This is a genomic window from Melissospora conviva (assembly GCF_049523535.1).
Lineage (GTDB): Bacteria > Actinomycetota > Actinomycetes > Mycobacteriales > Micromonosporaceae > Melissospora > Melissospora conviva.
Map to the genome: position 1 here is coordinate 23,832 of NZ_JBLLDT010000008.1, position 111,379 is coordinate 135,210.

At 72.4% G+C, this 111,379-nt stretch carries 110 protein-coding genes, 2 tRNA genes and 1 pseudogene (1 of these 113 running past the window's edge); 49 read left to right on the top strand and 64 right to left on the bottom strand.

Translation table 11 applies throughout. From position 1 onward, the window contains the following. Positions 1-121: 121 nt before the first annotated feature. The 3 genes from ACK8GG_RS17560 to ACK8GG_RS17570 are packed head-to-tail and all read left to right on the top strand — an operon-like array spanning position 122 to position 3,585. Complete coding sequence (locus ACK8GG_RS17560; protein WP_440349608.1) at positions 122-301, top strand: DUF6104 family protein; 180 nt, start codon at positions 122-124, stop codon at positions 299-301. A gap of 24 nt (positions 302-325) precedes the next feature. Further along, positions 326-2,395, top strand: coding sequence for a phosphate acetyltransferase (gene pta, locus ACK8GG_RS17565; protein WP_440352649.1), 2,070 nt, complete (start codon positions 326-328; stop codon positions 2,393-2,395). A gap of 2 nt (positions 2,396-2,397) precedes the next feature. Next, entirely contained in the window at positions 2,398-3,585 is a 1,188-nt protein-coding gene (locus ACK8GG_RS17570) for an acetate/propionate family kinase (protein WP_440349610.1), read from the top strand. Here ACK8GG_RS17570 and ACK8GG_RS17575 read toward each other — a convergent pair. Next, complete coding sequence (locus ACK8GG_RS17575; RefSeq protein WP_440349611.1) at positions 3,578-3,739, bottom strand: hypothetical protein; 162 nt, start codon at positions 3,737-3,739, stop codon at positions 3,578-3,580. The two genes, ACK8GG_RS17570 and ACK8GG_RS17575, sit on opposite strands and share 8 nt — an antisense overlap. Before the next feature lie 115 nt (positions 3,740-3,854). Between ACK8GG_RS17575 and ACK8GG_RS17580 the strand changes: the two genes are divergently transcribed. Continuing rightward, a complete protein-coding gene (locus tag ACK8GG_RS17580; protein ID WP_440349612.1) occupies positions 3,855-4,769 on the top strand; it encodes an alpha/beta hydrolase family protein in 915 nt (304 codons plus the stop codon). Between the two features lie 74 nt (positions 4,770-4,843). Further along, complete coding sequence (locus ACK8GG_RS17585; protein ID WP_440349613.1) at positions 4,844-5,824, top strand: alpha/beta hydrolase family protein; 981 nt, start codon at positions 4,844-4,846, stop codon at positions 5,822-5,824. A gap of 129 nt (positions 5,825-5,953) precedes the next feature. Here the strand turns inward: ACK8GG_RS17585 and ACK8GG_RS17590 are convergent, their stop codons facing one another. The 4 genes from ACK8GG_RS17590 to ACK8GG_RS17605 form a co-directional block, all read right to left on the bottom strand. Next, positions 5,954-7,330, bottom strand: a complete 1,377-nt coding sequence (locus tag ACK8GG_RS17590) for a hypothetical protein (RefSeq protein WP_440356822.1) — start codon at positions 7,328-7,330, stop codon at positions 5,954-5,956. 308 nt (positions 7,331-7,638) lie between these two features. Further along, complete coding sequence (locus ACK8GG_RS17595; RefSeq protein WP_440352644.1) at positions 7,639-8,595, bottom strand: zinc-binding dehydrogenase; 957 nt, start codon at positions 8,593-8,595, stop codon at positions 7,639-7,641. Between the two features lie 78 nt (positions 8,596-8,673). Beyond that, the gene (locus ACK8GG_RS17600) at positions 8,674-9,858 is read right to left on the bottom strand and encodes an NAD(P)-dependent malic enzyme (protein WP_440349616.1); all 1,185 of its coding nucleotides are present in this window, start codon (positions 9,856-9,858) and stop codon (positions 8,674-8,676) included. Positions 9,859-9,997: 139 nt separating this feature from the next. Then, positions 9,998-10,321, bottom strand: coding sequence for a S24/S26 family peptidase (locus ACK8GG_RS17605; RefSeq protein ID WP_440349617.1), 324 nt, complete (start codon positions 10,319-10,321; stop codon positions 9,998-10,000). A 70-nt stretch (positions 10,322-10,391) separates the two neighbouring features. Between ACK8GG_RS17605 and sodN the strand changes: the two genes are divergently transcribed. The 3 genes from sodN to ACK8GG_RS17620 all read left to right on the top strand — a co-directional run bounded on the left by sodN (position 10,392) and on the right by ACK8GG_RS17620 (position 11,815). Beyond that, positions 10,392-10,799, top strand: a complete 408-nt coding sequence (gene sodN / locus ACK8GG_RS17610) for a superoxide dismutase, Ni (protein WP_440349618.1) — start codon at positions 10,392-10,394, stop codon at positions 10,797-10,799. Between the two features lie 65 nt (positions 10,800-10,864). Then, positions 10,865-11,386, top strand: coding sequence for a GNAT family N-acetyltransferase (locus ACK8GG_RS17615; protein WP_440349817.1), 522 nt, complete (start codon positions 10,865-10,867; stop codon positions 11,384-11,386). A 24-nt stretch (positions 11,387-11,410) separates the two neighbouring features. Further along, positions 11,411-11,815: an ATP-binding protein gene (locus tag ACK8GG_RS17620; protein ID WP_440352643.1), complete on the top strand. Its 405-nt coding sequence runs from the start codon at positions 11,411-11,413 to the stop codon at positions 11,813-11,815. Between the two features lie 80 nt (positions 11,816-11,895). Here the strand turns inward: ACK8GG_RS17620 and ACK8GG_RS17625 are convergent, their stop codons facing one another. Next, entirely contained in the window at positions 11,896-12,282 is a 387-nt protein-coding gene (locus ACK8GG_RS17625) for a hypothetical protein (protein WP_440352642.1), read from the bottom strand. Positions 12,283-12,323: 41 nt separating this feature from the next. Here ACK8GG_RS17625 and ACK8GG_RS17630 point away from each other — a divergent pair, with 41 nt between their 5' ends. Together ACK8GG_RS17630 and ACK8GG_RS17635 are read left to right on the top strand one after the other, a co-directional pair. Further along, positions 12,324-13,274, top strand: coding sequence for a diacylglycerol/lipid kinase family protein (locus ACK8GG_RS17630; RefSeq protein WP_440352641.1), 951 nt, complete (start codon positions 12,324-12,326; stop codon positions 13,272-13,274). Between the two features lie 412 nt (positions 13,275-13,686). Then, positions 13,687-13,944 (top strand): WhiB family transcriptional regulator, encoded by a 258-nt coding sequence (locus tag ACK8GG_RS17635; RefSeq protein WP_088982262.1) that lies wholly within the window; start codon positions 13,687-13,689, stop codon positions 13,942-13,944. 109 nt (positions 13,945-14,053) lie between these two features. Here the strand turns inward: ACK8GG_RS17635 and ACK8GG_RS17640 are convergent, their stop codons facing one another. Genes ACK8GG_RS17640 through ACK8GG_RS17655 form a run of 4 tightly spaced genes read right to left on the bottom strand, consistent with a single transcriptional unit; the run spans position 14,054 to position 17,650 of the window. Further along, positions 14,054-14,899 carry a sirohydrochlorin chelatase gene (locus tag ACK8GG_RS17640; protein ID WP_440352640.1) on the bottom strand — a complete coding sequence of 282 codons (846 nt, stop codon included), beginning with the start codon at positions 14,897-14,899 and terminating at the stop codon, positions 14,054-14,056. Next, a complete protein-coding gene (locus ACK8GG_RS17645) occupies positions 14,881-15,708 on the bottom strand; it encodes a phosphoadenylyl-sulfate reductase (RefSeq protein ID WP_440356823.1) in 828 nt (275 codons plus the stop codon). The genes ACK8GG_RS17640 and ACK8GG_RS17645 overlap by 19 nt, the downstream gene beginning before the upstream one ends. Continuing rightward, positions 15,705-15,941 (bottom strand): hypothetical protein, encoded by a 237-nt coding sequence (locus tag ACK8GG_RS17650; protein ID WP_440356891.1) that lies wholly within the window; start codon positions 15,939-15,941, stop codon positions 15,705-15,707. Before ACK8GG_RS17650 ends, ACK8GG_RS17645 begins: the two co-directional genes overlap by 4 nt. Beyond that, entirely contained in the window at positions 15,938-17,650 is a 1,713-nt protein-coding gene (locus ACK8GG_RS17655) for a nitrite/sulfite reductase (protein WP_440352638.1), read from the bottom strand. The genes ACK8GG_RS17650 and ACK8GG_RS17655 overlap by 4 nt, the downstream gene beginning before the upstream one ends. A 512-nt stretch (positions 17,651-18,162) precedes the next feature. Between ACK8GG_RS17655 and ACK8GG_RS17660 the strand changes: the two genes are divergently transcribed. Then, the gene (locus ACK8GG_RS17660; protein ID WP_440353343.1) at positions 18,163-19,596 is read left to right on the top strand and encodes a glycosyltransferase family 39 protein; all 1,434 of its coding nucleotides are present in this window, start codon (positions 18,163-18,165) and stop codon (positions 19,594-19,596) included. 30 nt (positions 19,597-19,626) lie between these two features. Here ACK8GG_RS17660 and ACK8GG_RS17665 read toward each other — a convergent pair whose 3' ends face one another. Together ACK8GG_RS17665 and ACK8GG_RS17670 are read right to left on the bottom strand one after the other, a co-directional pair. Next, on the bottom strand, positions 19,627-21,138 hold the full coding sequence (locus ACK8GG_RS17665) for a histidine kinase N-terminal domain-containing protein (RefSeq protein WP_440349625.1): 1,512 nt from the start codon (positions 21,136-21,138) through the stop codon (positions 19,627-19,629). Between the two features lie 54 nt (positions 21,139-21,192). After that, positions 21,193-22,227 (bottom strand): SIS domain-containing protein, encoded by a 1,035-nt coding sequence (locus ACK8GG_RS17670; RefSeq protein WP_440352637.1) that lies wholly within the window; start codon positions 22,225-22,227, stop codon positions 21,193-21,195. A gap of 182 nt (positions 22,228-22,409) precedes the next feature. On the opposite strand from ACK8GG_RS17670, the gene ACK8GG_RS17675 reads away from it, so the two are divergent. Next, complete coding sequence (locus tag ACK8GG_RS17675; RefSeq protein ID WP_440356824.1) at positions 22,410-24,242, top strand: tetratricopeptide repeat protein; 1,833 nt, start codon at positions 22,410-22,412, stop codon at positions 24,240-24,242. A gap of 47 nt (positions 24,243-24,289) precedes the next feature. Here the strand turns inward: ACK8GG_RS17675 and ACK8GG_RS17680 are convergent, their stop codons facing one another. After that, on the bottom strand, positions 24,290-24,505 hold the full coding sequence (locus tag ACK8GG_RS17680; protein ID WP_440349819.1) for a biotin/lipoyl-binding carrier protein: 216 nt from the start codon (positions 24,503-24,505) through the stop codon (positions 24,290-24,292). A 191-nt stretch (positions 24,506-24,696) separates the two neighbouring features. Between ACK8GG_RS17680 and ACK8GG_RS17685 the strand changes: the two genes are divergently transcribed. After that, positions 24,697-24,771 carry a 50S ribosomal protein bL37 gene (locus ACK8GG_RS17685; RefSeq protein ID WP_370461611.1) on the top strand — a complete coding sequence of 25 codons (75 nt, stop codon included), beginning with the start codon at positions 24,697-24,699 and terminating at the stop codon, positions 24,769-24,771. Positions 24,772-24,889: 118 nt separating this feature from the next. Here ACK8GG_RS17685 and rsrA read toward each other — a convergent pair whose 3' ends face one another. The 5 genes from rsrA to ACK8GG_RS17710 all read right to left on the bottom strand — a co-directional run bounded on the left by rsrA (position 24,890) and on the right by ACK8GG_RS17710 (position 28,154). Then, the gene (rsrA, locus tag ACK8GG_RS17690) at positions 24,890-25,174 is read right to left on the bottom strand and encodes a mycothiol system anti-sigma-R factor (RefSeq protein WP_440349628.1); all 285 of its coding nucleotides are present in this window, start codon (positions 25,172-25,174) and stop codon (positions 24,890-24,892) included. Position 25,175: 1 nt separating this feature from the next. Then, the gene (locus ACK8GG_RS17695) at positions 25,176-25,970 is read right to left on the bottom strand and encodes a sigma-70 family RNA polymerase sigma factor (protein ID WP_440356825.1); all 795 of its coding nucleotides are present in this window, start codon (positions 25,968-25,970) and stop codon (positions 25,176-25,178) included. 230 nt (positions 25,971-26,200) lie between these two features. Further along, positions 26,201-26,821, bottom strand: coding sequence for an alpha/beta hydrolase family protein (locus tag ACK8GG_RS17700; RefSeq protein ID WP_440356826.1), 621 nt, complete (start codon positions 26,819-26,821; stop codon positions 26,201-26,203). Between the two features lie 35 nt (positions 26,822-26,856). Then, positions 26,857-27,252 (bottom strand): WhiB family transcriptional regulator, encoded by a 396-nt coding sequence (locus tag ACK8GG_RS17705; protein ID WP_440349631.1) that lies wholly within the window; start codon positions 27,250-27,252, stop codon positions 26,857-26,859. A 200-nt stretch (positions 27,253-27,452) separates the two neighbouring features. After that, positions 27,453-28,154 (bottom strand): SOS response-associated peptidase, encoded by a 702-nt coding sequence (locus ACK8GG_RS17710; RefSeq protein ID WP_440356827.1) that lies wholly within the window; start codon positions 28,152-28,154, stop codon positions 27,453-27,455. A gap of 215 nt (positions 28,155-28,369) precedes the next feature. Between ACK8GG_RS17710 and rsgA the strand changes: the two genes are divergently transcribed. The 3 genes from rsgA (at position 28,370) to ACK8GG_RS17725 (ending at position 31,286) form a co-directional block, all read left to right on the top strand. Further along, entirely contained in the window at positions 28,370-29,320 is a 951-nt protein-coding gene (gene rsgA / locus ACK8GG_RS17715; protein ID WP_440349633.1) for a ribosome small subunit-dependent GTPase A, read from the top strand. A gap of 71 nt (positions 29,321-29,391) precedes the next feature. Further along, positions 29,392-30,186, top strand: a complete 795-nt coding sequence (hisN, locus tag ACK8GG_RS17720; protein ID WP_440349634.1) for a histidinol-phosphatase — start codon at positions 29,392-29,394, stop codon at positions 30,184-30,186. A gap of 134 nt (positions 30,187-30,320) precedes the next feature. Next, complete coding sequence (locus ACK8GG_RS17725; protein ID WP_440356885.1) at positions 30,321-31,286, top strand: hypothetical protein; 966 nt, start codon at positions 30,321-30,323, stop codon at positions 31,284-31,286. 25 nt (positions 31,287-31,311) lie between these two features. On the opposite strand, the gene ACK8GG_RS17730 is transcribed toward ACK8GG_RS17725, so the two are convergent. Next, a complete protein-coding gene (locus tag ACK8GG_RS17730) occupies positions 31,312-32,511 on the bottom strand; it encodes a glycosyltransferase (protein WP_440349635.1) in 1,200 nt (399 codons plus the stop codon). A 179-nt stretch (positions 32,512-32,690) separates the two neighbouring features. On the opposite strand from ACK8GG_RS17730, the gene ACK8GG_RS17735 reads away from it, so the two are divergent. Beyond that, positions 32,691-33,257 carry a DUF5709 domain-containing protein gene (locus ACK8GG_RS17735; protein ID WP_440349821.1) on the top strand — a complete coding sequence of 189 codons (567 nt, stop codon included), beginning with the start codon at positions 32,691-32,693 and terminating at the stop codon, positions 33,255-33,257. A 31-nt stretch (positions 33,258-33,288) separates the two neighbouring features. Here the strand turns inward: ACK8GG_RS17735 and ACK8GG_RS17740 are convergent, their stop codons facing one another. Then, positions 33,289-33,942, bottom strand: coding sequence for a response regulator (locus tag ACK8GG_RS17740; protein ID WP_440356828.1), 654 nt, complete (start codon positions 33,940-33,942; stop codon positions 33,289-33,291). A 2-nt stretch (positions 33,943-33,944) separates the two neighbouring features. Beyond that, complete coding sequence (gene macS / locus ACK8GG_RS17745) at positions 33,945-35,066, bottom strand: MacS family sensor histidine kinase (RefSeq protein WP_440349637.1); 1,122 nt, start codon at positions 35,064-35,066, stop codon at positions 33,945-33,947. A 151-nt stretch (positions 35,067-35,217) separates the two neighbouring features. Between macS and ACK8GG_RS17750 the strand changes: the two genes are divergently transcribed. After that, the gene (locus ACK8GG_RS17750) at positions 35,218-35,688 is read left to right on the top strand and encodes an ATP-binding protein (RefSeq protein ID WP_440356829.1); all 471 of its coding nucleotides are present in this window, start codon (positions 35,218-35,220) and stop codon (positions 35,686-35,688) included. A gap of 26 nt (positions 35,689-35,714) precedes the next feature. Here ACK8GG_RS17750 and ACK8GG_RS17755 read toward each other — a convergent pair whose 3' ends face one another. Then, positions 35,715-36,653: a ribose-phosphate diphosphokinase gene (locus tag ACK8GG_RS17755; protein WP_440356830.1), complete on the bottom strand. Its 939-nt coding sequence runs from the start codon at positions 36,651-36,653 to the stop codon at positions 35,715-35,717. Positions 36,654-36,758: 105 nt separating this feature from the next. On the opposite strand from ACK8GG_RS17755, the gene glpK reads away from it, so the two are divergent. Together glpK and ACK8GG_RS17765 are read left to right on the top strand one after the other, a co-directional pair. Beyond that, a complete protein-coding gene (gene glpK, locus ACK8GG_RS17760) occupies positions 36,759-38,261 on the top strand; it encodes a glycerol kinase GlpK (RefSeq protein ID WP_440356831.1) in 1,503 nt (500 codons plus the stop codon). Between the two features lie 73 nt (positions 38,262-38,334). After that, complete coding sequence (locus ACK8GG_RS17765) at positions 38,335-38,784, top strand: YbaB/EbfC family nucleoid-associated protein (protein WP_440356832.1); 450 nt, start codon at positions 38,335-38,337, stop codon at positions 38,782-38,784. 18 nt (positions 38,785-38,802) lie between these two features. Here ACK8GG_RS17765 and ACK8GG_RS17770 read toward each other — a convergent pair whose 3' ends face one another. Continuing rightward, a complete protein-coding gene (locus ACK8GG_RS17770) occupies positions 38,803-39,171 on the bottom strand; it encodes a hypothetical protein (RefSeq protein ID WP_440356833.1) in 369 nt (122 codons plus the stop codon). A 181-nt stretch (positions 39,172-39,352) separates the two neighbouring features. Here ACK8GG_RS17770 and ACK8GG_RS17775 point away from each other — a divergent pair, with 181 nt between their 5' ends. Genes ACK8GG_RS17775 through ACK8GG_RS17785 form a run of 3 tightly spaced genes read left to right on the top strand, consistent with a single transcriptional unit; the run spans position 39,353 to position 41,142 of the window. Then, positions 39,353-39,646, top strand: coding sequence for a hypothetical protein (locus tag ACK8GG_RS17775; protein WP_440356834.1), 294 nt, complete (start codon positions 39,353-39,355; stop codon positions 39,644-39,646). Between the two features lie 19 nt (positions 39,647-39,665). After that, complete coding sequence (locus ACK8GG_RS17780) at positions 39,666-40,571, top strand: hypothetical protein (RefSeq protein WP_440356835.1); 906 nt, start codon at positions 39,666-39,668, stop codon at positions 40,569-40,571. 19 nt (positions 40,572-40,590) lie between these two features. Further along, the gene (locus tag ACK8GG_RS17785; protein ID WP_440356836.1) at positions 40,591-41,142 is read left to right on the top strand and encodes a hypothetical protein; all 552 of its coding nucleotides are present in this window, start codon (positions 40,591-40,593) and stop codon (positions 41,140-41,142) included. 15 nt (positions 41,143-41,157) lie between these two features. Here the strand turns inward: ACK8GG_RS17785 and ACK8GG_RS17790 are convergent, their stop codons facing one another. Continuing rightward, positions 41,158-41,991 (bottom strand): phosphoribosylaminoimidazolesuccinocarboxamide synthase, encoded by an 834-nt coding sequence (locus ACK8GG_RS17790; protein WP_440352624.1) that lies wholly within the window; start codon positions 41,989-41,991, stop codon positions 41,158-41,160. Positions 41,992-42,160: 169 nt separating this feature from the next. Between ACK8GG_RS17790 and ACK8GG_RS17795 the strand changes: the two genes are divergently transcribed. Continuing rightward, entirely contained in the window at positions 42,161-43,489 is a 1,329-nt protein-coding gene (locus ACK8GG_RS17795) for an ABC transporter substrate-binding protein (RefSeq protein ID WP_440356837.1), read from the top strand. 87 nt (positions 43,490-43,576) lie between these two features. Here ACK8GG_RS17795 and ACK8GG_RS17800 read toward each other — a convergent pair whose 3' ends face one another. After that, positions 43,577-44,083 (bottom strand): winged helix-turn-helix transcriptional regulator, encoded by a 507-nt coding sequence (locus ACK8GG_RS17800; RefSeq protein WP_440352622.1) that lies wholly within the window; start codon positions 44,081-44,083, stop codon positions 43,577-43,579. Between the two features lie 172 nt (positions 44,084-44,255). Between ACK8GG_RS17800 and ACK8GG_RS17805 the strand changes: the two genes are divergently transcribed. Together ACK8GG_RS17805 and ACK8GG_RS17810 are read left to right on the top strand one after the other, a co-directional pair. Then, positions 44,256-45,422, top strand: coding sequence for a thiolase family protein (locus ACK8GG_RS17805; protein ID WP_440356838.1), 1,167 nt, complete (start codon positions 44,256-44,258; stop codon positions 45,420-45,422). A gap of 1 nt (position 45,423) precedes the next feature. Beyond that, positions 45,424-46,128, top strand: a complete 705-nt coding sequence (locus ACK8GG_RS17810; RefSeq protein ID WP_440352620.1) for an SDR family oxidoreductase — start codon at positions 45,424-45,426, stop codon at positions 46,126-46,128. A 70-nt stretch (positions 46,129-46,198) separates the two neighbouring features. Here the strand turns inward: ACK8GG_RS17810 and ACK8GG_RS17815 are convergent. The 4 genes from ACK8GG_RS17815 to ACK8GG_RS17830 all read right to left on the bottom strand — a co-directional run bounded on the left by ACK8GG_RS17815 (position 46,199) and on the right by ACK8GG_RS17830 (position 50,782). After that, positions 46,199-46,272: transfer RNA gene (locus ACK8GG_RS17815), tRNA-Met, on the bottom strand. A gap of 237 nt (positions 46,273-46,509) precedes the next feature. After that, positions 46,510-46,586, bottom strand: a tRNA-Met gene (locus ACK8GG_RS17820). A gap of 101 nt (positions 46,587-46,687) precedes the next feature. Then, positions 46,688-49,666, bottom strand: coding sequence for a UPF0182 family membrane protein (locus ACK8GG_RS17825; RefSeq protein WP_440352619.1), 2,979 nt, complete (start codon positions 49,664-49,666; stop codon positions 46,688-46,690). A 108-nt stretch (positions 49,667-49,774) separates the two neighbouring features. After that, positions 49,775-50,782 carry a YlbL family protein gene (locus tag ACK8GG_RS17830; RefSeq protein WP_440352618.1) on the bottom strand — a complete coding sequence of 336 codons (1,008 nt, stop codon included), beginning with the start codon at positions 50,780-50,782 and terminating at the stop codon, positions 49,775-49,777. Positions 50,783-50,980: 198 nt separating this feature from the next. On the opposite strand from ACK8GG_RS17830, the gene ACK8GG_RS17835 reads away from it, so the two are divergent. Together ACK8GG_RS17835 and ACK8GG_RS17840 are read left to right on the top strand one after the other, a co-directional pair. Then, positions 50,981-52,258, top strand: coding sequence for a zinc-dependent metalloprotease (locus ACK8GG_RS17835; RefSeq protein ID WP_440353341.1), 1,278 nt, complete (start codon positions 50,981-50,983; stop codon positions 52,256-52,258). A gap of 90 nt (positions 52,259-52,348) precedes the next feature. Further along, positions 52,349-52,780, top strand: a complete 432-nt coding sequence (locus tag ACK8GG_RS17840) for a VOC family protein (protein ID WP_440352617.1) — start codon at positions 52,349-52,351, stop codon at positions 52,778-52,780. A 19-nt stretch (positions 52,781-52,799) separates the two neighbouring features. Here ACK8GG_RS17840 and ACK8GG_RS17845 read toward each other — a convergent pair whose 3' ends face one another. Next, on the bottom strand, positions 52,800-53,444 hold the full coding sequence (locus tag ACK8GG_RS17845; RefSeq protein WP_440356839.1) for a hypothetical protein: 645 nt from the start codon (positions 53,442-53,444) through the stop codon (positions 52,800-52,802). A 22-nt stretch (positions 53,445-53,466) separates the two neighbouring features. Then, positions 53,467-53,997, bottom strand: a complete 531-nt coding sequence (locus ACK8GG_RS17850) for a M48 metallopeptidase family protein (protein WP_440356886.1) — start codon at positions 53,995-53,997, stop codon at positions 53,467-53,469. A gap of 507 nt (positions 53,998-54,504) precedes the next feature. Between ACK8GG_RS17850 and ACK8GG_RS17855 the strand changes: the two genes are divergently transcribed. The 3 genes from ACK8GG_RS17855 to ACK8GG_RS17865 all read left to right on the top strand — a co-directional run bounded on the left by ACK8GG_RS17855 (position 54,505) and on the right by ACK8GG_RS17865 (position 57,363). Beyond that, positions 54,505-54,672 (top strand): DUF5679 domain-containing protein, encoded by a 168-nt coding sequence (locus ACK8GG_RS17855; protein WP_440349653.1) that lies wholly within the window; start codon positions 54,505-54,507, stop codon positions 54,670-54,672. 180 nt (positions 54,673-54,852) lie between these two features. Continuing rightward, positions 54,853-55,902, top strand: coding sequence for a hypothetical protein (locus ACK8GG_RS17860; protein ID WP_440352615.1), 1,050 nt, complete (start codon positions 54,853-54,855; stop codon positions 55,900-55,902). A 69-nt stretch (positions 55,903-55,971) separates the two neighbouring features. Beyond that, a complete protein-coding gene (locus tag ACK8GG_RS17865; RefSeq protein WP_440356840.1) occupies positions 55,972-57,363 on the top strand; it encodes an ABC1 kinase family protein in 1,392 nt (463 codons plus the stop codon). Between the two features lie 314 nt (positions 57,364-57,677). Here the strand turns inward: ACK8GG_RS17865 and ACK8GG_RS17870 are convergent, their stop codons facing one another. The 3 genes from ACK8GG_RS17870 to ACK8GG_RS17880 form a co-directional block, all read right to left on the bottom strand. Beyond that, positions 57,678-58,043 carry a WhiB family transcriptional regulator gene (locus ACK8GG_RS17870; RefSeq protein ID WP_440349656.1) on the bottom strand — a complete coding sequence of 122 codons (366 nt, stop codon included), beginning with the start codon at positions 58,041-58,043 and terminating at the stop codon, positions 57,678-57,680. Between the two features lie 132 nt (positions 58,044-58,175). Then, complete coding sequence (locus ACK8GG_RS17875) at positions 58,176-58,553, bottom strand: hypothetical protein (protein WP_440356841.1); 378 nt, start codon at positions 58,551-58,553, stop codon at positions 58,176-58,178. A 138-nt stretch (positions 58,554-58,691) separates the two neighbouring features. Then, a complete protein-coding gene (locus ACK8GG_RS17880; protein ID WP_440352611.1) occupies positions 58,692-60,866 on the bottom strand; it encodes an ATP-dependent DNA helicase UvrD2 in 2,175 nt (724 codons plus the stop codon). Between the two features lie 93 nt (positions 60,867-60,959). Here ACK8GG_RS17880 and ACK8GG_RS17885 point away from each other — a divergent pair, with 93 nt between their 5' ends. The 4 genes from ACK8GG_RS17885 (at position 60,960) to ACK8GG_RS17900 (ending at position 63,131) form a co-directional block, all read left to right on the top strand. Further along, the gene (locus tag ACK8GG_RS17885) at positions 60,960-61,202 is read left to right on the top strand and encodes a mycoredoxin (protein ID WP_440349659.1); all 243 of its coding nucleotides are present in this window, start codon (positions 60,960-60,962) and stop codon (positions 61,200-61,202) included. Between the two features lie 146 nt (positions 61,203-61,348). Beyond that, the gene (locus ACK8GG_RS17890; protein WP_440349660.1) at positions 61,349-62,338 is read left to right on the top strand and encodes a helix-turn-helix domain-containing protein; all 990 of its coding nucleotides are present in this window, start codon (positions 61,349-61,351) and stop codon (positions 62,336-62,338) included. A gap of 47 nt (positions 62,339-62,385) precedes the next feature. Continuing rightward, positions 62,386-62,631, top strand: a complete 246-nt coding sequence (locus ACK8GG_RS17895) for a DUF397 domain-containing protein (RefSeq protein ID WP_440349661.1) — start codon at positions 62,386-62,388, stop codon at positions 62,629-62,631. A 212-nt stretch (positions 62,632-62,843) separates the two neighbouring features. Next, on the top strand, positions 62,844-63,131 hold the full coding sequence (locus tag ACK8GG_RS17900; protein ID WP_440356842.1) for a hypothetical protein: 288 nt from the start codon (positions 62,844-62,846) through the stop codon (positions 63,129-63,131). Between the two features lie 207 nt (positions 63,132-63,338). On the opposite strand, the gene nudC is transcribed toward ACK8GG_RS17900, so the two are convergent. The 10 genes and pseudogenes from nudC to ACK8GG_RS17950 all read right to left on the bottom strand — a co-directional run bounded on the left by nudC (position 63,339) and on the right by ACK8GG_RS17950 (position 77,891). Further along, the gene (gene nudC, locus ACK8GG_RS17905; RefSeq protein WP_440356843.1) at positions 63,339-64,277 is read right to left on the bottom strand and encodes an NAD(+) diphosphatase; all 939 of its coding nucleotides are present in this window, start codon (positions 64,275-64,277) and stop codon (positions 63,339-63,341) included. Continuing rightward, positions 64,274-65,611 (bottom strand): M16 family metallopeptidase, encoded by a 1,338-nt coding sequence (locus tag ACK8GG_RS17910; protein ID WP_440356844.1) that lies wholly within the window; start codon positions 65,609-65,611, stop codon positions 64,274-64,276. The genes nudC and ACK8GG_RS17910 overlap by 4 nt, the downstream gene beginning before the upstream one ends. Beyond that, the gene (locus tag ACK8GG_RS17915; protein WP_440352609.1) at positions 65,608-66,915 is read right to left on the bottom strand and encodes a M16 family metallopeptidase; all 1,308 of its coding nucleotides are present in this window, start codon (positions 66,913-66,915) and stop codon (positions 65,608-65,610) included. The genes ACK8GG_RS17910 and ACK8GG_RS17915 overlap by 4 nt, the downstream gene beginning before the upstream one ends. A 100-nt stretch (positions 66,916-67,015) precedes the next feature. Continuing rightward, positions 67,016-67,249 (bottom strand): hypothetical protein, encoded by a 234-nt coding sequence (locus tag ACK8GG_RS17920; RefSeq protein ID WP_440356845.1) that lies wholly within the window; start codon positions 67,247-67,249, stop codon positions 67,016-67,018. A 204-nt stretch (positions 67,250-67,453) separates the two neighbouring features. Next, a complete protein-coding gene (locus ACK8GG_RS17925) occupies positions 67,454-68,734 on the bottom strand; it encodes a DEAD/DEAH box helicase (RefSeq protein WP_440349667.1) in 1,281 nt (426 codons plus the stop codon). Between the two features lie 235 nt (positions 68,735-68,969). Then, complete coding sequence (locus tag ACK8GG_RS17930) at positions 68,970-69,173, bottom strand: cold-shock protein (RefSeq protein WP_440349668.1); 204 nt, start codon at positions 69,171-69,173, stop codon at positions 68,970-68,972. Between the two features lie 299 nt (positions 69,174-69,472). Continuing rightward, positions 69,473-72,943 (bottom strand): ATP-dependent helicase, encoded by a 3,471-nt coding sequence (locus tag ACK8GG_RS17935; protein ID WP_440352607.1) that lies wholly within the window; start codon positions 72,941-72,943, stop codon positions 69,473-69,475. Further along, positions 72,940-76,323, bottom strand: coding sequence for an ATP-dependent helicase (locus ACK8GG_RS17940; RefSeq protein ID WP_440356887.1), 3,384 nt, complete (start codon positions 76,321-76,323; stop codon positions 72,940-72,942). The genes ACK8GG_RS17935 and ACK8GG_RS17940 overlap by 4 nt, the downstream gene beginning before the upstream one ends. Before the next feature lie 242 nt (positions 76,324-76,565). After that, positions 76,566-77,105, bottom strand: a pseudogene (locus tag ACK8GG_RS17945) (LOG family protein); the annotation flags it as partial. Positions 77,106-77,111: 6 nt separating this feature from the next. After that, positions 77,112-77,891: an LOG family protein gene (locus tag ACK8GG_RS17950; protein WP_440349824.1), complete on the bottom strand. Its 780-nt coding sequence runs from the start codon at positions 77,889-77,891 to the stop codon at positions 77,112-77,114. Positions 77,892-78,129: 238 nt separating this feature from the next. Between ACK8GG_RS17950 and ACK8GG_RS17955 the strand changes: the two genes are divergently transcribed. Next, entirely contained in the window at positions 78,130-78,297 is a 168-nt protein-coding gene (locus tag ACK8GG_RS17955; RefSeq protein ID WP_440352606.1) for a hypothetical protein, read from the top strand. A gap of 10 nt (positions 78,298-78,307) precedes the next feature. Here ACK8GG_RS17955 and dapE read toward each other — a convergent pair whose 3' ends face one another. Beyond that, a complete protein-coding gene (dapE, locus tag ACK8GG_RS17960) occupies positions 78,308-79,381 on the bottom strand; it encodes a succinyl-diaminopimelate desuccinylase (RefSeq protein WP_440352605.1) in 1,074 nt (357 codons plus the stop codon). A gap of 68 nt (positions 79,382-79,449) precedes the next feature. On the opposite strand from dapE, the gene dapD reads away from it, so the two are divergent. The 3 genes from dapD (at position 79,450) to ACK8GG_RS17975 (ending at position 81,357) form a co-directional block, all read left to right on the top strand. Beyond that, positions 79,450-80,397: a 2,3,4,5-tetrahydropyridine-2,6-dicarboxylate N-succinyltransferase gene (gene dapD, locus ACK8GG_RS17965; RefSeq protein ID WP_440356846.1), complete on the top strand. Its 948-nt coding sequence runs from the start codon at positions 79,450-79,452 to the stop codon at positions 80,395-80,397. Between the two features lie 142 nt (positions 80,398-80,539). Further along, positions 80,540-81,007 carry a hypothetical protein gene (locus tag ACK8GG_RS17970; protein WP_440356847.1) on the top strand — a complete coding sequence of 156 codons (468 nt, stop codon included), beginning with the start codon at positions 80,540-80,542 and terminating at the stop codon, positions 81,005-81,007. A 53-nt stretch (positions 81,008-81,060) separates the two neighbouring features. Continuing rightward, positions 81,061-81,357: a hypothetical protein gene (locus ACK8GG_RS17975; protein WP_440356848.1), complete on the top strand. Its 297-nt coding sequence runs from the start codon at positions 81,061-81,063 to the stop codon at positions 81,355-81,357. A gap of 51 nt (positions 81,358-81,408) precedes the next feature. On the opposite strand, the gene ACK8GG_RS17980 is transcribed toward ACK8GG_RS17975, so the two are convergent. Continuing rightward, entirely contained in the window at positions 81,409-84,744 is a 3,336-nt protein-coding gene (locus ACK8GG_RS17980; protein WP_440356849.1) for a S8 family serine peptidase, read from the bottom strand. A 144-nt stretch (positions 84,745-84,888) separates the two neighbouring features. On the opposite strand from ACK8GG_RS17980, the gene ACK8GG_RS17985 reads away from it, so the two are divergent. Together ACK8GG_RS17985 and ACK8GG_RS17990 are read left to right on the top strand one after the other, a co-directional pair. Continuing rightward, complete coding sequence (locus ACK8GG_RS17985) at positions 84,889-85,446, top strand: sugar O-acetyltransferase (protein ID WP_440352601.1); 558 nt, start codon at positions 84,889-84,891, stop codon at positions 85,444-85,446. Between the two features lie 220 nt (positions 85,447-85,666). Then, positions 85,667-88,243, top strand: coding sequence for a hypothetical protein (locus ACK8GG_RS17990; RefSeq protein ID WP_440352600.1), 2,577 nt, complete (start codon positions 85,667-85,669; stop codon positions 88,241-88,243). On the opposite strand, the gene ACK8GG_RS17995 is transcribed toward ACK8GG_RS17990, so the two are convergent. From ACK8GG_RS17995 to fdxA, 5 genes are read right to left on the bottom strand one after another with little or no spacing between them, the layout of a single operon-like run. Then, positions 88,240-88,854, bottom strand: a complete 615-nt coding sequence (locus tag ACK8GG_RS17995; RefSeq protein WP_440352599.1) for a nucleoside/nucleotide kinase family protein — start codon at positions 88,852-88,854, stop codon at positions 88,240-88,242. The two genes, ACK8GG_RS17990 and ACK8GG_RS17995, sit on opposite strands and share 4 nt — an antisense overlap. A 14-nt stretch (positions 88,855-88,868) precedes the next feature. Beyond that, a complete protein-coding gene (locus ACK8GG_RS18000) occupies positions 88,869-89,504 on the bottom strand; it encodes an SIMPL domain-containing protein (protein WP_440352598.1) in 636 nt (211 codons plus the stop codon). A 36-nt stretch (positions 89,505-89,540) separates the two neighbouring features. Further along, positions 89,541-90,551: a prephenate dehydrogenase gene (locus ACK8GG_RS18005; RefSeq protein ID WP_440352597.1), complete on the bottom strand. Its 1,011-nt coding sequence runs from the start codon at positions 90,549-90,551 to the stop codon at positions 89,541-89,543. Continuing rightward, positions 90,548-91,654 (bottom strand): succinyldiaminopimelate transaminase, encoded by a 1,107-nt coding sequence (dapC, locus tag ACK8GG_RS18010; protein ID WP_440353339.1) that lies wholly within the window; start codon positions 91,652-91,654, stop codon positions 90,548-90,550. The genes ACK8GG_RS18005 and dapC overlap by 4 nt, the downstream gene beginning before the upstream one ends. Beyond that, on the bottom strand, positions 91,651-91,977 hold the full coding sequence (fdxA, locus tag ACK8GG_RS18015) for a ferredoxin (protein ID WP_440349681.1): 327 nt from the start codon (positions 91,975-91,977) through the stop codon (positions 91,651-91,653). Before fdxA ends, dapC begins: the two co-directional genes overlap by 4 nt. Before the next feature lie 111 nt (positions 91,978-92,088). On the opposite strand from fdxA, the gene ACK8GG_RS18020 reads away from it, so the two are divergent. Continuing rightward, complete coding sequence (locus tag ACK8GG_RS18020) at positions 92,089-93,087, top strand: GNAT family N-acetyltransferase (RefSeq protein ID WP_440356888.1); 999 nt, start codon at positions 92,089-92,091, stop codon at positions 93,085-93,087. A gap of 3 nt (positions 93,088-93,090) precedes the next feature. On the opposite strand, the gene ACK8GG_RS18025 is transcribed toward ACK8GG_RS18020, so the two are convergent. Genes ACK8GG_RS18025 through mshB form a run of 3 tightly spaced genes read right to left on the bottom strand, consistent with a single transcriptional unit; the run spans position 93,091 to position 95,003 of the window. Continuing rightward, entirely contained in the window at positions 93,091-93,555 is a 465-nt protein-coding gene (locus ACK8GG_RS18025) for a hypothetical protein (RefSeq protein ID WP_440349682.1), read from the bottom strand. 48 nt (positions 93,556-93,603) lie between these two features. After that, a complete protein-coding gene (locus ACK8GG_RS18030) occupies positions 93,604-94,065 on the bottom strand; it encodes a hypothetical protein (protein ID WP_440352596.1) in 462 nt (153 codons plus the stop codon). Positions 94,066-94,076: 11 nt separating this feature from the next. Further along, the gene (mshB, locus tag ACK8GG_RS18035; protein ID WP_440349684.1) at positions 94,077-95,003 is read right to left on the bottom strand and encodes an N-acetyl-1-D-myo-inositol-2-amino-2-deoxy-alpha-D-glucopyranoside deacetylase; all 927 of its coding nucleotides are present in this window, start codon (positions 95,001-95,003) and stop codon (positions 94,077-94,079) included. 84 nt (positions 95,004-95,087) lie between these two features. Here mshB and ACK8GG_RS18040 point away from each other — a divergent pair, with 84 nt between their 5' ends. Continuing rightward, positions 95,088-97,223 (top strand): S9 family peptidase, encoded by a 2,136-nt coding sequence (locus ACK8GG_RS18040; RefSeq protein WP_440352595.1) that lies wholly within the window; start codon positions 95,088-95,090, stop codon positions 97,221-97,223. A gap of 82 nt (positions 97,224-97,305) precedes the next feature. Here the strand turns inward: ACK8GG_RS18040 and ACK8GG_RS18045 are convergent, their stop codons facing one another. The 6 genes from ACK8GG_RS18045 to ACK8GG_RS18070 all read right to left on the bottom strand — a co-directional run bounded on the left by ACK8GG_RS18045 (position 97,306) and on the right by ACK8GG_RS18070 (position 103,552). Next, positions 97,306-99,051 carry an ABC transporter substrate-binding protein gene (locus tag ACK8GG_RS18045; RefSeq protein WP_440352594.1) on the bottom strand — a complete coding sequence of 582 codons (1,746 nt, stop codon included), beginning with the start codon at positions 99,049-99,051 and terminating at the stop codon, positions 97,306-97,308. 98 nt (positions 99,052-99,149) lie between these two features. Continuing rightward, positions 99,150-100,136 (bottom strand): ABC transporter permease, encoded by a 987-nt coding sequence (locus ACK8GG_RS18050; protein ID WP_440352593.1) that lies wholly within the window; start codon positions 100,134-100,136, stop codon positions 99,150-99,152. Between the two features lie 10 nt (positions 100,137-100,146). Then, entirely contained in the window at positions 100,147-101,181 is a 1,035-nt protein-coding gene (locus tag ACK8GG_RS18055; protein ID WP_440352592.1) for an ABC transporter permease, read from the bottom strand. After that, positions 101,178-102,191, bottom strand: a complete 1,014-nt coding sequence (locus tag ACK8GG_RS18060; RefSeq protein ID WP_440352591.1) for an ABC transporter ATP-binding protein — start codon at positions 102,189-102,191, stop codon at positions 101,178-101,180. The genes ACK8GG_RS18055 and ACK8GG_RS18060 overlap by 4 nt, the downstream gene beginning before the upstream one ends. Next, positions 102,188-103,243, bottom strand: coding sequence for an ABC transporter ATP-binding protein (locus tag ACK8GG_RS18065; RefSeq protein WP_440352590.1), 1,056 nt, complete (start codon positions 103,241-103,243; stop codon positions 102,188-102,190). The genes ACK8GG_RS18060 and ACK8GG_RS18065 overlap by 4 nt, the downstream gene beginning before the upstream one ends. Before the next feature lie 126 nt (positions 103,244-103,369). Beyond that, positions 103,370-103,552 carry a hypothetical protein gene (locus ACK8GG_RS18070; protein ID WP_440352589.1) on the bottom strand — a complete coding sequence of 61 codons (183 nt, stop codon included), beginning with the start codon at positions 103,550-103,552 and terminating at the stop codon, positions 103,370-103,372. A gap of 88 nt (positions 103,553-103,640) precedes the next feature. Between ACK8GG_RS18070 and sdhC the strand changes: the two genes are divergently transcribed. The 3 genes from sdhC to ACK8GG_RS18085 are packed head-to-tail and all read left to right on the top strand — an operon-like array spanning position 103,641 to position 107,481. Continuing rightward, the gene (gene sdhC / locus ACK8GG_RS18075; protein WP_440352588.1) at positions 103,641-104,462 is read left to right on the top strand and encodes a succinate dehydrogenase subunit SdhC; all 822 of its coding nucleotides are present in this window, start codon (positions 103,641-103,643) and stop codon (positions 104,460-104,462) included. A gap of 11 nt (positions 104,463-104,473) precedes the next feature. Continuing rightward, entirely contained in the window at positions 104,474-106,399 is a 1,926-nt protein-coding gene (locus ACK8GG_RS18080; RefSeq protein WP_440352587.1) for a fumarate reductase/succinate dehydrogenase flavoprotein subunit, read from the top strand. Beyond that, positions 106,399-107,481 carry a succinate dehydrogenase/fumarate reductase iron-sulfur subunit gene (locus tag ACK8GG_RS18085; RefSeq protein ID WP_440349693.1) on the top strand — a complete coding sequence of 361 codons (1,083 nt, stop codon included), beginning with the start codon at positions 106,399-106,401 and terminating at the stop codon, positions 107,479-107,481. Before ACK8GG_RS18080 ends, ACK8GG_RS18085 begins: the two co-directional genes overlap by 1 nt. Before the next feature lie 76 nt (positions 107,482-107,557). Here the strand turns inward: ACK8GG_RS18085 and ACK8GG_RS18090 are convergent, their stop codons facing one another. After that, positions 107,558-107,941, bottom strand: a complete 384-nt coding sequence (locus ACK8GG_RS18090; RefSeq protein ID WP_440353337.1) for a (deoxy)nucleoside triphosphate pyrophosphohydrolase — start codon at positions 107,939-107,941, stop codon at positions 107,558-107,560. 250 nt (positions 107,942-108,191) lie between these two features. Between ACK8GG_RS18090 and ACK8GG_RS18095 the strand changes: the two genes are divergently transcribed. Both ACK8GG_RS18095 and ACK8GG_RS18100 read left to right on the top strand, forming a co-directional pair. Continuing rightward, a complete protein-coding gene (locus ACK8GG_RS18095) occupies positions 108,192-108,506 on the top strand; it encodes a 4a-hydroxytetrahydrobiopterin dehydratase (protein WP_440349694.1) in 315 nt (104 codons plus the stop codon). 79 nt (positions 108,507-108,585) lie between these two features. After that, positions 108,586-108,948 carry a PH domain-containing protein gene (locus ACK8GG_RS18100; RefSeq protein WP_440349695.1) on the top strand — a complete coding sequence of 121 codons (363 nt, stop codon included), beginning with the start codon at positions 108,586-108,588 and terminating at the stop codon, positions 108,946-108,948. Positions 108,949-109,007: 59 nt separating this feature from the next. Here ACK8GG_RS18100 and ACK8GG_RS18105 read toward each other — a convergent pair whose 3' ends face one another. Together ACK8GG_RS18105 and ACK8GG_RS18110 are read right to left on the bottom strand one after the other, a co-directional pair. Next, the gene (locus ACK8GG_RS18105) at positions 109,008-110,120 is read right to left on the bottom strand and encodes a hypothetical protein (RefSeq protein WP_440352586.1); all 1,113 of its coding nucleotides are present in this window, start codon (positions 110,118-110,120) and stop codon (positions 109,008-109,010) included. Further along, positions 110,117-110,614, bottom strand: coding sequence for a SigE family RNA polymerase sigma factor (locus ACK8GG_RS18110; RefSeq protein WP_440353336.1), 498 nt, complete (start codon positions 110,612-110,614; stop codon positions 110,117-110,119). Before ACK8GG_RS18110 ends, ACK8GG_RS18105 begins: the two co-directional genes overlap by 4 nt. Positions 110,615-110,776: 162 nt before the next feature. Here ACK8GG_RS18110 and ACK8GG_RS18115 point away from each other — a divergent pair, with 162 nt between their 5' ends. Beyond that, positions 110,777-111,106 (top strand): putative quinol monooxygenase, encoded by a 330-nt coding sequence (locus tag ACK8GG_RS18115; protein WP_440352585.1) that lies wholly within the window; start codon positions 110,777-110,779, stop codon positions 111,104-111,106. Positions 111,107-111,222: 116 nt separating this feature from the next. On the opposite strand, the gene ACK8GG_RS18120 is transcribed toward ACK8GG_RS18115, so the two are convergent. Then, positions 111,223-111,379, bottom strand: partial view of a hypothetical protein gene (locus ACK8GG_RS18120; protein ID WP_440352584.1) — the 3' portion only. It continues 269 nt past the right edge of the window; 157 of the gene's 426 nt are visible here — the last part of the coding sequence; its start codon lies off the right edge, out of view — the gene reads right to left on this strand; it ends in the stop codon at positions 111,223-111,225.

Consider the following 111,379-nt stretch of genomic DNA (forward strand, 5'->3'; position numbering starts at 1 on the left):
TGGGGGGGTGTGGGGTTTGTGTTTTTTTTCTCTTCCCCCCGGGCCCCCCCCCCCCCCGGGGGGGGGGGGGGGGGGGGCGCCCCCCCCCCCCCCGCCCCGCTCGTCCTGACGGAGGTATCGGATGTACTTCACCGACCGTGGCATCGAGGAGCTGGTCACGCGGCGCGGCGAGGAGAGCGTGAGCCTTGAGTGGCTCGGCGAGCGGCTGCGTGACTTCGTCGACCTGAACCCGGAGTTCGAAACCCCGATCGAGCGGTTCGCCACCTGGCTGGCCCGGCTCGACGATGAGGACGACGAGTAGCTCCCGATCGCATAGGTTGAGAGCGTGGCTCGCAGTATCTACCTCACCAGTGTCCGCTCCGGCGGCGGCAAGTCGACCATCGCTCTCGGCCTGGCCGAGCTCCTCTCCCGCCAGGTGGAGCGGATCAGCGCGTTCCGGCCGCTGATCGGCGCCCCCGGGGAGGACTCGATCCTGACCCTGCTCACCGACCGGTACCGCATCGACATCGGCCCCGACGAGTGCTTCGGCGCCACCTACGACGAGGCCCGCGCCCTGGTCGCCGACGGCCGACGCGAGGAACTGGTCGCGCGGATCGTCGAGCGCTACCACGAGGTGGAGCGGCGGGCCTCGGCCACGGTGATCATCGGTAGTGACTTCGACGATGCCGGGGAGACCCGCGGCGGGCTCTCCCGGGAACTGGCCTTCAACGCCCGGCTCGCCACGGAGTTCGGCAGCGTGGTCGTCCCCGTCGTCGACGGCCTCGGCCAGGAGCCGGCCGCCGTCGCCGCGGCGGTGCGCAGCGCCTACTACGACGTGGAGGACCTCGGGGCGACGGTGCTCGCGGTGATCGCCAACCGGGTCGCGGGACACGTGGAGCTCTCCGATCTGCCCTTCCCGGCGTACGCCATCCCGGAGGTGCCGTCGGTGTCGGCGCCGACGGTGGCCGAGGTCGCCGAGGCGCTGCACGCGACGGTGCTCGCCGGCGACGAGGCGTCGCTCAATCGCGACGTGCACGACTTCGTGGTGGGCGCGGCGCACGTGCCGACCTACCTCGAACACCTGACCGACGGCTGCCTGACGATCGCCCCGGGCGACCGCAACGATCTGCTGATCGCCGCCGGCGCGGCGCACGTGGCCGGCGAGGTCTCCGTGGCCGGCCTGGTGCTCACCCTCGGCGAGCAGCCCGATCGCCGGGCGATGCGGCTCTTCAACGCGCTCAACACCGGACTGCCGGTGCTCTCGGTCACCACCGACAGCTACACCACCGTCGCGGCCTCCAGCCGCATCGAGGGGCGGCCGAGCATCGCCACCCCGCGCAAGGTGGAAGCGGCGATCGGCGCGTTCGAGGCGCACGTCGACACCGGGGACCTGGCGCGCCGGCTGCAGGTCAGCCGCTCGGCGCGGGTCACCCCGATGATGTTCGAGTACGAGCTGCTCGGACGGGCCCGGTCCGCCCGCCGCCGGGTGGTGCTGCCCGAGGGCACCGAGGAGCGGATCCTGCGCGCGGCGGAGATCCTGCTGCGCCGCGGAGTCGCCGACCTGACGCTGCTCGGCCGGCCCGACGACGTCTCCCGGCGGGTACGCGAACTCGGTCTGGACCTCGGCGACGCGCAGATCGTCGACCCGCTGACCAGTCCGCTGCGCGACGAGTTCGCCACCGAGTACGCCCGGCTGCGGGCCCGTAAGGGCGTCTCGCAGGAGCTGGCGCACGAGATCGTCGGGCAGCCGAACTATTTCGGCACGATGATGGTGCAGTTCGGGCACGCCGACGGCATGGTCTCCGGCGCGACCCACACCACCGCGGCCACCATCCGCCCCGCCTTCGAGATCATCCGCACACTGCCGACCGTCTCGGTCGCCTCCAGCGTCTTCTTCATGCTCCTCGCCGACCGGGTGCTGGTCTACGGCGACTGCGCGATCAACCGACAGCCGAACGCCACCGAGCTCGCCGACATCGCCGTCTCCTCGGCCGACACCGCCGCCCAGTTCGGTGTCGAGCCGCGCGTGGCGATGCTGTCGTACTCGACCGGCACCTCCGGCGCGGGAGCCGACGTGGAGAAGGTCGCGGAGGCCACCGCCCTGGTCCGGCAGAACCGCCCGGACCTGCTGGTCGAGGGGCCGATCCAGTACGACGCGGCGATCGATCCGCGGGTCGCGGCCACGAAGCTGCCGGAGAGCCCGGTGGCGGGGAAGGCCACGGTCTTCATCTTCCCGGACCTCAACACCGGCAACAACACCTACAAGGCCGTACAACGCTCCGCCGGCGCGGTGGCGGTGGGCCCCGTGCTGCAGGGTCTGCGCCGGCCGGTGAATGATCTGTCCCGGGGCGCGACCGTGCCCGACATCGTCAACACGGTGGCCATCACCGCGATCCAGGCCGCCGGCAAGGAGTAGCCATGTCTGGCGACGCCACCCGCATCCTGGTGCTCAACTGCGGCTCCTCGTCGGTGAAGTACCGCCTCTACGCCGGCCGCGACGCCGTCGCCGGTGGCACGGTCGAGCGCATCGGCGAGTCCGGCGGCGGGCCGGCCAATCACGAGATGGCGCTCCGCGAGGTGCTCGCCGGACTGGACCTGACCGGTCTCACCGCGGTGGGACACCGGGTGGTGCACGGCGGAACGCTCTTCGCCGCGCCGGTCCTCGTCGACGACGCGGTGGTGGCGGCGATCCAGGACCTGATTCCGCTGGCGCCGCTGCACAATCCGGCGAACCTGGCCGGCATCGAGGTCGCCCGGCAGCTGCTGCCCGACGTGCCGCAGGTTGCGGTCTTCGACACCGCGTTCCACCGCACCATCCCGGAGGCGGGCGCGACGTACGCCATCGACCTGGCCGTCGCCGAGCGTTTCGGCATCCGCCGGTACGGCTTCCACGGCACCTCGCACGCGTACGTGTCGCGCCGGACGGCGGCGCTGCTGGACCGGCCGTACGAGGAGATCAACACCATCTCCCTGCACCTGGGCAACGGCGCCAGCGCCTGCGCGGTGGCCGGTGGCCGCAGCGTCGCGACCTCGATGGGAATGTCCCCGCTGGAGGGGCTGGTGATGGGCACCCGCAGCGGTGACCTGGATCCGACGATCATCTTCCACCTGCGCCGCGAGGGTGGCTTCGCCGTCGACGACATCGACGATCTGCTCAACTACCGCAGCGGCCTGGTCGGGTTGACCGGCGACAACGACATGCGCGCGGTGCTGCGCCGCCGCGCCGAGGGCGAGCCGGCGGCGAGCCTGGCCTTCGACGTCTACAGCCGGCGGATCAAGGGTTATGTCGGTGCGTACTACGCGCTGCTCGGGCGGGTCGACGCGATCACCTTCACCGCCGGGATCGGCGAGAAGTCGCCCGAGATCCGGGCCGCTTCCCTGGCCGGGCTGGAGCGGCTCGGAATCGCCGTGGACCCGCAGCGCAACGTCGGCAGCGGTGACCGGGTGATCTCCCCGCCGGAGGCCGAGGTGGCGGTCTGCGTCGTCGCCACCGACGAGGAGCTGGAGATCGTCGAGGAGACGGTGGCGGTGCTGGAGCACCGGCAGCTCCCGGCCGGCACGACGCAGCCGGTGCCGGAGCCGGAACGGCCGAAGGCGCTCAGCTGAGAAGGAACCAGCCGAGAGCGATGACCAGCACCAGCGCGACCGCCACCCCGGCGGCCAGGGGCAGCCGGGAGTCGGCCGCGACCGGCTCCGGGGTCGCCGCGAAGGTACGGAATGCCTGGGTGTCCGCGCTGGGATCGGTACGGTGGTCGACCATGCCGACGACGCTAGCGCAGCGCAGTCGGACGGTCACGCGACCACGCCGGTACGGCTGGTCGCCCATTGACCGGAAAGCTGGTCCGCAGCGGTGACCGGCCGCCTACCGTCAGATCATGTATCCGGTCCGCGTCGCCGCTGCGGCCCTCGCCGTGCTGCTGACCCTGAGTATCGGGGCTGCGGGTGCTCCCCCGGCCACGCCCCTGGCCGTGGCGGCCGGGCCGTACGCCGACAGTCCGGTGGCGGTACGCACCCTGCCCGGTGTCGGTGACCGGCCGGTACCGGTGACCATCTGGTATCCGGCGATCTCTGCGGGCAGCCCGCAGCCGCGGACCGGCCCCTTCCCGGTGGTGCTCTACAGCCACGGGTTGCGCAGCCTGCCGGCGCTGCACGCCGACCTGACCTCCCGCTGGGCGGCGGCCGGCTTCGTCGTCGTCGCGCCGACGTACCCGCACACCTCCCGGGACGCGCCCCGTTTCAGCCGGGCGGACGTGGTGAACCAGCCGACGGACGCCTGGCGGGTGCTGCACCGGCTGGCCCGGCTCAACGCCGACGAGACCGACCCGCTGGCCGGCACGCTCGATCTGAACCGGGTCGCGGCAGCCGGGCACTCCGCCGGTGGGCACACCACCACCGGCATGTTCACCGGCGGCCGGTTCGCCAGCGGCGTGCTCGCCGAGCCCCCGATCCGGTTGGTGGCGGCCGTCGTGATCGCCGGGCGGGCGCTCGGCGGGGCCTTTCGCGGCCCGGCGGCCCGGGTGCTCTTCGTGCACGGCGACGCGGATCCGATCGTGCCGATCGGGCGGGCCCGGCGCGCCTACGCGGCGCTGCGCTGGCCCAAGGGCTTCCTGACCCTGCCCGGGCAGGGTCACGGCGCGTATCTCGGTGCGGGGAAGCCCGGCTTCGACCTGGTGCTGGCGACGACGACCGACTTCCTGCGCTGGACGCTGCGGGACGACGCGGCGGCCCGGCACCGGATGTCGGCGCGGGGGTCCGTACCGGGGACGTCCCGCTTCGACGAAGAGTGGTGAGCGCGCGGGAGCCGGGCCGGGGCGCGGTCCCGGCGGTATTGGCGGCGGGTTCGGCCGACGGGCAGAATCGCGGAGTGAATCGTCCTCATCTCCGTCGCGTGGTCGCCGGCGGCCTCTGCGCGGTGCTGCTCGCCGCCGGCTGCTCCTCCCCCGCCGAGCCCGCCGCCGATCCGCAGCCGGACCCGCAGCCGACACCGTCCGCCGCCGCGCCGTCATCGGCCGCCGTCGCACTGGACCCGCTACCGGTACCGGAGCGGGCCGCCGCGGTCGGGACCCGCCGACTGACGGTCACCCGCGGCAGCCGCGAGCTGCCGGTGACGCTCTGGTACCCGGCGAACGGTTCGGGCGGCACGTCGGCCGATGCCGTACCGGCCCCGGGGCGCTTTCCGGTGGTGGTGTTCAGCCACGGACTGGGCGCCGCGCCGGCCGACTACCGGCAGCTGCTCGTCCGGTGGGCGCGGGCCGGGTTCGTCATCGCCGCACCGACATTTCCCAGCAGCGCCGGCGCGCAGGGCCCCGCCGGGCTGATGGATGTACTCAAGCAGCCCGCCGACGTCTCGGCGGTGCTGACCGAGGTGCTGGCCCTGGACGGACGCGCCGGCGACCTCCTGGCCGGCCACCTGCACACCGACCGGGTGGCGGCGGCCGGGCACTCCGCGGGCGGGGTGACCACCGTCGGCCTCTTCACCACCGGCCGCGACGACCGGCTGCGGGCCGGCGTCGTGCTCGCGGGCAGCGCGCTCGGGGTGGGCACCGCCTTCGCCGGGGCCGCGGCACCGCAACTCTTCGTCCACGGTGAACGCGACGACGTCGTCTCGTACGCGTCAGGCCGGGCCGCCTACGAGGCGGTGCCGTGGCCGAAGGCGATGCTCAGCCTCCCCGAGGGCGACCACGGCGCGAGCATGAGCGATCCGGACAGTCCAGGGTTCAGGGTCGTCTCGCAGACCGTGCTGGACTTCCTGTACTGGACCCTCTACGGCGACCCGGCGGCCCGCCAGCGGCTGAGCGCCGGCGGCGAGCGGGGCAAGGTCGGGGTGCTCGATGCCCAGCTCTGAGCGGCCGGCGAAGTCGTTCGCCCCCGACCGCGCCTGAAACGCGGGGGCCGCGGCGCCACCGTTCCGGGCGGTGGCGCCACCGGCCCCCGCGGGGCTTCAGCGGACTCGCGGCTCAGCGGGCTACCGGGCTCAGCGGGCTACCGGCTGGCGGTTGTCGGCGTAGGTGTTGCTGGACCGGTCCCAGCGCAGCCCGGCCTGGCCCGGCTTCTGGATCACCCCGTAACGGTGGTCGCGCCCGAAGGTGTTGTTGCGGAAGACCAGGTCGCGGGCCTTCAGATCGGCCCGTACCCCGATGGAGTAGTTGCCGCCGTTGCAGTAGTTGCCCTCGTACAGCAGATCGGCGACGAGCGGGGCGGTTGTCGATCCGATCATGAGGCAGGCGTTCATCGGGTCCCGGGTGTTCGGGTTGTACGCGTCGAGCCGGTTGTTCCGCACCACGATCCTGGTCGCGCCGGTGGTCTGCAGGGTGTCGTTGTGCGAGCCCGGCCGGCGGGTCAGGTGGTGGATCCAGGAATCCTCGATCAGCACGTTGTCGCCGAGCCGGGGACCGTCGATGACGTTGCGGATCTCCACCCGGCGCAGCGTGTAGTTGCCGCAGCAGACCGCCGCCTCGTTGCCGCCCCGGCCGTCGATCTCCGAACTCTCCACGACCAGGTTCCGCGCCGTGTTGAAGGTTCTGATGGAGTACCGGCCGTCGCAGCTGATCCGGGAGTTGCGGATCACCACGTTCGCGGCGGAGACCGTGACGCAGCCGACGATGTCGAGCCCGTTGATCACCTGCCCGTTGCGGGTCAGGTCCAGCGGGCCGGAGCGGCGAAGCTGCGTACCGTCCGGCACGCCGGTGTTCGACGGTCCGGGCATCGCGGCCACGGCCGGCCCCGCCGCCGCCTCGCCCTGCTCCGTCGCCGTCCCGCCCTGCTCCGCCGGCGCATCGGCCTCGGTGCGCGGCTCGCCCGACGCGCCGCCGGGTGCCGAAACGCGGTCCTTCGGCACGGACCCGGGGACCTGCGGCGCCGCGGCGCCGACCTCGGCGTCGACCTGCTCGCCGTTCCAGGTGGAGCCGACGATCGTGGCCGGTGCCGCGGGCGAGTGGAGGAAGCCCTGCCGGCAGCCCGTCACGTGTACGTCCCGCGCGGTGTAGTTGCCGAAGGCGATGCCGTTGGTCTGCGGGGCCCGGCACTCGACCCGGCTGGTCTCGATGAGGGTGCCCTCGGCTCCGGGAAAGACACGCACCGCGTGCGCGCCGCCGTAACGTACGACGCTGTTGCGGATGGTGACGCGATCGGCCTTGACCAGGATGTAGCCGTTGACGACGGCGCCGTCGATTACCGTGTCGTCCTCGGTCACCACCATGTTGCCGCCGGCGTCGGCCGCAGCCCCGGAGGCGCCGGCCACCACCAGCACCAGCACGCTGAGACCGGCGCCGAGGAGTTGACCGCGGCGCCGCCGTCGCGACCGCCGGAACTCCGCTCGTGATTGTCGATCGTGCTCGGTCGAGTTCCTCACGGTGTCCCCTTAGCGTTGCCTCGATCTGCCGTCGTCCGCGTCCAAACAGCGGGATACCGACCAACCTATCGATGACACGGGCCGTTCAGGGGCACCCAAGAACACGTTGACCTGGAGTTTCGGCTTTTGATCCGGGAATTTGTGTAGAACCGCTTAGCGAACCCTTCGGTACGCCTTAATAAGTCGGCCTGTCCGTAATAGATCAGCCTCGGTGTCCAAATTGCCACCATCCGAAGACCGCCGGTTCCTGGCCGCAGCGGACCGTCCGGCGCGCGGCCGGGGCATCGCCGGCGCCGGACGGACGCGGCTCAGAACTCGACGACGACCTTGCCGAAGACGTCACCGGAGTGCAGCCGGGCGAAGGCGTCGCGCACGCTCTCGAAGGGGTGCACCGAATCGATCATGGGACGGACGCCGTGCTCCTCGCAGAAGGCGAGCAGCTCCGCAAGCTCCTGCGGCGTCCCCATCGAGGTGCCGAGGATCTCCAGTTGCATGGCGAAGACCCGGCGCAGGTTCACCTTCGGCTGGAAGCCCGCCGTGGCCCCGGAGACAACGACGCGGGCGCCGGGCGCGGCGGACTTCAGCGAGTGGTCGAAGGTCGCCTCCCCCACCGTCTCGATGACGATGTCGACGCGCTCGGGCAGCCGGGCGCCGCTGGCCAGCGCCGTGGCGCCGAGCTCGGTGATCCGCTCCCGCTTGCCGGCGTCGCGGCTGGTGGCATAGACCCGCTTGCCCATGGCCGTCGCGATCGCCACCGCGGCCGAGGCGACCCCGCCCCCCGCACCCTGCACCAGGACCGACTCCGCCTCGGCGATGCGCCCCTTGGTGGTGAGCATCCGCCAGGCGGTCAGCCAGGCCGTGGGCAGGCAGGAGGCGTCGGCGAAGGAGAGCCCGGCCGGCTTGGGGACCAGGTTCGCCCGGGGCACCGCCACCTGCTCGGCGAGGGTGCCCTGGTAGTGCTCGGAGAGGATCGACATGCCCCGCGGGTCGGCCGCGTCGGCCACGACCGGATAGACGACCACGTCGTTGCCGTCCGCGTCCACGCCGGCCGCGTCGCAGCCGAGGATCATCGGCAGCCGGTCTGCAGCGAGACCGACACCGCGCAGCGACCAGAGGTCGTGGTGATTGAGGGAGCTGGCTCGTACCCGTACCCGCACCCAGTCGTCGGCGGGCAGGACCGGCTCCGGGCGCTCTCCGACCGCGAGCGCGGCGAGCGGGTTGTCGTCGTCGAACTTCGAGGCATAGGCGGCACGCATGATCAGCACGCTAACAAGAACCGGAGCCGTTAAGAAGCGCTCCTGCCCGGCAACTCACCGCCGGGCAGGAGCGCGCAGATCAGGAACTCAGGCCCGCGCCACCCCGTCGCGACGGGCGGCGGCGGCGACCGCCGCCGCGACCGCCGGGGCGACCCGCGGGTCCAGCGGCGAGGGCACGATCGCCTCCGGCGTCAGCACCTCCGACACCACCGCGGCGATCGCCTCGGCTGCGGCCACCTTCATCGAGTCGGTGATCGCGGTCGCGCGGGCCTCCAGCGCACCCTTGAAGATGCCCGGGAAGGCCAGCACGTTGTTGATCTGGTTCGGGAAGTCGCTGCGGCCGGTGGCGATCACCGCGGCGTAGCGGGCCGCGACGTCGGGGTGCACCTCGGGCGTCGGGTTGGCGAGCGCGAAGACGATCCCGCCCGGGGCCATCTGCGCCACCGCCGACTCGGGAATCTGCCCACCGGAGACACCGATGAGGACGTCCGCACCGCGCAGCGCCTCGGCGATGTCCCCGCTGCGCCCCTCGGCGTTGGTGAGTGCGGCCAGCTCCGCCTTGGCCCCGGTCAGCTCGCCCCGGCTGCCGCAGATGATCCCCCGGGAGTCGCAGACCACCGTGCGCGCCGGGTCGACCCCGCCGGCGATGAGCATCTTGGTCACCGCGACGCCCGCCGCGCCGGCGCCACTGACCGTGACGCGCAGGTCGGAGAGCTTGCGGTCCAGCAGGCGTGCGGCGTTGCGCAGCGCCGCGAGCACCACGATCGCGGTGCCGTGCTGGTCGTCGTGGAAGACCGGGATGGCCAGCTCCTCGTCGAGCCGGCGCTCGATCTCGAAGCAGCGCGGGGCGCTGATGTCCTCCAGGTTGATCCCGCCGAACGAGGGGGCGAGCGCCTTGACCACCGAGATGATCTCTTCGACGTCCTGGGTGTCCAGGCAGATCGGCACGGCGTCCACGCCACCGAACTGCTTGAAGAGCACCGCCTTGCCCTCCATCACCGGCATCGCCGCGCGCGCACCGATGTTGCCGAGCCCGAGTACCGCCGATCCGTCCGTCACCACGGCCACCGTGTGCGACACCCAGGTGTAGTCGTCCACCAGTGCGGGGTTGGCGGCGATCGCCTCGCAGACCTTCGCCACACCGGGGGTGTAGGCGAGCGAGAGGTCCTCGCGGCTGGTGAGCGGGACGGTCGAGGTGACGGCGAGCTTGCCACCCTCGTGCAGTCGGAAGATAGGATCTTCGGGATCGACAGTGGTGGATGAGGCAGACATCGGTGACTCCAGAATCTGGCTAGGCAGATGGACCTGTGGGCTCGTGAAAGGTGTGGACGGAGCCGACAGAGCGGTGCGGGGGTCACCCGGGCACGTGTGCAGCATAGTGGCCACTACCGGCGACTGACTGTGATCGGATTCATACCGGCAAGCGGCGGAACCACCGCAGAGGCGGCCAATACCGAGCTAACACCCGTCCCTGGACATCCGCGACCCCGTAGCGCCGTGAGTCGTCGGTGACGAATTCGTTGTCCCCGTGTAGCCACCAGCCCCCGTCGACGGGGCGCACCACCCGCTTGACCACGAGCAGACCGGGCCGGCTGCGGAACACCGCCACGACGAGATCGCCGGGCCGCACCCCGCGGTCACCCCGCCGGACCAGCAGCGCGTCGCCGTGGCGCAACGTCGGCGCCATCGACGGACCGGTGACCAGCACCGCGAAGAGTGGACGTTTCACGCTCACCTGCGTCGGGTGAAGTAGTTGACGGAGTAATGTCTTTCCCGATCATCGCAAACACCCATGGAGGGTCCCGATGCGACTTCCCCGCATTCTTACGCCGCGTATCACCGCCAGCGCCCACTGCGACCTGCCCTGCGGCGTGTACGACCCGGCCCAGGCCCGGATCGAGGCCGAGTCGGTCAAGGCGATCTGCGAGAAGTACCAGGCCAACACCGACCCGGAGTTCCGTACCCGGGCTCTGATCATCAAGGAGCAGCGGGCCGATCTGGTCAAGCACCACCTCTGGGTGCTCTGGACCGACTACTTCAAGGCCCCGCACTTCGAGAAGTACCCGCAGCTCAACCAGCTCTTCAACGAGGCCACCAAGCTCGCCGGCGGTGGTGGCGGCGCCAAGGCGTCGACCGACCCGGCGGTCGCCGACGAGCTGCTCGCCAAGATCGACGAGATCTCGAAGATCTTCTGGGAGACCAAGCAGGCGTGACGCCTCGACTCGACCCCCCGACGATCCGGCCGGCGCGTCCCGAGGACGTGCCGGCCGTCGTCGGCATGGTGCACGAACTGGCCGAGTACGAGCGGGCCCCGCAGGAGTGCCACCTCACCGAGGAGCAACTTCACCAGGCCCTCTTCGGCGGCGCCCCGGCGCTCTTCGGTCACGTCGCGGTCGACGCCCGCGACGAGCCGGTCGGTTTCGCGCTCTGGTTTCTCAGCTTCTCCACCTGGGCCGGCGTGCACGGCATCCATCTGGAGGACCTCTACGTACGCCCGGCCGCCCGGCGCACAGGTGCCGGACGGCTGCTGCTGGCCACCCTCGCCGCGATCTGCGTCCAGCGGGGTTACCGGCGACTCGAATGGCACATGCTCGACTGGAACCCGGCGGCGGAGTTCTACCGGGCCGTGGGCGCCGAGCCGATACCGCAGTGGGTGCCGTACCGGCTCGACGGCAACGCCCTGGCTGCCCTCGCCGGCCAGGCACCAGACCCGAGCCGAACGCCGGCCGGGCCGCACCGACCCCGCGCCGACCGCGACGCCGCTACGCGCCTCGCAGCGGGCGGGGACGAGCGCGGGTAGAGTCCGGATTCGGGAGGATCTGCGGTGACTCAACTGACAGAACAGCCGACGTACGACGACGTCGTGCTCCTGACCGTGCCCGCCGACGGCGCATACCTCGGCGTGCTGCGGACCGCCACCGCCGGCCTCGCCGCGCGATTGCAGTTCGCGCTCGACGAGATCGAGGATCTGCGCATCGCCGTCGACGAGGCCTGCGCCATGCTGCTGTCGACCACCACCGAGTCCGCGGAGCTGCAGTGCCGTTTCGCGGTGACCGAGGACGCCCTCACCGTCGCGGTGAGCGCGCCGATGGTCGCCGGCACCCGGCTCCCGGCGGAGACCTCCTTCGCCTGGAAGGTGCTCACCGCGCTGACAACCTCCGCGACCGCCACCGCGGCCGACGGCCGGGCGACGATCTCCCTGCTGACCCGCCGGGGCTTCGGCGCCTGACACGGCACGGTCGCCAGTCCCACCGCCCCGGCGCCGGCCACAGCGGCACCGCTGCCGGTCAGCACCCGATCGCTGCTGCCTCAGAGCCCCATCGCCCGGGTGCTCGGCCTGCTGACGATCAGGCCGATCACCAGCACCCCGAGCGCGACCAGCGGAACGCCGAGCCAGGCCAGTCCGCCCTGCGTCATGTAGTAACCGACCGGCAGCAGCATCAGCTGCAGCACGATCGCCGGAGCCCGGGCACCGGGCCGGCAGCCGGCCAGGGCGGTGGCGAGCAGCCAGAGGACGACCGCGCCCGCTATCGCGAAGCCGGTCACCCAGATCGCCGAAACCAGGTCGGTGGCGACCGCCGTCAGGTCCTTGTAGACCAGGAAGATCGCGACCAGCGCGAGCGCGACGGATTCGGCGCGCAGCAGCCGTACCGCCCAGAGCAGGGGCGCCGGAATCGGGCCCGGGGCATTTTCCACGCGCGCCACGATACCCGCGCCCCGGGGGTACAGTGCCGCCCATGCAGGCCGTACTGGTCGTCAACCCCAAAGCCACCACCACCACCGAACGCAGCCGCGACGTGCTGGTTCGCGCGCTGCGCAGTGAGGTGGACCTCGCCGTCCGCTATACCCGGCAACGCGGGCACGCGGCGACGCTCGCCCGCGAGGCCGCCGAGGCGGGCGTGGACCTGGTGGTGACCCTCGGCGGCGACGGAACGGTCAACGAGGTCGTGAACGGGCTCATGGCGGCGCAGCCGGCCATGGTCGCGCTCTCCCAGTCCTCCGCCGAGCGGCTGCCCGCCCTGGCGGTGGTGCCGGGCGGCTCCACCAACGTCTTCGCGCGGGCGCTCGGGCTGCCCCGGGACTGGCCCGAGGGCACCAGCGTGATCCTGGAAGGGCTCCGCGAGGGGCGCTCCCGCACTATCGGACTGGGCCGCGCCGACGACCGCTACTTCACCTTCTGCGCGGGATTCGGATTGGACGCGGCAGTGGTCGGCCGAGTCGAGCGGGCCCGCCGGCGAGGACGCGTCTCGACACCTTCGCTGTATCTGCGTTCCGCAGTCGGTCAGTACTTTCTCGGCCGTAAACAACGGCAGGCGGGACTGCGTCTGGAACGGCCGGGAGAGCCGATGGAAGAACCGTTGGCATTCGCAATCGTGCAGAACACCGCCCCCTGGACGTACCTGGGCGAGCGGGAGGTCAATCCGAACCCGCTGGCCTCCTTCGATCTCGGCCTGGATGTCATGGCCATGCGGCAGCTTCAGGTGGCCAGCACGCTACGGACAGTGACGCAGATCCTCGCTAGCGATCCGGATCCGCACGGCAAGCAGGTGCTCCGACTGCACGATGTGAACGAGTTCACGCTGGTGGCGAGCGATCCGAAGCCGTTCCAGGTGGACGGTGACTACCTCGGTGAACGAAAGAAGGTCCACTTCACTGCCGTTCCGGCCGCACTGAGGGTAATCTGCTAACGGTTCCCCCCACCGCACTGGCTGTCCGTCGAACCGGGCATCAGTGCCGGAAATGCCAGCAATGCGGCCGAGACCGTACTACATTGATCCCAGGCAGTAACCTGCCGGGGGGCTCAGGTAGCCGCCGAATACGGACAAACAGCCCGTGAGCTTGCTCACCGCTCAGATTTTTTCGAAGCACCACCCTTGACATTGCGAACGTTCGTGAAAGTATTCACAAGCGGAACCTGAGAGACCGGCACGTCATCTGGATGCGCTCACCAATACGAGCGGTTCAGTTGGTTCACAGGGGCCCAAAAGCCTGCTCACGCGCTGTTGAATCGCTGATTGCGATACGTCACCGCCGGCGCGCGGGTGCATATAGAGAAAAGCAATAACTACCGCCCACCCCAGAATGAGGAGTGTTGCCGCCATGGACTGGCGCCACCATGCTGCCTGCCGCGACGAAGACCCGGAGCTGTTCTTCCCGATCGGGACCTCCGGTCCGGCGCTGCTGCAGGTCGAGCAGGCCAAGGCCGTCTGCCGGCGTTGCTCCGTGACCGATGAGTGCCTCAAGTGGGCCCTCGAGTCCGGTCAGGACGCTGGCGTATGGGGCGGAATGAGCGAAGAAGAGCGCCGCGCCGTCAAGCGCCGCGGCGGCCTGCGCGTCCTGCGCGCTCACTCCGCCTGATCGATCGAACAGGCAAGAAACGCCCCGGCGGGCTCAGCCCGCCGGGGCGTTTTCGCGTCCGCCTGCGCTGCGGCGACTGCGCCCCATCCGACTGCCCAGCGGCGGCGCCTCAGCCGAGGGTGACCGCCAACGACCGGCGACCGCCGGTGACACCGGGTGCCATGGTGGTGCCGGATGTCACGGTCACGCCGGATGTCACGGTCACGCCGGGCCGACCGGCAGCCACCCGGTCCAGGACCAGCCGGGCAAGCTCGGGGGCGTCCGACAGCGGCTGCGCCACGGCGATCGACCCCGCCGCCGCCGCGGTCACCGCCACCGACTCGTAGAGCCGTCCGGGCGCGAGGAAGTAGGCGGCGACCGCCACCCGCCGCGCGCCCGCGGCCCGCAGCCGCAGCACCGCCTCCCCCGCGGTGGGCGGCGCGGCCGAGGCGTACGCGGTGAGCGCCGGCACACCGTGACGACGCCCCAGCAACTGCGTCACCCGTGCCACCGACTCCCGTGCCGCGGCGTTGCGGGTGCCGGCCGCCGCCAGCACCAGGGCGTCGAAGCCCGCCGGTGCCGCCTCGGCCAGGCGGCGCTCCAGCGCCGCCAGGAGCAGCCCGTCCACCGTCGAGCCGGCGCAGCCGAGCACCGGGGTCAGCCGTACCGGTATCCGCAGCCCGGCCGCGCGGGCCTGCGCGACCACCGCCGGCAGGTCCACCCGCCCGTGGAAGGCATCGGTGAGCAGCAGCGGCACCAGCGCCGCCCGACGATGCCCGCGGCGCTGCAGGGCTGCCAGCACCGCCTCCGGACGGGGATCGGTGTGGTCGAGGTAACCGGCCCGCACCACGGCCCCACCGCCGAGGCGGCCCACCTGCCGGGCCAGCGCCCGCGTCGCCGTCACCGCCCGCGGGTCACGGCTGCCGTGCGCCACCAGGACGATCGGCTCAACCGGGCTCAAGTGTGCAGCCCGCACTCGGTCTTGTCGAACATCGCCCAGCGTCCCGCCCGCGGATCCTCCCCGGCTCTCGTGCGGCGCGTGCAGGGCCAGCAGCCGACCGAGCCGTAGCCCTGGCGCAACAGCTCGTTGACCGGCACCTTCCAGCGGGCGATGTAGTCGTCCACGTCGGCCTGCGTCCACCCGGCGATCGGGTTGATCTTGACCTTTCCGCGGGCGGCATCGAAGGCCACCACCGGGGTGTGCGCCCGCGTCGGCGACTCGTCCCGCCGCAGCCCGGTCACCCACGCGTCGAAGTCGCGCATCGCCCGCTGCAGCGGCTCGACCTTGCGCAGCCGGCAGCACTCGTCCGGCGCCCGGTGGAACAGGCGCGGCCCGTACTCCCCGTCCTGCTGCCCGACCGTCTGAGGGGGCCGGACCGACCGGACCACCACCGGCAGGGTCCGGGCCACCTCGTCGCGGACCCGCAGCGTCTGCGGGAAGTGCAGACCGGTGTCCAGGAAGATCACCTCGACACCCGGCACCACCCGGGAGACCAGGTGCGCGACGACCCCGTCCGCCATCGAGCTGGTGACGCAGAACCGGGCACCGAATGTCTCGCCCGCCCAGCGGACGATCTCGGTGGCCGACGCCCCCGCCAGCTCCACCGCGGCGCGGTCCGCGAGCGCACGCAGCCGCGGCGCCGAATCCGCAGTCGTGGGCGCTTCCCCACGCGCGGTCGGCGCGACTTCCGGGAAAGCGGCCGTGGGCGCCGCAGCGGCCCCCGCGGGCCGGCGCGGGTCGACCAGGCCGAGGTGTACGGCGGAGACCGGCCCGCGCCCGGTCACCGGCCCGCCTCCGTCGCCGACCGCCCCGAAGGCCCCGAAGCACCGTCCGCCGCTCCCGGCCCGGCGCTGGCGGCCCCCTCGACGGCGGTCTCCCGGCGCAGCAGCCCGGTGAACTTCACCGCGAAGACCCGGGCGCAGGCGCGGCACTCCCACGCCCCGTGCGACGCCTCGTTCGGCCGCAGGTCCTCCTCCCCGCAGTACGGGCAGTACATCGGCGCCGCCCGGGTGCTCACCGCAGCGCCTCCTCGTCGGCGCGCAGCACCCACTGGCCGAAGCTCTCCTGATCGGCGCGCTGGGCCAGATAGTTGCGGGCCAGCCGCTCGACGTACGCGGGCAGCTCCGCCGCGGTGGTCTTCAGGCCGCGCAGCTTGCGGCCGAAACCCGCCGTCTGCCCCTGCGCCATCCCCAGCCCGCCGCCGAGATGCACCTGGTAGCCCTCCACCTGCTGCCCTTCGGGGCCGGCCACGAGCTGACCCTTGAGGCCGATGTCGGCGACCTGGGTACGGGCGCAGGCGTTCGGGCAGCCGTTGATGTGGATGGAGATGTCGGCGTCGAAGTCACGCAGCCGCTCCTCCAGCCGCGCCACCAGCTCCTGACCGCGCGCCTTGGTCTCGACGATCGCCAGCTTGCAGTACTCGATGCCGGTGCAGGCCATCGTGCCGCGGCGCCAGGCCGACGGCCGCGCCTCCAGCCCGATCTCCCGCAGCGCGCCGACCAGCGACTCGACCCGCTGCGGCGCCACATCGAGCACCAGCAGCTTCTGGTACGGCGTCAGCCGCACCCGGTCACTGCCGTGTGCGGCGACCACGTCGGCGAGCCGGGCGAGCTGCGGGCCGGAGACCCGTCCCACCACCGGGGCCGCACCCACATAGGAGAGGCCGTCGCGCTGCGGGTGCACTCCGATGTGGTCGATCGGCTTGGCGGGCAGCTCCGGGGCCGGTCCGTCGGCCAGCGCCCGGCCCAGGTACTCCTTCTCCAGCACCTCCCGGAACTTCTCCACACCCCAGTCGGCGACGAGGAACTTCAGCCGGGCCCGGTGCCGCAGCCGCCGGTAGCCGTAGTCGCGGAAGATCCCCGCCACCCCGGCCCAGACGTCCGGCACCTCGTCCAGCGGCACCCAGACCCCGAGGCGCTTGGCGAGCATCGGGTTGGTGGAGAGGCCGCCGCCGACCCAGAGGTCGAAGCCGGGGCCGTACTCCGGGTGCACCACGCCGAGGAAGGAGATGTCGTTGACCTCGTACGGGGTGTCGGCCAGCCAGGAGATCGACGACTTGAACTTGCGGGGCAGGTTGGACAGCTCCGGGTTGCCCACGTAACGGCGCACGATCTCGTCGATCGCCGGGGTCGGGTCGACCCGCTCGGCCTCGGCGACACCGGCGACCGGGCTGCCGAGCACGATTCGGGGGCAGTCCCCGCAGGCCTCGGTGGTGGAGAGGCCGACCTCCTCCAGCCGCCGCCAGATCTCGGGCATGTCCTCGACCCGGATCCAGTGCAGCTGGATGTTCTGCCGGTCGGTGATGTCGGCGGTGTCGCGGGCGTACCGCTGGGAGATGTCGGCGATCACCCGCAGCTGGGCGAGGGTCAGCTGTCCGCCGTCGACGCGGATCCGGAGCATGAAGTGCTCGTCGTCGAGTTCGTGCGGCTCGAGCACGGCGGTCCGGCCGCCGTCGATGCCGGCCTTGCGCTGGGTGTAGAGGCCCCACCAGCGGAACCGGCCACGCAGGTCGGCGGGGTCGATCGAGGCGAAGCCGCGGTGGGCGTAGATGTTCTCGATGCGCGCCCGCACGTTCAGCGGGTCGTCGTCGGCCTTGGTGCGCTCGTTGGGGTTGAGCGGCTCACGGTGTCCCAGGGCCCACTGGCCCTCACCCCGGGCCTTGCGGGCCCCACGGGCGGCCGGGACGGCCGAGTCACCGGATCGGGACGGAATGCTACTGACCGCCATCGCGGCGTCCTCCGAGTCTGAAGCGGAAATTGAGCTTCGGCTGAGCAGAACGCGGAAGGGCCGGCCGAGTGGCACTGCGGCGGAACCGACGCGCTGCACGACCGAAAAAGAGCAGGGTCGGGCTCGTCAGTGCGCCGGACAGATCGCGCTGCGGACGCGGCCGTAATCAACGTGGCGGCGGGCCACGAAGCGACGGTCGACAGCGGCGGTCATGGGCCCATCGTGCCACAGCCGCAGGTGGGGTGGCCTCGACGATCATCGCCAATCCCACATCACGGGCGCGGCGACGGCGGGAACCGGGCCACCTGTCGCCGCGAATCCGGTCGCACTCCCGCGCCGCGCCGGCGAGCTCCCACCGGCTGCCGCAGCGCCGACCGGGTTTGCCGTACCTGCCGCCGGGCGATCCGCTGCTGTGACACTCTCGGCTGGTGACGGGTCTGCCCCCGCCGAGCCCCGAGATCGGCAGCCGGACGAGCGCGCACGGCGCGGCGCCGGCGTCGCACCGGCCTCCGGTGCCGCCGGCCACCCGGGTGCGCAGCGGCGCGGTCTGGGCGGTGCCGGCGTTGCTCACCGCCGCGATCGGCGCGACCGGGCTCGGCGACGCCCAGCTCTGGCGCGACGAGCTGGCGGCGTGGAGCGGCGCGAGCCGCCCCGTGGGCGACCTGCTGCGGATGGTCGGCAACATCGATGCGGTCAGCGGCGCGTACTACCTCTTCCTGCACTACTGGATCGCGCTCTTCGGCGACTCGGTGACCGCCCTACGCGCCCCCTCCGTGCTCGCCATGGCCGCCGCGGCGGGGTTCACCGCCGCCCTCGGCGCCCGCCTCTACGACGCCCGCGCCGGGCTGCTCGCCGGGCTGCTCTTCGCGGTCCTGCCCAGCACCTCCCGCTACGCCCAGGAGGCCCGCTCGTACGCCTTCGTCAGCTGCTTCGCGGTGCTCGCCACCCTGCTGCTGGTCGCGGCGCTGCACCGTCCGACCCGGCTGCGCTGGCTCGGCTACACCGCCGCGGTCGCCCTGCTGGGACTGATGAACCTGGTGGCGCTGACCCTGCTCGCCGGGCATCTGGTCCTCGTCGCCCTGAGCCTGCGCGGCCGCGACCGCCGCTGGTGGCACTGGGCGGTCACGGTGGCGGTCGCCGGGCTCCTCGTTGCGCCGCTGGCGCTGCTCGGCCTCGGCCAGCAGTCGCAGCAGCTCAACTGGGTCGACACCCCCGCCCCGGGCGAGCTGCTGGCGCTGCCCGGCGCGCTGACCCAGGCCGCCGCCGTCGGCGGCATGCTGCTCGGCCTGGCCGCGGTCGGCCTCGGCCTGCGGGCCCGGCCCGGCATCGCCCTCGCCGCCTGTGTGCTCGCCCCGGTCGTGCTCGTCTTCGCGGCCGCGCAGCTCACCCCACTCTGGGTGGTCCGCTACCTGGTCTTCACCCTGCCGTTCGCCTGCCTGCTCGCCGGGGCCGCGCTGGCCGGGCTCCGGTTGACGTACGCGCTGCTGGTGCTCGCCGTGCTCGCCGTGCTCGGGGCGCCGGCGCAGGCCGCGCTGCGACGCACCCACGAGTGGCCGCGCAGCGCCGCGATCGACTACGCCGCCGCCGCCGGCGCGGTCGCCGCCGGGCAGCGCCCCGGCGACGGCATCGTCTACTCGCCGCGCACCGGCAGCTGGCCGATGCTCGACCTGGCGATGGAGTACCACCTGCGCGACGACCGCCCCCGCGACGTGCTCGCAGCGACCGGCCGGCGGGAGCGGGCCGACCTCTGGGTCGGCGAGTGCCCACGGCCGGCCGAGTGCCTGGCCGGGGTGGAGCGGGTGTGGCTACTGGTCCGCGGCGACCACGACGACCCGGTCGCCGCGCTCGCCGACGGCAAGCGGGACGCGCTGCGGGCCGGCTACCGGGTGGAGCGGTCCCGGCAGCTGCCGGGGCTGACGCTGGCGCTGCTGGTCCGTACCGGCTGACCTGGCACCCTCGCGGGCCGGGCGCCGCGGTCAGCGACGGGGCTTGGCCAGCGGCACGACGAGCACCGCCTCGGCGCCACCGCCGGCACGGTTGCGCAGCTCGATCGTGCCGCGCAGCTCGCCTGCGACCAGCGCCCGGACGATCTGCAACCCCAGCCGGCCGTTGCGTTCGGCGTCGAAGTCCGCCGGCAGGCCACGGCCGTTGTCGGCGACGGTTATCTGCAGCTGCTTGCGGAACCGGTGCGCGGTCACCACCGTCTCCGGCGGCTCGGCCGGCGGGTGCTCCGGGTCGAAGCCGTGCTCGACGGCGTTGAGCAGCAACTCGTTGAGGACCATCGCCAGCGAGGTGGCGATCTCGGCGGAGAGCACGCCGAAGCTCCCCTCCCGCCGCATCCGCACGCTCGGCTCGATGGTGGCCACCTCACCGGCGGCGTTCGCGATCCGGTCGAGGATCCCGTCGAACTCGACCTCCTCATCGGAGGACATCGAGAGGGTCTCGTGCACCAGCGCGATGGAGGCCACCCGGCGTACGGACTCCTCCAGCGCCGCCTTGGCGGCGGGGATGCCGACCCGGCGGGCCTGCAGGCGCAGCAGCGCCGCGACCGTCTGCAGGTTGTTCTTCACCCGGTGGTGGATCTCCCGGATGGTGGCGTCCTTGGTCATCAGGGCCCGGTCCCGGCGGCGGACCTCGGTGACGTCGCGGACCAGCACCAGCGCCCCGATCGGCACGCCGGCGGGCATCAGCGGCACCGCCCGGGTCAGCACGGTCGCGCCGCGGGCGTCGAGCTCCCGGCGCGGCGGCGACTCGCCGCGCAACGCGGCGAGCATCCCGTTGGCGACGTCGGTCCCCTCCAGCGGGTCGGTGGCGAGCCGGCGGATCAGCCCCGCCAGGTCCTCGCCGACGAGGTGCGCCGAGAAGCCGAGCCGTCGGCAGGCCGACTGGGCGTTCGGGCTGGCGTAGGTGACCTTGCCGCCGGCGTCGAGGCGGATCAGCCCGTCGCCGACGCGCGGCGCCGACGTCGTCTCCCCCGGGTGACGCACCGACGGGAAGGTGCCGTCGGCGACCATCTGGGCCAGGTCGTCGGCGGTGGTCAGGTAGTTCAGCTCCAGCTGGCTGGGGCTGCGCGCGGTGGAGAGGTTGGTGTCCCGGCCGATCACGGCGATGATCTCGCCGGCCTCGCCGTCGGCGGCGCGCAACCGGACCGGGATCGCCTCGTGCCGGGCCGGCACGTCGCCGTACCAGACCGGGTCGCCCTCCCGCCAGATCCGGCCCTGCCGGTAGGCGACCGTCAGGTGCGCGACCTCCGGACCGCCGACGATCCGGCCCACCTGATCGTCCTGGTACGCCGTCGGCGCCGTGGTGGGGCGCACCTGCGCCAGGCAGACGAAGGTCTCGTCGTCGTCGACCGGAACCCAGAGCAGCAGGTCGGCGAAGGAGAGGTCGGAGAGCAGCTGCCAGTCGCCGGCCACCCGGTGCAGGTGGTCGATGTCGGCCGGCCGCAGTGCGGTGTGCTCCTCGGCCAGATCACGCAGTGTGGACACGCTGCAAGCCTGCCACGCCCGCCTGCGACCCCTGCCGGTGACCTTCCGCGGCGCTCAGCGGGTGCTGGTGACCTTCGCCAGGCCGCGCGGCGCGTCCGGATTCTCACCGCGGGCCAGCGCCAGTGCCAGCGCCAGCCGCTGCAGGGGCAGGATGTCCAGCAGCGGGGCGTGCCGCTCGTCGACCTGCGGCACGGCCAGCCGCGCCGGTACCCCGTCGACCTCGGCGGAGCCGACGGTCACCAGGTCCGCGCCGCGTTCGGCCAGCCGCGGCAGCAGCTCCCGCATCGACCGGCCGCCGGGGCCGGAACCGACCAGCGCCAGGACCGGGATGTCCGCGTCGGCCATCGCCAGCGGGCCGTGCAGCAGGTCCGCGCCGGAGAAGGCCAGCGCCGGCAGGTACGACGTCTCCATCAGTTTCAGCGCCGCCTCCCGGGCGGTCGGGTAGGCGTACCCGCGGCCGGTGGTGACCAGCTGCGCGGCGAACCGGTACCGGAGCGCCAGCTGGGCCGGGGCCGGATCGGCGAGGACCTGGGCCGCGAGCTCCGGCAGCGCCGCGAGAGCCGCACGCTCCGCGGCCGGCAGCCGCCCGTCCCCGGCCCGTACGCCCTCGACGAGCATCAGCAGGGCAAGCAGCTCGGCGGTGTAGGTCTTGGTGGCGGCGACCGCCCGCTCGTGGCCGGCGGCGATGTCGACGGTGAGCTCCGCCGCCGCCGCCAGCGGCGAGTCGGCGGTGTTCGTCACCGCCACGGTCAGCGCCCCGGAGTCACGGGCCTGGCGCACCACCTCGGTCAGGTCCGACGAGCCGCCGCTCTGGCTCACCGCCACCACCAGCGCTGCGGAAAAATCGGGGCGGGCACCGAAGACGGTGACCACACTCGGCGAGGCGAGGCCGGCGGGCAGCCCGAGCCGGATCTCGCTGAGGTAGGCGCCGTAGAGGGCCGCGTGGTCGGAGGTGCCTCGGGCGGTGAAGACGACGTGCCGTGGGCGACGGGCCGCCACCGCGGCGGCGACCCGGGCGATCGCGTCGGCCTGGTCGGGGGCGAGCAGCCGGGCGTACCCGGCGGGCTGCTCCGCGATGTCCGCCGCCATGCCGGCGCCTGGCCGTGTCACCCCGGACCCCCTCGCTGCGCGGAAAACGCACGCTCGGCGCTCATTTTTGCAGCAACGCGGGACACCACACAACGGAACGAGCAGAAGCACGCAGGGGTACGCCGCGACTTTCCACGATCGCCTAGGCTGCGCAACGCCCGCGTGACGAACGGAAGGACGCCGTGCCGGACGAGACTGAGGACCCGCGGCTGGCTGCCCAGGGGGAGCTGGCGCTGGCCCGGGCCGCGCTGGACGCCGGTGAGCTGTCGGACGCCGCGGCGTACCTCGCCGGAGCCCTCGGGCACGCCCCCACCATGCCCGAGGTGCACGAGGTGCTGGCGCGGCTGCGCGCCCGTACCGGCGACGGCACCGAACTCTTCCCCCTGGACCGGCCGGCCTTCGTCGGTGCCGTCGTGGCGCGGGCGCACCTGCTCGCCGCCGGCGGCAGACCCGACGAGGGGCTGGAGCTGCTTGTCGCCGCCACCGCCCACGATCCCGGCATGGACTGGGCCGCCGTGCCCTGGGTGACCGACCCGGAGCTGGTCACCCGGATCGGGCCGGAGAACATCACCGGTGTCCTGATGCGACTCTGCGCCGCCGTCGCCGAGCCGGCACCCGCACCGCAGCGGGCGGCGCTTGCGCCCTATCTGCTGCTGGCCCGGCACGCCGTCGCCGCGTACCCGCAGCACGCCCTGCTCTGCGGTGCGGCCTCGGCGTACGCCCGCCGGCTCGGCGAAACCGGCCTCGCGGTGCGCTGGGCGCAGCAGGGGGTCGCCGCGCAACCGTCCAAACTGGGCGAGGTATGGCTCGGCTACGCCCACCGCAGCGCCGGGCACACCAACGAGGCGCTCGCCGCGCTGCGCCGCGCCGTCGACCACGACCCTGACGACCTGTCGGTCTACACCGACATCGCCGGCACCCTGGCCGACAACGGCCGCCTGGCCGAGGCGATGACCTGGGTCGAGCGCGCGCTCGCGCGCGATCCCGGCTTCGACTGCGCCGTGCACACCGCGCAGCGGCTGCGCTACCGCCGCGACGGCGACGTGCGGCACCTGATCGCGCTCGCCGACTTCCAGCGGGAGCACCCCGACCGTACGCACGAGCACACCGACCTGGCGGAGTGCTGCCGGCAGTCGGCGTGGCTGGGAATCGTCCCGGCGGCGAGCGAGGCGATCATCGACGTGCTGCGGCAGCTGAGCGCGGCGACGGAGCCGGTCACCGCGGGCCGGCTGCGGCTCAGCGAGCTCGAGGTGCCGAGCGCCATGCGCACCCTCGCGACGGCCGCCCCCGGGCTGGAACTGCTCGTGGAGCGGATCTCGGCACCGGACCTGCGCCTGCCGCGGCGGCCGCAGGGCCGGCTGCTGTGGCGCTACGACGGCACGACCGCCCAGCCGGCCCTGCCTGCCCCGTCAGCCGCCGCCGCCGAACGGCTGCGGCACCTCGCCCAGCCGGGCTGGCCACACCCCCCGGCCGCGTACGACGCCGCGGTGTCCCTGGCGACAGTGGAGGTCGACGACCTGCTCGGCCTGCTGCTGCACCCGCCGCGACCGCCGGAGACACCGCTCGGCCGGGCACTGGCCGAACACGACCCGGCGCTCTGGCACCGAACCGTGCAGGTCTGGGCGTGCCTGGGTCTGCTGCACCACCGCACCGACGAGGCGTGGGAGTCCTCGGCGCGCCGTGAACTCCTGCTCGGGCTGGTCTGGGGCGTCGAGGACTGGATCACCGAGGCGGCGCTCTTCGCCCTGGTCACCGCCGCCTGGGTCGACCCGACGGTCCGCGACGATGTGGCGGAGGTGGTGGCGGAACGGTTCCGGGACGCGCTCGCCGTCGCCCGGCAGCGGCCGAGCTCGATCACCTGGTCGCTGGCCCGGCTGGCAATGATCACCCCCGGCATCGACCCGAAGGTCGCGGAGCTGGCCCGGCGGCTCTTCCCGGACACCGGCCCGCGGCCGCGCCGGCGACGGCGCGGATGGTGGGCGCGGTTACGCCGCCGGTTGCGCCGGCGCCGCTGACGGCCGCCGCAACTGCCGCCAACACCTGCCGGCGGCGGTCGGCCGGGTCAGTCGATGACGGCGATCAGGTCGCCGTCCTGCACCACGTCGCCCTCGTTGACGGCGAGTTCGCGCAGCGTCCCGTCGGACTCGGCGAGGACCGGGATCTCCATCTTCATCGATTCCAGGATGACCAGGGTGTCGCCCTCGGAAACCGGCTCACCCGCGGTCGCCACGACCTTCCAGACGTTGGCGACCATCTCCGCGCGGATCTCCTCGGCCATGATCCGGCCCTCCCCCTCGTCGTCGAGCGTTGCGACGGTATCCAATCATGCGGCGGCCCCCGACGGCACAAAAGGCATCGGGGCTAGCATCAGCGGGTCGGGCCGAGGTGGGACAAGCCCGGCGGAGCGGCCGGCTGCAGTCGCCGCGAACCGCTCCCCCACACCACGAAGACCAGCACGAGGAGGTCGGCATGGCCAAGAAGGCCCGCAAGAAGAAGGCCCGCAAGAAGAGCGCCGCCAACCACGGCAAGCGCCCCAACTCCTGACGGTCCGCCGCGGCACAGCCGACGGCGCCCCAGAGCTGATGCGGCCCGGATCCCTTACGGGAGCCGGGCCGCAATGCTCATGCACGTGCCGCCACGCCGGGGCGCGGCGTACTGCCCGCTACGTCCGGTCGCCCGGTTCGGTGGGCTCGAAGACGACCAGCTCGGTGATGCGCACCATCAGCCGCTCCCGCAGCTGCGCCGGCGCGGTCTCGTTGCCGCAGCAGCGGGCCACCAGCGCCTTGACCTCCTGCTCGATGCCGTACTCACGCAGGCAGGGGCCGCACTCGTTGAGGTGGCGGCGGATGAGTTCACGCCGCTCGTGGCCGCACTCCAGGTCGAGGTAGAGGTAGACCTCGGAGAGCACCTCGTGACAGTCCGTCTCGTGGAACTTGCCGCAGCTCACGTCAGCCCTCCCGCCCGGCAGCGCCCGAGCGGGCTTCGGAGATGCCCCGCTCGGCGGCGTACCGCTCGAGCAACTTCCGCAGGTTTCGCCGGCCACGGTGCAGTCGGCTCATCACGGTCCCGATCGGCGTACCCATGATGTCAGCGACCTCTTTGTAGGAGAAGCCCTCGACATCGGTCAGGTAGACAGCGAGGCGGAACTCCTCCGGCAGCTGCTGCAGGGCCTCCTTGACGTCGCTGTCCGGCAGCCGGTCCAGCGCCTCGGTCTCTGCCGAGCGCAGCCCGGAGGAGGTGTGCGACTCCGCCTCGGCGAGCTGCCAGTCGGTGATCTCCTCGGTGGGAGCCTGCACCGGCTGCCGCTGCCGGCGGCGGTAGGAGTTGATGTAGGTGTTCGTCAGGATCCGGTACAGCCAGGCCTTGAGGTTCGTGCCCTCCTGGAACTGGTGGAAGGCAGCGAAGGCCTTGAGGAACGTCTCCTGGACGAGGTCCTCGGCGTCGGCGGGGTGGCGCGTCATCCGCAGCGCAGCGGGATAGAGCTGGTCCACGAAGGGCAGGGCGTCCCGCTCGAATCGGGCTCGACGCTCGTCGGTCTGCTCGGTGGTCAACCCCACGTCCCCTCGCGTCGGAGGATCCCCCGCCGACAATACGCGTAGTTCCGGTTGGAGGATCTCACTTCCCCCGGAGGCGCCGCTTGTAACGCCGACGACGGTACGCGTCCCGGTCAAGACCCGCTCCCCGCGGCGGTCCGGCTGTCTGGTCCGCCACTCGTCCCGTTTCGCGTCTCGCGTCTGGGTCAACACCCGATTCCCCCCACCGGTCGGTCATCCGCCAGGTGCAACGCGAATCGGCGGTCCCCGCATTCCGGTATCGATGCACGACCGCGGCACGCACCGGGCCCGTACCCGGTCCCGGCGCCACCGGGCGGGCGGCGCTGGGACCGGGGAGGGCCCTGGGAGGTGGTGCCGCGCGGCAGAACAGCCCGGCGGCACCATCGAATGCAACGAACCCGCCCGCGAGGTGGAAACGGTCAGCGGGCCCAGCCGCGTGCGCGCAGCCAGTCGAGCACCACGGCGGCGGCCGCGTCCGGATCCCGGCGCAGGTCGTGCTTCTCCCCGGGACGCACCTCGACCTGGATGCCGGGCCCGGGCCGGGGGACGCCGAAGGGGTCCCGGTCGCCGTTGACGACCAGCGTCGGCAGGCCCGTCGCCAGCTCGTCGGCCCGGGAACGCTCGGGCCGGCCCGGCGGGTGCAGCGGAAAGGCCAGCGCGACAATGCCGTCGGCCGTCAGCTGGGCCGCGGTCCGGCAGGCCACCCGGGCGCCGCTGGAGCGCCCGCCGACCAGCAGCGCCGGGCCGGGGTGCCGGCGCCGCAGCTCGGCCACGACGGTGCGCCACGCCTCGTCGAGGTGGCCGGCGGGTGCCGGCGCCCGCCGGCCGGCGACCCGGTACGGCTGCGTCACCCGCGCCACCAGGACTCCGGCCGCGACAGCCGCGTCACGCAGCGCCAACAGATCCGGGGCGTCGACCCCACCGCCGGCGCCGTGGCCGAGGACGAGCAGGCTCAGCGGCGGTCCGGCCGGCGGATCGAAATCCACCCGGGCCGGACCGCGCGCCGTCAGAATTTCCAGATTCTGGGACACCCGGCCCATTCTCGACCACGGGGCCGGTCCGCTGAAGCGAACCCTCAGCGTCCGGACGGTACGAGCGTCAGCAGCCGGTCGCGCACCGGTGGGCCCGCTTCGGCCGTCACACTCGGGTCGGGCTGCACCTCGTCCCGCCAGGCGAGCAACATGGCGCGGCGTTCCCGGGGTGTGGTGCCACCCCAGACGCCGTGGCAGTCCCCCACCTCCAGCGCCCACGCCAGGCAGGAGCCCTGCACATCGCAGCTGCGGCAGAGCGCAACCGCTATGTCGACCGGTTCGTTCGGAGCCGGAAAGAATGTCTCCGGATCCACGTTCTGGCACGTTCCTCTGGTCCGCCAGGCGTCGTCCTGGCTGCGTTCGTTCAGTGCCCGCAGCAGCCTCGGATCACGCCGTGCGGCGTCCACCTCGTGCGGGCGGGGCATCCTCGCCCGTGTCATGAACCCACCTCCCCCGTGGGACCGGCAAGATCGATGGTTGCCACTCGCTCTCTACGAATCGACATCCACCACCGGCGGTGGTTTCTATCGCACCGAACGGGTCCAAGACAAGGGGTAATCATCAATTCACGCACGGCCCGCGAGGCCATTTGTCCGCATCGGCGGCAAATCGCTTCCGGACAATGGCGGGAACGGCAGCGTCAAAAAAGTGTCATTTCCGCAGGCCCCGCCGCAGCCGACGGCACCTGCGACGCGGCAGCGCGGGCGATCAGTGCCGGACCGTCGTTATGAATGTCACCGACCGCCCGGCCGACCGGACGGATCTCAATTCCCGCCGCCCAGTCCGCCCCGCCGCCGGCGAGCAGATCTGCCACCGGATCATCGGAGTGCAGCCACCGCTGCCATGCCGGCGCCGGCAGCACCAGTGGCATCCGGTCGTGGACCTCGGCGAGACCGCCGTACGCCGCCGTGGTGATCACCGCGCAGGCCGCGCCGTCGCCCGCGGGGTTCCAGAGACCCGCGAAGGCCAGCGGCGCGCCGTCGTGGGGCGTCATGAAGTACGGCCGGCGCACCCCGTCCGGTAGCGGCACCCACTCGTACCAGCCGTCGGCGGGAATGAGACAACGGCGGCGGGCGAACGCTGCGGAGAAGGCCCGGCTGGTCGCCACCGTTTCGGACCTGGCGTTGATCATTACCTGGCGGGAGCGGCGATCCCAGGGCCGGGGCAGGCCCCAGCGGGCCATCGACAGGCGACGAGTCGCCCCTTCGGCGCGCACCAACGGCACCGGATCAGTCGGCGCGATGTTGTACGCCGCCGACAACTGGCCGCCGGTCTCGTCGTACGCCTCGAAGAACGCACTGAGTTCCGCCGCGCCGCGCGCGTTCGCGTACCTGCCGCACATGGCGCCCACGGTAACGCTCCCGGCCGACGTTCACCTGCCCTCGCCGACCACGGCGGGCCGCACGGCGTTAGGGTCGGCGGTGACGACCGAGCTCAGTTGACGAGGAGGCTGTCCTGGCTGGCAGGCGGCGGGAGTACGACGAGGACGACGTACGGGTCCGGCCGGGCCGGGCGTCCCGGCCGCGCACGCGTACGCGGCCCCAGCACTCCGACGCGGTGGAGGGCTTCGTCATCGCGGTGGACCGCGGCCGCTACACCTGCGTGCTCCTCGACGCCGAGCACGAGGTGGACGCCGACGCGCCGCCGGTGACGGCGATGCGGGCCCGTGAACTCGGCCGCAAGTCGGTGGTCGTCGGCGACCGGGTGTCGCTGGTCGGGGACACCTCCGGCGCGGCCGGCGCCCTGGCCCGGATCGTACGGATCTCGCCGCGCACCTCGGTGCTGCGCCGCACCGCCGACGACGACGACACGACAACCGAGGGCCGGATCGAACGGGTGGTCGTGGCCAACGCCGACCAGCTGGTGATCGTCAGCGCGCTCGCGGACCCGCCGCCGCGTACCGGGTTCATCGACCGCTGCCTGGTGGCCGCCTACGACGCCGGCATCGAACCGCTGCTCTGCCTCACCAAGGCGGATCTGGCCGGCCCGGCGGAGGTGCTCGGCTACTACGCCGAACTCGACCTGCGGCACGTGCTCGTCGGCCCCGGCAGCGACCTCGGCGAGCTGCGCACGCTGCTCGCCGGCCGGGTCTCGGTGATGGTCGGGCACTCCGGCGTCGGCAAGTCGACCCTGGTGAACCGGCTGGTGCCGGCGGCCGAACGGGCGGTCGGCACGGTCAGCGCGATCGGCCGGGGCCGGCACACCTCCACCAGCGCCGTCGCCCTGGCGCTGCCGCCGTCACCCGGCGCGGTCCGGGTACCCGGCTGGATCGTCGACACCCCGGGCATCCGCAGCTTCGGGCTGGCGCACGTGCGGGCCGAGAGCCTGCTGCACGGCTTTCCCGACCTGCTGGAGGGGGCACTGCGCTGCCCGGCCGGCTGCGAGCACGCCGCCGAGGAGCCGGACTGCACGCTCGACGAGTGGGTCGCCCGGGGAGCGGCGGACGCACGGCGGCTGGCGTCGTTCCGGCGGTTGGCGGCCTCCCGCGCCGGCGAACTCGACTTCTGACCCGCCACCGGCGGTCGCCCGGCGGGGTGGCTGGCGGCCCGGTGGGCCCGGGTCGGCTAGCGTTTGCCGACATGACCTCCTCCTACGCCGACGACCTCGCCCTGGCGCACGTGCTCGCCGACAGCGCCGACGCGATCTCCATGGCGCGGTTCCGCGCGATCGACCTCAAGGTCGACGCCAAGCCGGACCTGACGCCGGTCTCGGACGCGGACACCGCCGTCGAGCAGGCGCTGCGCTCCGCGCTGGGGCGCAGCCGGCCGCGCGACGGCGTCCTCGGCGAGGAGTTCGGCACGTCGAGCCGGCCCGCGGGCACCGGCAGCCGCCGCTGGGTGATCGACCCCATCGACGGCACCAAGAACTTCATCCGCGGGGTGCCGGTCTGGGCCACCCTCATCGCCCTGATGGAGGACGACCAGCCGGTGGTCGGGCTGGTCTCCGCCCCGGCTCTGGGGCGCCGCTGGTGGGCCGGCCGGGGACTCGGCGCGTACGCCGGACGGCACCGTTCCAACGCCACGCAGCTGCACGTCTCCGGGGTGCGCTCGCTCGCCGACGCCAGCTTCTGCTACTCGTCGCTGACCGGCTGGGAGGCCGACGGCCGGCTGCCCGCCATGCTGGAGCTGATGCGCGGCTGCTGGCGGACCCGGGCCTACGGTGACTTCTACGGCTACATGCTGCTCGCCGAGGGGGCGCTGGACGTGATGGTCGAGCCGGAGCTGTCCCTGTGGGACATCGCCGCGCTGGTGCCGATCGTCACCGAGGCCGGCGGCACCTTCACCGACCTGACCGGCTCGGCCGCGCCCGGCGACGGCAGCGCGATCGCCACCAACGGCCAGCTGCACCCGGAGGTCCTGGCCCGGCTCGCCTGATCCGGTGACGCTGTGCAGCGCTGCGTCGACCCTGCGGAACGACTCCGGACATCGGGCCCACCCGCCGCGCGGCATGTGATGCAAGCCTCTATCCTCGCCACGTGGTTTCTGCGGGCTGGTGCTTCCTGGCGGCGATGATCGTCGCGTACGGCGTCGCGAACCTTTTCCAGTCGGTCGCCGCCGCACAGACCACCACCGGCCGCAGTTTCGATCCCGGTCTGCTGCTGCGGCTGGCCGGGCACCGCAGCTACCTGATCGGGGTGGCCTGTCAGGTGCTCGGCTTCCTTCTCGCCTTCCTGGCCCGGCGGGATCTGCCGCTCTTCCTGGTCCAGGCAAGCGTCGCGGCGGGCCTCGGCGTCACCGCCGTCTTCGGCGTGGTGCTGCTCAAGTGGCGCCTGCCCCGCGCCGAGGTGGTCCTGCTGCTGCTGCTCGGCGCCGGTCTCACCGCGCTGGTGCTCTCCGCCCAGCCGGCGCAGTCCGGCCCGCTCGGCCCGACGGGCGTGATCGGCCTGGCCCTGGCACTGCCGCTGATCGCCGGGCTCGGCTTCTTCGCGATACGCCTGCACGGCGCGCCAGGTTCGGTGGCCCTCGGCTCGCTGGCCGGGCTCGCCTTCTCCGCCGCGGCGATCGCGGCCCGTCCGCTCGCCTCGGTGCACAGCCTCGACGGCTTCCTGCGCGACCCGCTGCTGTATCTGCTGATCGTGCACTCCGTGATCGGGCAGCTGCTGCTCGGACTGGCCATGCAGCGTGGCTCCACCACCGCGGCGGTCGCCGCGATGGACGCCGCCGGGGCGGTACCGGCCGCGATCGTGGGCCTGCTGCTGCTCAACGACAAGATCTGGCCCGGACGGGAGTGGCTCGCCGCGGTGGGTTTCCTGGTCACCCTCGCGGCGGTGATCGGCCTGACCCGGTACGCCGCACCACAGCACGGCGGTTTGGCCAAACAGCAGCTCGCCGCCCGGCTCCAGCCGCCGGAGCCGCCGGAGCCGCCCGAGACGATGCGGGCGCAGCCGCCCCGGCCGGTCCCACCGCCGACGCTCCTGCCCCGCGCCGAGCAGTACGCGAGCACACCCGAGGCCGCCCACCGTTACCGGCGCTGAGCAGGGCGTACGACGTGCCCGGGTGTCAGGCCGGCGCGGGCTTGCGGCGGAGCACCACCCGGTCGTAGAGGCGCTCAAGCGCCCCCACCGCCCGCTCCCAGGTGTAGCTGGAGCGGACCCGGTCGACCGCGGCGTGTCCGTAGGCGAAACGCCCGGCGTCGTCGGCGAGCAGCCGGCGCAGCGTCATTCCCAGCCCTCGCGCGTCGCCGGTGGGCACGAGCCGGCCGGTGACCTGGTCCACCACCGTGTCGGCGACCCCGCCGAGGGCGTAGCCGACCACCGGCACACCGCAGGCCATCGCCTCCAGCGGCACCCGGCCGGCCGGGGCGTAGCGGGCGGTGCAGGCGACCACGTCGGCGGAGCGGTACCAGGCCGGCAGGCGGCTGTGCGGCACCTCCCCGAGCAGCCGGACCTGACCGGCGACCCCTGCCTGGCGGGCGAGTTCGTTGAGCCGCCGGGCCTCGGCGTGGTGGGCGAGCCCGCCCGCCTCCGGGCCGCCGGCGATGACGAGTTCGGCGTCCCCGATCAGGCGCATCGCCCGGATCAGGTCGTCCTGCCCGTGTCCGGGGGCGAGCCCGCTCACCGAGAGGATCCGGGGGCGGCCGTCGCGCGGCTCCGACTCGCCGTCGGGGTGAAACTTCTCGACGTCGACCGCGGTCGGCACCACCACCACGTCGGCGCGTTGCAGCCCCATCCGGGTCAGCTCGTCGACCTCGTCGGTGCACTGGGCGACCGCCAGGTCGACGGCGCGAGTCAGGGCGCGCTCCAGGGTGATCCGCTGCCGGGGACCGTCGTACTGCGCGCCGAGCCGCCGTTGCTGTGAGGTCGCCAGGGAGTGGAAGGTCTGCACGACCGGGATGTCGGTGGCCCGGACAGCGCTGGCGGCGACCAGGCCACCGAGCCAGAAGTGCCCGTGCACCACGTCCGGGCGCCAGGTGCCGGACCAGTGCTCGGCCAGCCGGGCGGCGTACTCCGGAACGTGCGGGATCAGGTCGCCGGTGCCGGTGATCCGGCTGGGGCCGGCGGCGATGCGCTCGACGAGGTACCCGTCGAGCTGCTCGGTCTCCGGCAGGCCGGGGTCGTCCCGGCGCTGGTATACCCGCACTTCGTGGCCGCGTCCGGTCAGTTCCGCGGCGATCCGCGCGATGTCCTGGTGCGTGCCGGCGGCTGAGCTGCCGGTACGCCCCTCCGGGCCGGAATGGGCACAGACTAGGCCTACACGCATTGGTCACCTCCGTCGCTGTCGGCCGGCGGACTTTCCTCGGTCAGAGCGTCCCATTAACCGCAGAGCCTGACGCCGAAACGTGACAACTCGCCACGTCCTCCCGGGCTGTCCCCTTTTCGCCCGGTGCGACCGTCCCCGGCACCGGTTACTGCCCAGGGGCAATGGGTAGTGACCACGACATGCGCAACGACGACTACCCGACCCCAGTGTCCGACCCGGAGGCCGACGGGCTGCCCGACGTCGCCGACGACGACTCCACCGCCCACGACGACGTCCTGACCGGCCGGCAGGCCGACGGGGCCCACCCGGCCGAGCTGCCCGGTGACAACCCGGTGGCCGTCGACCGGTACGGCAACACCGCGCAGGAGCAGGCCGACGGTGAGCCGCTGGACTACAAGCTCGGCCGGGAACGGCCGGAGACCCCCGTCTCGGAGGTGACCGCCGAGGTCGCCCCGCCCATCTCGGACGAGGCCGACGGTGAGGCGGCCTCCGCGCAGGCGCAGTTCGACTCGGACGTGCTGAGCGACAGCCCGACGTCGGACCCGGACTCACCGGTCTCGCTCTACGACCACGGCCAGCTCGGCGAGGTTCCCGGGCGTGACGTCGTGGGACGGCTGGTCGAGCCCGAGCAGGGCATCGGCACCGACCAGGACGCCGACTCGATCGCCTACGACGCGGGCGCCGCCGGCGGCGGGGCGAGCGCCGAGGAGCTCGCCGTCCGGGAGACCGCCCCACCGCAGGAGTGACCGGCGCAGGAGTGACCGGCGCCCGGCGGGCTCAGTCCAGCCCCTGCTCGATCGCGTACCGGGTCAGCTCGACCCGGTTGTGCAGCTGAAGCTTGCCCAGGGTGTTCTGGACGTGGTTCTGCACGGTGCGGTGCGACAACCCCAGCCGCTCGGCGATGCCCTTGTACGACAACCCCTTGGCGACCATCCGAAGCACCTCGGTCTCCCGCTCGGTGAGCTCGGGCGCGGCGCTCCCCAGGGCCGGTGCCGGCGCGGCGGCCAGCCGCCGGTACTCGCCGAGCACCAGCCCCGCCAGGCCCGGGGTGAAGACCGCCTCCCCCGCGGCGGTGCGGCCGACCGCCGCCAGGAACTCCGCCGGGGCCGCCGACTTCAGCAGGTAGCCGGTGGCCCCGGCCTTCACCGCGTCCAGGACGCTCTGCTGCTCGCCGCTGGCGGAGAGCATCAGCACCCGGACCTGCGGCAACACCTCGCGCAGTCCGCGCACCACCTCGACCCCGTCGATGTCGGGCAGTTGCAGGTCGAGCACGACCACCTCCGGGCGGGCCGCGGCGGCGATCCGGACCGCCTGGCGCCCCTCCCCGGTGGTGGCGACCACGTGATGCCCCGCCTCGGTGAGGTCGCGGGCCACGCCCTCGCGCCACATCGGATGGTCGTCGACCACCATGATCCGGATCGGTTCCGTCATCGTCATCGCTCCCGTCTCGGTAGTACGAACTCGACCTCGGTCCCCTCACCGGGCGTGCTGTGCAGCCGCACGTCGCCGCCGAGCCGGGCCATCCGGCCGCGCATCGACTGCGCGAAGCCCAGCCGCCCCTGACGTTCCGCCTCGGCGAGGCGCCCCGGTGCGATGCCCGGTCCGGAGTCGCGCACCGAGACCGTCACGGTCTCCGGCTCCTCCTCGATCAGCACCCAGGCCCGTCCGCCGCCGTGCCGGGCGACGTTGTCCAGCGCCGCGCCGACCGCCGCCGCCAGCTCCCGCGCCGCCGCACCCGGCAGCCGTACGGCCGTGGCCGGCTCCGCGACCGTCACGTCGGCGCCGGCGTACGCGCCGATCAGCGGCCGCAGGTCGCAATCGTCTCCCGGCGGCGCGCTGTGCCCGGCCCGGGTGATCAACGACCGGAGTGCGGCCTCCTGCTCCCCGGCCATCCGGGCGAGTTCGCCGGCCTCGCCGTCGAGGTGGGCGCCGCGACGCTGCACCAGGGCGAGCACCTGCAGAACGGAGTCGTGGATGTCGCGGGCCAGCCGTTCCCGTTCCCGGGTCGCCGCCTCCAGTTCGATGGCCCGCTGCCAGCGTTCGTCGACGGTGGCGGCGAGGGAGGCGACATGCCCGAGCACCAGCCCGGCCAGGATCAGCAGCATCGCTCCGGTCAGCGTCGACTGGCTGATCCGGTCGCGCACGGCCAGGTCCAGCCCGGCGACGACCAGGGCGGCGACCGTCCCGCGCCGCCGTCCGCCGGCCACCGCCCAGGCCAGTACCGGACTGCCGAGCCACGCGACGGCGATGGTGGCGACACCGGCGGCGAGCGCCGTCCGGCCGACGATCTCGGGGGTGACCAGCAGCACCGCGACGACCACCGCCAGGTCGGCGCCGAGCAGCGGCCAGCCGCGACGCTCCGGGCGCGCGTAGAGGTACGCCGCCGCCACCGACCAGGCGGCCATCACCGCCAGCACCGGCACGGCGGCGAGCGGGTGGGCGTACCGGTCGAGGTTGCGCACGACCATGAACGCCGCGTACGCCAGCGAGGCGAACCGGTAGATGGTGATCGCCCGCCACAGCGGCAGTTGCAGGCGGTCGGGGGCGGAGGGCATGGCGCCGATCCTGACACAGCGCAGACAGCGGTACGTCACAGCCGTCACGCGGCGGCGTAACCTTCGTTGGCAGGTGACAACGGCACGGGCCACCGCCCGGTGACGTACGGTGGAGCGAGCGGCGAACATCTCACAGGTTGCAGGGCAGGCCATGACGGACGCAGACGCGCTCAGTCCGGGTACTCTCGCGCCCGGCGACGCCTACCTGATATCCGCCGTCTTCGGCCGTGACGAGGTCACCGCCGTACGGCACGCGGTCGCCGCCTGTGCCCGTACCGCCGGCCTGATCGGCGACCGGCTCGACGACTTCGTGCTCGTCGTCAACGAACTGATCACCAACGCCGTACGCCACGGCGGCGGGCGGGGCCGGCTGCGGCTCTGGTCGGAGGCGAACGCGGTGCGCTGCGAGGTGACCGACGAGGGGTCGGGGATCGCCGCCGCCCGGCTGGGCCAGCAGGGGCGGCCGGAGCCGGGCAGTGTCGGCGGCTGGGGCCTGTGGCTGGTGCGGCGGCTCTGCGACGACGTGATGGTCAGCACCGGCCCGGACGGCACCACGGTGCGGATCAGCACCCGGCTGGTTGCCGCCGGCACGCCCGGGCAGCACCGCAGCGACAGCCACTGAGCCGGCCCCGAGGCAGGCGCCGCGGGTCAGCCGAAGAGCGTGCTGACGGACTTGCCGCGGCGGATGCGGTCCATCGCGTCGGCCAGCGCCGGCGCCACCGAGAGCACCCGCAGCTTCGGATCCTGCTTCGCGGGCGGGATCGGCACCGTGTTCGTGCAGACGATCTCCAGTACGTCGTCCTGGGCGGCGAGCCGGTCCAGCGCGCCCGCGGAGAAGAGCCCGTGCGTGCAGGCGACCCGGATCGAGCGCACCCGCAGTTTGCGCAGGTGGGCGATGAGCTCCAGGACCGTGCTGCCCTTGGCGATCTCGTCGTCGAGCACGATCACGTCCCGGTCGGCGACCTCGCCGATCACCGTGCTGATCTCCACCCGGTCGTCGCTGAAACGCTGCTTGGCGCCGGCCGCCACCGGGGTGCCGAGCCGGCGGGCGAAGGCGGCGGCCGCTTTGGCGTTGCCCAGGTCGGGTGAGACGACGACGGTGTTCGACAGCTCCTGCCCGCCGAAATGGTCCGCCAGTTCCCGCAGCGCGTGCAGATGGTCAACCGGCACGCTGAAGAAGCCGTGCACCTGCGGCGAGTGCAGGGTCATCGCCAGTACCCGATCGGCGCCGGCGGTGACCAGCAGGTCGGCGACGAGCCGGGCGGCGATGGAGATGCGCGGCTCGTCCTTCTTGTCGGAACGGGCGTACGCGTAGTGCGGCAGCACCACCGTGATGCGCCCCGCGGAGGCGCCGCGCGCCGCGTCGATCATCAGCAGCAGCTCGACGAGGTGCTCCTGCACCGGCGGGACCAGCGGCTGGATCAGGAAGACGTCCCGTTCGCGGCAGCTCTCCTGCAGCTGCACCTCAAGGCAGTCGTTGGCGAACCGCGACGTACGCGAGGCGCTCAGCGGCACGTCGAGATGGGCGCAGATCTCGGCGGCGAGGTCGGGGTGGGCACTTCCGCTGAACACGGCGATGTCGCGCACCCGGTCGATGCTACGGCCGCCGCCGCCTCCTGTCCGCCCTCCGCGCCCGTAGTTCTCCACCGCCGTGCGCTCGCCGCAGCGCCGGGGCGGCGGTAACGTGCGGGCGTGACCGAGCGGTATGTCGTCGCCATCGACCAGGGCACCACCTCGTCGCGCTGCATCGTCTTCGACGGCGCCGGCCGGCCGGTGGCGATGGCCCAGCGTGAACACCGTCAGCACTTCCCGCGCCCCGGGTGGGTGGAGCACGACGCCGCCGAGATCTGGTCCAACGTGGAGCAGGTGGTGCCCGACGCGCTGGCCGAGGCGGGCATCGCCGTCGGTCAGGTGGCCGCGGTCGGCATCACCAACCAGCGCGAGACGACGGTGGTCTGGGACCGGCACACCGGTGAGCCGGTGGCGCCCGCCATCGTCTGGCAGGACACCCGTACCGCCCCGCTGCTGGCCGAGCTGGCCGAGGCGAACAGCGAGCAGTGGTACGCCGAGCGCACCGGGCTGCGGCTGGCGACGTACTTCGCCGGACCGAAGCTGCGCTGGCTGCTGGGCAACGTCGACGGCCTGCGGGAACGGGCCGAACGCGGCGAGGTGCTCTTCGGCACCATTGACAGCTGGCTGATCTGGAAGCTCACCGGCGCGCACGTCACCGACGTCACCAACGCCAGCCGGACGCTGCTGATGAACCTGCGCACCCTCGACTGGGACCCGGAGCTGCTCGCCGCCCTGGACATCCCCGCCGCCATGCTGCCGGCGATCCGTTCCAGCTCCGAGGTGTACGGCACCGCGCGCGGTGTCCTCGCCGGGGTGCCCGTGGCCGGCGCCCTCGGCGACCAGCAGGCGGCGCTCTTCGGCCAGACCGCCTTCCAGCCCGGCGAGGGCAAGTGCACCTACGGCACCGGCAGCTTCCTGCTGCTGAACACCGGCACCACCCCGGTCGTCTCCCGGCACGGGCTGCTCACCACCGTCGGCTACCGCATCGGCGACGAGCCGGCGACGTACGCCCTGGAGGGGGCGATCGCGGTGACCGGCGCGCTGGTGCAGTGGCTGCGCGACAACCTCGGTCTGATCTCGTCGGCGCCGGAGGTGGAGACGCTGGCGCGCACCGTCGACGACAACGGCGGCTGTTACATCGTGCCGGCCTTCTCGGGGCTCTTCGCGCCGCACTGGCGCAGCGACGCCCGGGGCGTCATCGCCGGGCTGACCGGCTACGTCACCAAGGGGCACCTGGCGCGGGCTGCGCTGGAGGCCACGGCGTGGCAGACCCGCGAGGTGGTCGACGCGATGAACGCCGACTCCGACGTGGCGCTGCGGCGGCTGCGCGTCGACGGCGGGATGACCGGCAACGAGCTGCTGATGCAGTTCCTCGCCGATGTGCTGGACGTGCCGGTGGTACGGCCGGCGGTCGCCGAGACGACCTGCCTCGGCGCGGCGTACGCGGCCGGGCTGGCGGTGGGCTTCTGGCCGGACCTCGCGACGCTGCGGGCACAGTGGCGCGAGGACGCCCAGTGGACGCCGGGCATGGCCGCCGACGTCCGCGAGCGGGAACTGCGCAACTGGCGCAAGGCCGTGCAGTCGACTCTCAACTGGGAAGCCGATCCCTCCGGGTCCGCCTAGCCCTCCACTGTGGCCGGCCAATGCCGGACGTTACCCTCGGGCGCACATCGCTGACGACACGTGAGGGGACACGATGACCGGGCCGACCGGAAGCAACCCGCCCGAGGACTTCATGGCCCAGCTGGCGGCGCGGATGCGCGGACAGCAGCAGCAGGCCGAGGAGCTGGGCGCCCGGCTGGCCGGCCTGACCGGCCGGGCCGAAAGCGAGGACGGCCTGCTCCGCGTCGTCTGCACCGCGACCGATCCCGCACACGAGCTGTTCGTTGACCCGCGTGCGATGCGCCTGCCGGCAACCGAGCTGTCGGAGCTGCTGGCCGGGCTCGTGCGAGCGGCGCGCGCCGATCTCCAGCGGGAAACCGGTGAGGTCCTGCGTGAGCTGGGCGGCGAGGACGGCCCCGAGGCACTGATCCACAATCCTGCGGCAGCTCAAGCAAAGCTCGCGCAGCTCAACGAGATGGTCAGCGGGCCGCTGCGCGAGAGCACGGAGATGCTGGATCGGCTGCGGCGCCAGCTGAAGATCTGAGGTGGCGGGCCGGCGCCGTCAGTGGCGGCGCCGGGCTCTGGCCTGAAGTACCCGCCGGCAGAGAAAGCCCATCAGGATCAGAAACGGCACCAGGACCGCTGCGCCCATCAGTGGTGGGACCAGCCAGCTCATCAGATTGTCGGTTGCCGAGTTGCGGTTTCCCCAGCCGTCGATCTGTTCGCCCTGTCGCACGGCGCCGCCGACTCCGCCGGTCACCGTGCTGCCATCGGCGAGGCGCCAGGTGCCGCGGCACTCCGGGGTGGACTTCGGCCCGCTGCGGTCACAGGAGTCCACGCTGATACTGACGCGCTCCGCACCGATCAGGTTGCGGCCGACGCTGACAGGTATCACCAGTACGATCGCGACCAGCGCGATCGGCAGCAGCACCCGCTGCCACAGCGGTCTCGCGGCGATTCGCGCCACCAATTCCTCCGGTGACTGCGCCACTGGACGTCTGGATGCCATGGGCTGCAGGCTACCAACGGCGGGACAGCACCCTCATCCATGATCCTGTTAGCCTGGCCGCGCTCGAGCTGCATGAACATTGATGACCCGACGAGGGAGTCTGATGATCAACGTAGATCCGCCGGCGATCAGTGCGCTGGGCACGAGCATCCAGGGCGAACTCACCCCGGTCCTTGCCTCCTGCGTCGAGCTGCTGGCGTCGGCACGCCAGATCACCCACAGCAACTTCACCTCGGTGACGCCGCATCTCGCGGTCGCCTATCTCGGCGCCGTCGAGTTCGCCGAGGAGCAGCTGCGCAGCAAGCGCGAGCACCTCGACGAGATGCGGTCCCGGCTGGCGCGCAACGCGGAGAACTGGGAAGCCGCGGACGCCTGCAGCACCATGTCCTTCCGCTGACGACGCCGGAGACACCACAATGGCCGAGACCACCTCTTCCGCCGCCGCCGCCGCCAAGCTCGCCATGGCCGAGATCACGGTGGCCGCCGCGACCATCCCCGCGGCCTGGCCGATCGCGCGGATCGTCTACATGAACCAGTGCGATCCCGAGACAATCATGAGCAGGGGTGGCGGCGACTGGATGGCGATCGCCGAACAGCTCGGGACCGTGCCCGGCAAACTCGACGGCGCCGTGTCCGCGGTCTCCACCGAGCAGTGGTCCGGCGAGGACCGCAGCGCCTTCGAAGGACACACCAAGGCGTACGGCGTCCAGGTCGTCGCCATCCAGATCCTGGCGACGACCGTGAGCGTCACCATGATCTCCGTCGGTGTGATCCTGCTCTGCCTGGTCGTGGCCTACGCCATCGTCTCCACGATCCTCGCCCTCTGGGCGGCCTTCATCCTGGCCGCCGCGGCGACCGTCGTCGGCGCGCCCGTCGCGGCGTCCGCCCTGGCCAGCGCGAACTCCTTCGCCGCATCGGCGCTCGGCGTCCTGCAGGGGATCGAACGAGCTGTCAACGCGGCCGCCACGGCAGGCGCGGCGGCGATCGCCGGTGCCGCCGCCTTCGATGTCGGGGCCCACCTGGGCAGCGGGGACACCGATGTGCTGAAGGACCTGGTCCATGCCACGATCGATGGAGCCGACGATGCCCTCGCCGGCTTCATGTCCAAGCTGGAGCGGGACTTCGCCGGCTACGGCATCCACACCTCGGGCCGGCACGCGGCCTCCCCCAACGGACCCAGTGAGCTCATGTACGGCCTGTTCACCCAGACGCGGCCGACCGTCGGAAACGGCGACGGCGACGGCGACGTCACCTTCGGCACCGGTGGTGTGGTGGACAACATCTGGCAGCGGGGGTTCGACGGAAACATCGTGGACCGCTGACCGGAGCCGGGGAACTCTCATGACGATCGCGGTGACGGTGCTTGTCGTAGTGGCGGCGGGGCTCTCCTTCGGACTCCTGATGTCCGGCAGCCCGCTTGACTCGGTGCCGGCGCTGACGTGGGGCCCCGTGCTGGCAGGCGCCGCCGTCATCGCCGTCGAGCTCGTCCGCGTGTGGCTTCAGGCCAGGCTGGCCGACACGGGTGTGCGCACCGAGGGCGAGGTCGTCGACGTGGTGGAAGTCGGCAAGGGAAGCCGGCCTGACCTGTCGAAGTACGCCGTCGTCGTTCGGTTCCGCACCACCGACGGCGGCGAAGTCACAGCCGGCAGCGGGAAGCGGCAGAGCTACTTCCGCAGCGACATCGACAAGGCGATCGCGGCGGACCCGGAAACCGGGCTGCGGCGGACCGGCCACCACCGGGTGACCGTGGTGTACGACCCGAAACGCCACAGCCGCTTCCTGCTGCGGGAACCGTTTCCCACCGGCGTGTTCGCGCTGCTCATGCAGCGGATGGTCGGGCTGCTCGCCGGAGCCGTCCTGATCGGGGCCGGGATCTACCTCTGCACCCGCTGACCGCGCGGGCGCCGGTCACTCCCAGCGGTTGCCGGTGAGCTTCTCGTAGACGTCGACGTAGCGGGCCCGGGTCGCCTCGACCACCTCGGCCGGCACCTCGGGGGCCGGCTCCTGCTTGTCCCAGCCGCTGCCGGTGGCCCAGTCGCGGACGTACTGCTTGTCGTAGGAGAACTGGGTGCGGCCCGGGTGGTACGACTCGGCGGGCCAGAAGCGCGACGAGTCGGAGGTGAGGACCTCGTCGCCGAGGATCAGCGTCCCGTCCGGCGCCCAGCCCAGCTCGATCTTGGTGTCGGCGACCAGGATGCCGCGGTCGGCGGCGATCTCAGCCCCGCGCCTGTAGACCGCCAGCGTGATGTCCCGCAGCTCCTCGGCTGCCTCGGCACCGACCTTGGCGACCACGTCGTCGAAGGTGATCGGCTCGTCGTGGTCGCCCAGTGCCGCCTTAGTCGTCGGAGTGAAGATCGGCCACGGCAGGATCGAGGCCTCGCCGAGCCCGCGCGGCAACTCGACTCCGGAGACCGCGCCGGTGCGCTGGTACTCCTTGAGGCCGGAGCCGGTGAGGTAGCCGCGGGCGATGCACTCCACCGGCACCATGTTCAGTCGCCGGCAGCGGATCGCCCGGCCCGCGAACTCGGCCGGCACGTCGGTGGCGGAGATGACGTGGTTGGGCACGATGTCGGCGAGCTGGTCAAACCACCAGAGCGACAGCGCCGTCAGCAGTTTGCCCTTGTCGGGGATCGGCGTCGGCAGGACCACGTCGTAGACGGAGATCCGGTCCGAGGCGACGAGAATCAGCTCGTCACCGTCGGCGTAGACGTCGCGTACCTTGCCCGAGTGCAGCAGCTCCACCCGGCAAGTACATCACGCGCGGCCGGACCGCCGTCCGGCCCCGCCGGTACCGTCCGGAAGGCGGACCGCGAGCGTGGTCGTGCCGCCGGGTGGAGTTGACACCTTCGCCCCGTCCTGGGTAAATGATCGCCGATCGCCGCATCCGCGGCGGGGTGCCGCAGGAGATCTCGTGCCGCTCGTTCCGACCCGGACCCATCGGCCGGCCGCCGCCGACCCGCTACGGCGACGACTGCTCACCGCGCTCGCCGGCGCCCCCGTGCTGGGCGGCCTCGGTGCCTGCACCGGTGCGGACGACAGCTCCGCCGAGACCGAACGGATCCAGCTCTCGGTCTTCTGGTGGGGCGGTCAGCGCCGCGCGGAGCTGACCGAACAGGCCCTGCGGCTCTACTCGCAGCGCAACCCCCGGGTGACCTTCCAGGTCACCTGGCAGGGCGAGGCCGGCTACTACGAACGTCTCGCCACCGAAGCCAGCGCCGGCAACGCCCCCGACCTCTTCCAGATCGACGACACCTACCTCACCGAGTACGCCCAGCGCGCCGTCCTGCTGGACCTGGCCGAAGACCTGCGCGCCGGCCGGCTGGATCTCAGCACGCTGGCGCCGGGCCTGAGCCGCTACGGCCAGGTCGGCGGCCGTACGGTGGCGGTTGCGGCGGGCACCACCACTGCGGCGCTGGTCTGCAACCGGTCGCTGCTGCGCCGCCTCGGGCTCTCGGCACCCACGGCGGACATGACCTACCCGGCGTTCATCGACTGGGCCGCCGAGGTCACGGCGGCCGGCGGCGGACGGGTCGCCGGGACCGGCGACGGCTCCGGCGACCACCGGGCGCTCTGGCTCTGGCTGCGCGGCCGCGGCAAGGAGCTGTACCAGTCAGGCCAGCTCGGCTGCACCGACGAGGACCTGGTCGACTGGTGGGAGTTCTGGCGCGACGCACGGGCCCGCACGGCCATCCCCGGCCCGGCGCTGACCCGGCGCGGCAACCACGGCGACCCGCGCCGGCATCTCGTCGTCAGCGGTCACACCGCCGTCTCGTACGCCTGGTCGAGCCAGCTGGCGGAGTTGCAGGCGGCCACCCGGGACGAGCTGGACCTCGTCGCGGCCCCGGGTCCGGCGACGGCGCACTGGCGGCGGGCCTCGCTCTACTGGGCCGGGTTCGCCGGCACCCGGCACGGCCCGGTGGTCGCCGACGTCATCAATTTCCTGACCAACGACCCGGTCGCCGGGCTCTCCCTCGGCGCCGAGCGCGGCCTGAGCGCGAACCTGCAGACCCGCGAGGTCGTGCTCCGGGAGGTCACCGACGCGGCCACCCAGCGGACCGCCAGGTACGAGAGCGCGCTGGCCGACCGGTACGGCCCGGCGCCGCTGCCGCCGCCGGCGGGGAACGCGGCCGTACGGAAGCTGCTGCTGGTGGCCGCGGAGTCGGTCCAGGACGGCTCGGTGACCCCGAAACGGGCGGCGGCTTCCTTCCTCACCGAGGCCAACAACGCGCTGAGCTGGTGAGCTGGTGCTGAGCTGGTGAGCTGGTGCTGAGCTGGTGAGCTGGTGCTGAGCTGGTGAGCTGGTGCTGAGCTGCGCGGTGGTGCCCGATCAGCTCGGGTTGTCGCCGCCCCGCGGCGCGTCGGCCATCCCGGGTTCCCCCGGCGTCGGCGCGGTCGCAGCAGGCTCGGCCGCCGGCCGTACGTCTTCGGGGCGCAGGGGTTTCTGGCACGTGGCACAGTGCAGGACGGGTGTGAGCTGCGCGCCGCAGCTGTGCAGAAACCCGACGGGCGGGCCCTCCGGGCCGGCCAGGTGCGCGTCGCCCCAGGCCCGCATCATCGTCACCAGCGGCGCCAGGCTCCAGCCCAGCCGGGTGAGCCGGTACTCGTACCGGGTGGGGCGCTCCTGGTAGGGCACGCGTTCGAGGAGTCCGTTGGCCTCCAGTTTCCGCAGCCGGGTGGTGAGGATGTCGCGCGGCGCCCCGGTGTAGCGGGTGATCTGCTCGAACCGGGAGTTGCCGAGCATCAGCTCTCGGACGGCCAGCAGGGTCCACTTCTCGCCGACGACCTCGAGGGTGCGGGCGACCGAGCATTCCCGAACTTCGGTACCGGCGGCCATGACGGCGATCCTAGCCGCCTCCATTGGATTCCCGAACCGACCATGCGGCTCGTAGGCCGGCACTGCACGGGGCCACCCAATGGAGTGAGTTGGATTTCACAACTAGCAAGTTTGACAATCCAACTTACCCGCTTGGAGAGTGGTGGGCACCACTTCCAGAGAGGAGGCTCCGATGCCTTCCGCTGTCATCGTCGATGCCGTCCGCACCCCGATCGCCAAAGGCAAGCCTGGCGGCGCCTACGCCGGGATCCACCCCGTCGACCTGCACGCCCACGTCCTCACCGCCCTCGTCGAGCGGACCGGAATCGACCCGGCCGCCGTCGACGACGTCATCAGCGGCGCCGTCGGCCAGGTCGGCGAGCAGTCCGGCAACACCGCCCGCTGGGCCGCCCTCGCCGCCGGCTTCCCCGAGTCGGTGCCGGCGGTGACGGTGGACCGCCAGTGCGGCTCCAGCCAGCAGGCGCTTCACTTCGCCGCCCAGGGCGTCATCGCCGGCGCGTACGACGTCGCCATCGCCTCCGGCGTCGAGTCGATGTCCCGGATTCCGATCGGGTCGCAGTCCCAGGGCCGGGACTTCATCGGCGGCAAGGTCGCCGCCCGGTACGCCGACGGGCTCGTCCCGCAGGGCGTCAGCGCCGAACTCATCGCCGACCGCTGGGGCCTGTCCCGCGCCCGGCTCGACGAGTTCGCCGCCGAGTCCCACCACCGGGCGGCCCGGGCCTGGCGGGACGGCCTCTTCGACTCCCAGGTCACCTACGTCAACGAACTGCGCACCGACGAGACGATCCGGCCGGCCACCGGCCCGGAGGTCCTCGCCGGCCTGCGGCCGGCGTTCCGGCACCCGCACTGGGAGGAGCGCCATCCCCACCTGGACTGGAAGGTCACCGCCGGCAACAGCTCGCCGGTCAACGACGGCGCCGCCGCCGTTCTGGTGACCAGCGACGAGGCAGCGGCGCGTCTGGGCCTGACGCCCCGCGCCCGGGTGCACGCGTTCGCCGTCACCGGCGACGACCCGCTCCTGATGCTCACCGGGATCATCCCCGCCACCCGGAAGGTGCTGGCACGGGGCGGCCTCACCGTCGACGACATCGACGCCTTCGAGGTCAACGAAGCCTTCTCCTCGGTCGTCCTGGCCTGGCAGCAGGAGACCGGCGCGAACCTCGACAAGGTCAACATCAACGGCGGCGCCATCGCGATCGGGCACCCGCTCGGCGGCTCCGGCGCCCGCCTGACCACCACCCTGCTGAACGTCCTCGAACAGACCGGCGGCCGTTACGGCCTGCAGGTCATGTGCGAGGCGGGCGGCCTCGCCAACGCCACGATCATCGAGAGGATCTGAGATGCCGAAGCTGACCGACACGGTCGTCCTGGTCACCGGCGCCAACGGCGGGCTCGGGACACACTTCGTGACCCAGGCCCTCGACCGCGGCGCCGCCAAGGTCTACGCCGCGGCCCGTACGCCGCGGCAGTGGGACGATCCGCGGATCGTGCCACTGCGGCTCGACATCACCGACCCGGACTCGGTACGGGCCGCCGCGCGCAGCGCCACCGACGTCATCGTGGTCGTCAACAACGCGGGCGCCGGCCCCGGCGCCGGCCTCCTCGGCGACCTGTCGGCGGCGCGAGAGCTCTTCGAGACGAACTTCTGGGGCGCGCTGGAGGTGGCGAGCGCCTTCGCCCCCGCCCTGCGCGCCGGGCGGGGCACGCTGCTCAACGTCCTCTCGGTGCTCAGCTGGCTCGCCATCGGCGACGCCTACAGCGCCACCAAGGCCGCACTCTGGTCGGCGACGAACACCCAGCGGCTGCGGTTCGCCCCCGACGGCGTCCACGTCGCCGCGCTGCACGTCGGCTACGTCGACACCCCGATGGCCGCGAGCGTCCAGGCCGAGAAGAACGACCCGGCCGTGGTGGTCGCCGCGGCGTACGACGGGATCGAGGCGGGCGCCTTCGAGATCCTCGCCGACGACCTCAGCCGGCAGGTCAAGTCGCGGCTCGCCGCGCCGGTCGAGGCCCAGTATCCGGCGCTCGCCGGGACGCCGGGGTAGCCGACGGATGGCGAACCGGGCATGAAAACAGTCAGGCTCGGAGATCTGTGATCTCCGAGCCTGACGTTCGTAGCGGGGACAGGATTTGAACCTGCGACCTCTGGGTTATGAGCCCAGCGAGCTACCGAGCTGCTCCACCCCGCGTCGGTAAGGAAAGCCTACCGCATGCCCGACGGGCCCCGCACGGCGGTACCCGAATCACCCGCATGCCCCTCGGGCGGGCTGGCACCTGCCGGCGTGGACCCGACGGCCGGCGGCCTCAAGTTGCCGCCGACGGCAGCACGGGCGTCCCGGCGAACGCACCGATACCGGCGCGGACAGACGGCGCGATACCGGAAACAAAAACGGAATCGCCCCTCATTGAGGGGCGATTCCGTTTATTGGTAGCGGGGGCAGGATTTGAACCTACGACCTCTGGGTTATGAGCCCAGCGAGCTACCGAGCTGCTCCACCCCGCGTCGCTGCGGTAACACTAGCGCAGATCATCACGCTTCCGCAAAACGACCGGATCAGGTGCGGGTGCGGCCGGACATCACCGGCCGCACCCGCACCTGCCGGGTCAGCCGCCGCCGTCGGAGGCCGGCTGGGCGGGCGCGGCCCGCTGTGCCTCCTGGAACTCCGTCATCGCCTTGTCGAGCGCCTCCAGGGCCCGGCCGTACCGCGCGAAGTCGCCGGAGGTCTGGGCCTCGCGCACCTCGGCGATCGCCGCCTCGACCTTCGCCGCCGCGGCGTCGAGGTCGGTGCCGCCCGGGGCGGCCTCGCTCGGCGAGGTGGAGGGCGACGGCGTCGCGGTCGGCTGGTCGCTCGGCGGTTCGGCCCCCTCGTCCGGCTGCGGCTGCTGCTGCGGCGCTGACGGGTTCTGCTTGCGCAGTTCGATCAGCTTGTCGATGCCATCGGGGACGTTGTCGGCGAGCACGACGTACGAGCCACCGTCACCGTAGGAGAGGAGCACCTTCTGCAACAGCGGGTACGCGTTGGTCTGGTTGCTCTTGACGTAGACCGGCTCGACGTACAGCATGCCGTCGTCGACGGGCAGCGAGAGCAGGTTGCCGTACTGGACCTGCGCCTGGTTGGACGAGAGCAGGTTCAGCTCCTGCCGGATCTCGGCGTTGTTGGTCATCTTCTGGTGCACCTGCACCGGACCGGAGACCGCGGTCTGGTCCGGCAGGTCCAGCACCTGCAGCTGCAACTCCCCGTTGATGTACGACCCGCTGATCAGTGCGGCGAGGTTCTGCCGGCCGGCCGGGGTGACCGTCGAGGTGAGCTGGAAACGCGCCTCGTCCTGCCCCGGCAGCTGGGTGTAGAGGTAGTACGGCGGCTGCTTCTGCCCGCTGTCCGGCGCGTCCGGGGTGTTCGGGACCTCCCAGAAGTCCTGCCCGGAGTAGAACTCGCCCGCGTCGGTGACGTGGAACTTGGTGAGCAGGTTGCGCTGGACCTTGAACAGGTCGGCCGGGTAACGGAAGTGCGCCGTCAGCTCGGCCGGGGTCTCGCTCTTGGGCCTCACCAGGTCGCCGCCGAAGGCCTTGTTCCAGGCCTTGAGCACCGGGTCGGACTCGTCGAACTCGTAGAGGGTCACCGTGCCGTCGTACGCGTCGACGGTGGCCTTGACCGAGTTGCGGATGTAGTTGACGTTCTCCCGGGCGAGCTGGAACGTGCCCTGGCCGGTGAGCTCGTCGGTCGTCTCCGCCTGCAGGTTGATGCGCTCGGCGTACGGGTAGCTCGACGCGGTGGTGTAGCCGTCGATGATCCACTTGATCCGGCCGTCGACGATCGCCGGGTACGGGTCACCGTCGACGGTCAGGAACGGGGCGACCTTCTCGACCCGGTCCCGCGGGTTGCGCACGTAGAGGAGCTTGGACTCCTCGTTGACCCGGTCGGAGAGGAGGAAGTTCGTCTCCTGCTCGGAGATCGCGTACAGCAGCTTGCGGCCGAAGGAGCCGATCTCCACGCCACCGGCACCGGTGTAGGTGTAGTTCTGCTCGCTGTCGCCGGTGGTCGGCCGGTCGAACTCGTCGTTGCGACCCGCCTCCGCCTGGCCGACGATCGCGTAGTCACCCTGGTCCATCTGCACGCCGTAGTAGATCCGCGGCTGCTCGGCGACGAGCGACTCCTCCGCGGCGACACAGCCCTCCTTGGTCTGCTCGCCCAGGAAGCCGGAGACGAAGTACGGCTGACCACCGCAGACGACCCGGTTGGCCGGGGCGCTGACCATGCCGAACCCGTGGGTGAAGACGGTGTGGCGGTTGATCCAGTTGTTCTGCTGCTCCGGCAGCTCCGCGTAGTTGATCTCGCGGAGGCCGACGACGTAGTCCTGGGTCTTGCCGTTGACGGTGTAGCGGTCGATGTCGAGCTTCTCGCCGAAGTTGTAGAAGCCGCGGACCTGCTGGAGCTGGGTGTAGGTCTCCGAGACCAGCTGCGGATCGAGCAGCCGGATGTTGTCGACCACCGTGTTGTCCTTGGCCAGCGACTCCTCCGGCCACATGTTGCTCGCCCCGTACGGGGTGACCTTGGTGTTCTCCAGCCCGAACGCCTGCCGGGTCGCCTCGATGCTGCGCTGGATGTAGGCCGACTCCTTCTCCTTGGCGCTCGGCTTCACCTCGAAGGTCTGCACGGCCCACGGGTAGATGCCACCGATCGCCACGGCCGAGACACCCAGCAGCGCCAGCGAGAGGCCGGGCCAGACCAGGTTGCGCATCACCGCGTTGGAGAAGACGATGATCGCGATCGCCACGATGATCGAGATGTAGGCGAGGATCTCCTTCGCCGGCAGCAGCGCGTTGATGTCGGCGTAGCCGGCGCCGTAGAGCTTGGCGCTCTCGTTGTAGTCCAGCAGCATGGTGCGCCGGTCGAGGAAGTACGCCACCGCCTTGAGCAGCACGAAGACCGCGACCAGGCTGGTCAGGTGGGCGCGCGCCTTGTTGCTCATCCGGTCGCCCACGCCCTGCAGCCGCACGCCGCCGAAGATGTAGTGCACGGCGAGCGAGCCGATCACCGACAGCACCACGAGGGTGAAGCCCAGCCCGAGCAGGAACCGCCAGAAGGGCAGCTGGAAGACGTAGAAGCCGATGTCGGTGCCGAACTCCGGATCGGCGATGCCGAATTCACCGCCGTTGCGGAAGAGCAGCCACTGGGCCCAGCGGCCCTGCCCGGAGAGCCCGGCGAAGACCCCGATCACCGCCGCCGCGAGGGCGATCCAGAGCCCCATCCGCGGGCTCAGCATCATCCGGTAGCGCTCCAGCGCGACCTGCTCCGGCGAGTGCGTCCGCAGCGCCGGGCGCAGCCGGTACGCCAGCCAGAGGTTCCCGCCGACGATCGCCGCCGCCGCCAGGCCGACGACCAGGAAGAGGAGTACCCGGGTCAGCAGGACGCCCTTGAAGATCTGCGTGAAGTCGACCTCTTCGAACCAGAGCCAGTCGGTCCATGCCTGCACACCCCACCCCAGCAGGGTGAAGAGCAGAAAGACGCCGACGAGTACGCCTATCGTGACGCGGCCGCGTCGGCTCATCCTCGGTATGGGGGCAGCACTTCGCATGACCACTGTTGACTCCGCACGTTCGGTGTGACGACCGGGCTAGATCAGAGCAACCAGCGTACGTGGTCTTTTGCGGTTGACCGCCCCGCCGGTCAGGCGGGGGTACCCGCCTGATCAGCAGCGCGGCGGGTCGCCGCCGCTCCGAAGCAGCTCCAGCGTGTTCAGGGCTTCACCGAGCGTACCCACCTTGAGCAGCGGCAGATCGGGCTGGGCGTTGCGCAGCGCCTCGGCGCAGTTGTCGGCCGGCACCAGGAAGACGTCCGCGCCGGCTGCCTTCGCCCCGACCAGCTTCTGCGGAATCCCGCCGATGGGGCCGACCTTGCCGGCGTCGTCGATGGTGCCGGTGCCGGCGATCACCTTGCCGCCGGTGAGGTCCTCCGGCTCGAGCTTGTCGATGATGCCGAGGGCGAACATCAGACCGGCGCTCGGACCGCCGATGTTGTCCAGGTCGATGGAGAGCTCGAACGGCGGCTTCTCCGCGACGCCGATCCCGATGCGCGGCGCACCGTCCTGCTCCCGGCTGGTGACCTTCGCCGTGCCCGGCGCCTGGTCGCGGAGGTAGCCGATGGTGAACTCGGTGCCGGCCGGCTTCGCCTGGATCGCGTCGATCAGCGTCTTCGGGTCGGCGATCGCGGCGCCGTCGACGGAATGCAGGACGTCCCCCTCGCGCAGCTTGCCGGCGGACGGGCCGTCGGCGGTTACCGAGTCGACGACCACCCGCAGTGGCAGGCCGAGTTGCTGCAGGGCGGCGATCTCCGCGCTGGTCTGCGAGCGGGTGAAGTCCTGCTTGTTCTGCTCCTCGACCTCCTCGGTGGTCCGCCCCGGCGGGTAGACCGTCTCGCGGGGCACCACCGCCTCGTCGTCGGAGATCCAGCCGGCGATGGCGCTCAGCAGGCTGACGTCGGGCTGCACACCGACGGTGGTCAGGCGCAGCTGCCCGGCGGAGTCCGAGGTCTCGACACCGGAGATCTGGATGACCTGCTTGTCCTCCACGCTGCCGAGCGTGTCGACGGTCGGACCGGGGCCGAGCACCACGTACGGGATCGGCGCCCCGAGCACTCCGATGCTGAGCAGGGCGGTGACCACCGCGCCAAGCAGAACAGTGACACCGCGACGTCTCATGCGCCAGAGCGTACCGACTCCCCCGCCCGCGCCGAGGCCGACCGATCAAGGGCCGTCCGGCCTGCGCTTCGCCCTCAGCGCAACCGCGCATCCGCCGGCAGGCGGCGCGGGCCGCGTACCGTAGAACTCGTGCCTGATATCCCGTTCGGCTTCCAGCTCCCCGGCGCGCAGCCGCCGGACCCCAACGATCCCGCGCAGATGCAGCAGTTCATGTCCCAGCTGCAGCACCTGCTCGCCGCCCCCGGCGGCGGCCCGGTCAACTGGGACCTGGCGCGACAGGTGGCCGCCAGCCAGCTGAGCGCCAGCGGCGATCCGGCGGTCAACCCGTACGAGCGCCACACCGTCGAGGAGGCGCTGCGCCTGGCCGACCTCTGGCTCGAGCCGGCCGCCGCGCTCCCGTCGGGCATCCGTACCTCGGTCGCCTGGAACCGCAACGAGTGGATCTACAAGACCCTCGACGTCTGGCGCAAGCTCTGCGACCCGCTGGCCGAACGCATGGTCTCGGCGATGGGCGACCTGGTGCCGCCGGAGGCCCGCGCCCAGCTCGGCCCGATGCAGTCGATGGTCACCGCGCTCGGCGGCGCCCTCTTCGGCGGGCAGCTCGGGCAGGCGCTCGGCTCGCTCGCCGAAGAGGTGCTCTCCGCCGGCGACATCGGCCTGCCGCTCGGCCCGGCCGGCACCGCCGCGCTGCTGCCGGCGAACATCCGCGCCTACGGCGAAGGACTGGAACTCCCCGAGGACGAGGTACGCCTCTACGTCGCACTGCGCGAGGCGGCCCACCAGCGGCTCTTCCAGCACGTGCCGTGGCTGCGCGGGCACCTGCTCGGCGCCGTCGAGATGTACGCCTCGGGCATCTCGGTGAACCGGGAGGCGATCGAGGAGGCGATGGGGCGGGTCGACCCGGCCAACCCGGAGTCGATGCAGGCGATGGCGCTCGAAGGGATCTTCACCCCGGAGGACACCCCGGCCCAGCGGGCGTCGCTGGCGCGGCTGGAGACCGCGCTCGCGCTGGTCGAAGGCTGGGTCTGTCACGTGGTGGACAGCGCCGCCGCGGACCGGTTGCCGAACATGGCACGCCTGGCCGAGGCGTTCCGCCGCCGCCGGGCCGCCGGTGGCCCCGCCGAGCAGACCTTCGCCACCCTGGTCGGGCTGGAGCTGCGGCCGCGCCGGCTGCGGGAGGCCGCCGCCCTCTGGGCTGCCCTCACCGAGCACCGCGGGGTGGCCGAGCGCGACGCGCTCTGGGGACACCCGGATCTGCTCCCCTCGGAGGAGGACTTCGCCGACCCGGTGGCCTACGCCAGCAACCGCGTCGACCTGGGCGACCTCGCCGACTTCGACTTCGACTCGCCCGCGCCCAGGGAACCGGGCGCAGACATCGAGGAGCCCGGAACGGGGCGCACCGACGAGCCCGGCGCCGGGCGCACCGACGAGCCGGGCGAGGAACACGGCGGGCCGCAGAGCGGTCCGACGGGGTAGCGGCAGACCGGCTCCGGGCCGTCGTACCCGGCACCGCGGCATCGACTGTGGTGGACTTTCTGTCTGCCCGGACGATGGACGGAGGCCCCGATGACGACCGAGAGCCACCCCAGGATGCGGCAGGTGGTGCTGGACTGCACCGATCCCCGCGGGCTGGCCGAGTTCTACCGGCAGTTGCTGGGGTTCGCCTACCGGCCAGGAGACGAACCTCCGGCGCCGGGCGAGCCGGACCCGCGGGGAACGGACTGGCTGGTGCTGCGCAGCCCGGACGGCGGCAGCGATCTGGCATTCCAGTACGTCTCCGAGCTTCCCCGCACGACGTGGCCGGAGCACACGACGCCACAGCAACTGCACCTGGACTGCACCGTCGGCTCGGCCGAGGAGCTGGCGGTGCAGCACCGGCGCGCGCTCGCGCTCGGCGCCGAACTGCTCCTGGACCGCTGCGCCGACCCGGACGAACCGCTCCACGTGTACGCCGATCCGGCCGGCCACCCGTTCTGCATCTTCGTCTCGACCCACTGACCACCGCGCCGACGGCCGGTCAGCCGCCGAGCAGCAGGCGGCGGGTTGCCTCCCAGCCTTCCAGCCCCGGGTCCAGCGCGGCGAGATCGGCCGGCCCGCGCTGCCGCCGCCACCCGGGTACGACCTGCACCTCGGCGCTCCGCCCGGCCAGGACGTCGAGGGCCGTCGGGGCGTCGGGCACGGCCGGAACGGTCGAACCCGTCGGAGCGTGGGGCACGGCCGGAACGTTCGGGTCGAAGGCATCGGGCAGCCAGCCGGGCGGCGGCAGGCGGGTGGCGAGTCCGAGCAGGCCCGGTCCCGGCTCGGCGGGTGACACCGCGACGGGGTGACTCCCGAGCGGCCGGAACAGTTTGCCGAGCAGCATCGCGGGCAGGTCCGGCGCGTCGGCGGCGCAGAGCACGGCCTGGTCGTAACCGTCGAGCGCGGCGAGTGTGGCCCCGACGGTGAGGGCAGGCAGTTCGAGGATGGCCATGCCGGGCCAGACCACCGCTTCGGCGAGATCCCGGTCCACAGCGGCGACGGCCACGGCCGCGTCGACGCCGGCCAGCGTGGCGAGCAGGTCCACCGCGTCCTCGGCGAGCGCCGTACGCCAGGCGAAGGGGTCGACCCCCGGCGGCGTCCAGCCGGTAGGGGCCAGCATCGCCACCGCCACCCGGCGGGTCACCCGAGAACCGCCGGCGCCGTTCTCACTCCGCCAGCACCATGCCGGCCGCGGAGGCCACACCCTCCAGGTAGCCCCGGGCCCGTTCGGTCCGCGGAAAGCGGGCGACCAGCTCCCAGAAGTGGCTGTTGTGGTGCGGCACCACGAGGTGCACGAGCTCATGCATGAGGACGTAGTCGATCACCCAGTCCGGCATGTTCCGCAGCCGGTGCGACAGGCGGATCGTGCGGTCCGCGGGGGTGCAGGAACCCCACCGGCCGTTCTGGTTGGTGACCCACCGCACGCTCGCCGCCGCCGCGAGGTCGGCGTGATCGGCGAGGTAGAGCCGCACGAGACGTTCGGCGCGGGCCGCGAGTTCCTCGTCGGAGGTGCCGAGCCGGCCTTCGCGGGCGGCGAGCCGGGCCAGCATGCGATCCACCCACTCGGCCTCCTCCGCCCGGGAGAACTGGGCGGGGATCAGCACCACCACCCGCTCGCCGTCGCGATAGGCGGACACGGTGCGGCGACGCCGCTGACTGCGTCGTACCTCGACGACCGGCTTTCGGGCGGCCGCCATCAGCGGACCACCGATCCGCGTATCCGGGTCACGAAGAAAGCTAATGCGTTGCGACCGGGTATCCGCAAGGGCCGCAGAGAAATCCACCGGGAAAATATGGCGATTGATGGCGGAGAGTCCCGAAAACGCGAAGGTCAATCGCAGTCCGCCCTGCGGATGGAGGCTTCAGGGTGCAGACTTGTCGATGTGTGTACCGCGCCGACTGCAGGCCAGGGATCACCGTACGGGAGAGCGGGTGCGGTTGTGCCCGGCGCCCCCGTACCGATTCATATCGGCGTGTCCGCGCCAAACTGCCTTATCCGAGCGTTCCCGGCGTGCACACTCTCGACGTCGGCTTCCTCACAGTGTCGACACATTCGTGACATGGGAACACCAGGACCTGGGTAGGGTCCGCCGAACCAGCGGTCACTGCGGTGACCGCGTGACAAAACCCGCGCCGGGCCGTACGGCCGGCCGCCAGACGGACGCCGGATCACCGGCCGGCGGTAACAAAACTAGGAGGACACCGTGGCCGACCAGGCCCAGACGTACAACGGATACTGCGTCAAGTGCAAGGAGAAGCGGGACTTCGAGGGCAACGTCGCGGTTTCCAAGACCGGCATGAACATGGCCAAGGGCAAGTGCCCGGTCTGTGGCACAACAGTCAACCGGATCCTCGGCAAGGCCAAGGTCTGATCCGGTCCGCGTAGCCGGGGCGAGGGGGCGGCCGACAGGTCGTCCCCTCGCCCTTTCGCGTACGCGCCGCCCGGCAGCCTGTGGAAAAGTCGCCGGACTCTGTGGAAAAACGAGTTCACCGCCGCAGCGGGCTGTGGACAACGGAACGCATTCGCCAGCGCGGCACGGCAGAGTCGTGCCATGTCGCAGACCGCGCTCGCCCGGCCGACCCTGGTGCCGGGCCTCGTCCGCCTCTGGCGGGACCGGCACACCCTGCAACTGGGGCTGGACCCCACCCGTGCCGTCCTGGTGGAGGTCGCCGACCCCGCTGCCGTACGCCTGCTCGACCTGCTCGACGGCACTCGCAGTGAGCGAACGGTGCTGGAGCACGCTGCCCGGCGCAACATCGACCGCGGCGCTGCCGAGAGCCTGCTCAACGCGCTGCGCAGCGCCGGGCTGGTGATCGCCGCGGCCACCCTGCTCCCGGCCGAACTGACCGGCCCGGCCCGGGCCCGGCTACGAGGTGAGGCCGCCGCGCTGGCCCTGCGCGGGCCCGATCACCCCGCGACACCGGCCGCCGTGCTGCGCCGCCGCCGTGCCGCCCGGGTGGTGGTGACCGGGCACGGCCGGCTGCTGGCTCCGGTGGCGCTGGCCCTGGCCCAGGCCGGCATCGGTCACGTCCATCCCGACCTCGACGGCCGGGTCGAGTCAGCCGACCTGCCGGGCACCGGCCTGACCGACGCCGACCTGGGCTGTGACCGCGCCGCCGCGGTGGCCGCGCTCATCGAACGGACCGCCCCGGGCACCACGACCACCGCGCTGCGGCGCGGGGCCACGCTGGTGGTGCAGGGCAGCACCGACCGGCCGGCGGCGCTGCTCGCCGCCGGATACGCCCAGCGCCGCCAGGCGCACCTGCTGCTCGGCGTACGCGACGGTGTGCCGGTCGTCGGCCCGCTGGTCCGCCCGCCGGTCGGCCCCTGCCTCAACTGCCTCGACCTGCACCGGTGCGACCGGGACCCGGCCTGGCCCGCCCTCGCCGCCCAGCTCGCCACAGCGCCGCGCGACGAGCCCTGTGCGCTGGCTCCCCTGCTCACCGCCGTCGCCCTGGCGACCGCCGAGGCCCTCACGCTGATCGACGGGGGCCTGCCGGACACGGTCGGCGGCGCCGTCGAAGTCACCGCCCCGGGACGGATGCGCCGCCGCGGCTGGCCACCACATCCGGACTGCGACTGCCCGGCGGGTGGCGGCTGAATGCGGGTTTCCTTCACTCAGCAGCGCGCAGAGCAGCGGTACGCCCGCGCGGTCGGTAACAATGGCCGGGTGACCGACATTCCGCGCCGGGCCGTCTCCCGGACCGCAAAGCTCGCCTCGCTACCACTCGGCTTCGCCGGGCGAACCGTTCTGGGCATGGGCAAGCGGGTGACCGGAATGGCCTCGGAGATGGTCTCCGCCGAGATCCAGCAGCGCACCGCCGAGCAGCTCTTCAGCGTCCTCGGGCAGCTCAAGGGTGGTGCGATGAAATTCGGGCAGGCGCTGTCGATCTTTGAGGCGGCGCTGCCGGAGGAGGTCTCGTCGCCGTACCGGCAGGCCCTGACGAAGCTCCAGGAGGCGGCGCCGCCGCTGCCCGTCGCAAGCGTGCACAAGGTGCTCGCCGACCAGCTCGGTCCCGACTGGCGGGAACTCTTCGTCGAATTCGACGACACCCCGACCGCCGCGGCCAGCATCGGCCAGGTGCACCGGGCCATCTGGCGGGGCCCGGTGGAGACAACCGCCACCGGCCGCCGACGGCGGCGACCGCAGCGCCCGGTAGCCGTGAAGATCCAGTACCCGGGGGCGGGCGACGCCCTGCTCGGCGACATGAAACAGCTCGCCCGGCTCAGCGGCATGTTCAAGGCAATCCAGCCCGGCATCGACATCAAGCCGCTGCTCAACGAGATGCGCGACCGCATCGCCGAAGAGCTCGACTACGAGATGGAGGCGGAGTCACAGCGCGCCTTCGCCGCGGCGTACGCAAAGGATCCGGAGATCTTCGTCCCCGAGGTCGTCGCCGTCGCGCCCCAGGTGCTGATCAGCGAGTGGGTCGAGGGGACCCCGCTGTCGGAGATCATCGCCAACGGCACCGAGGAGCAGCGGGACGAGGCGGGCCGGCTGATGGCCGTGCTGCATCTCTCCGCGCCGGAGCGGGCCGGCCTGCTGCACGCCGATCCGCACCCCGGCAACTTCCGCATCCTGCCCGACGGCCGCCTCGGTGTGATCGACTTCGGCGCGGTGGCCCGGCTCCCCGAGGGCACCCCGCACCCGATCGGCGAGATCCTCGGCCTGGCCGTGGCCGGTGACGCCGAGGGCGTGGTGGCGGGCCTGCGGGTCGAGGGCTTCGTCAAATCGGACGACAAGATCGACGCACAGGCGGTGCTGGACTTCCTGACCCCGATGCTCGCCCCGGTGATCGAGGACGAGTTCCGCTTCACCCGGGCCTGGCTGCGCGGCGAGGCGGCCCGGCTCGGCAACCCCCGCTCCCCGGCGTACCAGCTGAGCCGACGGCTCAACCTGCCACCGTCGTACCTGCTGATCCACCGTGTCACGCTCGGCTCCATCGGGGTGCTCTGCCAGCTTCAGGCGAAGGCGCCGTACCGGCAGATCATGATCGAATGGCTGCCCGGCTTCGACCCGGACGCCGAGGCGGATCTCGACCCCGACGCCCGGACGAGTTAGGGGCGCGTCCCCCAGCGTTGCTCACGCCGCGACACGCGCCCCTGAAGTCCGGTCGCCGGGAGACCCCGGCGACCGGTCACTACAGTCCCAGGTCCCGCTCGGCCCGGCGACGGGCCTCGATCGTGACGGAACGGGCAGATCGGGGTGCCTCAGTGCGCGTGTTGCCGCCGGCCTGAGGCCGGCGCATTCGCACCTTCGACAACGCTTCGGTGAGTAGATACATCTCGGTGACTCCGTTTCGGACGGTCGTGGTCTGTTCGGTGCTCCCGCCGCCGGCGGGCTTGCTGATGTTTGGCATTCGGATGGTTCGCATCTCAGGCCGCCAGTCCGACCTTCGCGCGGGAGGCTGCCGAACGGACGTCCTCGGGGCGCGCGGCGGTCTGCGCCCGCAGGGCGGCGTCCCGGGCGGCGTCCTCCTTGCGCGGACGGCCACGAGGCCGCTTGCGCGGCACCACCGCGCCGCGCTCGAAGATCTCGCCACCCCAGACACCCCAGGGCTCGTTCCGCTCCAGCGCCCCGGCGAGGCACTCCACCCGCAGCGGGCAGTCGCCGCAGAGCGCCTTCGCCAGCTCGAGCTCCGCCGGCGCGTCGGAGAACCACAGGTCGGGGTCGAACTTGCGGCACGGCAGTGCCGTCTCCAGGTCGACGGGAAGACTGACGGGGGCCAAGGCCAGGCTCATCGCCCGGTCACCTCTCTCTCGTTGCCGATCTCGTGGATCGCGTTGCTTCCGACAAAGTCGGGACAAAAAATTAAGGCCGCGGATCCCGGTTACGGGTTCCGCGGCCTCGAGGTGAGCCGGAGGTCTGAGTTGTCAGACCGGCCTGCCTCGAGGTGGAACACCGCGGAGATCCATCCGCTTCTTGGTGATGCTGGTGATGCCATTGGTGCCATTGATGCCAGTCGTGCCGTTGACGCGAACGCCGCCGATGACGCCCGAGAGGGTGCGGCCGTGTTCGGTGCCGAAGACACTGATCCCCTGCTGCGGGACCGGGACGGCCGCCGTGACCGGAGCCGGGACGGCCGCCGTGACCGGAGCCGGGACGGCCGCCGTGACCGGAGCCGGGACGGCCGCCGGCGCCGGGGCGAGGACCGCCGGCATCGGGTGCCACACGGAGACGACCGAAGCTCGCTCACGCAACGGCAGGGCAGCCGGTAGCGCCGCGGTGATCGCGTAGTTGTAGATCTCCATGGATGCCACCTCCTGGCCTAACCTCGTGATGAACGGCTGTCATACCCCTTTGAGCAGCGACAATGCCGCCATCTCTCAGGTGCGCACTGAGGCTATTCCTCGCCTATGGGCGAGGGCAAACGAATTTCCGGGTCGAGTTCAAAACTTTTTTTCCGCCACGATCTCGTCGACCGCCGCGCCGGCCACCAGCGCCAGCACCGCCTCGCCGTAAAGGCCCAGCTTGCGCGCGCCGATACCGCCGATGGCCAGCAGCTCCTCGGCCCGCTGCGGCCGCCGCTCCGCCAGCGCGGTGATGGTGGCATCGGTGAAAACCACGTACGCCGGCACCTGCTGCTGCGCGGCGGCCCGGGCCCGCCAGTCGAGCAGCCGCGCGTACAGCTCCTCGTCGAGATCGGACGGGCAGCCGGCACAGCGGCCGAGTTTGCGCTCGGCCCCGGCCAGCAGGGTCGCACCGCAGACCCGGCAGGAGACGATGCGCGCCGGCCGGCGTGCCGCAGCGGACTTCCCGCCCGCCACCGCGGCGCCACCGGCCCCGGCGCCCGCCCCGGTGCCCGCAGCGCCCGAACGGTCCAGTTGGGGCAGGAAGCGGCAGGGCCGCCGCTGCCGGCCCCCTGGGGAACGCGCCGCGCCGTAGGAGAGCCAGAGCCACTGCCGGGCCCGGGTCACGCCGACGTAGAGCAGGCGCCGCTCCTCCTCGACCTGCTCGGGGGTGCGGGCGTGGATCGTGGGGAGCGTGCCGTCGGCGAGGCCGACCAGGAAGACCGCGTCCCACTCCAGCCCCTTGGCCGAGTGCAGCGACGCGAGGGTCACCCCCTCCACCGCGGGAGCGTGCTGTGCCGCGGCCCGCCGTGCGAGCTCCTCGCAGAAGTCGGCCAGCGTCGGCGCGCGCTGCACCGATGCCGAGTCGCCGATCGGCAGGACGGCCGGCGTGGCGGCGTACTCCTCGGCGAGGGCGACCAGGGCGGCGACCGCCTCCCAGCGTTCCCGGGCCGCGCCGCCCGGCGGCGGCGTCTGTGGACTCCAGCCGGTGGCCGTCAGCGCCTGCACCACCGCCTCGACCAGGGGCATCGCGCCGTCGAGGGAGCGGGTCGCCGCCCGCATCGCCACCACTGCCTGGCGCACCTCGGGACGCTCGAAGAAGCGTTCGGCACCCTGTACGACGTACGGCACCTCCGCGTCGGCGAGCGCCTTCTCGTACGCCTCGGACTGGGCATTGACCCGGAAGAGCACGGCGATCTCCCGCGCCGGTGTGCCGGCGGCGATCAGGCTGCGGCAGCGCGTCGCCACTGCCGCCGCCTCGGCCGGTTCGTCGGTGAAGATCCGCAACTCCGGCTCGGGGCCGGGCGGGCGCTGCCCGACCAGGTCCAGCCGCAGCCGGGCCTCGGCGCCCCGGGCCTGCCGGATCACCGCGTTGGCGAGCCCGACGACCTGCGGAGTGGAGCGGTAGTCGCGTACCAGCCGCACCACCACGGCGTTGCGGTGCCGCTTCGCGAAGTCGATCAGGTAACCGGCGGTGGCTCCGGTGAAGGAATAGATCGTCTGGCTGGCGTCGCCGACCACCGTCAGGTCGTCGCGCCGTCCCATCCAGGCCTCCAGCAGCCGCTGCTGGAGCGGGTTGACGTCCTGGTACTCGTCGACCACGAAGTGCCGGTACTGGTTGCGGATCTCCTCGGCGACGTCCGGGTGCTCCTCGATCCCCCAGACCGCCGCGCGGAGCATGTCCTCGAAGTCGATCACCCCGCCGGAGCGCTTGAGCTGCTCGTACGCGGCGAAGACCTCGGCGACCCGGGCCGGCTCGTGCGGCGTCTCGCGGGCGGCCTTCGCCGCGGCCACGGTGTACTCCCCCGGCTCGACGAGCGAGGACTTCGCCCACTCGATCTCCCCGGCCAGGTCCCGCGCCGCGGCCCGGTCGGTACGCAGGCCGGTGCGGGCGGCAGCGGCGGTGACCAGGCGGATCTTGCTCTCCAGCAGTTCGGGCATCGACCGGCCGTGCAGCAGCCGGGGGGCGAAGTAGCGCACCTGGCGCAGCGCGGCGGCGTGGAAGGTGCGGGCCTGCACTCCGGTCGCGCCCAGGGCGGTGAGCCGGGCCCGCATCTCGGCGGCGGCGCGGGCGGTGAAGGTGACGGCGAGCACCTGCCGGGGAACGACCTGACCGATGAGAACCCGGTGGGCGATGCGGGAGGTGATGGCGCGGGTCTTGCCGGTGCCGGCGCCGGCGAGGATGCAGACCGGGCCGGCGGGCGCGGTCACGGCCGCGGACTGCTCCGGGTCCAGCCCGGCCAGTACGCGTTGCACCGCTGCGTCGACCGCCACAGCACGCAATCATGTCAGTTCGGGCCGGCGGCGCAGCGGCTAGCCTGGCCGAAGATCCACTGAAACCGAACCGACTACCGAAGGGCAGCGATCATGCTGACGATGTACTCCACCCCCTGGTGCGGCTACTGCCACCGGCTCAAGTCGCAGTTCGACCGGGAGGGCATCGCCTACGAGGTGATCGACATCGAGCAGGACCCGGCCTCGGCCGAGTACGTGATGAGCGTCAACGGCGGCAACCAGACCGTGCCCACCATCAAGTTCCCGGACGGCTCGGCCATGACCAACCCGTCGATCACGCAGGTCAAGAAGCACCTGGCCGAGATCGGCGGCTGACCCGCGCGGCGCGGATTGCGCCGAGACACGCGCCCGCCGGGGCATCCTCCGGCGGGCGGAAAGTCCATACTGAGCGTCGAGGGCGAACTTCATACGGTTACCGGCCGTTCGCACCATTGGCCGGTCGACGTGCAAAGGGGACTGGCGTGCCTGCCGTTAGCCCGATCCTTCGTCGCCGGCGACTCGGCGCGGAGTTGCGCGCACTGCGTGAGGCGGCCGGCCTCACCGGCGATCAGGTCATCGAACGGGTGGGGTGGGCCTCGGCGTCGAAGCTCTCCCGGCTGGAGAACGGCCGCAGCCGTCCGGACCCGGGCGACGTCGCCGATCTGCTCGACCTGTACCGGGCCGGCCCGGCGCAGCGGGCGCATCTGATGCACATCGCGGCGCAGGCCGGCGACATCCGGGTCTGGCTGCGGTCGTACCCGGTGATGACGGCGCGCCAGCGCGGCTACGCCGAGCTGGAGGCCGGTTGCGCCGAGATCCGGGAGTACAGCCCGACTCTGGTGCCGGGGCTGTTGCAGACCCCGGAGTACGCGCGCGTGCGCATCCTCTCCACCGCCGCGCTCGGCGCCGATCACGGCGAGCCGGAGAACGGCGGCGACCTGGCGGACCCGGACACAGAGGTGGCGGCGCGCCTGTCCCGGCAGGTGCTGCTCGCCGACGAGGCCGTGGCGCCCCGGTACACGGCGGTGCTGGAGGAGTCCGCGCTGGGGTTGCGGGCCGGGCCGCCGGAGATGATGGACGAGCAGCTGGCCCGCCTCTGCGAGCTGGCCCGGCTGCCGCATGTGACGCTGCTGATCCTGCCCCGCGACGCCCGGATCGCCGACTGGTATCTGCCGCCGACGGCGTTCTCGCTCTACCGCTTCGCCGACCCACGGGATCCGGAGATGCTGGCGATCGAGAGCGACTTCAAGAACTTCTTAATTAGCAACAAATCAGGCATCGACCAATATAAGATGGTTTTTGAGTGGCTGAGCGCCGCGGCGCTCTCCGCGACGGACTCGCTCGCCTGGCTCTCCCTCGCGGCGGCCCGGGCGGGCGACGCACCGGTGCCGGCGATGACGCCGACCCAGCGCAGCCGCAGCACCGCAGCCCTGACCGATCGACGACCCACAGGCCACCGCGACCGGTCCTGATACGGCAGCCACTCGGCCGCATCACTTCACGACCAGGAGCGACAGCCATGGAAACAACCAGGACCGCTACGTCCTACCCCGCCTGCCCCGCACACCTGGCGCATGCCGCGTGGCGCACCAGCACTCGCAGCCAGATGTCCAACTGCGTGCAGGTCGCTCCGCTCGGGCCAGGACAGACGACCGTCGCCCTGCGCGACAGCAAGGACCGCGACGGCGCGGTCCTGCTCTTCGGCCGGGCCGACTGGCAGGAGTTCATCGCCGCAGCGAAGCGCGGCCGGTACGACCTGAACTGACCGATGTCGGACAGTAACCGCCGGGGCGCCCACACGGGCGGCCCGGCGGTTGCCGTATGCGCTCATTCACGCAGGCCAGCGAAGGCGAATGATTAATGCATTCGCCGATTTCACTTGCCAGTGCGACTTCACTGCGTAACATGTCGATAAGTGATGTGGAAGTTCCACGACGGCATCCGCCGTCGCGTGGCCGCAGTCCACTCGGAGACACAATGCGGTTTCTGATCGTCCGAACCGAGATCCGCAGCGCAGCCGACACCGACCTGGCCGCTGTCTGGGCCCGAGGCGGCCGACTGCGGGACGAGCAGTCAAGCCCCGAACCACGCCGGCAGATCCTGCACGCCGACGACCGGGACGCCGCACTCTGCGTGGCCCGGGCGCTCGCCGCGGTCGGCGCCGTCCGATCCGGCCGCCAGCGCGTCAAGGTGCTTCCCATCGGCGACCCCGCCCATCCCACCGGGTTGGGCTTCGCCGACCCGACCGGCCTGCCGCACGGCTGACCGGCGCGACATCCGCCACGCCGCCGGCCATCACAGACACCCGGCCCGGCGAGGACGGAGGAGAACCTGGCCCGCGGCGCCGCGGCAACGGCAGCCGCGGGCCAGCCCCATCCCTGTCGACTCTCCACGGCGCCGACGGTCGCCGACCGGCACGATCCGCGGTCAGTACGTCTGCGAGCGTCGCGCCACCGCGAAGAACTGCGTGTCCTAGCCGGCCAGCCAGCGCCGGATCAGGAAGTGCGCGATCGACAACGGCGGCGGGAGCATCAGATCCCGGCCGTCCTCCAGCGGCACCCGCCGGCCGGCGAGCACGTCACCGATCTCCCGGCGCGAGAACCAGCGGGCATCGGCGATCTCGGTGGGATCGACCCGCACCGGTGCCGCCGGATCGGCGCCGGCGAAGTAGCCCAGCATCAGCGAACCGGGGAACGGCCAGGACTGGCTGCCGACGTACCGCACGTCGGTGACCGGCACGCCGGTCTCCTCGGCGACCTCCCGCGCCACCGCGGCCTCGGCCGACTCCCCCGGCTCGACGTACCCGGCCAGACAGGAGTACCGGCGCAGACCCGGCTGCTGCGGCCAGGCGACGTTGTTGCCGAGCAGGCAGCGTCCCCGCTCCCCCGGCAGCCCGTCCTGCACCATCACGATCATCGCCGGGTCGGTGCGCGGCCACATCCGGTGGCCCGTGTCGTCGACCCGGCACCAGCCGGCCTCCGTCGCCACCGTCGGGCGGCCCGTCAGCGGCGAGTAGCGATGCCGGGCGTGCCAGTTGACCAGCGCCACCGCTGTGGTCAGCAGCCCGGCGTCCCGCTCGGGAAGCAGATGCCCCACCTCGCGCAGCCCCGCCGCACGGGCCCCCGGCACCGACGGCAACGCGCCCTCGACGGCGAAAACCGGCGTGCCGTCGGACTCGACCCCGAGGAAGAGCCGCCGCTCCTCGGCCCCCGCCGGCACCCGCGCCGCCGGCAGCAGCACCAGCTCCGGATCCCCCGCGTCGCGCACCAGTGCCTGTCCGTCGTCGACCGGGGCGACCACCAGCACCCGGGCCCGCTGCCACGCCCGGCGCAACCACTGCCCATCGGTCCGCCGGTGCGCGGCCCGGTCCAGCGAACCGCGCGCCAGCGGCGGCACGAGCGGATCGCTCACGGGGCCGCCGAGAGCATGACCGGGGTGAGCGCGGCGAGCTGCGGCTCGACCACCGAAGCGTCGCCGAGCACCACCGTCGCGGCCCGCGCCGGCGCCAGATACCGTGTCGCCGCCTGCGCGACCTGCTCCGCGGTCGCCGTCGCCAGCCGGTGCGCGTGCTCGGCGAGGAACGCCAACCGCAGCCCACTTCCGGCGTACGCGCTGGTCAGCGCGGCCAGCCCGGCCTGGGTGGACATGCCGAGCTGCAAGGTGCCCAGGGCGTACTGGCGCGCCTGCTCCAGCTCCTCGGGCTCCGGCGGCAGGCTCGCCAGCCGGCCCAGCTCGTACCAGGTCTCCAGCAGCGCCGCACCCGTCACCTCGGTCGACACATCGGTGGCGAGCAGCAGCGTCGACCCGGCGACGGAGTGCTCGACCAGCGAGTGCGGGCTGTAGGTGTAGCCCTTGTCCTCGCGGATGTTCTCCACCCAGCGGGACGAGAAGTAACCGCCGAAGACCAGGTTCGCCAGCTGCAGCGCGGCGTGGTCCGGATGGGTACGCCCCACCGCGGGCAGCGCGATGCGCACCGATGACTGCACCGAACCGGGCCGGTCCAGCAGCAACAGCGGCCCGGGAGCAAACTGCGGCACCGGCGGCAGCTGCGGCGGGCGCCCCGGACCGCTCCAGCTCCCCAGCGCCCGCTCGGCGACGTCGAGCGCCCGCTGCGGCTCCACGTCGCCGACCAGCACCAGCACCGCGCCGGCCGGATGCACCCGCTCGGCGTGCACCGCCCGCAGCTGCGCGGGTTCGACGTCGCGCACCTCGGCGATCTCCGGGGTCTGCACCGCGTACGGGTGGGTGCCGTAGATCCGCTTGAGCAGTGCCGCCCGGACCAGGTGCGCGGGCTGGCTCAGCGCCACCTCGATGCGGTCGACCAGCCGGTCCCGCTCGGTGCCGACCTCGTCATCGGGGAAGGCGGCGCCGGTGAGGACCTCGCCGAGGATCTCCAGGATCCGGTCCAGCCCGGTGACCAGTCCGGTCCCGGAGATCATCAGCCGGTCCGGGTCGAGCCCGGCGGAGAGCCCGCCGCCGACCTTCTGCAGCTCCGCGGCGATCTGCACCGTCGACATCGTCGTGGTGCCCGACAGCAGCGTCTGCGACATCACCGCCGCCGCGGCCAACGGCGTCTGACCGAACGGGATCCAGAGCCGCAGCTCGATCAGGGGCACGCTCGGCCGCCGTACGGCGATCACGGTCAGCCCGTTGGCGAGGGTCCGCTCGGCCTCCTGCGGCACGGTGAGCTCACGGTTGGGTCCCAGCGCGGGGAGCGCGCGGGGCGCGGCGGCAGCGACGGTCACTTGGCACCTCCGGGTACGACCTCGATCGACGCCCGGCCCTGCGGACGCAGTGTCGCGGCGGCGGCCCGCACCTGTTCCTCGGTGACCTCGCCGATCAGATGGGGCAACTCGTTGAGCAGGCCCGGGTTGCCGCGCTGCTGCTCCAGCACCGCCATCTGCAGCGCCCGGCCGAGCACCGCGTCGGTGTCGCGCAGCAGGTGGGTGGCCATCCGCGCCTGGGTCCGGGCGAGTTCGCCCGCGCCGAGCCCGTCGGCGGCGAGCCGCTCCAGCTCCTCGTCGACGCTGCGCAGCACCTTGCCGACGTCCCCTCCCGGCGGCAGGTGCGCCTGCAGCAGCAGGGCCGTGGGGTCGCGCACGTCGAACGGGTCGCCCATGAACCCGAGGTAGCCGCCGATGCCGGTGACCGTGCGGTCGCGCTGCACGAGGCGCTCGACCAGCCGCGAGGCGTCACCGTCGGTGAGGACCTCGGCGAGCACGACGTACGGCAGGTAGGCGGCGAAGTCGTTGATCGGGTCCGGCACCCGCCAGCCGCTCGCCACCGCCGGCAGCGGGGCCAGCGCGTCGGTGTACTGCTCACGCCGTTCCTGCGTCAACGGCGGCTCGGCGAAGCTGGGCCGCTCCGGTGCCGGCCGGGCCGGCACGTCACCGAAGTGCCGTTCGATGAGCCGGGCCGTCTCGGCGGTGTCGATGTCCCCGCTGACCGCCAGGACGGCGTTGCCGCAGGCGTAGTAGCGGTGGAAGAAGTCGGCGGCGTCGTCGACGGTGGCGCTCTCCAGGTCGACGAAGGAGCCGTACCCGTCGTGGGCGTTGGCGAAGGTGTCGAACATGACCGGCGGCAGCCTCAGCCACGGGAAGCCGCCGTACGGCCGGTTGAGCACGTTGACCCGGATCTCCTCCTTGACCACGTCGACCTGGTTGCGCAGGTTCTCCTCGGTCAGCCGAGGACCGCGCATCCGGTCGGCCTCCAGGAAGAGCGCCCGTTCCAGGGCGTTGCTGGGCAGCGTCTCGAAGTAGTCGGTGTAGTCCAGGTGGGTCGAGCCGTTGAAGGTGCCGCCGGCGCCCTGGACGTGGCGGAAGTGCGCCAGCTTCTCCAGGTTCTGCGAGCCCTGGAACATCAGGTGCTCGAAGAGATGGGCGAAACCGGTACGCCCCTCCGGCTCGGAGCGGATGCCCACGTCGTAGACGACCGCCACCCCGATGACCGGGGCGCTGCGATCCGGGGTGAGAACCACCCGCAGGCCGTTGTCGAGGGTGAACCGCTCGACCGGATAGTGCGTTGCTGGGATGTCGGGTCTCTCGGCCACGCACCGACCCTACCCGCGCGTGGTCTCCCCGCGGTCGCGCCCATGGCCGGTTCACCCCCGCGGAGAGAGCCGGGGCGCGGCCGAAACCGGTGCCGGCTGTTCAGGAGCCGGCGAGCTTCAACTTGGGGTGCGGCGGCGATGGCGGTCCCGGGTGGTGCAGCTCCACCACCCGGCCCCGGGAGTCGCCGGTGTCCGCGTGCGGCAACCAGGGCGCGAACGCCACGAACGCGGCGAGCAGCAGGCCCACCCCGGCCAGCAGGAGGATCATCAGGTACTCCCGTGCCGCCGTGCCGGCCCCCGCCACCGCATCCGCCCCTTCGACCTCGTTGTCCACCAGCAAATGTCCAGCCTCGCCGATCCGGCCGGATGGCACCCTCACCGATCAGGTTCGAAGTGCCGGACCTAAGGACGATCCTGTGCGGCGGCCGGCGAGGCGGACAGAGCCCGGATACTCAGAACCGGAGCCCGTGGTGCAACGGAGTCAGGCGGCGCGGGGCGCCGTGGTGCACGAACGAGTGGAGCCTGTGGCGAAACCGGGTCAGGCGGCGCGGCTCGCGGGGCGACGCGGGCGACGCGACCGGCCGGCGCCGGCGCGCGCGGGGCGCTGCGCCACGGCGGGCGCGGGCGCGGTGATGGTCACCGGGACTCCGGACGGCGCGCGGGCGCCGGTGACCCGGGCCAGCTCGGCGTCGCCGGCGCGTACGTTCGCCGACTCCGGGCGGATACCGGCCGCGGCCATCAGCCGGGCCATGTCGCGCCGCTGCTCGGGAAGGACCAGCGTGACAACGGTGCCGGACTCGCCGGCCCGCGCGGTCCGGCCGCCACGGTGCAGGTAGTCCTTGGCCTCCGTCGGCGGGTCCACATTGACCACCAGGTCGAGACCGTCGACGTGGATGCCGCGGGCCGCCACGTCGGTGGCGACCAGGGCGTCGATCTGGCCGGTGCGGAACTGCTCCAGGATGCGGGTGCGCTGCGGCTGGGACTTGCCACCGTGCAGGGCCGCTGCCCGTACGCCACTGGCGAGCAGCTGGCGGGCCAGGCGGTCCGCGCGGTGCTTGGTACCCATGAACATGATCGTCCGACCCTCGCGGGCGGCGATGTGTGCCAGGGCGCTGTTCTTGTCGCCGGCATCCACGTGCAGCACGTGGTGGGTCATCGCGGTGACCGTGGCGGTGCCCGGGTCGACCGAGTGCGACACCGGGTTGGTGAGGAAGCGGCGGACCAGCCGGTCGACGCCACCGTCGAGAGTGGCCGAGAAGAGCATCCGCTGCCCCTTCGGCGCGACCTGCTCCAGCAGCTTGGTGACCTGCGGCAGGAAGCCCATGTCGGCCATCTGGTCGGCCTCGTCGAGGACCGTGATGGTGACCTGGTCCAGCCGGCAGTCGCCGCGGTTGATCAGGTCGTGCAGCCGGCCGGGGGTCGCCACGACCACCTCGGCGCCGGCGCGCAGCGCGTCGGCCTGGCGCTGCAGCGAGAGGCCGCCGACGACCGTGGCGCAGCGCAGTCCGACGGCGCGGGCGTACGGGGCCAGCGCGGTGGTCACCTGCTGGGCGAGTTCCCGGGTCGGGACCAGCACCAGGGCCAGCGGACGGCCGGGACGCGACTGACGACCGGCGGTGCGGGACAGCAGCGGGAGCCCGAAGGCGAGGGTCTTGCCCGATCCGGTCCGGCCGCGGCCGAGGACGTCACGTCCGGCCAGCGAGTCGGGCAGCGTGGCTACCTGGATCGGAAACGGGCTGATGATGCCCTGTGCGGTCAGTTCGGCCAGCAGGGCCGGAGCGAGCGGGACATCAGAAAAAGATACGGCGGTACTGCTCATCCGGGGACCTTCCCTCGAAGCGGCACGTGTCGAGGAAGGGCGCCGCACCGGCGAGAGCCGCCGAGATAGCGCTTGTCACCGGCAATCAGCCGGTGGTCGCAAGCACGAACCTGTGAATGTGCGCGGTACCGGCCCGCGTCCACGAGGGACGCGGGCCGGTCGCGCCACCACACCGGTCGGGTGTGGCGAACTGCCAGTCACCGCATCAGGGGATGCGGCAGGGTGCCGGCAAGCTTCAGACCGGGCGGATGTTCTCCGCCTGCGGGCCCTTCTGGCCCTGGGTCACCTCGAACTCGACCCGCTGGTTCTCGTCCAGGCTCCGGTAGCCGGAGGTCTGGATCGCCGAGAAGTGGGCGAAGACGTCGGCGCCGCCGCCGTCGGGGGTGATGAAGCCGAAGCCCTTGTCAGCGTTGAACCACTTGACGGTGCCAATAGCCATTTGTTTCGTCTCCTTGACGGAACGATCGAACCCGCAGGTGTTGCGGGCCGAAGAGGATCGCCCAGGCCAGATCGGCCTGGACAGTCTGTCGCTTCTGGTCGCCCCGCCCGAAGAATCCGGGCACAACAAAGCGCGCCTGGGTTCGAACTCACCAGGCGCTTACAGAGCATCTGAGAGCCAGCTTCTCCGCGCGCAAGTGCCCGGGGAGAAGGAAGAGTCTCTGGGAACCAAAACTGCAACGGCATCAGCCTAGCACGAGAAAGGGGGTCGTGGGTGAGTCGGCGGCCACTGTCTCGCACTCACCCCCGGTCCGAGTGCTCCGGAAGGCCCGCCACCAGCGCCGCGAGCCCTTCGGCGTCGAGAAGATCGGCCGGCCGTACGGTCACCGAGTCCCGGACGTAGTGGAACGCCGCCCGCACCCGCTCCACCGGCACCCCGGCCAGCTCCGCCCAGGCCAGCCGGTACGCCGCCAACTGCACCGCGGCCGCCTCGGCAGCCGCACCGGCGGGCTGTCGCCCGGTCTTCCAGTCGACCACGTCGAAGCGGCCACCGGGTGCGGTGAAGACAGCATCCATCCGGCCCCGGACAACGACGCCCCCGACCACGGTCGCGAAGGGGACCTCCACCTCCACCGGCGTCCGATCGGCCCACTCGCCGGCCAGGAAGCGCTCCTGCAGCAACGCCAGCTCCTCGTCCGGCGCGGCGTCGGCGTCGGCGGCGCCGGGCAGCTCGTCCAGGTCGAGCAGCCGGTCGGCGCCGAAGCGCTGCTCCAGCCAGGTGTGGAAGGCGGTGCCCCGCCGGGCGTACGGGTCGGGTGGGGCCGGCACCGGCCGCCGCAGTGTCCGGGCCAGCGCCTGCGGATCCCGGCGCAGCGACACCAGCTGCGACACCGTCAGGTGCTCGGGCAACGCGACCTGCGCCGGACCGCTGTGGTCGGCGCGGCGCGCCCGCTCGGCGAGGAGCAGATCCGCCTCGCGTCGCCAGCGCAGCACCACGGCGTCCGGCGGCGGCTCGGCCACCTGGGCCGGCACGGCCGGCACCCCGGCCTCCCCTGCGCCAGCCGGCTTCGCCGGACCTTCCTCGTCTGCCGTCCCCTCCTCGTCCGCAGGCTTCGCCGGCCCGGCGGCGGTCTCGCCGTCGCCGATGAGGAAGCTGCGCACCATCGCCGCGGCCTCGGCCATCACCGGCCGGCGGCTGCCGAGCGGGTCGGCCGGCCACTGCGCCCGAAGCACCTGCGCGGCCGTCGGATTCGCGCTCTCCGGGGACGGCTCCGGCGCCCAGGCGTCCACCAGGAAACCGTCCCCGCCGGCCGCGCAACCCGCCCGGATCTCCTCCAGGAAGACCGACGGCCCACGCGGGCGCTTCGTGCCGTCGCCCCACCAGTAACCGGAGCAGAGCAGCAGCCGCCGGGGCCGGGTCACCGCCACGTACGCCAGGCGCCGCTCCTCCCGCTCGTCGTGCTCGCGCCAGCGGTCGGTGAAGGCGCCGAACGCCTCGGCCACGCCCCGCTGGTCGGCGGTGTCGGCGAGCTCCAGCAGCGGCAGCCCGTCGGCGTCGCCCCGCATCGGGAAGGGCAGCACACCGAGACCGCCGAGGTAGTGGTCGGAATTGCGCACCGGCCCCGGCCAGACCGCCCGGGTCAGCCCGGCGGCGGCCACGACCTCCCACTCCAGCCCTTTGGCGGCGTGGGCGGTGAGGATCTGCACCGCCCCCTCGACGACCTCCACCTCGCCGGGGGCGAGTCCGCGCTCCTCGTCCTCGGCCGCGGCCAGGAACGCCAGGAACCCGGAGAGGGTGGCCTGCGGGGACTCGCCGGCGAAGCGCGCGGCGACGTCACCGAAGGCGTCCAGGTGCCCCCGGGCCAGCCCGGCGTCACCGCCACCCGCGGCCCAGCCGGCCCGGACCGCCACCTCCACGTCCAGCCCGATGGTGCGTTCGACGTCGGCGATGAGGTCCGGCAGCGACTGCTCCATCCGGTAGCGCAGCAGCGCCAGCTCCCGCCCGTACGCCCGCAGCCGGGCGTACCCCTCGGCGGAGTACGCCTGCGCGGGGCCGAGATCGGCCAGCGCCTCCACCAGGGTCGCCTCGTCCAGTACGTCGGTGACGATCTCCTCGTCGGTCTCCCCGCCGCGGATCAGCTCCTTGCGCGCGTTGGCGATCACCCGGGCCCGGCGGTGCAGGGCAACCAGGTCGCGGGGACCGATGCGCCACCGGGCGCCGGTGAGCAGGCGCAGCAGCGCCGCCCCGTCGGTGGGATCGGCGAGCACCCGCAGCGTGCAGATCACGTCGCGCACCTCGGGGGTGTCGAGCAGCCCACCGAGTCCGACCACCTCGACCGGCAGGCCCCGGCGGCGCAGCGCCGCCTCGATCGGCGGGATCTGGCTGCGGACCCGGACCAGCACCGCCGTGGTGGGGCGCTTCGTGACCGGGATCTGCTCCGGCAGAGCGTCCGGCATCCGGGCGTTGCCCCGCCAGGCGGCGAGCACACTGTCGGCGATCCACTCGGCCTCGTCGGCGTAGCTGGGCAGCAGCGCGCAGTGCACTGTGCCACCGGCTGCTCCGTGCGGGGTGCGGGTGGGGATCGGCTCGTCGACGCTGAACGCGGGACGCAGCCGGGGCACCCGCGCCCCGGCCGCCCGCAGCGGCTCGGCGAGGTGGTTGGCGACCGTCAGGATCTCCGGCCGGTTGCGCCAGCTCGTTGTCAGCGACAGGGTCCGGGCCGGCCGGCCCGCCCGGTTGGTGAACTCCGCCGGGAACCGGTCCAGGGTGCCGGCGCTGGCGCCGCGCCAGCCGTAGATGGACTGGCAGGGGTCGCCGACCGCGGTCACCGGGTGGCCGCCGCCGAAGAGGGAGTTGAGGAGCACCACCTGGGCGTGGCTGGTGTCCTGGTACTCGTCCAGCAGGACCACCCGGTAGCGCTCCCGCTCGATCGCGCCGACCTCGGGATGGTCGCGGGCGACCTGCGCGGCCCGGGCCAGCTGATCGCCGAAGTCCATCGCCTCGAAGAGCTCCTTGCGCTGCTCGTACGCGCGCACCAGCGGCAGCAGCCGCAGCCGCGCCTGAGCCAGCGTCAGCGCCTTGCGCACGTCGGCGTAGACCCGTCCGGGGCGGGCCTGCACCTCGGCGAAGAAACGCCCGGTCCAGGCGGCCAGATCCCCGGGGGTACGCAGGTGCTCGGCGAGTTCGGCGGAGAGCGCCAGCACCGCGTCGGTGATGGTGCCAGGCATCCTGTCCACCCCGGACATGTCGCCGTCGTAGGCGCGGACCAGGGTGTCGACCAGCTGCCAGCGGGCCGCCTCGGTGAGCAGCCGGGTGGCGGGTTCGTGGCCGCCGCGGATGCCGTGTTCGGTGACGATCCGCGCCGCGTACGAGTGGTAGGTGGCGACTGTCGGCTCGCCGGCGAGCAGCTCGGCGACCGGGTCGCGCTGCTGCCGTCCCAGCCGGCGTACGAGCTGGTCAAGCCGGGTGCGGATCCGGGTGCCGAGCTCGCCGGCGGCCTTGCGGGTGAAGGTGAGGCCGAGGATCTGCTCGGGTGCGACGTGGCCGTTGGCGACCAGCCAGACCACCCGGGCCGCCATCGTCTCGGTCTTGCCGGAGCCCGCGCCGGCGACCACCAGCAGCGGCTCCACCGGCGCGGCGATGATCTCCGCCTGCTCCCGGGTGGGCGCGTGCAGCCGCAGCAGCTTCGCCAGCTGGACCGGCGTGTACGACCCGCCGGCGCCGGGGCTGCGCTGCGCCGGGGCCGGGCCGGCGCTGGTGTCGGTGCTCATGCGGGCTCCGGTCCGGGTGGCGGCTCGACGACCTGACGGCCCTGGCCGGAGATCGGGCAGCTGCTGCGTACCGGGCAGACCCGGCACTTGGAGTTGGCGACCGCGGCGAAGGTGGAGGCGGCCATCGTTTCGGCGGTGCGCCGCACCATCGCCTGCGCCCAGCCGGCGTCGGCGGCGATCGCCTCCTGGGCCTGCTCCCGGGCCTCGGCGCCGGTGCCGAGCTGCACCAGCGTGGCCCCGCCCGGCTCCGCCCCGAACTCGTCGAAGGCGCCTTCGGCGACGGCGACCTGGTACGCCCCGAGCTGCGGATGCTCGGCCAGCTCCGTCCCGGCGACGGCGGTGGTCTTGCCGGTCTTGAGGTCCACCACCACCAGCCGGCCCTGATCGTCGATCTCCAGCCGGTCGACCCGGCCGGTGAGGTCGATCGGGTGGACCGGGTCGTCGAGGCGGACGGCGAACTCCTGCTCGATGGCGAGCAGCCGGCGCGGGTTGGTCGCCAGCCAGCGCAGCAGCTTGTCCACCATCGCCTCGGCCCGGGAGAGCTCCGGCCCGGCCATCCAGCGGGCCGCCAGGTCGATCACGTCGAAGCGGGCGGTGACGTACTCCAGCAGCTTGGCCCGGTCGGCGTGGGCGTCCTCGGCGAGCATCGCCGCGGCGTGCACCAGGTTGCCGACGCCCTGGGCGGCGCTGGCCGGACCGCTGCCGCCGTGGCGTTCCAGCAGCCAGCGCAGGCTGCACCGCAGTGCGCTCTCCATGCTGGACGGAGTGACCTTGACCGGTTCGCCCTCGTCGACCAGGGGGCGGTCGTCGGAGAGCCCGCGCAGCCCCCACCACTGGTCGGGGTGGGCACCCCGGACGCCGGCGGCGGTGAGGCGGGCCAGCTCGGCGGCCGCGGCACGGCGGTGGTGGTAGGGGGCGGCGGCGTCGGTGGCGGCGGTGCGAAGTTCGGCCACGAGCGAGGCGAGGGTGAGCGCCCGGGGCGGGCGGATCAGCGGCAGCGCCGAGGGCTCGGCCTCCTCGTCCGCGTCGTCCGCCTCCCCCGCCGGCCGCGTGGCCGCCTCGGCCGCCGGGCCGGCCGGTTTCGCGCCCGCCTCGACCGCCGGCTGCGCGCCCGGTTCGGCCTCGACGGGCACCGCGCCGAGCTCGTACAGGAAGCGGCTCGGCTGTTCGTCGTGGTCGATGCCGCCACCGGCGGCGGAGGCGACCGCGCTGACAACGAGCCGCCGGCGGGCGCGGGTGATCGCGACGTAGAAGAGCCGCCGCTCCTCGTCGAGCAGGGCCGAGGTCTGCCCGACCAGGGTGGCGACCTTGCCGGCGCCCGCGGCCCGGCCGGCGAGGATGTCGACCAGCCGTTCGGAGCCGAGCACGCTGCCGCGCAGCCGCAGGTCCGGCCAGACCCCCTCCTGTACGCCGACCACGGCGACCAGGTCCCACTCGAGCCCCTTGGCCGCGTGGGCGGTGAGCAGCCGGACGGCGTCCCCCCGGTCGGCGGTCGCGGCGAGCGTGTCGGCCGGCAGTTCCTGCCCGAGCACGTGGTCGAGGAAGACCTCGGTCCGCGCACCGGGCAGCCGGTCGACGAAGCGCGCGGCGGCGTCGAAGAGGACCAGCACCGCGTCCAGGTCCCGGTCGGCGGCGGCGGTACGCCAGCGGGCGGCGCTGTCGTCCTCACCGGAGACTGTCCCGGCCTGCCAGATCGCCGCCGACCAGCGCTCGGCGAGCCCGCTGGCCGACCAGGCGGCCCAGAGCACGTCCTCGACGGTGGCGCCGGGACGGGCCGCGGTCTCGCCTACCACGGCGAGCAACCGCGCCACCGTCTGCGCCGGTTCGGCCCAGCGCCGGTCGATCGCCGCCAGCGCGTCCGGGTCGCGTAACGCCGCCACCAGCAGGTCACCGGAGGGACTGCGGTCACCGCGGGCGAGCGCCAGCGCCCGCAGTCCCTGCCGCAGCCGCCGCTCGGCGAGCGGATCGGCGCCACCGAGCGGGGAGTGCAGCAGCGCGACGGCGGTCTCCTCGTCGAGCCGGTGCGGCTCCAGTCCGCAGCGCAGCAACAGCAGCAGCGGCGCGACCGCAGGCTGCAGGTGCAGGGGCAGGTCCTCGCCGTGCACGACGGTCGGCACCCCGGCGGCGTGCAGGGCGCGCTGCAGGGTCGGCAGGGTCCGGGCACTGGAGCGCATCACCACCGCCATCCGCGACCAGGGCACGCCGTCGAGCAGGTGCGCCGCCCGCAGTGTGTGCGCCAGGTGGGCGGCTTCGCTGGTCGCCGACCGGAAGGTCGCCACCTCCACCCGGCCCGGCTCGGCCTGCGGCGCGGCGACCAGCTCGGAACGGGTGCGCGGACCCCGCAGCCGGCGGGCGACCCGGCCGGTGGCGGCGAGCAGCTCCGGGCCGTGCCGGTGGCAGGTGCGCAGCACGGTGGTCCGCGCCGGCGCGCCGGAGGCGGTGCGAAACCGCGCCGGGAAGGCGCTCACACCGCTGGGGTCGGCGCCGCGGAAGGCGTACGTCGAGGAGTCGGGGTCGCCGAAGGCGATGAGGTTCTTGCCACCGCCGGCGATCAGCTCCAGCAGGTCGAGCTGGGCCGGGTCGGTCTCGGCGAGTTCGTCGACGTAGACGTAGGCGAGCCGGCGGCGCTCGGCGGCGAGCAGGTCGGGGTCGTCGCGGAGCATGCCGGCGGCGGCGCGGACAAGTTCGGCGTTGTCGTAGGCGATCGAGCCGCGGTTGGTGACGTCACGCAGGGCGAGCACGGCGACGTACTCACGCAGGAAGCGGGCGGCGGCGGGCCAGTCGGCGCGGCCGAGCTGCTCACCGAGGCGGGCCAGCTCGACCGGTCCGACGCCGCGTTCGGCGGCGCGCTGGAGCAGGTCGCGCAGCTGGGCGGCGAAGGCGCGGGTCCGCAGCGCCGGTCGCAGCTCCTCCGGCCAGCCGACCGGGTCCGGCTCCTCGGCCTCGGGCTCCTCCCCGACCACCTCCAGCAGCTCCCGGATGATGAGGTCCTGCTCCGGGCCGGTGAGCAGCCGGGGCGAGGGCTCACCGCGCTCGGCGGCGATGCGGCGCAGCAGCCCGAAGGCGTACGCCGGGAAGGTGCGTACCAGCGGTTCGTGGACCACGCGGTGCCCGGCGCCGGCGATCCGCGCCTCGATGCGGTGGCGCAGCGTGCTGGCGGCACGGCGGCCGAAGGTGAGCACCAGGATGTGCTCCGGGTCGGTGCCCTCGGTGACCCGGGCCGCGACCGCCTCGACCAGGGTGCTGGTCTTGCCGGTGCCGGGGCCGCCGAGCACCAGCGCCGGGCCGGCGGTGTGCGCGATCACCTGCTGCTGGGCAGGGTCGGTGAGGCGCGCCGGCGCGGCCGCAGCCGGCCGGCGGACCAGCCGGTACGCCTGCATGCCGTCCATCTCATCACGCCGGGGTGACGGCCACCGCCCGCGCCCCGGCATGCTGCCACGCGTTCGCGCCCCGCCCGTCAGCGCCGCACGGGGGCGAGGCGGTCGGCCGTCGTGCTCGCCCGCCCGTCAGCGCCGCGCCGCGAGGCGGTCGGCCGTCGTGCTCGCCCCGCCCGGCGTCAGCCGCGACCGTTGCCGGCTGACGGCGGCTCGGCCGGGGAGGCCTGTCGCAGACCGGTGACGCCGATCCGCTCCTCCATCAGGTCGACGGCGGCCGGCACGGTGGTGGTGACGGCGAGCAGCTCCAGACCGGAGGGGCGAATGAACCCGGCGGCGCTGAGCTGGCTCAGCCAGGCCAGCATCGGCTGATAGAAGCCCTCGGTGTCGAGCAGCACCATCGGTTTGGCGTGCTGGGCCAGCGTCGCGGTGGTCCAGACCTCGAAGAGCTCGTCGAGGGTGCCGAGCCCACCGGGGAGGGTGAGGAAGGCGTCGGAGCGCTCCACCATTGCGGTCTTGCGGCTGGCCATGTCCGCGGTGACGACGAGTTCGTCGGCGGCCCGGTCGGCGACCTCCAGGTCCAGCAGCGACTGCGGAATGATCCCGACCGTACGGCCACCGGCCGAGCGGGCGCCGTCGGTGACCGCGCCCATCATCCCGACGCAGCCCCCACCCGAGACCAGGGTGTGGCCCCGCCGGGCGATCTCCGCGCCGACGGCGAAGGCGAGGTCCAGCCAGCGCTGCTCCAGCCGCTGGGACGAGGCGCAGAAGACGCAGATGTTCGCCATCTCCACTCAGCCCTTCGGGTCCGGCGCGGACGCGTCGGCGGCCTGCTGGGCGACGGCGGTCTCCTGCACCGACTCCTGCTCGGTGGTGCGGGCCTCGGCCGAGTCGATGATGTGCCGGACGGCGACCGCCGGGTCGTCGGTGAGGCAGAGCAGATCGAGGTCGTTGGGTCCGACCTTGCCCTCGGCGACCATCGTGGCGCGGATCCAGTCGATCAGGCCCTGCCAGTAGTCGGTGCCCATCAGCACCACCGGGAACCGGGTGATCTTGCCGGTCTGCACCAGGGTGAGCGCCTCAAAGAGCTCATCGAGGGTGCCGAAACCGCCGGGCAGCACGACGAAGGCTTCGGAGTACTTCACGAACATGGTCTTGCGGGCGAAGAAGTAGCGGAACTCGATGCCGAGGTCCACCCACTCGTTGAGCCCCTGCTCGAAGGGGAGTTCGATGCCGAGACCGACCGAGAGTCCGTCGGCCTCGGCGGCACCGCGGTTGGCCGCCTCCATCAGGCCCGGTCCGCCGCCCGTGATCACCGTGTAGCCGGCTCGTGCCAGGGCGGCGCCAACCTCCTGGGCCAGCTGGTACTCCGGGCTGTCCCGCTTGGAGCGGGCGGAGCCGAAGACGCTGACGCCCGGCGGCAGGTCGGCAAGGGTGTCGAAGCCTTCAACGAACTCGGAGAGGATCCGCAGGGAGCGCCAGGAGTCCCGGGTCTTCCACTCGTTACGTCCCCAGGAGTCGAGCAGCCCCTGGTCGGCGGTGTGCGCCGCCGGTGCCCGATACCGGAACCGCATCGCCCGCTGCCGTTCGGGGCTGACCCGGTCGCCCCCCGCCGCACTGGTGTGATCCATACGGCCAACGGTAGTGGAGGAGGTGATCAGCGGGCAGTTGAGGCAGGCACGCTCAGAAAAAGTGTCGGAGGCGGCAACCAAAATCGGTTGCGGCGCGTCTCTACAGTTACATACGCGGTATGGCCGGGCCATGCATACCGAGTATGGCGGTGGGCGGGTCGAGTGGCAGAGGGAGGAATGCGTGATCAGTGACCGCGAGATGAGCCGCATCCGGCGGCAGATGCAGCAGCGAATCCGGGACGTGGTCGCCGACCGCCGCCGCGCCCGGCAGGAAGCCGCCAGGACGGCGGTCGGCGCCGACGACATCGCCGAGACCGCCGACGCCGAGACGGCGGCCTGCGCCTGCTGAACGCGGGTGCTCAGACTCCGCTCAGCCAGCGGCGCAGAATCGCGTCGCCCGCCCTGATCTTGTCGAGTTCCACGTGCTCGTCGGCATGGTGGGCCAGGTTCGGGTCCCCCGGGCCGAAGTTCAGCGCCGGAATCCCCATCGCGGCGAAGCGTGCCACGTCCGTCCAGCCCAGCTTGCCGACCGGCGCCGCGCCGACCGCCGCCAGGAACTCCTGCGCCGGCGCTGCCGTCAACCCCGGCGCCGCCCCGGGAGCGGAGTCGGTCACCCGCATCTCGTAGCCGGCGAAGACCTCCCGCAGATGCTCCTGCGCCTGCTCGGGCGTACGGTCCGGCGCGAAGCGGTAGTTGACCTCGATCTCGCAGCGGTCCGGGATCACGTTGCCCGCCACCCCGCCGCCGATCTTCACCGCGTTGAGCCCTTCCCGGTACGCGCAGCCGTCGATCTCCACCCGCCGCGCCTCGTACCCCTCCAGCCGGCGCAGCACCTCCCCGGCGGCGTGGATGGCGTTGGAGCCGCGCCAGGACCGCGCCGAATGGGCCCGGGCGCCGGTGGTGCTCACCACGACCCGCATCGTGCCCTGGCAGCCCGCCTCGACCACCCCGTGCGTCGGCTCCAGCAGCACCGCGAAGTCCGCCTCCAGCCACTGCGGGTAGGCCTGCGAGACCAGGGTCAGCCCGTTGTAACGGGCCTCGATCTCCTCGGCCTCGTAGAAGAAGTACGTCACGTCGTAGCGCGGATCGGCGACGGTGACCGCCAGGTTCAACGCCAGCGCCACCCCGGACTTCATGTCGGAGGTGCCGCAGCCGTAGAGCAGGTCGCCACGGAGCTCGGAGGGGAAGTTGTTGTTGATCGGCACGGTGTCCAGGTGCCCGGCGAGCACCACCCGCTGCGCCCGCCCCAGCTCCGTACGCGCCATCACCGTGTTGCCGTGCCGGTACGTGCTCAGGTGCGGCACCCCGCGCAGCACCTCCTCGACACAGTCGGCGATGTGCTTCTCGTCGAGCGAGACGGACTCGATGTCGACCAGCGCCCGGGTGAGCTTCACCGGATCGGCCAGGACCTCAGGGGTCAGCGGGTTCTCCATGTCTGCGAACGGTACCGTCAGCGGCATCCGGCCGAGCACGGCAGCGGCCTGAAAGCGAGAGGTGACCTGTGACGACTGCGCAGCCCGCGTGGGGCATTGGACTGGCCACGACGACCGCCGACGGCCAGGTGCTCGACACCTGGTACCCGGCCGGCAAGCTGGGGCTCGGCGAGCTTCCCGCCGACGCCGACCGCACCCTCGGCGTGCCGGCCGGCGCGCTCGGCGACCGGTCACTGCCCGGTCTGCGTACGGTCGAGGTGGTCACCGAGATCAGCTCGCTCGACGAGCCGATCTCCGACACGGCCGACGCGTACCTGCGGCTGCACCTGCTCTCCCACCGCCTGGTGCGGCCGAACGAGCTGAACCTGGACGGCATCTTCGGCAAGCTGCCGAACGTGGCCTGGACCTCGGCCGGGCCGTGCCCGCCGGAGCGGGTCGACGAGCTGCGGATCATCGAACGGGCCGCCGGGCGGCACCTGGCCGTCTACGGCATGGACAAGTTCCCGCGGATGGCCGACTACGTGACGCCGGCCGGGGTGCGGATCGCTGACGCGGACCGGGTCCGGCTCGGCGCGCACTTGGCGCCGGGTACCACGGTCATGCACGAGGGCTTCGTCAACTACAACGCCGGCACGCTCGGCGCCTCGATGGTCGAGGGGCGGATCTCCGCCGGTGTGGTGGTCGGCGACGGCTCCGACATCGGCGGCGGCGCCTCCACGATGGGGACGCTCTCCGGCGGCGGCAAGGAGAAGATCCGCATCGGTGAGCGGAGCCTGCTCGGCGCGAACTCCGGTGTGGGCATCTCCCTCGGCGACGACTGCGTGGTCGAGGCCGGCTGCTACCTCACCGCCGCCTCCAAGGTCGTCCTCCCGGACGGGCGGACCGTGAAGGCGCTGGAGCTCTCCGGCGCCGACGGCCTGCTCTTCTGGCGCAACTCCGTCACCGGCGCGCTGGAGGCGAAGCCGCGTACCGGCAAGGGCATCGAACTGAACGCGGCGCTGCACCTCAACGACTGAACCCGCCGTACCGAACGGGGCCCGGAGCGCGGATCGCGCTCCGGGCCCCGTCGTTCTCACCGCAGCCGGCACGCCGGGCCCCGGTACAGCTCAGCGGTGCGACCACTAGCTGTCAGCCGACTTCTGAAGTAGTGTTGATGTCATGTCGATACCGTTGGAGTCCGTACCGTTCTCCGACCTGCTGCGCCAGCCGGCTGAAACCACCGAGCGGCTGGCTCGCACCCGCGCGGTGCGGCTGCGTCGTCGGGACGCCGCCGACCTCGTGCTGATGTCCGCCGATCGCGCAACCGCCGAGGGCGAGATGGTCGACCTGACCGCCCGGCTGCTGGCCGCCGCCGTACGCCGGGATCCCGACCTTGTCCGGGACCTGCTGCCTGCCGTGTTGCCGTGGGCACGGTTCCTACCTCCGGCCGACGCCAAGCAGATGGCCGACGAGTTCGTTTCCATCGCAGAGGCCGCGGCCTCGATCGGCAACACCGCTGCCGTATCGCAACTGGTCACCGAATGGCGGCACACCGCCGAGATCCACGCCGATCCCGACCTGCACCGGGTCCTCTCCGCACCCAGCGCCGACGACTTCGGGCCGGTCGCGCGCCCAGCCGGCGAGTGAGCGCCAAGCGAGGCGACCGGGCGGCGCCTCCCCCGCGCCCCGGCGGCTACACGTTGCGTTTCGCCACCAACGACGCAGCCAAGGGCTGGGAGGAACTCTGCCGCCAGTCAGCCGCCAACACCCGTGTTGCGTTCGAGGCCATCGAGTCGAACCCAGTTCCGTCTCCCCCTACCAACCGACAACATCCGCTCAAGGGTTCGCTCGCCACCTCTGTCCACAACGGAAAGATGCTGCCGCAGTGGCAGTACGAGGTCACAGGCAGCGGCCGCATCTGGTATCTGCCCGACCTTGAGACGCGAACCTGCTGGATCAAACACGCGGGAACCGGGCACCCACGCGCCACGGACTGATGAGGCCGACCGGGGCCCGGAGCGCGGATCGCGCTCCGGGCCCCGTCGTTCTCACCGCAGCCGGTACGCCTGGATCACCCGCTGGGTGACGCTGTTGCCGGCGCTGTCGGTGGCGGTCGCCCGCAGCGAGACGTACTGCGCCCCGCGCGGGTGGTGCAGCTGTGCGGTCCAGCCCTTGGCCTGCTGCCGGACCTTCGCCTTGCTCCAGCTCCGGCCGCCGTCGTAGGAGACCTCGACGGTGACCGTGCGGACCTTCGCGCGCGGCGCGCCGGGCTGCTGTTCGACCCGTACCGGCAGCTCGAAGGCGCGGCCGGCGGGGGCGCTGTTGTGCAGGTCCAGCTTCGGCGCGAAGCGCACCGCCATCGCCGGGAGCATGACCGGCTCGTCACCGCGCACCGGGCCGGAGCGGAAGCTCCAGGAGGTGGAGACCTCGGTGCTCAGGTCAGTGAAGCTCCGGGTCGCCGCGGTCTCCATGCGGTACCGGCCGGCGGCGGCCGGCACCTCGAACGCGCCGTACCCGGGCTCGGCGGACTCGCCGACGAGCACGCCGTCGCGGTACAGGGCCGTCCGGGCGGTGTCGGTGAGCGACCCGCCGGCATGCCCGGCGGCGTCGGAGTGCAGCGGCACCAGGAGGTTGATGACGTCACCGGTCCGGAACAGACCGGCGGCTCCCCACGGAACCTCGGCGAAGGACTGGCTCAGCGGCGCGGCGTTCCACCGGTCGCGGTACTGCCGGCCGCCCCGGTACCGCGCGCCGTACTCCTGCAGTTCGGCCTGGACGTCCAGCCAGGGCAGGTCCTGCACCGGAGTGCCGAATGCGATGGAGGAGTCCCAGCGCACGCCGTCGGTGTTGACGTACTCCACCCGCCGGCCGGGCGTAGCGGTCGGCAGGACCGAGGCCCAGCCGCCGGTGTTGTAGCCGACATCGGCGAAGACCGACCGTTCGGCCAGCAGTCCCCCGCCGGACGCGGCGAACTCCTGGACGACCACGGCGAGGTCCCGCCTGCGGTAGTCACGCACGAACCCCGTCGGCATCCGCCCGGGTACCGCCGCGGCGACCGCGTAGAGGTACGGGCTGCTCGCCGCCTCGGCGTCCGCCCACTGGGCGGCGAAGGAGGCGACGAACCGCTCCGCCGCAACGGCCGCACCGATCTGGCCGCTGCGGAACCCGTCGTAGTTGTCGCTGAACATTCCAAAGCTGTAAGCGGCGTCCGCGCCGAAATAGTTGCCGTCGATGGTCGCCAGCACACCGGTGGCGTCGCGGTCCGGCACCGTCAGGCGGACCGGGGCGGAGCGGTTGGCGTCGATGGTGAGGCGCACGTCCCGGTCCAGGATCAACTCCGGCGCGGCCAGCACCGCCGCCTCGTCACGCACGGCGTCGGCGTCCACCGCCCAGAAGGTGGTGTGCACGCCGTATCGCCCCTTCGGCAGCCGCAGCCGCGCCGTCTGGCCGGTCTCGTCGATCGGCAAGCGGAACTCGTCGAGACTGAGGAGCGTGGCCCGGTGCCCGGCTTCGCCGCCCAGATCGAGGTCGACGAAGTCGAGGGTGAGCTCGTAGCTCTCCACCTCCTTGTTGACCGCGACCGGGGTCTGCACGGCGACGTCCCCGGCCCGGGCAACCACCCGGCCGCTCCAGTGCCCGTCCGGTCCGCCCACCCGGGTGTCGACGGTGACGGCGACCTCGGCCTTGCCGCCCGCCGGGACGGTGAGCCGGTCGGTGCCGAACCGGAAGAGCCCGTCCGGCGCGGCGGCGCCACCGGGGCCGCTGACCTCCGCGGTCAGGCTGAGCACCAGATCGGTGTCACCGGAGTTGTGGTAGGTCAGCTCCCGGGTGATCGGCTCGTCGTCGTCGTGCGGCCAGAGCGTCCGGCCGAAGGAGATGCCGGTCGGTTCGCTGGTCACGGTCTGGTCGATCGCCCGCGCCACGTCGATCCGCCCGGCTCCCTGCTCGTACGCCGTCAGCTCCGGGTTCGGCGCCGCGGAGCCCATGAGCACGCTCTTGAGCTGCCCGGCCGCCCATTCCGGATGCTGCTGCGCCAGGAGCGCCGCGGCGGCGGCGACGTGCGGGGCCGCCATCGAGGTGCCGGAGAGGGCGACGTAGCCCTCCCCGACCGGATCGCCGATGACGCCCTCGACGGCGCGGGCGGCGACGATCCCGACGCCGGGTGCGGTGACATCGGGCTTGAGGCCGTCGTCGCCGGTGCGCGGTCCGCGGCTGGAGAAGTACGCCAGCTGGTCGTCGGAGTCGACGGCGCCGACGGCGAGCGCGGCGTCGGCGCTGGCCGGCGAGCCGACTGGGGCGAAGTCGCCGTCGTTGCCGGCGGAGACGACGAAGAGCGAGCCGGTCTCGGCGGTGAGAGTGTTGACCGCCTCCTCGAGCGGATCGATCTCCGGCGTGTCGGTCCCGCCGAGGCTGATGTTGATCACCGCGGCGCGCTGCTCGACCGCGGCCCAGTGCATCCCGGCGAGGATCGCCGAGTCGGTGCACCAGTCGCTCTCGCAGACCTTGCCGCTGACCAGGGTGGCGTCCGGCGCCACGCCCCGGTACCGGCCGTCGGAGGCGGCGCCGCTGCCGGCGATGATGGAGGCGACGTGGGTGCCGTGCCCGACCGTGTCGGTGGCCTCGGGCGTCTCGCTGAAGTTGCGTGCCTCGGCGACGCGGCCGGCCAGGTCCGGGTGGGTGGCGTCGACGCCGGTGTCGAGCACCGCGACGGTGACGCCCGCCCCGGTCAGCCCGGCCTCGTACGCGGCCGGCGCCCCGATCTGGGCGACGCTGCGGTCCAGGGAGACCTTGCGCCGGCCGTCGAGCCAGATCCGCTCCGGGACGCCCGCGGCGGCACGCGCGCCGGCCTGCCCGGTGATCTGGTTCCAGACCTCGGTGGCCTCGTCCTTGTCGACCACCCCCGCGGCGCCGTCGATCGCGGGCAACTGCCGGGTGATCGTTACGCCGTCGGCGGCCGAACGCGCACTGATCCCGTTGGCGTAGGTCAGCAGCAGCGGCAGGTCGTCGCGCTCGGCGTCGCCGTAGCCGTACTCGGCCAGCGTGGTGACGTCGAAGAGGCGGGCGTCCAGGCGGCCGGCCCGGATCAGCGCCTCGGCGTCGCGCGGTACGACGTGGACGTGCCCGCCGACCCGCCGGCTCTGGAACGTCATGCCTTCACGTCCGGCGCCGGGCCGTACGGTCAGCTTGTTGCCGGCGGCGGTGACCTGGTCGCCGGTGATCAGGGTGACCCGCACGGGCGCCTGGCCGGGTGCGGCGGCGGCGACCCGCCCCGGCTCCCCGGCCGGTGTGTCAGTGCCCGGTGCTGCCACTCCCGGCGCGGCCACGCCGAGCAGCAGGACCAGCGCTGAACCGATCGTGCCCCATCTCTTTCCGGATTTCTGCAACGAAACCTCCGGTATCGGTGGACGGATCGGCACATTCTTTCATAACTGTCCATATCTCAATGCCCCCCGTCGCCCTTTCGGCGAGGTCGGAGCGTTGCGCGAAAGATTGGACGCGGGCCATCCGTACAGAGCAGGATCGGAGCCATGACGTCGATGAAGGAGCGCATGCTCGCCGGGGAGCTCTACCACGCCGACGACCCCGAGCTCGCCGCCAACCTCGCCCGCGCCGCCGACCTGATGGAGCGCTTCAACGCCACCCGGGCCACCGAGGCGCAGCTCCGCGCCGACCTGCTCGGTGAGCTGCTCGGTTCCGTCGCCGCGGACGTGCAGATCCGCCCGCCCTTCTACTGCGACTACGGCCGGTACATCAGCATCGGCGCGGGGAGTTTCCTGAACTTCGGCGTGACGCTGCTGGACGTCGCACCGATCACCATCGGGCGCAACGTCCAGTTCGGACCGCATGTGCAGGTGCTGACGCCGACGCATCCGGTGGAGCCGGAGCCGCGGCGGGCCGGCTGGGAGGCGGCGAAGCCGATCGTGATCGGCGACAACGTCTGGCTCGGCGGTGGGGCGATCGTCCTGGCCGGGGTCACCATCGGGGCGGACACCGTGGTCGGGGCCGGCGCCGTGGTCACCCGGGACCTGCCGCCCGGGGTGGTCGCGGTCGGCAGTCCGGCCCGCGTCATCCGCACGGTGAGCTGATATCCGCCGCGCGTTTCCGTGCCGCGATATCGCCACTCGGCGCCCGCCGCGGCAATTGATGTGACAGCCTCCGGACCGCCGGGCCGTGCAGTGTAAGCCCGGACACAAAAAAATTGGGAGTACGGCGCAGTTTCCGGCCGATTCACCCGTAAGAGGGTAGCCGATCGGTGTGATGAGGTGCACTCTGTGTAGTGAATCCGTCACTCTCCGGGAGGCTGCGATGGCGCAGATACTCGAACTCCGGGTGCACGGCGTTTCGAACACCTCCCCGGCAGAGATCCTCTGCATGGAGAAGTCCGACACCGAAGACCCCCACCCGACCCGCGTCGCCGGCGACGACACCACCGGCTTCTACCGCGAATCGGCCCGCGACCCCACCGCGGGCCTCACCACCGAGGCGTACAGCTGGGGGCAGCTCACCTCCGGCGCCCGCGCCGCCAAGGACATCGAGCGCGCACTGTGGACGGTGCTGCTGCCGTTCACGCTCGCCAACATCGCACTGCCCGCCCGCACCGGCATCCCCGCCGACCCGGTCACCGAACGCTGGAGCAGCCGCGCCGGCATCGCCGCCTGGCTGATCCGCCTCTTCTGCCTGAGCCTGACCGGCACGCTGGTGCTCGCCGCCACCGGCATCGGCGTGGACCTCATCGGCTGGCAGTGCGTCGACGCCGCCTGCCTGCGCCGCATCCCCGGCTCCTGGGAGTTCCTCAGCGGCGGCTGGTGGGGCACCGGTGCCCGCTCCCTGGCGCTCGGCCTGCTCGTCCCGCTCGCCATGCTCGCCGTCATCGGCCGGCTCACCTGGCGGACCTACCAGTACGAGGCCGAACTGCCCGCCGGGCCGGCCGGCGCACCGAACACCGCCCCGCCGGTCAACCCGCTGCAGGACCCGACCTTCTGGTGCGGCGAAGGCCAGGTACGGCGCGCAGCCGTCCTGCACCTCTGCGCCGGCGTGAGCGTCGCCGCCGCCGTACCGCTCGCCGCTGTCCTGCACATGGACCCGCCGCAGGGCGCCCGCGCCGTGCTGGCCTGGGGCACCGTCGCGCTCTTCGCACTGCCGGCGGTCATCACCCTGATCGCGCTCGGACAGCCGTACCTGACCCGCCGGGCCGGCAAGACCCCGCTCGGACCGTGGAGCGTGCTGATCGCCGTGCTCACCGGCGCCGGCCTGCTCGGCACTATGACGCTGCTGCTCCTGCCGGACGGGCCGGCCGGCGTACCCATGGCGCAGCTGCGCCCGCCACACGGGTGCCTGCAGGATCCGACGCTGCCCGGCTGCCTGCAGGACCGCTCCCTGCCCGGCTTCGACCGGATCCTCGCCTCCTTCGGCGCGGCGCAGGCGCTGCTGCTGATCGCCATCGGCGCGGTCAGCCGCTGCGGACGGCGGGCGCTGGCGCTGCCCGCCGTGGCGCTGCTCGCCGGCGGCGCCGCCTGGTGCTGGCGAAGCGACCTGCTGCCGCTGCTGCCGGCGGCGCCGCAGTGGCTCACCACCTCGGTGCTCGCCGTCGCCACGCTCGGGCTCGCCGCGGCCGGGCTGCTCCTGCCCCGCGTCGAAGCGGATCAGCACGGCGACGACGGCGCCGCCTGGCACGGCCTCGGCCCCGCGGTGCTCGCCACCCTCGGCTGGCTGCTCGGCATCGCCTACAGCGCCGGAATGATCTACTGGACCACCGACTGGCTCAACGGCGGCTCCGCCCCGGCCGGCTTCTCGGCGATCACCGCACCTCAGCCGATCGGCTGGGCCGGGCTGGTCTACGTCATCGCCCTGGCGGCCGTCATCGTCACCGTGCTGCGCGGCTGGGCCCTCTACAAGCGACTGCGCAAGGAGAAGCTGGCGGCGCTCGCCCCCGAGGGCAGCGAGCTCTCGGCCCACGAGCGCCGCCGTGCCCGCGACGTCGCGGCCTACCAGGGGCTGCACCGGCTGATCGGCGAACACGCCCTCACCCTCAGCGGCCACTTCGTCCTCACCCTGGCACTGCTGGCCCTCGCCGGCACCGCCGGTGTCCTCTCCGGCAGCCGGCCGCTGGCGGCCCACGCCCGCGGCGCCGCAGCCGCCGACGGCTGGGCCGGGCTCGCCCAGGGCATGGCCGACGTCGGTGGCGTGCTGCTCGGCTGGCTTCCGGTACTGGTGGCCGCGGTCGGCCTGCTGCTCTACCGGCACGACAACGTCCGCCGCTCGATCGGCGTGATCTGGGACGTCGGCACCTTCTGGCCCCGCGCCGCGCACCCGCTCGCCCCGCCGAGCTACGCCGAACGGGCAGTGCCGCAGCTGCAGACCCGCGCCGCCGGGCTGATGGCGCTGGCCGCCGACGATCCGCGCCGGATGGACGCGGTGATCCTCTCCGGCCACAGCCAGGGCGCGGTCCTCTCCGCCGCCGCCGTCCTGCAGATGCCGGCGCAGTGGCGCCGGCGGACCTGGCTCTTCTCCTACGGCTGCCAGCTGGAACGTCTCTACGGCCGGGTCTTCCCCGCCTTCTTCGGTCCGGTTCGGCTCCGCGCGGTCTCCGAGTCGCTGTGTGAAGACGGCGGCACGGTTCGCTGGACGAACTTCTGGCGGCGGACCGACCCGCTCGGCTGGCCGGTGGACGCCGGCGCCCGGGACGTGCGGATGCCCGATCCGCAGGCGCTGCACCCCAGCGCCGGTGAGGTCGAGGACCCGCCCATCCGCAGCCACGGCGACTACCCGCTCGACCCGGCGTTCCTGCGCGAACGCGACCGCGTGGTGACCCTGCTGAGCCGTCCGCTGCCACTGCCCCGCCCCGGCAGCGACCAGCCCCGCAGCGTGCACCACACCGGTTAGGCCAGGCGGAACACCAGGTCGGCGCGGGCGGCGGTGGGGGCGATCAGCGCCGCGTTGGGTTCGTCGCTGTCGCGCACCCACGCCCGCGCCGGCCCGGGCGCCCGCCCGAACTCGACGTGCCGGGCGACCAGCCGGTCCCGCCGCAGCCGCGCGTCGGCATCCAGGAACCACGCCTCGTCGAGCAGCGGACGCACCGCGTCCCAGGGCGCCTGCGGCAGCAGCAGATAGTTCCCCTCGGTCACCACGAGCCGCACCGACGGCGGCACCGCGATCGCCCCGGCGACCGGCTCCTCCAGGTCCCGGCGGAACGTCGGCGCATAGACCGTCTCCGGCGGCGCCTCGCGCAGCCGCCGCAGCAGCGCCACGAAGCCGTACCCGTCGAAGGTGTCCGGGGCGCCCTTGCGGTCGGCGCGTCCGAGGCGGCGCAGCTCGGCCTGGGCCAGGTGGAAACCGTCCATGGGCACCAGCCGCGCCGCGGGGCCGAGCGCGGCGACGAGCCGCTCGGCGAGGGTCGACTTGCCGGCCCCGGGTGCGCCGGTGACGCCGAGCAGCTGCCGGGAACCCCGTCCGGCCAGGGCATGTGCCCGCGCCAGCAGCTGCGCGAATCCCACCGGCGCCGGCGTTGTCAACCCAGGTCCGGCTCGCTGATCGCGAAGCGCGCCCGCACACCCGCCCGTACCGTCTGCGGCTGCGGGTCGAGCTCCAGCTCCGGCGCCTCGCCCATCGAGAAGCCGGCCCGGGCCATCATCAGCGGCTGATCCGCGCCACCCTCGTCGGCGAGCTCCAGCAGCGCGGTCACCCGGGCACCGAGCGCGCCGGCGTACTCCCGTCCCCGCTCGATCGCGTCCCGCACCGCGGCCTGACGCACCTCGACGGCGGCCCGGCTCTCCGGACGCAGCGACCACCACGGCCCGGAGATCTCGACCTGGTCCTGGTCGGCCAGGCGCAGCATCAGCTCACCAAGGACGGTGAAGTCGGTGACCGTGACCGTGGTGGTAACCCGTCCGTTGTAGGCGACCACCCGCTCCCCGGAGCGCTTGAGCTCCGGCCGGACCTGGAGCGCGCCGGTCTCCCGGCGTTCAACGGCGTCGGCGTACTCCTCGATCAGCACCCGGACGGCGGCCGCCCGCTCGGCGAGCCGGGCGAGCGCCGCCTGCCGGTCCTTGTCGCGGGCCTGGACCGTCACCGCGAACCGGGCGATCTCCGGCGGCACTTCACGGGACGCCTCACCGTGGACGGTAACGACCGGGGAATCAACCATGGGCTCACCCTAGCGGGGGCTCGACCGCCCCGCCGGTCATCCGTGTCGGTCGATTGACGGACGGCGTCCGGAGTAGACCACCACCGCCGCGTCACGGCGGCAGCCGGTGAGGTGACCACCCTGCTCGGCGAGCGTCACCAGAGCCGCCAGTTCCGCCTCGGCGGCGTGGGCCGGGAAGGAGAGCTCCACCTCGTCGTATGTACGGCCGGTCAGGTCGCCCCGGACCTCACGGGCCGCCTGGTAGCGGTCGATCAGCGCGGCCGCGTCACCGGCGCGCACCGCCGCGGCGAGGTCGTCGAGGACAGCGCTCACCTCGGCCAACTGCTCCAGCACGCTGTCGCGGTTGCCCAGGAGCATGTCCGCGGTGCGCTTCGCCGGGGTCGCCGCGACCCGGCTGCCGTCGCGGAAACTGCCGGCGGCGAGGCTGAGCACCGCCTCGCGCATGGGAGAGGCCGCCACCGCCCCGGCCAGTCCACCGGCGAGCAGGTGCGGCACGTGCGAGGAGAGCGCCACCACCCGGTCGTGCGTGGCCGGGGTCATCGGCACCACCCGGGCGGCGAAGACCTCCCCCAGCAGGGCGGTCAGGAAGCGGAACGGACCGATCGCCGCCGGCTCGGGACAGAGCGCCCAGGCCGCACCGGTGAAGAGGTCCGGGTCGGCGGCCATCAGCCCGGCCCGTTCGGCGCCGGCCATCGGATGCCCCGGCACGAAACGCGCCTGCAAACCCTGCGCGCGCGCCTGCGCGGCGACGGCGGACTTGGTGCTGCCGACATCGGTGAGCACGCACTGCGCGCCGGTGACCGTGGCGACCTCGGCCAGCGTCGCTGGCAGTGTCGGCAGAGGCCCGGCGAGGAAGACGACATCGCGGTCCCGGACCGCCGTCGCGAGGTCGTCGGTGAAGTTCAGTCCCCGGCGGCGGCCCTCCGCGCGGATCGCCGGATCCGGATCCCAGGCGGTCACCTCGGCGTCGACCGCACGCAGCCGCAGCAGAACCGAACCGCCGATCAACCCGGTACCGACCACCGCGACCCGCACCGGCGAGGTCATTGCGCCAGCCGGGCCGGGACCTCGGCGATCCGTTCGTCGGACTCGGTGAGGGCGACGCGTACGTGCCGGTCCCCGCCGGGGCCGTAGAAGACGCCGGGCGCGACCAGGATCCCGCGTCGCGCCAGCCAGTCCACACTGGCCCAGCACTCCTCGTCGCGGGTGGCCCAGAGGTAGAGCCCCGCCTGGGAGTCGTCGATCCGGAACCCGGCGCCGGTGAAGGCCGCGACCAGCCGGTCCCGGCGGGCCCGGTAACGCTCCTTCTGCGCCGCGGCGTGCGTCTCGTCCTGCAGCGCCGCCACCATCGCCGCCTGCACCGGAGCGGGCACGATCATCCCGGCGTGCTTGCGGATCTTGAGCAGCTCGGCGACGAGCGTCGGATCCCCGGCGACGAACCCGGCGCGGTAGCCGGCCAGGTTCGAGCGCTTGGAGAGCGAGTGCACCGCCAGGACGTTGTCGTAGGAGCCACCGCAGACCTCCGGCGCGAGCACCGAGACCGGCTCGGCGTCCCAGCCCAGCGGCAGGTAGCACTCGTCGCTGGCGACGATCGCGCCGCGCTCCCGCGCCCAGTCGACCACCTTGCGCAGATGCGCGGCGGGCAGCACCTTGCCGGTCGGGTTGCCCGGCGAGTTGATCCAGACAAGCCGGACCCGCGAATCGGGGCCGAGCGCGGTGAGCGAATCGGCGCGCACCTCGGTCGCCCCCGCCAGCCGCACCCCGTCGGAGTACGTCGGGTAGCAGATCCTGGGCACCACCACCACGTCACCGGCGCCGAGGCCGAGCAGCGTCGGCAGCCAGGCCACCAGCTCCTTCGAGCCGATGGTGGGCAGCACACCGAAACCCTCGGTGGTGGCGCCGCAGCTGCGGCGTACCCAGTCGGTGATGGCCGCCCGCAGCGCCGGCGTGCCGGCGGTGAGCGGGTAGCCGGGCGAGTTCGACGCCGCCGCCAGCGCCTGCCGGATCACCTCGGGAACCGGGTCGACCGGTGTGCCCATCGAGAGGTTGACGAGACCGCCCGGATGCGCCGCGGCCACAGTGGCCGCGGCGTCCAGTACGTCCCAGGTGAACTCCGGAAGTCTCCCGGAGACGGCTCCGGTCCGGTTCAGTGCGCGTCTCCGCGCGGGGCCTGCGCCGCCACGAGCGGAGCGTCCTGCTCGACCTTGCCGATCTTGGAAGCGCCGCCCGGGGAACCCAGGTCGGTGAAGAACTCCTGGTTCGCCGAGACGTACTCCTTCCACTGCTCCGGCACGTCGTCCTCGTAGAAAATCGCCTCGACGGGGCAGACCGGCTCACAGGCGCCGCAGTCGACACACTCGTCGGGGTGGATGTAGAGCATCCGGCCGCCCTCGTAGATGCAGTCGACAGGGCATTCTTCGATGCATGCCTTGTCGAGCACGTCCACGCACGGCTCGGCGATGATGTAGGTCACCGGTCTTCTCCTCCGCAAACGCCATTCGCGATCATCCGCGACGATAGTGAGCCTAGTATCTCGCCAGTGGGGAGGTCGATCGTGCTCAAAGAGCAGGATCTGGGCCAGCGGATGGTCGTCCGACGGATTGTGGCGGTTCGGGAGGGGCGGCCCCTCTTCTCGGACACGCTCGGTGACCTCATCGCGCTGGACGAGACCCATCTCACTATCCGCACCCGCACCGGCGAGGTCCGCATCGCCCGTACCGACGTGCACCGGGCCAAGCGGGTGCCGCCGTCCCGGCAGGCGAGCGCGGCGCAGACCGTCGAGTTGGAGCTCGCCGCCGACGAGGCCTGGCCGGCCCCGGTACGCGAACGGCTCGGCGACTGGATCCTGCGCGCGGCACAGGGCTGGACCGGGCGCGCCAACTCCGCACTGGCGGTCGGCGATCCAGGGCTGCCGCTCGACGTCGCGGCCGACGAGGTCCGCCGCTGGTACGCCGCCCGCGGCCTGCCCGCCGTGATCAGTGTTCCGCTGCCGGCGGCCCGGCGTACCGACGCGATCCTGGAGCAGCTCGGCTGGAGTGCGGCGCCGACGGTGCTGGTGCAGACCGCGCCACTGGCGGCCGTACGGCAGGCACTGGGCGGGCCCGTGCCGGCGAGGTCCTCCGACGGGACCGCGCCGGACCCGGTGAGCCCGCCAGACGGGCACGCATCCGCCGCGGTGGTGACGCTCGACGCGCGGCCGGCCGAGGACTGGCTGGAGTTCGCCGCCCGGCGGGAGGTGCCGCTGCCGGACGCGGCCCGGCACGTGCTCGGCGCCGCGCCGCAGGTCCGCTTCGCCACCATCCGCGACGCCGCCGGGAAGCCGATCGCAGCCGGGCGCGGCACCATCTCCGGCCAGGGCCGTTGGCTCGGGCTGACGTCGATGGTCGTGGCGCCGCAGTGGCGTCGCCGGGGGCTGGCCCGGCAGGTGATCACGGCGCTGGCGACCTGGGCCGCCGAGACCGGGGCGCGCGACGTCTACCTGCAGGTCGAGGAGCGCAACACCGCAGCGGTGGCGCTCTACGGGGAGCTGGGCCTGCGCACCGCCCACACCTACCACTACCGCCGGGAGCCGGCCCGGTCCTGAGCGTCAGCGGCGGACGACGCGGCGGGGCTTGCTGAGCTTCGCCTCGGCGAGCCGCCGCAGCGACTCGGAGCGGTAGTCCTTGCCGAGAGTGATCAGGACCAGGTAGCCGAAGATCGCGCCGGCCGCGGTGAACCCGAGGTAGAAGGCGATCTGCACGAAGAAGGCGTCCACCCCGTCGGCGAACGGTCCACCGCCGCTGACGAAGGGGCCGATCAGTACGGTCGCCGCCAGCGCGATGAGCACACCGGCACCGACGTAAGGGCTCCACTGGGCCAGCGGGTACCGCCGGCCCATCACGAAGCTGACCAGCGCGAGGATCACCGCGAGGACGGCGAACATGCCGAACGAGAGGCGGTCCACCGCCGCCGGCTCACCCTCCAGCGCGAAGCGGTTGATCAGCCGGGCGAGGACGTTGACCGCGAACAGCACCCCCGGCAGCACTCCCAGCAGCAGCTTACGGTCCCTCATCGCACTCTCCTCCCGGTCGCCCACGTCGTCGCCTCCCGGATACAAGTCCTACCACCGGTCCCTGGCACGAATATGTACCACGTGAAGGTCAACTACGGGGCCCCCCGGCCCCTGCATGATCATGCGGAACGCCACCACCGCGAAGGTGACGGAACCACCGAGGAGCATCAGCAACCCGACCCAACTGCCGGTCAGGAGCAGATCGCCCTCCTCGGTCGGGCTCGCGGCGATCACCATCAGCACGAACCAGGCCAGCGTCGGCAGGGCGAGCGCCCACCGGCGACCGACCGCGGCCACCGCGAAGCGGGCCAGCAGGATGTTGGCGACCACGGTCACCGGCACGGCGAGCCCGATCAGCACCCCACCGACCCGAAGGTACGCCAGGAGCAGTTCGAGCACGCCGGTGACCAGGGCCGCCAGCACCGCCACCACCCCGCCGGCGATCCGCAGGGCGAGGTCGACCGGCCGGCGCTCGGCGGCGACCGGCGACTGCGCGTACTCGAAGGTCATCGCGGCCGTGGTCACTGTCCGGCGGCCGGCGCGGCGGCCGTGGCGGGGACGCCGCTGCCGGTGTCGAGCCCGGCGAAGAGGTCGTCCTCCCAGCCGTACGGGCCGGAGCCCGGCCCCTTCTCACCGGCGGCGAGGGTGTAGTACTCCACGCCCATGAACTCGCCGCCGAAGTTGCCCGCCACCACGTAGAGCCAGGAGTTGGCCGGGATCTGGGTGCCGTGCGCCCGCATCGCCGCCTCCTTCGCCCGGTGCTGCTCGGTGGCGTCGATGCGGGCCGCGATCTCGGCGTCCGGCGTACCGAAGGGCAGCTCGTCGAGGTTGTCGACGCCGGCGAAGGGGTTGTCCGACGACTCGGCGAAGGCCTCCGCGCCCGCGGCGAGGGCGCTCTTGGGCATCGCCGTCCAGTAGATCTTCGCCGGTGCGCAGCCCTCGGCGGCGGCCAGTTCCGCGGCCCGCATCGCGACCCGGTGGGCCTGGATGTGGTCCGGGTGGCCGTAGAAGCCGTTCGGGTCGTACGTGATCATCACCTGCGGGCGGAGCTCGCGCATGATCTCCACCAGGTGACCGGCGGCGACGTCGAGGTCGGCCTGCCAGAACGCCCGCGGGTGGTCGTTGGTCGGCAGCCCCATCATCCCGGAGTCGCGGTAGCGCCCGGCGCCGCCGAGGAACCGGTGGTCGGTCACCCCCATCGCCGCACAGGCTGCCGCGAGCTCGGTGATCCGGTACCCGCCGAGCTGGTCGGCCTGGTCGGCCGCGAGCTGCGAAAGCTCCGGCAGGTGGATCTCGCCCTCCTCGCCGAGGGTGCAGGTAACCAGGGTGACGTGGGCGCCGGCGGCGGCGTAGTGCGCCATCGTCGCGCCGGTGCCGATCGCCTCGTCGTCGGGGTGCGCGTGGACCAGCAGAAGCCTTCGGTCGGGCAGGTTCGTCACGTCCGTCACTCTAGCCTCCGGCCTCGCCGAAGCGGCCCGGCCCGGTCCATCAGGTCGGCCACATCGGCGCTGTCACCGTCCTACGATCGCCATGTGGAATATCCAGAGCTGGCCGCCCGGACCGGCCGGTTCCGCCGGGGCGAACCCCGCGCGGTGACGGTGGCCGACGACGGTTCCCGGGTGCTTTTCCTGCGGTCGGGCGGACCCGAGGATCCGGCCGACGCCCTCTGGTCCTTCGACGTCGCCACCGGCACCGAACGGCTCGTTGCCGAGCCGGCACAGCTGCTCGGCGACGCCACCGAGGCGGCGCAACTGCCGGCGGCCGAGCGGGCGCTGCGGGAACGCCGTCGGCTCGCCGCCGAGGGCATCGGCTCGTACGCGACCGACCCGGCCGCCCGGGTCGCGGCCTTCACCCTCGGCGGCCGGCTCTTCCGGGCCGACCTCGTCGCCGGTGACGTGGTGGAGGTGGCGGCCGCCGGGCCGGCGCTGGACGCCCACCCCGACCCGACCGGGGAGCGGCTGGCGTACATCACCGATCCCGGCAACCACAGCCAGCTGCGGGTCATCGCCCCCGACGGCGAGGACACCCTGCTCGCCGGCGAGCAGGAGCGCGGCATCTGCTGGGGCATGCCGGAGTACGTGGCCGCGGAGGAGTTCGGCCGTTTCCGCGGCTACTGGTGGGCGCCGGACGGGCAGAGCCTGCTCGCCGCCCGCGTCGACGAGAGCCGGCTGCCGCGCTGGTACCTGCACGACGCCGCCGACCCGTCGAGCACACCGACCGATTTCGCCTACCCGGTCTCGGGCGGGGCCAACGCCGATGTCAGCCTGCACCTGCTGGACCTCGACGGCGGCTGGGTGGACGTGCACTGGGACCGGGAGACCTACCCGTACCTGGCGGCGGTGCACTGGACGGCGGGCAATCCGCTGATCACGGTGCTGCGCCGGGAGCAGCAGCACGGATTGGTGCTGGCGATCGACCCGCGCACCGGGGAGACCCAGGTGCACGCCGAGCTGGCCGACCCCCGGTGGGTGGAGCCGATCCCCGGCACCCCGGCGCACCTGCCCGACGGGCGGGTGCTGGTCGGCGGCGAACTCGGCCACGACGGGTACGACGCCCGCTGCCTCTTCGCCGACGGCACCCTGCTCACGCCCCCGTCGCTCTACGTACGGCGGGTGGTGGGGCGGCTGCCGGCCGAGCGCAACCGCGCCGACGTGCTGGTGGAGGCGAGCGACGGCGACCCCGGCCACCAGCAGCTGTTCCGGGTGCGCACCACGATCGGCGCGGGTGTGGAGGCCAAGCGGGTCACCAGCGAACCGGGCTGGCACACCGCCGCCGTCGGCGGGGACGTGACAGTGATCGGGGCGGCGTCGCTGGACCATCCCGGGGTGCGGTGGAGCGTCTGGCGCGACGGGGAGCAGATCGGCGTGCTGCGGTCGCTGGCCGCGACACCGCCGTACGCGCCGCGGCCGATGCTGGACCGGGTCACCGACCGGCGGATGCCGGCGGCGGTGCTCTATCCCCGCGGGCACGTCACCGGCCGCAAGCTGCCGGTGCTGCTCGACTGCTACGGCGGGCCGGGCCACCAGGAGGTGCTCTCGGCCCGGTCGGCGTGGCTGGAACGGCAGTGGCTGGCCGACGCCGGGTTCGCCGTGGTGACGATCGACAACCGCGGTACGCCGGGGATCACCCCGTCGTTCGAGAAGGCGATCCACCGGCGGGTGGCCGACGTGGTGCTCGGCGACCAGATCGACGCGCTGACCTCGCTGACGGAGAAGCACCCCGATCTGGATCTGGAGCGGGTGGCGATCCGCGGCTGGTCGTTCGGCGGCTGGCTGGCGGGGCTGGCGGTGCTGCGCCGCCCGGAGCTGTTCCGCTGCGGGATCGCCGGCGCGCCGGTGACCGACTGGGCCCTGTACGACACGGCGTACACGGAGCGCTATCTGGGGTTGCCGCAGGACGCGGCGGAGGTCTACGCGCACCACTCGCTGGTGGAGCTGGCGGCGGAGCCGCCGGCCCGGCCCGACGATGCCCGTCCGCTGCTGCTGGTGCACGGGATGGTCGACGACAACGTCTCGGCGGCGCACACCTGGCGGCTCTCGGCGGCGCTGCTGGCCTCGGGACGTCCGCACTCGGTGCTGCCGCTGCCGAGCGTGACGCACATGGCGGCCGGCGGGATCGCCGAGCGGCTGCTCCGGCTGGAGCTGGACTTCCTGCGCCGCAACGTCTAGAAGGCCGGACCGAACCCTGGCGGGCTGACTGCGGCGTCGCCGGCGCCGTCCGGGGTGGACGGCGCCGGCGAACGACACGGCCCTACTGCTTGACGTAGGCGTTGACGAAGCTGGTCCAGCCGAAGATGCTGCCGATGAAGAGGCCGCCGGCCTTGGAGCCGTGCGCCACTGTCACCACCTCGACGTAGAGCGGCACCGCCGGCGCGTGCTCTTTCATGATCCGCTCGTCGAGCTTCGACCACTCGTCGGCCTGGGCGACCGGGTCCATGGCGAGCACCCGGTCGAACTCGGCGTTGATCCCCGGGTCGTTGAGCTGGGAGGTGTTGCTGTTTCCCTCGTCCTTGATGCTGCGGCCGTCGAAGAGCACCGGCAGGATCGCCGCGCCGCTGGGCCAGTCCGCGGCCCAGGAGTCGACCCAGATGTCGTACGGGTTGTCCTTCTTCTTGACGGTGTCCAGGTAGCCGTCGGCCGGGACCGGCTTGATGACGATCTTGAACCCGGCCTTCTCCAGCGCGGCCTTGATGTGCCCGGCCCGCTCCTGGGCGACCGTCTCGTCGGAGGTGACCAGCACCAGCTCGGGGGTCCGGCCGGCGAGCAGCTCCTTGGCCTTGCCCGGGTCGCCGCTCTCGCCGGCCGGGTAGGCGTCGTGGTTGCGGTAGCCGAGGGTGGCCGGCGGCAGCAGAGTGGTGGAGGCGACGGCGCCGTACTGGCCGCCGAGGCCCTTGACGATGCTGCTGCGGTCGATGGCGTGGTTGATCGCCTGCCGCACCGACAGGTCGGTGACCCGGGTGGTGTTGATGGCGAGGCGGAACGCGTTCGGCGTGGCCGAGATGAGCGTCCGCTCCTTGATCGCGGGGTCTCCGGCGACCCGGGAGACCAGCTCCGCGGGGACCGCGCCGGTGGCGACCGCGGCGGCGTCGTCGCCGGTGTCGGCGATGACCCGGTTGGTCTGCGCGGTCTGGTCGGCGCCGAAAGACCAGACGAACCGGTCCGGGTACTGGTGGCGTACCGGGTCGGTGTTCGGGTCCCAGTGCTCGTTGCGCTCCAGCACCAGCTCCACGCCGGGCGTGTGCTTCGTGATCTTGTACGGCCCGGAGGAGAAGGGCTGGTTGTCGAGGTTCACCCCGGTGTCCTTGGCCGGCGGCAGCGGCGCGGTGGCCGGCAGCGACGCGGCGAAGGGAAGGTCGCAGCGGGGCTGGGCGAACTCGAAGCGCAGGGTCTTGTCGTCCGGGGTGCTCAGTCCCGGCGGCAGGGAGTCGGGGCTCTCGGCGAACTGCCAGGCGGTGTCGAACTGGGCGGTGCCGGCCAGCCACTCCTGCAGGTAGGTCGGGCCGCCGGTGAGGTCGGGGCTGAACGAGCGGGCGATCCCGTACGCGATCTCCTTGCTGGTGATCGCCGAGCCGTCCTCGAACTTCACCCCGTCCTTGATCTTGAATTCCCAGACCTTGCAGTCACCGTCGACGTTCGCGCCGGGGGTCTCGGCGAGGTCGCCGACGAGGGTGACGTTGCCCTTGCCGTCGTCGGTGAAGGCGGTCAGCGTACGGGCGTAGAGCTGGCTGCCCATCAGGCCGGCGAACGAGTACGCCCGCTGCGGGTCGAGGTGGGAGATCTTGCTCTCCCGCAGGATGTGGAACGTGCCGCCCTTTGTCGCGCCCGGCACCTCCGGCGCCGGCCCCAACGAGTCCTTCGGGTCGGTGGCGATGGCACCGGTGCGGACCTGGTCGGGGTCGAGGACGTCGTCGCTGTCCCCGGTGTTCTCACTGCACGCCCCGAGCGCCACGGCCAGTGCCAGCGCACCGCCCGCGGCGGTGACGAGTCTTGCTCGCATACCTCACTCCTCCGGTTGAGAATTCCGTCGCATCGACCACGCCGGCGCTTTGCGCGCGGGCGACCGGTCGTGCCGATCCCCGTACGCCGGCGGCCTGCTCATCCGAGCCGGACCCGCGGATCGATGAAGGCGTAGAGCAGGTCCACCACCAGGTTCGCCACCACCACGAAGACGGCGGCGAGCAGAACGGTGGCCATGATGGTCGGCAGGTCCCCCTGCCGGACCGCCTCGACCGCCGTGCGCCCCAGCCCCTGGAGCCCGAAGGTGGTCTCGGTGATCACCGTGCCGCCCAGGGCGCTGCCCACGTCGAGCCCGGCGACGGTCACGATCGGGGTGATGGCGGCGCGCAGCGCGTGCCGGCCGTAGACCCGCCGCTTCGGCGCCCCCTTGGCGCGGGCGGTGCGGATGAAGTCCTCGTTGAGGGTCTCGACCATCTGGGCGCGGGCGAGCCGGGCGTAGATCGCGGAGAACATCAGCGCCAGCGTCAGCCAGGGCAGCACCATCCCCTGCGCCCAGGCGAGCGGGTCCTCCAGCGGCGATACGTACCGCGGGGTGGGGAGGATCTTCAGCGTGTAGACGAAGATCAGCAGCAGCACCGCGCCGACGAAGTAGAGCTGCATCGAGGCGAACGTCAGCGTGAAGCCGATCGAGATCCGGTCCAGCAGCGTGCCGCGGCGCAGCGCCGAGACCATGCCCAGGCCGACGCCGAGCGCCAGCCAGAGCACCGCGGCCGGCAGCACCACGCTCAGCGTCACCGGCAGCACCCGGGCGAAGGTGTCGGCGACCGACTCGCTGTTGACATAGGAGTAGCCAAGGCACGGTGCGGCACACTGGCCTCCCTGGGCGCTGCCCAGGTCACGGCCGACGAAGATGCCCTTCATGTAGTTGGCGTACTGCTCGGTCTTCGGATCGTTGAGGCCGAGTTCGGTGCGGACCCGATCCAGCCGTTCGGCGTTGCAGTTCTTCGGGCACATGCCGGTGACCGGGTCGGCGGGGAGGGCGAAGAAGAGCCCGAAGGCGATCACGCTCACCGCGAAGAGCACCGAGACCGCCAGCAGGAACCGCTTCAGCAGGAAACGCAGCATCGCGGGCCCCTCACCGTGACGACTTCGGGTCGAGCGCGTCGCGCAGCGCGTCGCCGAAGAGGTTGAAGGCCAGCACCAGCACGAAGATGGTGACGCCGGGGAAGAAGACGTACGCCGGGTCGGTCTGCACGTACGAGATGCTCCGGTAGATCATCCGGCCGAAGCTCGGCACCGACTCGGGCAGGCCGACGCCGAGGAAGCTCAGCGCCGCCTCGCCGGTGACGTACGCCGGCACGGTGAGCGAGAACGACACGAGGATCGGCGCCCAGATGTTCGGCAGCAGCTGCCGGAAGAGCATGTGCCCGAGTCCGGCGCCGGCGGCGCGGGCGGCTTCGACGAACTCCCGTTCTCGCAGCGAGACGACCTGCCCGCGGACCAGCCGGGCGGTGCCGGTCCAGCCGAAGGCGGCGAAGACCACGATCAGCGTGCCGACGGCGAACCAGGTGGGGATGGCGTCGCGGGGGCCGTAGAAGCGCAGCGAGAAGGTCGGCACCACCGCGAGCGCGAAGATCAGGAAGGGCATCGCCAGCGCCACGTCGGTGACCCAGCTGATCACCGCGTCCACGACACCGCCGAGATAGCCGGCGATGATCCCGAGCACCACACCGAGGCCGGTGGTGATCAGCGCCGCGCCGAGCGCGATCAGCAGCGAGGTGCGGATGCCGTAGACCATGCGGATGAAGATGTCCCGGCCGATGCCGGGCTCCAGCCCGAACCAGTGCTCGCCGCTGACCCCGCCGACGTAGCCGAGCGGCATGCCGGTGCTGTCGAGCAGGTCGGTGAAGCGCTCGTTGGGGGTGACGCCGTAGAGCCGCTGGATCAGCGGCGCGGCCAGCGCGAGCAGGACAAAGAGCAGCAGCACCGTACCGCTGACCAGGGCGGTGCGGTCGCGGCGCAGCCGGGCCCGGATGAGCTGCCCCGGTGACCGGCCGACGACCCCGGCGTCACGCGGACCGGCGAGCGCCGCCTCGTCGGCGACGTCGGGCGACGGCGCGCCGGGCCGATCCCCGGTGGCGGCGGCGAACTCACCCGGCGACAGACTCATCGCGCCCCTCCGGCGGCAAGCGGTGAGCCGGCCGGCTCGGGGAAGTGACAGGCCGTCGCCTGCGCGGCGCCGTCGCGGCTGATCAGGGCGGGCTCGGAGGTCGCACAGATCGGCTGCGCCTTGGGGCAGCGGGTGCGGAACCGGCAGCCCGAGGGCGGGTCGAGCGGCGTCGGCACGTCGCCGTCGAGACGGATCCGCGTCCGCGGGTCCGCGCCGAGGTCGGGGACCGCGGAGAGCAGCGCCCGGGTGTACGGGTGCTGCGGGCGCTCGTAGATGTCGGCCCGGTCCCCGATCTCCACGATCCGCCCGAGGTACATCACCGCCACCCGCTGGCAGAAGTGCCGCACCACGGCGAGGTCGTGGGCGATGAAGACGAAAGCCAGCCCCAGCTCGCGTTGCAGGTCGCGCAGGAGGTTGACGACCTGGGCCTGGATGGAGACGTCGAGGGCGGAGACCGGCTCGTCGGCGACGATCAGCCTGGGCCGCAGGGCCAGCGCCCGGGCGATGCCGACCCGCTGGCGCTGCCCGCCGGAGAACTCGTGCGGGTAGCGGTTGTAGTGCTCGGGGTTGAGCCCGACCAGCTTTAGCAGCTCGCGTACCCGGGCCGGCACCCCGCCCGGCGGTCTGATGCCGTTGACCCGCAACGGCTGCGCCACGATCTCGCCGACGGTGTGGCGGGGGTTCAGCGACGCATACGGGTCCTGGAAGATGATCTGGAGGTCTTGGCGCAGCGCGCGCAGTGCGCGGCCGCGGGCGCGGGTGATGTCGCGCCCGGCGAAGACGATCTGCCCCGCGGTCGGCTCCAGCAGCCGCACCAGCATCCGCCCGGTGGTGCTCTTGCCACAGCCGGACTCCCCGACCAGGCCGAGGCTCTGCCCGGCGGGCACCTCGAAGTCCAGGCCGTCGACGGCGCGGACCGGGCCGCGGCGACCCCAGCCGCCGCGGACCGGGAAGTGCTTGGTCAGTCCGGTCACCCGCAGCAGCGGCTCGGGCGGAGTTTCCACTGTCATGACTGCCTCCCCACCGCCGCCGCTGTGCCCGGCCCGAGGTGGGCCCGGTCCGCCTCGTCGAGGTGACAGGCGACCTGCTGTCCGGGGGCGCCGGCGGCACGCAGCACCGGCACCTCGGTGCGGCACCGGTCGCCGTTGCGCGCGGCGTAGCGGCAGCGGGGGTGGAAGGCGCAGCCGGGCGGCAGGGCGAGCAGGCTCGGCGGGTTGCCGCTGATCGGCAGCAGCTCGGCCTCGGCCGGCCCGTGCAGCGACGGCACACTCGCCAGCAACCCCCAGGTGTACGGGTGCTGCGGCTCGCGCAGCACCCGGGCGGTGCTGCCGTACTCGACCGCGCGGCCGCCGTACATCACCAGGATGTCGTCGGCGACCTGGCCGACCACCCCGAGGTCGTGGGTGATCAGGATGATCGCCGAACCGAACTCGGCCTGCAGGTCGGCGAGAAGGTCCAGGATCTGCGCCTGGACGGTGACGTCGAGGGCGGTGGTCGGCTCGTCGGCGATCAGCAGCTGCGGGTCGTTGGCGAGCGCCATCGCGATCATCGCGCGCTGCCGCATGCCACCGGAGAACTCGTGCGGGTACTGGTCGACCCGGCGGGCGGGCTGCGGGATGCCGACCCGGCCGAGCAGGTCGACGGCGCGCTGCCGGGCCGCGCGCCGCGAGGCCTGCCGGTGGTGCAGCCGGTACGCCTCGGCGATCTGCTTGCCGACGGTGTAGTACGGGTGCAGCGCGGAGAGCGGATCCTGGAAGATCATCGCCATCTCCCGGCCGCGCAGCCGGCGTAGCTCCTCATCGGGGCGGCCGACCAACTGCCGGCCACCGAGGAGGATCTCGCCGCTGACGGTGGTGCGCCGCGGGTCGTGCAGGCCGAGGATCGCCAGGCTCGTCACGCTCTTGCCCGACCCGGACTCCCCCACGATGCCCAGGGTGCGGCCGGCCGCCACGGTGAACGAGACCCCGTCGACGGCACGCAGCGGCCCGTCGCTGGTGTCGAATCCGACTCGCAGATCGGTCACCCGCAGGTAGGGCTGGGCCGTCGTCGGCTCGTTCTCCACGCGGCGCCTCCCTCCTCGGCTGGTGCTCCCGGCGCTCACCCGGACACCACCGGGCGAAAGGAACCTGCAACATCCCTCAATGGGTGAAAATAAGCTACATAGATGCCGCTGTCATCACGTGCGACATCACGAGCCGGCGACAAGGATGCCGTCCACCCCCGACAGACTCAAGGAGCGCGGGGCGCGGCCCGTGAAGATCAGCAGGTCAGCCGCCCCATGATCCATCTGCGGCAACCGGCAGCCATCGAACAATTTCTGGATATCCACACCAGAGATCCGGTGCGGCAGGCTTCCCTGAGCGGCAGGCATGAGCAAGACTCTTTTGCGGCGTACGTCACATGGCCGGAACTCCATCAGGCCCGCCGGCACGCGGGCCCCGTTCCCGAAAGACATGCCCATGACATCGAAGTCGGTAACGCGTCCGGGCCGGCAACCCGGCGACCGGGCCCCGCGGGCGGCCATCTCGGCGAAGACCCTGCGCACCGATCGCTGGTGGATCGCACCGCTGCTGACCTTCGCCGGTCTGAGCGCCTGGGTCATCTACGCGACCGTGCGGGTCTTCATGCACAAGTGGTACTGGGTCGAGCAGTACCACTACCTGACGCCCTTCTACTCCCCCTGCGTCACCGACCGCTGCGTCGAGGGCGCCTCGCACTTCGGCCAGTGGCTGCCCAGTTGGTGGATCATCCCGGAGGCGGCCTTCACCCTGCCGTTCTTGCTGCTGTTCCGCCTGACCTGCTACTACTACCGCAAGGCGTACTACCGCTCGTTCTGGCTCTCGCCGCCGGCCTGCGCGGTGCCGGACAACCACAGCGGCTATACCGGTGAGACGCGCTTCCCGCTGGTCGGGCAGAACCTGCACCGCTACTTCTTCTACGCCGCGGTGGCGATCTCCCTGATCAACACCTGGGACGCGATCCTGGCCTTCAACACCGCCGACGGCTTCGGCTTCGGCCTGGGCAACCTCATCCTGCTCGGCAACGTCGTGATGCTCTGGGCGTACACGGTCTCGTGTCACTCCTGCCGGCACATCATCGGCGGGCGGCTCAAGCACTTCTCCGCCCATCCGGTGCGCTACCGCGCCTGGACGTTCGTCTCCAAGCTCAACGTGCGGCACATGCAGCTGGCCTGGATCACCCTCGCCACCCTGGCCATCACCGACTTCTACGTCATGGCGCTCGCCGCCGGCTGGTTCTCCGACCTGCGCTTCATCAACTGAAGAGGCCCTCTATGACCGAGCGAATCGAACGACACCATTACGACGTCGTCGTCATCGGGGCCGGCGGAGCCGGCCTGCGGGCGGCGATCGAGGCCCGGCTGGCGGGCAAGAAGACCGCCATCATCTCCAAGTCGCTCTTCGGCAAGGCCCACACGGTGATGGCCGAGGGGGGCGCCGCCGCGGCGATGGGGAACGTCAACAGCCGCGACAACTGGCAGGTGCACTTCCGCGACACCATGCGCGGCGGGAAGTTCCTCAACAACTTCCGGATGGCCGAGCTGCACGCCAAGGAGGCGCCCGCGCGGATCTGGGAGCTGGAGACGTACGGCGCGCTCTTCGACCGTACGCCCGACGGGCGGATCTCCCAGCGCAACTTCGGCGGGCACGAGTACCCGCGGCTGGCGCACGTCGGCGACCGGACCGGCCTGGAGCTGATCCGCACCCTCCAGCAGAAGATCGTCTCGTTGCAGCAGGAGGACAAGCGGGAGTTCGGCTCCTACGACGCACGGATCCGGGTCTTCGCCGAGACCACGATCACCCGGCTGCTGCTCGACGGCGACCGGATCGCCGGCGCCTTCGGCTACTACCGCGAGTCCGGTGACTTCGTGCTCTTCGAGGCGCCGTCGGTGGTCCTCGCCACCGGCGGGGTCGGCCGGTCCTACAAGGTCACCTCGAACTCCTGGGAGTACACCGGCGACGGGCACGCGCTGGCGCTGCGCTCCGGCGCAACGCTGATCAACATGGAGTTCCTGCAGTTCCACCCGACCGGCATGGTCTGGCCGCCGTCGGTGAAGGGCATCCTGGTCACCGAATCCGTCCGCGGCGACGGCGGGGTGCTCAAGAACTCCGACGGCAAGCGGTTCATGTTCGACTACGTCCCGGATGTCTTCCGCAAGCAGTACGCCGAGACCGAGGCCGAGGCCGACCGCTGGTACACCGACCCGGACAACAACCGGCGGCCACCGGAGCTGCTCCCCCGCGACGAGGTGGCCCGCGCCATCAACAGCGAGGTCAAGGCCGGACGCGGCACCCCGGCCGGCGGCGTCTACCTGGACATCGCCAGCCGCCTGCCGGCCGAGGAGATCCGCCGCCGGCTCCCCTCGATGTACCACCAGTTCAAGGAACTCGCCGATGTGGACATCACCGCCGAGCCGATGGAGGTCGGGCCGACCTGTCACTACGTGATGGGCGGGGTGGAGGTGGACCCGGACAGCGCCCGGGCGTTCGGGCACGTACACGGGCTCTTCGCGGCCGGGGAGGTCTCCGGCGGCATGCACGGCTCCAACCGCCTCGGCGGCAACTCCCTGTCTGACCTGCTGGTCTTCGGCAAGCGGGCCGGCGGCCACGCGGCGACCTACGTGGAGAAGCTGCCGGCGCGCCCGAAGGTGGCGCTGGGCGAGGTGGAGGCCGCCGTCGAGGAGGCGCTCGCACCGCTGACCCGCGAGACCGGCGAGAGCCCGTACGCCCTGCAGCAGGACCTGCAGGTGGTGATGGGAGACCTGGTCGGCATCATCCGCCGCCGGGCCGAGTTGCAGGACGCGCTGGCACGCCTGGCGGAGCTGCGCGAACGGGTGGCGAAGGTCAGCGCCGCGGGCGGACGCCGCTACAACCCCGGCTGGCATCTGGCGCTGGATCTGCAGAACATGCTGCTCGTCTCGGAGTGCACGGCGCTGGCGGCGCTGGAGCGCGAGGAGTCGCGCGGCGGGCACACCCGGGAGGACTTCCCCGCGATGGATCCCCACTGGCGGTCGGTGAACCTGGTCTGCGCCCTCGACGACGACCGGGTCCGGCTGACCCGCAAACCCGTTCCGGCCATGCGTCCCGAGCTGATCGGCCTCTTCGACCGGGGCGAGCTGTCCAAGTACCTGACCGACGAGGAGCTCAACGATGTCGACGCCCTCGCCACGCAAGCCGACGCCGCGGAGGTGGTGAACTGATGGGTACGTCCAGCGCACGCGACGAGTCCGACGGGACGCGGCAGTTCAGAATCTGGCGCGGCGACGCCGACGGCGGTGGCCTCCGCGACTACCGGGTGCAGGTCAACGAGGGCGAGGTGGTCCTCGACGTGATCCACCGGCTGCAGGCCACCGAGGCGCCGGATCTCGCCTGCCGGTGGAACTGCAAGGCCGGCAAGTGCGGCTCCTGCTCGGTGGAGATCAACGGCATGCCGAAGCTGGCCTGCATGACCCGGATGTCGACCTTCGCCGAGGACGAGACGGTCAGCGTCACCCCGCTGCGCACCTTCCCGATCGTGCGGGACCTGGTGACGGACGTGTCGTTCAACTACACCAAGGCCCGCGAGACCCCGGCCTTCGCGCCGCCGCCGCAGCTGGCGCCCGGCGAGTACCGGATGCAGCAGGTGGACGTCGAACGTTCGCAGGAGTTCCGCAAGTGCATCGAGTGCTTCCTGTGCCAGGACACCTGCCATGTGATCCGCGATCACGAGCCGAACAAGGAGGCCTTCGCCGGGCCGCGGTACTTCATCCGGGCGGCGGAGCTGGACATGCACCCGCTCGACGCGCGCACCGACCGCCAGGCGTACGCGCAGAGCGAGCAGGGGCTCGGATTTTGCAACATCACCAAGTGCTGCACCGAGGTCTGCCCCGAGCACATCAAAATCACCGACAACGCGATCATCCCCATGAAGGAACGCGTAGTGGATCGCAGGTACGATCCAATCGTGAGGCTAGGGAGCAAGATCTTTCGACGTGGTCAGGACGGAAGTCCGGCCCAGGGCGGTGAGCAGACGGTGAACACGGCCAAGACTCCGACCGGGGCGGTCCACTCGCACGCGGGTGGTTCCCACGATCAGCGTGCCGAGCTGGAGGCGCAGCGGGGTGTGAACTGGCACCGCGAGGTACCGCGGCCGAGCATGCCCGCGGTCGACGCCAAGGGAAAGCTGCCGCTGACGGAGCTGACCTTCGACCGGCCCGCGGCGCCGTCGCCCTTCGGTGACGACGTGAAGTTCCCGCTGCCGGTGGAGAACCTCAACTTCGCCCACCCGCAGCAGGACTCCTAACACCGGCTTGTGGTGACGAGCGAGGGCTGACGGTAACCACCGTCGGCCCTCGCCCCTTTTCCGCCCGCGATCCCGATTACGCGGTGAGCAGCGGGCGCAGGGTGGCCACGATCGGCTTGTCGGCCGGCAGCCACTCCACGCTGTCAAGGTCGTCGGCGGCGAGCCAGCGCAGCTCGGCGTGCTCGATCAGCCGCGGCTGCGCCGGCCCGACCAGCCGGGCGGTGTAGATCTTGAGGACCGAGCGGCCGTGCGCCATGGGCACGTCGCCGCCGACGCGTTCGCCCACCTCGACGCGGACGGCGAGCTCCTCGGCGCACTCGCGCACGAGCGCTGCCACCTCGCTCTCGCCGGGCTCGACCTTGCCGCCGGGGAACTCCCACCGGCCCGCGACCTCCGGCGGCGCGGCACGCGCACAGGCCAGCACCCGCCCGTGGGCGATGATGGCCGCGCCGACCACCACCCGGGCCGCCGGGCGCGTCGCGTCAACTGCCTGGTTGTGGTTCACGCCGTTACCCCGTTCGGTCCGCACCGGCGTCAAGAGTGCCAGAAAGATCAGCGGTTCGGGTAGCAGGCCTGACCGGATGGTCCGCAGATGCAGGAAATGTGGCCGTGGACACCACGCCCGTTCCGACGACAGACTGTAGGCAACGACCAAGACACGGGATGGCGACGATTTGGCCACGAGCCGACAACGACGCCCGGGGGGTGCCGTGAAGAAGACCCTGTGGGGTACCCGCCCGAGGCGCGGATATCTCGACGACGCGCTCGCGATCCTCAGCGAGTGGGACCAGACCGGGGAGCAGGTGACCCGTGTCCTGCTGCTGAACGAAGCGCAGCACGCCCTGCTCACCGAGCGGATCAAGGTGATCGCCGACTGCCTGTGCCTGAGTCCCGACATCCGGCGCGCCTCCGGTGAGACCACCATCCGCATCTCGCCCTGCGAGAGCGAGATCCTCACTGACCGTGAGGTCACGCTCGCCGCGCGCATCGAGGACGCGTACCGGAGCCTGCACGACGTAGGGTGATCATCTCCGCGCCGGCGGTGACCTTCCGCCCGCGCCCTGATGATCGCCACGCTGGCGGCCACCTCTTACCGTGGTCGGCATGACAGAACCGACGTACGACCGCCGCGAGCAGTTGCAGCAGATTCAGAGCGGACTGCTCGACGGTGAGCAGATCATCGCCGTCTACGACGCCGTCGGCACCGGCACCGGGTTCATCGGGCTGACCAACCGACGCGTGATCATCCAGGACAAGTCCTTCGTCGGGAAGCGCTTCGCGATCACCAGCATCCCGTACTCGAAGGTCACCAGCGTCAGCGTGGTGAGCAACAAGTCCTGGGGTGGCTCCTTCTTCTCCACCGGCGCGATCGCCGTGCACGTCGGCGCGCAGACCTACGAGGTGGAGTTCCGCGGCGACCGCAAGGCCCACCACGTCCACAACGTGATCCTGCACCACATCTCCTGACCTGCCCCGCCGAACGGCGGCGACCCGCGCCGGACGGCGGCCGCCCGGCGCGGGAAGCGTCAGTTGCCTGGCAACGTCAGGTTGGAGGCGTGCAGCGGCGCGGCCACCAGTTCGAGCGTCGGCGCGGTGATGGTGGCGCGGGCTGTGCCGTTGTCCCAGCCCCGGCCGGAGCAGCCCGTCACCGTGCCCCACAGCCGCGTGGTCTCGTCCCCCACGGTCAGGAGCAGCAGCAGGTCCGGGACCACCTGGGCCGGCTCCGCACAGCTCTCCCGGACATCCGGGTTGCCGCCGGCCGGTGCATCGTTGAGCGCCGCTGCGAGGCCGCGCGCCTGCTCACCTGCGACTCGCGCGGAGGTCTCGATCCGGTCCTTTGGCGGGCCGGAGTCGCCGGGGGAGTTGCGTTCGTACCAGCAGATGGCGATGGTGTCAGCATCCGGCGGGACGAGTTGCCCGGGCGGCACCGTACGCGGCTCCGGTCCGGTTCCGACCCCGGAGGGCTGCGGTCGCCGCGTCGGGCAGCCGGAGTGGTCGGTGTCGACGAGCCGCAGGCTGGCGAGAATGCGTTCGGCGGTCTCGGCCTGGAGCGTCTCGACCGCCACCTGCAGTTGCCGGGACTCGATGACGACGAGACCTCCGAAGTGGCCGTTTTCAAGCTGACCGAATCTGCGGGTGGCCGGGACCCCGTCCACATTCACCTCCTCGCTGTCCAGGATGGCGAAGCGGTCGTCGATCCAGCCGCTGGGAATGCCGACGATGTAGGCCGACTCTTTCTCCGGGTATTCCTGTCCGACGCACTGCGGCTGTGCTCCGGGAGCACGCACGACACTGGAGCGCGCCGTGTTCCGACAACCGAAGTCGTTGACCGCCCAATCCTGCGGTACGGCGATCTGCGCCCCGAGCGAGCTCTCCCACCGCCAGCCTGCCTGCGGCTGTGCGACGTTCACGGCCGGTGCCGGATTGGGCCGGCCCGTTCCGAGCAGCGACGGGATCACTCCGGCCGCCACCGCCAGAAAACCCACCGCGGCGAGCGCGACGCCCCCGCGCAGTCGTCGGCGCCGGGCCGCCCGGCGGCGAACTCCCTGGATCAACATGTCCCCGCCCCTCTCAGCCAGCACTTCATGGTCTTGGAAGGTGCGGACGACCAACTGCTCCACCTCGTCGTGTTCTCTCATGGCAACGCCTCTCGATCGATGGCCGGCAGGACGGCGCGCAGCGTCGCGAGCGCACGGGTGGCCTGGGAGCGCACCGTCACGGGACGACAGCCCAGTACCTCGGCGATCTGCACGTCGGAGAGGTCCTCGTAGTAGCGCAGTACCAGCACCGCGCGTTGTCGGCTGGGAAGTCTGCCCAGCAGCTCCCAGGCAGCCTCACGGGCAGCATGGGCGTCCTGGGAGTCCGGCTGCACCGGAGCAAGATCCTGCGGTTGCGCGGTCGATGTCTCACGCGACGAGCGACGCCGCCACCAGCGCAGATGCTCGTTGACGAGCATTCGCTTCAGGTACGCCTCCGGCCGTTCCATCGCCGCGATCCGCTTCCACCGCTGCCCGTACACGCGGGCGAGTACGACCTGCACGAGGTCCTCCGCGCGATGACGGTCACCGGTCAGCATCACGCTGAACCGCAGCAGCACCGCACCCCGAGCCGCCACGAACTCCTCGAAGCTCACCGTCATGTCACCTCCCAACCCATCAATGCCGTCGGGGGTCAGAAACGTTGCACCGGGATGGACATCGATTCCGGGAGCCGGCGCGACGGGGGTCACACGGTCACCGCCTGCCTAGACTCCACTGGTCGAGCAGAACGTGTCGACGAAAAGGAGAACCATCAGATGATCTTCATTACCGCGAAGTTCCGGGTGAAGCCGGAGCACGCCGAGCAGTGGCCGCAGATCGCCGCCGAGTTCACCGAGGCGACCCGCGCCGAGCCCGGCTGCCTCTGGTTCGACTGGTCGCGCAGCCTCGACGACCCGACCGAGTACGTGCTGGTCGAGGCCTTCCAGGACGACGCCGGCGCGGCGCACGTGCAGTCGGACCACTTCAAGAAGGCGCAGCGGGACCTGCCGCCGCACCTGGTCGCCACGCCGAAGATCGTCAGCACCAGCGTCGAGCAGGGTGACTGGTCGCTGCTCGGCGAGATGGCGGTCCCGGAGCAGGGCTGATCCCTGGCTGCCGGGCTGACCTCTGGCCGCCGGGCGGACCGACCGGTCCGCCCGGCGCCGGCCACGACCAGGCTCGGAGCCGGATGGCCGGCGGCCACGACCAGGCCGGAGCCGGGTCAGTCGGCCTCGGCCAGGGCTGCTTGAAACAGTTCGCGCTCATGTGGGTTGGCCAGGAGCTTCGGGCGCCTCGCGACCTCTCGTTCCAACCGGGCGAGCAGCGGTTGCAGCGAGGTGACGAAGACGCGGGAGACATGCATCCCGCACCGTTTCCCG

Excerpts from the sequence above, each read along its gene's own strand:
- ACK8GG_RS17970 (WP_440356847.1), top strand. The coding sequence starts at position 80,540 with ATGTCGATACCGTTGGAGTCCGTACCGTTCTCCGACCTGCTGCGCCAG.
- ACK8GG_RS17570 (WP_440349610.1), top strand. The coding sequence starts at position 2,398 with ATGTCTGGCGACGCCACCCGCATCCTGGTGCTCAACTGCGGCTCCTCG.
- ACK8GG_RS17655 (WP_440352638.1), bottom strand. The coding sequence starts at position 17,650 with ATGGCGGTCAGTAGCATTCCGTCCCGATCCGGTGACTCGGCCGTCCCG.
- ACK8GG_RS18055 (WP_440352592.1), bottom strand. The coding sequence starts at position 101,181 with ATGAGTCTGTCGCCGGGTGAGTTCGCCGCCGCCACCGGGGATCGGCCC.
- ACK8GG_RS17785 (WP_440356836.1), top strand. The coding sequence starts at position 40,591 with ATGACGATCGCGGTGACGGTGCTTGTCGTAGTGGCGGCGGGGCTCTCC.
- ACK8GG_RS17800 (WP_440352622.1), bottom strand. The coding sequence starts at position 44,083 with ATGGCCGCCGGTACCGAAGTTCGGGAATGCTCGGTCGCCCGCACCCTC.
- ACK8GG_RS17840 (WP_440352617.1), top strand. The coding sequence starts at position 52,349 with ATGACGACCGAGAGCCACCCCAGGATGCGGCAGGTGGTGCTGGACTGC.
- ACK8GG_RS17680 (WP_440349819.1), bottom strand. The coding sequence starts at position 24,505 with ATGGCCGAGGAGATCCGCGCGGAGATGGTCGCCAACGTCTGGAAGGTC.
- ACK8GG_RS17775 (WP_440356834.1), top strand. The coding sequence starts at position 39,353 with ATGATCAACGTAGATCCGCCGGCGATCAGTGCGCTGGGCACGAGCATC.
- ACK8GG_RS17615 (WP_440349817.1), top strand. The coding sequence starts at position 10,865 with ATGGTGCACGAACTGGCCGAGTACGAGCGGGCCCCGCAGGAGTGCCAC.
- ACK8GG_RS17710 (WP_440356827.1), bottom strand. The coding sequence starts at position 28,154 with ATGTGCGGCAGGTACGCGAACGCGCGCGGCGCGGCGGAACTCAGTGCG.
- ACK8GG_RS17940 (WP_440356887.1), bottom strand. The coding sequence starts at position 76,323 with ATGCAGGCGTACCGGCTGGTCCGCCGGCCGGCTGCGGCCGCGCCGGCG.
- ACK8GG_RS18080 (WP_440352587.1), top strand. The coding sequence starts at position 104,474 with ATGACCGAGCGAATCGAACGACACCATTACGACGTCGTCGTCATCGGG.
- ACK8GG_RS18025 (WP_440349682.1), bottom strand. The coding sequence starts at position 93,555 with ATGAGGGACCGTAAGCTGCTGCTGGGAGTGCTGCCGGGGGTGCTGTTC.
- ACK8GG_RS17580 (WP_440349612.1), top strand. The coding sequence starts at position 3,855 with ATGTATCCGGTCCGCGTCGCCGCTGCGGCCCTCGCCGTGCTGCTGACC.
- ACK8GG_RS17560 (WP_440349608.1), top strand. The coding sequence starts at position 122 with ATGTACTTCACCGACCGTGGCATCGAGGAGCTGGTCACGCGGCGCGGC.
- ACK8GG_RS17830 (WP_440352618.1), bottom strand. The coding sequence starts at position 50,782 with ATGAGACGTCGCGGTGTCACTGTTCTGCTTGGCGCGGTGGTCACCGCC.
- macS (WP_440349637.1), bottom strand. The coding sequence starts at position 35,066 with ATGCCCTCCGCCCCCGACCGCCTGCAACTGCCGCTGTGGCGGGCGATC.
- ACK8GG_RS17810 (WP_440352620.1), top strand. The coding sequence starts at position 45,424 with ATGCCGAAGCTGACCGACACGGTCGTCCTGGTCACCGGCGCCAACGGC.
- sodN (WP_440349618.1), top strand. The coding sequence starts at position 10,392 with ATGCGACTTCCCCGCATTCTTACGCCGCGTATCACCGCCAGCGCCCAC.
- ACK8GG_RS17700 (WP_440356826.1), bottom strand. The coding sequence starts at position 26,821 with ATGGGCCGGGTGTCCCAGAATCTGGAAATTCTGACGGCGCGCGGTCCG.
- ACK8GG_RS17600 (WP_440349616.1), bottom strand. The coding sequence starts at position 9,858 with ATGTCTGCCTCATCCACCACTGTCGATCCCGAAGATCCTATCTTCCGA.
- ACK8GG_RS18070 (WP_440352589.1), bottom strand. The coding sequence starts at position 103,552 with ATGCCTGCCGCTCAGGGAAGCCTGCCGCACCGGATCTCTGGTGTGGAT.
- ACK8GG_RS17730 (WP_440349635.1), bottom strand. The coding sequence starts at position 32,511 with ATGCGTGTAGGCCTAGTCTGTGCCCATTCCGGCCCGGAGGGGCGTACC.
- ACK8GG_RS18030 (WP_440352596.1), bottom strand. The coding sequence starts at position 94,065 with ATGACCTTCGAGTACGCGCAGTCGCCGGTCGCCGCCGAGCGCCGGCCG.
- ACK8GG_RS18085 (WP_440349693.1), top strand. The coding sequence starts at position 106,399 with ATGGGTACGTCCAGCGCACGCGACGAGTCCGACGGGACGCGGCAGTTC.
- ACK8GG_RS17805 (WP_440356838.1), top strand. The coding sequence starts at position 44,256 with ATGCCTTCCGCTGTCATCGTCGATGCCGTCCGCACCCCGATCGCCAAA.
- ACK8GG_RS17750 (WP_440356829.1), top strand. The coding sequence starts at position 35,218 with ATGACGGACGCAGACGCGCTCAGTCCGGGTACTCTCGCGCCCGGCGAC.
- ACK8GG_RS17670 (WP_440352637.1), bottom strand. The coding sequence starts at position 22,227 with ATGGCGGCGGACATCGCGGAGCAGCCCGCCGGGTACGCCCGGCTGCTC.
- hisN (WP_440349634.1), top strand. The coding sequence starts at position 29,392 with ATGACCTCCTCCTACGCCGACGACCTCGCCCTGGCGCACGTGCTCGCC.
- ACK8GG_RS18000 (WP_440352598.1), bottom strand. The coding sequence starts at position 89,504 with ATGGTTGATTCCCCGGTCGTTACCGTCCACGGTGAGGCGTCCCGTGAA.
- ACK8GG_RS17705 (WP_440349631.1), bottom strand. The coding sequence starts at position 27,252 with ATGACACGGGCGAGGATGCCCCGCCCGCACGAGGTGGACGCCGCACGG.
- ACK8GG_RS17635 (WP_088982262.1), top strand. The coding sequence starts at position 13,687 with ATGGACTGGCGCCACCATGCTGCCTGCCGCGACGAAGACCCGGAGCTG.
- ACK8GG_RS18020 (WP_440356888.1), top strand. The coding sequence starts at position 92,089 with ATGGTCGTCCGACGGATTGTGGCGGTTCGGGAGGGGCGGCCCCTCTTC.
- ACK8GG_RS18045 (WP_440352594.1), bottom strand. The coding sequence starts at position 99,051 with ATGCGAGCAAGACTCGTCACCGCCGCGGGCGGTGCGCTGGCACTGGCC.
- ACK8GG_RS18105 (WP_440352586.1), bottom strand. The coding sequence starts at position 110,120 with ATGAGAGAACACGACGAGGTGGAGCAGTTGGTCGTCCGCACCTTCCAA.
- dapE (WP_440352605.1), bottom strand. The coding sequence starts at position 79,381 with ATGGAGAACCCGCTGACCCCTGAGGTCCTGGCCGATCCGGTGAAGCTC.
- ACK8GG_RS17900 (WP_440356842.1), top strand. The coding sequence starts at position 62,844 with ATGCGGTTTCTGATCGTCCGAACCGAGATCCGCAGCGCAGCCGACACC.
- ACK8GG_RS18100 (WP_440349695.1), top strand. The coding sequence starts at position 108,586 with ATGACAGAACCGACGTACGACCGCCGCGAGCAGTTGCAGCAGATTCAG.
- ACK8GG_RS17835 (WP_440353341.1), top strand. The coding sequence starts at position 50,981 with ATGCAGCAGTTCATGTCCCAGCTGCAGCACCTGCTCGCCGCCCCCGGC.
- ACK8GG_RS17925 (WP_440349667.1), bottom strand. The coding sequence starts at position 68,734 with ATGAGCAGTACCGCCGTATCTTTTTCTGATGTCCCGCTCGCTCCGGCC.
- ACK8GG_RS17870 (WP_440349656.1), bottom strand. The coding sequence starts at position 58,043 with ATGAGCCTGGCCTTGGCCCCCGTCAGTCTTCCCGTCGACCTGGAGACG.
- ACK8GG_RS17950 (WP_440349824.1), bottom strand. The coding sequence starts at position 77,891 with ATGCGGTTCCGGTATCGGGCACCGGCGGCGCACACCGCCGACCAGGGG.
- ACK8GG_RS17765 (WP_440356832.1), top strand. The coding sequence starts at position 38,335 with ATGACCGGGCCGACCGGAAGCAACCCGCCCGAGGACTTCATGGCCCAG.
- ACK8GG_RS17885 (WP_440349659.1), top strand. The coding sequence starts at position 60,960 with ATGCTGACGATGTACTCCACCCCCTGGTGCGGCTACTGCCACCGGCTC.
- ACK8GG_RS17990 (WP_440352600.1), top strand. The coding sequence starts at position 85,667 with ATGGCGCAGATACTCGAACTCCGGGTGCACGGCGTTTCGAACACCTCC.
- ACK8GG_RS17895 (WP_440349661.1), top strand. The coding sequence starts at position 62,386 with ATGGAAACAACCAGGACCGCTACGTCCTACCCCGCCTGCCCCGCACAC.
- ACK8GG_RS18060 (WP_440352591.1), bottom strand. The coding sequence starts at position 102,191 with ATGACAGTGGAAACTCCGCCCGAGCCGCTGCTGCGGGTGACCGGACTG.
- ACK8GG_RS17630 (WP_440352641.1), top strand. The coding sequence starts at position 12,324 with ATGCAGGCCGTACTGGTCGTCAACCCCAAAGCCACCACCACCACCGAA.
- ACK8GG_RS17735 (WP_440349821.1), top strand. The coding sequence starts at position 32,691 with ATGCGCAACGACGACTACCCGACCCCAGTGTCCGACCCGGAGGCCGAC.
- ACK8GG_RS18050 (WP_440352593.1), bottom strand. The coding sequence starts at position 100,136 with ATGCTGCGTTTCCTGCTGAAGCGGTTCCTGCTGGCGGTCTCGGTGCTC.
- ACK8GG_RS17930 (WP_440349668.1), bottom strand. The coding sequence starts at position 69,173 with ATGGCTATTGGCACCGTCAAGTGGTTCAACGCTGACAAGGGCTTCGGC.
- ACK8GG_RS17935 (WP_440352607.1), bottom strand. The coding sequence starts at position 72,943 with ATGAGCACCGACACCAGCGCCGGCCCGGCCCCGGCGCAGCGCAGCCCC.
- ACK8GG_RS17850 (WP_440356886.1), bottom strand. The coding sequence starts at position 53,997 with ATGGCGGCCGCCCGAAAGCCGGTCGTCGAGGTACGACGCAGTCAGCGG.
- ACK8GG_RS17875 (WP_440356841.1), bottom strand. The coding sequence starts at position 58,553 with ATGGAGATCTACAACTACGCGATCACCGCGGCGCTACCGGCTGCCCTG.
- ACK8GG_RS17860 (WP_440352615.1), top strand. The coding sequence starts at position 54,853 with ATGTCGCAGACCGCGCTCGCCCGGCCGACCCTGGTGCCGGGCCTCGTC.
- ACK8GG_RS17575 (WP_440349611.1), bottom strand. The coding sequence starts at position 3,739 with ATGGTCGACCACCGTACCGATCCCAGCGCGGACACCCAGGCATTCCGT.
- sdhC (WP_440352588.1), top strand. The coding sequence starts at position 103,641 with ATGACATCGAAGTCGGTAACGCGTCCGGGCCGGCAACCCGGCGACCGG.
- ACK8GG_RS17985 (WP_440352601.1), top strand. The coding sequence starts at position 84,889 with ATGACGTCGATGAAGGAGCGCATGCTCGCCGGGGAGCTCTACCACGCC.
- ACK8GG_RS17740 (WP_440356828.1), bottom strand. The coding sequence starts at position 33,942 with ATGACGGAACCGATCCGGATCATGGTGGTCGACGACCATCCGATGTGG.
- ACK8GG_RS17725 (WP_440356885.1), top strand. The coding sequence starts at position 30,321 with ATGATCGTCGCGTACGGCGTCGCGAACCTTTTCCAGTCGGTCGCCGCC.
- ACK8GG_RS18115 (WP_440352585.1), top strand. The coding sequence starts at position 110,777 with ATGATCTTCATTACCGCGAAGTTCCGGGTGAAGCCGGAGCACGCCGAG.
- ACK8GG_RS18005 (WP_440352597.1), bottom strand. The coding sequence starts at position 90,551 with ATGACCTCGCCGGTGCGGGTCGCGGTGGTCGGTACCGGGTTGATCGGC.
- ACK8GG_RS17780 (WP_440356835.1), top strand. The coding sequence starts at position 39,666 with ATGGCCGAGACCACCTCTTCCGCCGCCGCCGCCGCCAAGCTCGCCATG.